Source organism: Amycolatopsis silviterrae, from assembly GCF_042684085.1.
Lineage (GTDB): Bacteria > Actinomycetota > Actinomycetes > Mycobacteriales > Pseudonocardiaceae > Amycolatopsis > Amycolatopsis silviterrae.
The window spans coordinates 85568-199567 of the sequence record NZ_JBHUKS010000024.1; the positions used below are offsets into that span (position 1 = coordinate 85568).

Sequence of the window (114000 nt, forward strand, 5' to 3'; positions counted from 1 at the left end):
TGCTCCGGAAACGGTACGGGGCCGCCGCGATGTGCGACGGCCCCGCGTCCGCTAGGCCAGCTGGGGCCCCCTGGTCACCACTTTGTGCACGTCCGCCGGGCGACCGCCCGCGACGTACCCGTTGACGTGCAGCGAAACGCTGCGGATCGAACCGGAGTCGCCGCCGGTGGAGTCGACCACCTTGAACGTCCACGTGCCGTCCGCCGGCACGCCCGCCTGGGTCTGCGGCGTGACCGGGCGGTAGGTGCCGGTGTACGGCGCGTCCGGCGATCCGGTCGTGCTGAACAGCTTGGCCGCCGAATCGTCGAACACCACCTGGCAGAGGTTGTTGCCGCTGCCGCCGCCCCGCTGGAAGAGCGTCGCCGTCGCGCCGGACGGCGAGGTCAGCGTGCCGGCCAGGTCGTTGACGTAGGTGTGGTCGATGCCGACCGTGGTCGCCTTCTCCGCGGTGGTGCAGGTGCTGCCGTCGATCGACAGCGACACCTTCGACGCGGGCCCGACGCCGCTCACCACCAGCGGCACCGAGGCGCCCAGCGACGAGTTGTCCGGGATCGCGACCGCCGGTCCGGCGTAGGCGAACGCCTGCGAAACCGGCGACGGCGTGCCCACGGGCAGCCCGAACGTGCTGGTCCGCGGCGAGTACGAGCCCGCGAACGTGACCCGCGCGTTGAGCACCACCGGCGAGCCGAGCTGCTGGCTGGCCGGAACCGAGACGGTGAAGTCGTTGACTCCGGTCTGTCCCGGGCTGATCGTGCCGTACGACTTCGCCCGCGGCGCGACCGTGACGCCCGGAGTCGGCGAGGTCAGCACGACGCTCGTGGACACCGCGGCACCGTCGCCGTTGTTCTTCACCGGCAGCGTGACCGTCGCGGTCTCACCGGGGTTGAGCGTGCTGCCGCCGCTGGGGCCGCGGACGGTCGGCTGCGCGGCCTCCGCGTACGGCTGCGGGCTGGCTCCGGTGTAGGTCAATACCTTGTCCGCCAACACCACTCCGGCGCCGGCGAGGTTGTCCGGGCCGGGCGCTTCGATGTCCACCGCGGTCTTCAGGAAGGCCTCGCGAACGTCCGAATTGGACAGTCCGGGGTTGCCGGACAGCACCAGGCTCGCGATCGCGGCCGCGTGCGGCGCCGCTGCCGAGGTGCCGAAGAACGGGTCGAATCCGCTGACCGAGGTGTGCACGCCGTCCGCCGCGGTGATTTCCGGCTTCTGCCGGACCTCGCCGCCGGTCGAGGACACGTCGCCGGGCGTGATCGGGGTGCCGTTGGCCTCGTAGAACACGCGCCGCGGACCGTCCGAGCTGAACCGCTCCGCCTTGCTGGCCCCGGAATACGCCGACGGATACGGTCCGGTCGGGTTGGCCGGGTCGCCCGGTTCGAGCGGCCGCCCGAACGCCGCCTCGGCGGGTGCCGCGGCGACCGCGAACGCCTGGCGCGCCGCCGCGTGGCCCACGACCGCACCGGGTGTGGAGTACGCCTTCAGCCCGTCCGCGGAGTCGCGGAACCGGCTGCCGAACGCGGTCAGCGAGAGATACCGGGCAGCCCCGGAGAACTTCACCACGGCGAGCCGCAGCCCGGTGCCGCCGAACAGCGGGGTGGCCAGCTGCTCGTACGGGTCCTGGGTGCCGTTCTGGACGTCCTGGCTGAAGCTGACGACGTTGCCGCGCGCGTCGAGGAGGTAGAGGTCGTAGTCGTCGGCGGCCGCGCCGATCGGGTCGGACCAGTGCAGCGTCACCGGGACGTTGGCCGACGACGCGTCCGAGATCGGCTCGAACACCTGTCTTCCGGCCGTTCCGGCGAAGTTGTGCGCCGTGCCGGCGAATTTGCCGATCGGGACGCCGGAATCGACGTAGTCGCCTTCCCAGTGCGCCGCGGTCCCGTCGGCGACATTGCCTTCATTGCCCGCCGAGGAGAAGTAGAGCGCGCCGTCGGCCGTCACGTCGTTCACCGCTTGCGCGATGATCCAGTCCTGGAACGGGGATTCCTTGAAGTAGATGACGTCGTCGACGATCACGTCGCAGTGCGCTTCGAAGCGGAGCTTCCGGATGTTGTCGGCGAAGCTCGCGTCCGAGGTGAACGCCGTCGCGAAACCGAGCTTCGCGTTCGGGGCGAGGTCGTGGATGATCTCCAGCATCGCGGTGCCTTCGTCGCCGCTGCCGGCTTGCCCGGTCAGGACATCGACCGCCGGAAGCTCGCCCTTGGCCCGGGAAACCTCCAGCGAATCGACCCCGTCGGACAGCGCGCAGGCCTTCACTCCGGTGCCGGTCACGCCGAACTGCTGGCGCGCGGTGTCCGCATTGTGGGCCCGGTCCCCCGCGCTTACTACCGGAGCCTTGTCTTGTGCGGCAAGGGCTTCCTTGAGCTGCCGATCGATCCGGTCAGCCTTCTGCTGCTTGGTTTCGGTGCCTTCTTTGTTGTCCCGCTGTCGCGCGGTCATCGCCTGGTCCGCGGTCTCGACGTGCTTCACGTCGCCGCGCTTCGCGATCTCCGGCAACGCCGCCAGCGGCACCTCGGCCCGGATGCTCGCCGCCGTGCTCGACACCGCGCGCACTGCGGCACCGGCCTTGACCAGGTCGTTGACGAGCCCGTCGCTCACCTTCGTGACGCGGATGTCGACGAGCGCCTTGTCCCCGGTCCTGGCGAGGCCCGGCAACGCGGCCGCGCTCAGGCTCCGCGTGCGCATCTTCTCCTGGACGAGCAGCTTGCTGTCTATTTTGGACTCAGTCGCGGTCTGCCCGTCTTTGAGCGCCTGCAGCGCGGCGATCTGATTGTTCGCAGTGTCCACAGTGGACTCCTGCGCTCCGGCTAGGGGCGGTGTCGCCAGCCCGGCGGCGAGCACCGCCGCGGCGACCACGCCCGTCCGTCTTCTGGCGGTTTTCGTCGAGGCTCTCGGTGAACGGTTCCGACGCACGTGCGCCTCCGATCTCACACCGCGTGCCCCGACTCACGCTGGCCAACGCCGGTGATCACCGGCTGGACCCAGCTAAGTACCACTTCTGCCCGGGAAAAACGGCCGTTGGGGTGACGTTGGCCGGGCAATATCCGTTGCCTGACCAACGTCGTAGGCCGTTCGGCCGATCCGGTCGCGCGCGGCCGCACCGGAACTCGAGGCGGCGTCTCGGGCGCGGCCGAGGCGCAGGGTTCCCCTCACGGACGAGCAAAAGCGGTGGACGGTCAGCGGACTTGGACCGCCCGGCGAGTCACAGTTCCAGCCACATGATGCGCAACCCGACCCGGCCCTCCACCGGATGCCGGAACGCTCCCGGCGCGACCCCCAGCGTCACGAACCCGAGACTCTCGTACAACCGGATCGCCGCGACATTGGTCTCCACCACCGCGTTGAACTGAACCGCCGCGAACCCGGCGCGCCGCGCCCACTCGATCAGGTCGACGACCAGCGCCCGCCCCACCCCGGAACCGCGCGCGTCCCGGGCCACCATCAAACTCCCCGAAGCGACGTGGTTTCCCGGCCCCGGCCGGTTGGCGTACATATTCGCCGTGCCCAGCACCCGGTCCCCGTCGGCCGCGACCACCACTCGCGCCGGGGCGGGCACCAGCCACTGCTGCCGGGCTTCCGGTTCGGTCATCGCCGGGTCGTAGGGGAACGTCTGCTGCTCGGTCACCACGTCCCGGACGATCGGCCAGATCCCCGGCCAGTCCTCGGCACCGGCTTCCCGGATCGTCAACGGCATCTGTCCACCGTGGCCGCCGGACCCCCGCCGGCGCAAGCCGATTACAGCACGAAGGAGTCCGACCAAGGCTGGCTCGACCGGCCCGACAAGGCGTCCAGCAACGTCACCGCCTGCTTGTCCGTCAGCGAAGCGACGAAGTCCACCACCGCCCGGCCCCGGGCCAGCCCGCGCACCGCGTCCGCACCCTCGATCCGTTCCCCCGTCGCACCGACCAGCAGCTCCGGCGCGGTCCGGACCAAGCCCGCGTACTCGCCGTGCGCCAGTTCCATCAGGTCGTGCAGCCGGCGCGGCAGCCGGGAAGCCTCGTCGCGGTCCAGGAGCCAGGCGTCCAGCGCGTCGACCAGCGTGGTGACCAGGCTCGCCTGACCGCGCTGGTGCAACGCGAGATCGGGGCGCAGCAACACGAACCGCCGGTGGACGAACTTCAGCGCCTGCACCTCGTGCCACTGCGCGGGCCGCAGCGAGACGTGCCCGGACCGGGTCGACGGGGACGACAGGACGAACACCCCGTCGACCAGCCGCGCCGTCCAGTTCGCGGAGAACGCGGCGGTCGCTTGCTCGGCTTCGGTCGAGCCGTCGAAACCGTCCGCGAGCAGGCCGTCGACCAGTTCGCGCTGGACTCGCGCCACAGCCGCGGCGAAGGCGTCGTCGTCCACGATCCAGCTGTCTTTCACGTGCATCCGCCGGCGCATCCGCTCCAGGGAACGGCCGGGGCGGCGGATTTCGGCGGTCAGCCGGGCATCGTCCAAAGAGGCCAGTTCGACGGCGTGCGCCAGCCACTCTCCCAGCTCAGCCGCGACCGGAGCGTGCTGCAGGACGCCGATGCGGTGGAAGTCCTGCAGGTCGTGGATCGCGTACGCGATGTCGTCGGCAGTGTCCATTACGGACGCTTCCACGGTCTGCTGCCACGGCTCGATCCGCGCGGCGAACGGGGCCCGCGCCTGCTCGAAGTCGTCCAATTCCGTGACATAGGCGGAAAACTTGCTCGCGCCGGTCCCGGGAGCGTCGTCCGGTTCGGCCGCGCCACGCGGCGGCAGCGGCATCTCGGTCGGGTGCGGCTGCGGGTAGTGCAGGCGGGCCCACGGGTACTTCAGGACCGCCGCGCGGACCGCCGTCGTCAGGTCGAGGCCGATCGAGGACGGGCCGCGCACGTCCGTCGTGGTGAGGATGCGGAAGGTCTGCGCGTTGCCCTCGAAACCGTCGGCGAGGCCGAACCGGTGCCGCGCGATCCGGTCGAGGGTCTGCTCGCCGAGGTGCCCGAACGGCGGATGCCCGAGATCGTGCGCCAGCGCGGCGGCCTCGCACGCGTCCGGATCGCAGCCGCCGAGCTTCGTCGCGAGTTCGGCCGACTCGCTCGACCCGGTGATCCGCTCCGCGATCCCGCGCGCGACCTGCGCGACCTTCAGGCTGTGCGTCAGCCGGTTGTGCAGCAGCCCGGCCCCGCCCGCGCTGACCACCTGGGTGACCCCGCCCAGCCGCGCGAAGAACGGCGACGCGGTGATCCGGTCGCGGTCGACGCGGAACGGGCTGGCCGCCAGGTCGGTGAACCCGCCCGCCCCGTTCTCCGGGTCCCGGCGCGCTGCCCTCGGATCGCTCTCGTCCATGTGTCTCACCGTATCCGCCCGTACGGCAGGATCGCGGGATGACCGACGTGCTGGTGGCGGGCGGCGGCCCGGCCGGACGGGCGCTGGCGGCCGCGTGCGCCCGGCGAGGGCTGGAAACGGCCGTCCTCGACCCGGATCCGCACCGAAAGTGGCCGAATACTTACGGACTGTGGGCGGACGAAGTTCCCAGCCTGCCGGACCAAGCGATCGCAGCGGCTCCGGCGACAACGCTGGCGTACGGGACCCGGGAGCATCGCGTCGAACGCGCGTATCGAGTGCTCGACAACGCCGGGCTGCGCGAGTGGCTCACCGAGCCGAAAGTCCAGGTCATCACGGGCAAGGCGGACGGCGCGGAGCACGGCCCGCATGGTTCGACCGTTCTCCTCGCCGATGGTCGGCGGCTGGCAGCCGCGGTGTTCGTCGACGCGTCCGGCGCACCCAAACTCCGTGCCCCACGGGCAGAACAGACCGCGTACGGGCTCGTGCTGCCCGCAGACCAGGCCGAGGGCCTGGCACCGGCCGACACCGCGGTCTTCATGGACTGGCGCGACGGCACGGACAGCTTCCGCTACCTCCTCCCCCTCGGCGACGGCTCGGTGCTGGTCGAGGAGACGTCATTGGCGCGCAAACCCGGGCTCCCGGTGGCCGAGCTGGCCCAGCGGCTGCACACGCGGCTCAAAGCGGCGGGAATCCGCCCGGCGGGCCGGGTCGAGCGGGTGCGGATCGTGCTCGACGTCCCGCTGCCGAAGCGTGGCCAGGAGGTGCCGTTCGGGGTCGCGGGCGCGCTCGTGCACCCGGCGACCGGTTACAGCCTCGCGACCGCGCTCCAGCTCGCGCCCCCCGTCGCGGACGCTCTCGCGGACACGTTCGACGCGGGCCCGGCGGCTGCGGCCAGCGCCGCGCGGAAGGCATTGTGGCCGCCGGAAGCCCGCGCGGTGCACGTCTTGCGCCGTCATGGACTCCGTGCATTGTGCGGAATGTCACCCGTGCAGTCGGCGCAATTTTTCGATCTTTTCTTCGCCCTCCCGGTCCCGGCGCAGCGCGCGTTCACCTCGGGCCGCGCCGACCTTCCCGGCACCGCCGCGACCATGGCAAACCTCTTCCGCGCGGCCCCGGCCGGGATCCGCCGCAGGCTGCTCGGCCGAGTCGGTGCCGGGATTTTTCCCGCTCCCGATCGAGGGAACGGGAAAGCATTTCGCTAGTCCGATCCGGTGGCCGAAGTGCCACGCCGGTGAACATCAGCTGACAACGGTTTCGCAGTCGCCTCCGGCGGTGCGAGTATCGCCTCCGTGACGACGCTGCGTGCGGTCCGATTCGCCTTCCAGCCGATGTACAGCTTGCACACCGGCGGAGTCGTCGCGTACGAGGCACTGGCCCGGCCGGGCCGGGGCACGGCGCACGAACTCCTCGCCGAGGCCCGCCGCGACGGCAGGCTCACCGAGGTCGACCTCGGGCTGGCCGCCGCCGCGGTGCGCCAGGAAACCGAGCGCCCGAGCGCGCTCCCGCTGCACCTCAACCTCTCCGCGCGCACGCTCGCGTCGCCGCTGGAGGCGTTCGACGAGCTGATCGCCGAACTCGGCGCGGCCGGACGGCGCACCCGCGACGTGGTGCTCGAGGTCGGGCCGCCGTTCACGCATCTGCCCACCGGCCGCCTGCTCGACGGCATGCGCGCGCTCACCGAACTGGGCTTCCGGCTCGCGCTCGACGGGCTCGGCCGCGGCGACCTCCCGCTGGCGCTGCTCGCGCAGTCGCCGGTGGACCTGGTGAAGCTCGACCGCAGCGTGCTGCGCGGGCTGCCCGGCGACCCGGCGTCGACGGCCGTCGTCGAGGCGCTGCTGCACTACACGACGCGCACGAACACCCGGCTGGTCGCGACCGGGATCGAGACCGAGTCCCAGCTCGACGCGGCGCAGCAGCTCGGCGTCCGGATCGCGCAGGGCAACCTGCTCGCGCCGCCCGCCGCGCACCGGTCCGCGCCCGCTTCCGGCGCGGTCCTCCCGGAGGACCGGCGCACGCCCGCGCCGCCGCAGGCCCCGCGCGTCGGCGATTTCCTGCGCCCGGCCACGACGCTGCCGGTGGACGCGACGTGCGACGACGTCCGCGAGGTGCTGGCCGCCGCCGACGCGCCGAGCGGCGTGGTCGGCGTCGACGCGGACAACCGTCCACAGTGGTCAGTCGACCGGACGCGTTTCCTCGTGACCATCACCGGTCCGTACGGCCACGCCCTGCACGCGAAACGGTCCGCCGCGCGGCTGGCGGACAAACCGCACCTGATCGAGGCGGGCGCGAGCGCGCTGGAGTTCCTCGAACTGGTCACCGACGCCGACTGGGGCCGCACCGGCGACGACGTCGTGGTGGTCGACGCGGCCGGGCACTGCCTCGGCGTGGTGCTGGTGACCGAGGTCGTGCGCGGAGTCGCCGAGGCAAAGGTGGAGGAGGCGGTCACGCTCAGCCCGCTCACCCGGCTGCCGGGCAGCGAGGCGGCGGCGCGCGACGTCGAACGCCGGATCGCGAGCGGCGAGCAGTTCGTGGCGGCGTGGCTGGACGTCGACGCCTTCAAGTCGGTCAACGACAACGCCGGCTTCGCCGCCGGGGACGATTTGATCCGCTCCCTCGGCGAAACGCTCACCGACCTCGCCCGGCGCCTGCCGCGCATGCGGGTGAGCCACGTCGGCGGCGACGACTTCCTGATCGTGTGCGACGTGGACGAAATCGGCACGGTCGCCGCGGCGCTGCTGGACACGCACTGGTCGGCCGAAGGCATGCCGGTCACGGTTTCCCTGGCGACGCTGGTGTGCGGCAGCGGCACCATTCCGTCCTATCGGGACGCTTCCCGACTGCTCGCGCCGCTCAAGAAACGCGCCAAAGCCGTGCCCGGCTCCAGCTGGGTGCTCAGCCGCCCCGGCAGCGACCGCGTCGAGGTCCTGCGCGGCATCGGCCGGGACGTCGCCATCAGCCGGTCGGCCTGACGAACCCCGATTCGTAGGCCCGGATCACCGCCTGCGTGCGGTCCCGCGCGCCCAGCTTCCCCAGCACGTTCCCGACGTGCGTTTTCACCGTCTGCAGCCCCAGATACAGCTCCGCGGCGATCTCGCCGTTGGACAGTCCGGCCGCCATCAGCCGCAGCACGTCGCGCTCCCGCTCGGTCAGGAAGTCCAGCGGCGCTCCCGTCGCGGGCGCCCGCCGCGCGGCCATCCCCCGGATCGCCGCCGGGAACAGCAGCGAATCCCCCGCCAGCACCGTGCGGATCCCGGCGACGATCTCCTCCGGCCGGGCGCGCTTCAGCAGGAACCCGCTGGCCCCGGCGAGCAGCGCGTCGTACACGTAGTCGTCGTTCTCGAAGGTGGTCACCACGATCACCTTCGGTGGATCGTCCACAGTGGACAGCAGATGCTCGGTCGCGCGGATCCCGTCCACCGCGGGCATCCGCACGTCCATCAGCACGACGTCCGGCCGCAGCTGCCCGACCAGCCCCGGCACCTCCGCGCCGTCTGCGGCCTCGCCGACCACGGTCAGGTCCGGTTCGCTGTCCACGATCGCGCGCAGCCCGGCACGGATCAGCCGTTCGTCGTCCACCAGCAGGACCCGCACGCTCACCGGTTCCCCCACGGCACCGTCACCACGACCTCCCAGTTTTCGCCCACCGGTCCCGCGGACAGCTTGCCACCCACCAGTTCCGCCCGTTCCGCGATGCCCCGCAGGCCGCGTCCGCCGCGAGCGCGCGACGGCCGGGCCGAGCCGAGCGGATTCGCGACCTCGGCCCGCAACTGCCCGTCCCCGACCGCCAGCGCGACGGTGACCGGCACCTTGCCCGCGTACCGCACCGCGTTCGTGAGGCATTCCTGCAGAATCCGGTAAACCTCGCGGGACACCACCGCCGGCACCTTCGCGACGTCACCTTCCACTGCGACACGGCAATCCGTACCGGACTGCTGCGTCACGGTGATCAACGCGGGCAGATTGGCGAGACCCGCGTGCGGCGTCCGGTCGCGCGCCTCTTCGCGAAGCAGGCCGAGCACGTGGTCGAGGTCGTCGAGCGCGGTGCGGGCCGACTCCTCGATCGCGGTGAGCGCTTCCTCGGTGAAGCCGGGATCGGTGTGCAGCGTCCGCCGCGCAGCTCCGGCCTGCAGCGTGACCACCGAAAGCGCGTGCCCCACGGAATCGTGGAGTTCACGCGCGAGCCGCGTGCGTTCGGCGAGCTGATCGGTGCGCCGTTCGAGCTGCGCGATGCGCTCCGCGGCCGACCAGCCAAGCAACCGAGCGGCCGCGCGGCGCAGCAATCCGCCGACGCCCCATACGCAGTAGATCAGCACGACGAAAGCCACCACGAACACCGCGGGCAGCCACGCCGACGCCCAGCCACGCGGAACCGTCAGCTGGAAATCCGGCGTGTCGACAAGCCGACCGGTGAAGACCGCGTTGATCGCGAACCCGAACCCGGCCGGCACCGCGAGCGTCGCGAACCCAGTCACCAGACCGGCCCCGACGTGCAGGACGAACATCGCCGCGCACCGCAGCCGTCCGTGTCCGGGCGCGGGCTGGGCGAGCAGTTCCCGCACCGCCGCCGCCTCCAGCACGCGCACCGCGGGCAAGAACGCGGTCGCGGCCAGCACCGCGACTGTCACGACGAATCCGGCGAGGCTCGCCCAGCCCATCGTCGTGGTGAACGGCAGCAGCGACGGCATCGCGATCATGGCGAGCAGCAGGTACGGCACGCTGAGCGCGGCGCCGAGGATCAAGTACACCCACCGGCGATAGGTGACCCCGCTGACCAGCGGACGAAGGAAACGCACCCGCCAATCCTGACAGGCGGCCCCGGCGGGCGCTTCCCTCCAGGGCGGGACCCTGGCACCGGTTTTCTGGCACCGTGGATCGCATGCCTCCTGAAGAGAGCACCGTCGTCAACGATTACGACCTGCTGGCCGAGACCTACACGGCCATGTCGGACACCGAAATCCAGAACGCCTACTACGAGCGCCCCGCCGTGCTGGCGCTGGCCGGAGACGTAGCCGGGCGTCGGATTCTCGACGCCGGATGCGGTGCCGGACCGCTGACCGTCTCGCTGCGCGAACGCGGCGCCGAGGTGTCCGGATTCGACCTGAGCAGCAGCATGCTCGACATCGCCCGCCAGCGGCTCGGCCCGGATGTGGACCTGCGCGTCGCCGATGTCGCCGAGCCGCTCCCCTACGCCGACAACGCCTTCGACGACGTCGTCGCCTCGCTCGTGCTGCACTACCTGGAGGACTGGGGGCCGACGCTCGCCGAGTTCCACCGCGTCCTCAGGCCCGGCGGACGGCTGATCGTGGTGGTCGACCATCCGTTCGCGATCCACCTGCTGCAGCGGCAGGCCGGGCAGCAGACGGACTACTCGGCGACTTACGAATGGACCGAGGACTGGGAAGCCAACGGCCGGACGACGCCGATGAGTTTCTGGAACCGGCCCCTGCACGCGATGACCGATGCGTTCACCGAGGCCGGGTTCCGGATCTCGGTGCTGAGCGAGCCGAAACCGGTGCCGGAGGCGGAAAAGCTGTTCCCGGAGGACTACCGGATGCTGTGCGTGAGCCCGAGCTTCCTGTTCTTCGTGCTGGAGGCGGAGTAGGGAGGTCGTGAGTGGCAATCCCGGTTAGAACCGGGATTGCCACTCACGACCAAGGCCTGGGACTTAAAGCGGCGTTATGAGCGCGGCCGGGCGTGTCGGCCGGGCGTGTCGACCGTGAGGGCCACCTTGAGGGAATCTGATTCCCTCAAGGTGGCCCTCACAGACTTGAAGAAACGGGCAATCCGGAGCTAATCGAGCATTTCGCTGAGGTTGGCGTCCTTTATGGACGGTCAGCAGGCTGGGCCGCCCGGCTTGACTCCCAGGCATTGCGTCCGGAGGCGGGTGCGGGGGCCGTTCCGGTGCGGACCCGAGCGGGCTGGGGTCTCGTGAGTGGCCATGCCGGTTCTAACCGGCCTAAACACTCACGACGTCCGCCACGCACGGCAGGCCCGGCCGCGCCGCTGCCCGGGCTCCTCGCTGCCCGGGGCTCCTCGCTGCCCGGGGCTCCTCGTGAGTGTTGGCGCCGGTTAGAACCGGCGCCAGCACTCACGAGACCCTCAGTAAACCGTCTTCGTGACCCGAGTCCCCTCAAGCCGGAACCCGTTGGCCCACAGCTGCTGCACCTTCGCCGACTCCTGCGCGTCCGGCTTCGCGTTGGTGCACGACGTGCCCGGTCCGTGGCCCGACATCAGCTCCGTGCACGGCCCCTCGTAGTGGTCCGGCAGGCCGAGGTTGTGGCCGAGTTCGTGCGCGGCGATCCGGGTCGGGTCGTAGCCCTCGGCGACCTGGCTCGTGTCCAGGTAGACGTCGCCGTTGCCGTGTCCGTCGGTCTGCGTGTACGAGCCGCCGCTGTGCACCTCGTGGATGGTGATCGTCGCCTTGCCCTCGTCCTTCACCAGTTTCACGTCGCTGACCGCGGCGTTCCAGTTGGCCGCGCCCTGGTCGATCTGCGAAACGTAGTCCGGCGCGCCGGCCGAGCTGTAGTAGACGGTGGCCGCCTCGGCGGCGGACGCGGCGGGTGCGGTGGCCAGGCCAAGGCCGAGCGGCGCGGCGGCGACCGCGGTCAGTGCGGCGATCCGCCGGAACCCTCGTGCGTGCATCGTGTCCTCCGTAGCTCGTCGGGAAAGCAAGCAACCCTTGTCCGCTCGACGACGTTAGAAGTTCACCACCGGCAGGGACTACGTCCGAAAGTAGGGCGCTCCCCCGCAAGAGGGAGGCCCGTCCCGCCCGGGCTGGATCCGCGCGCGCCGCCGCGATGGTGTGCTCGTCGGCATGCAAACGATCCTGCTCGGCCTGCTTGCCTACGTCGTGGTGCTGTGGCCGCTCGTCGCCGCGGCCCGCAAAGTGCTCGGGGTGCGCGTCGGTCTCGTCCGGGCGCTCGGCGCGGCGCTGGCGGGCTGGATCGTCGCGGGAACTGTCATCCGGATGTTCCCGGTCGCCGTGCTGACCAACGCCGGGGTCGCGGCCGGACTGCTGATCCCGCTGGCGGGCAGCGCGCTCGCGGTGACCCTGCTGGTCCTTTTCGTCGCCGAACTCGCGATTCCGTCCGGCGGCCCCGGTTTGTTCGCCCGGATGCGCTCGGTGCGTTCCCGCGCGGCCCGCGCCCGGCGTTACTCGCGGATCATGCGCATCGCGATCCGGCACGGCCTCGGCTCGTTCCTCACCGGCCGCCGCACCGCCGATCCCGACGGTTCGGCGAAACTCGCGCGGTCGTTGCGGCTGGCGCTTGAGGAGGCCGGCGTGACGTTCGTGAAACTCGGGCAGCTGCTGTCGACCCGCGCGGATCTCCTTCCGCCGGTGTACATCCGCGAACTCAGCCGGCTGCACGACCAGGTGCCGCCCGCGCCCGAGGACGAGGTGCGCGCCTTGCTGCGCGAGGAAATCGACGTCACCGCGTTCGCCCGCATCGACGACGAACCCCTTGCCGCGGCGTCGATCGCGCAGGTTTACGGCGCCCGGCTGCGCTCCGGCGCGGAGGTCGTGGTGAAGGTGCAGCGGCCCGGAATCCGCGAGCAGGTCGAACGCGACATCGACATCGTCCGCCGGCTCGCCGCCGTGCTGCACGAACGCGCCGGCTGGGCACGGTCGCTCGGCGTGCGGGAACTGGCCGACGGATTCGCCGAATCCCTTGAGGACGAACTGGATTTCCGCACCGAAGCCTCGAACATCGACGCCATCGCCGCGCATCCGGTCGCCGGCGTGACGCTGCCGACTGTCTACAAAGCACTGTCCACGGAGCGCGTTCTGGTGATGCGGCGGCTCGACGGCAAACCGCTCGCCACCAGTTCCGGACGCTCGCGCGAGGACCTGGCCCGCACCTTCCTGCGCGGCCTGCTCGACCAGGTCCTGCTGGGCGGGGTCTTCCACGCCGATCCGCACCCCGGCAACGTTCTGCTCCTCGAAGACGGCACCCTCGGCCTGCTGGATTTCGGCTCCGTCGGCCGCCTCGACACCGGCTTGCGCGCCGGACTGCAAGCGCTGCTGCCCGCCATCGACCGCGGCGACCCGGCCGGCGTCCGCGACGGACTGCTGGAAATCGTGCACCGCCCGGACGACCTCGACGAACAACGCCTGGAACGCGCGCTCGGCGCCCTGCTCGCCCGCCACTTCGGCCCGGGCCGGACGCCCGGGCTCGACCTGTTCACCGGCCTGTTCCGCGTCGTCGCCGAATTCCGCCTCGCCGTCCCGCCGCCGATCGCCGCGGTCTTCCGCGCGCTGGCCACCATGGAAGGCACGCTCGCGACGCTGGCCCCGGACTTCGACCTGGTCGCCGAGTCCCGCGCGTTCGCCACCGAACGCATCGGCCTGCGGCCGGAAACCGTGCGCCGCACGGTCACCGACGAGTTCACCGCCCTGCTGCCGGTCTTGCGCCGCCTGCCGCGGCGCGTCGACCGGATCGGCGCGGCACTGGAAGAAGGCAGGCTGTCGGTGAACATGCGGCTGTTCTCCGACGAACGCGACCGCGACCTGGTGACCGGCCTGGTGCACGAGGTGCTGCTGGCGCTGGTCGGCATCGCGACCGGGCTCATGGCCGTGCTGCTGCTGGCCAGTTCGAGCGGACCGCAGCTCGTGCCCGGGCTGACGCTGAACCAGGTCTTCGGCTACAACCTGCTGATGATCAGCGCGCTGGCGGGACTGCGGCTGCTTTTCGTCGTTTTCCGGCGCTCCGGACGACGGTCACGAGCAGACCGGCGAACCCGATGAGGAACAGCACCGCCCCGGCCCCCGCGGTGATCCGGCCGGCGACCGGCCCGGAATCCGGCTCCGTCGTCCCGGGAAGCCCGGCGTCGGCGAACGCGGTGGTCGCCGGAATCTGCTTGACCCAGAACAGATTCCCGGTCCCGGACACGACTCCGTACACCGCGGACAGCGGCATCGCCCCGCCGCCGGGCTCGTTGACGCGCCATCGGGAGTCGTCCGCGATGTCCCGCTGGTCCCCCGCCACGAACACCGCGCCCGGCGGCACTTTCGCGTAAAAGGTCGCCTGCTCGCCTGCCGCGTAAGGCTCGTCGATCGACTTGCCGTTCACCTTGATCCGGCGATGGTCGTCGCAACACTCGACCACGTCGCCGCCGACCCCGATCACGCGTTGCAGGAACATCCCGCGCCGTCCGTCTCCGAACGCGCTCGCGTCGAAGACGACGAGGTCGCCGCGGTGGATCTCCTGCCCCTCGTGCAGCCCGAAAACGACCCGCTCGCCCGCGGCGACGGTGTGCGCCATCGACCCGCCGGTCATGGCCAGCGACCGGTAGCTGAGGACCTTGAGCAGCCCGGTCGCCGCCAGGACCGCACCCGCGGCCGCGAGCAGGACGAACACGGCGAGCAGCCAGGGAAACCGGCGCGGCGCGCGCTCAACCGAAGGCGGCGCAGCGGGGAAGCCTTCCGTCATGAATCGATCATCGAAGCGGTTCGCGAGGTCGTTACCGGGCCAAGCCGATCGAACCGACCGCCGCCGTATAGGTCGTTATACATACTTCACTCGCGGATGATCGAATTGAGCGGCCGTCCGGCGGGATACAGCGGCGAGACGCCGGGATTCACTGTGAACGCGATCGTCCCGGCCAGCGCCACCACCACCGTGAGCCCGCCCAGCAGCGCGCCTGTGCGGGCGAGGTCGCCGCCGTAGCGCCGCCGTCCTCCGCCTAGCAGTCCCAGCACCACCGCCAGCACTCCGGCCAGCAGCGCCGCGAACCACAGCGCGCCGAGCACGAGGACGAACACCTCGGCCACGATCGGGTACACCCCGCTCACGAGCAGCCGGGGCCGCACCAGCAGCCAGGCCAGCCAGGTCAGCACCGCGAGCGCGAAGCTCACCGCGGCCACCGACACCGCGCCCACGGCCAGGCCGCGGCTGGGTCTTTCGTCAGGTCTCTCGTCGGGAACGGATTCAGCACCGGATTCGGTCATCGGTCAGTCATAGCACCCGGCCCCGACAGAATCCGGAGTTCCGCCCGCGTGCGCCCGAACGCATCAGCCCCGGATACGCCGAAGGCCGCCCCCGGCGAACCGGGGGCGGCCTTCGCACGCGATAACCCTCAGACCGTGAAACCGAGCGCCCGCAGCTGCTCGCGGCCGTCGTCGGTGATCTTCTCCGGGCCCCACGGCGGCATCCAGACCCAGTTGATCCGGAAGTCGCTCACGAGCCCGCCGGACGTCAGCGCCGCCGACGTCTGGTCCTCGATCACGTCGGTGAGCGGGCAGGCCGCGGACGTGAGCGTCATGTCGATCGTCGCGGTGTTGTCGGTCTCGACCCGGATGTCGTAAACCAGGCCGAGGTCCACGACGTTGATGCCGAGTTCCGGGTCGACGACGTCGCGCATCGCTTCCTCGACGTCCTCGATCTTGGCGATGTCGGCGGGGACGGCGGCGGCCTGCTCGGGCAGGTCCGCGGCGGTGCGCCCCTCGCGCGGGTCGGTGACCGTCTCTTCGCTCATGCCTTCTCAGCTCCTGTGGTGGTACTGGACACGGCGTCCTTGAACGCCATCCAGCCGAGCAGGGCGCACTTCACGCGCGCCGGGTACTTCGCGACGCCGGCGAACGCGACGCCGTCCTCCAGTACGTCCTCGTCCGGTTCGACTTTGCCCTTGCCCTGCATCAGTTCCACGAACGCGTCCATGGTCGTGAACGCCTCGTCGACCGTGTGCCCGACGACCAGGTCGGTGAGCACCGACGCGGACGCCTGGCTGATCGAGCAGCCCTGCCCGTCGTACGACACGTCCTCGACTTTGCCGTCGCTGACCTTCACCCGCAAGGTGATCTCGTCGCCGCAGGTCGGGTTGACCTGGAACGACTCCGCGTCGAACGGATCGCGCAGGCCGCGCCCGTGCGGGTTCTTGTAGTGGTCCAGGATGATCTCCTGGTACATGCTCTCCAGGTTCACCGCGCGGCCCCGTCCTGGGCCACCCCGAAGAACTTCTGCGCCTCGCGGATCCCGGCGACCAGAGCGTCCACTTCGGACAGCGTGTTGTACAGGTAGAAGCTCGCCCGCACGGTCGCGGGCACCGAACAGGCCCGGTGCAGCGGCCACGCGCAGTGGTGGCCCACCCGCACCGCGATGCCGAGGCTGTCGAGCACCTGGCCGGCGTCGTGCGGGTGCACGCCGTCGATCACGAACGCGACGGTCGCGCCCCGGTCTTCGAGGTCGGTCGGCCCCACGATGCGCACGCCCGGGATCGCGCCGATGCCGGCGATCGCGGCCGCGGCCAGCTCGTGCTCGTGCGCGGCGACGCGGTCCATCCCGACGGCGGACAGGTAGTCCACCGCCGCGCCGAGGCCGATCGCCTGCGACGTCATCGGCACCCCGGCCTCGAACCGCTGCGGCGGCGCGGCGAACGTGGTGCGCTCCATGGTGACCAGCTCGATCATCGAGCCGCCGGTGAGGAACGGCGGCATGGCTTCGAGCAGCTCGGTCCGGCCGTACAGCACGCCGATGCCGGACGGGGCCAGCATCTTGTGCCCGGAGAACACCGCGAAGTCGACGCCCAGCGCATGGAAATCGACCGGGAAGTGCGGAACGGACTGGCAGGCGTCGAGAACGGTCAGCGCGCCGACCGCCTTCGCCTTGGCCACCAGCTTGTCCACCGGATTGACCGTGCCGAGCACATTGGACTGGTGCGCGAACGCGACCACCTTGGTGCGCGGCGTGATCACACTGTCCATATCGGACAGATCGAGGCGGCCCTCGGCGGTGACCTTGAACCACTTCAGCGTCGCGCCGGTGCGCTGGCACAGCTGCTGCCACGGCACCAGGTTCGCGTGGTGCTCCATCTCGGTGATGACGATTTCGTCGCCCTCGCCGATCCGGAAGCGCTCAGCCTCCGGACCGGCGGTGGCGGCGTTGCTCATCGCGTACGCCACGAGGTTGACGCCCTCGGTCGCGTTCTTGGTGAACACCAGCTCTTCCGGGTCCGCGCCGACGAATTCCGCGGTCTTGGCGCGCGCGGATTCGTAGGCGTCGGTGGCCTCTTCGGACAGCTGGTGGGCACCGCGGTGCACGGCCGAGTTCGACGTGAACACGTACCGCCGTTCCGCGTCGAGCACCTGCACCGGCCGTTGCGAGGTCGCTCCGGAGTCCAGGTACACCAAGGGTTTCCCGTCGCGCACGGTGCGCGTCAGGATCGGGAAGTCGGCACGCAGTGCCGCCACGTCAAGGGGAACAGAGTTGGTCGGGCTGTTCGAAGCCGTGGTGGTCATCGAGCCAACTCCTCTCTCTCGGTGTCGTCGGGAACGGGGCGCGGGAGAACGTCAGGCCTTGGCGGGCTCGGCGGAGCCGACGTACTTGACGTAGCCGTTCTCCTCCAGCTCGTCGGCCAGTTCGCGGCCGCCGGACTCGACGATCCGGCCGTCGGCGAAGACGTGCACGAAGTCCGGCGTGATGTGCCGCAGGATGCGGGTGTAGTGCGTGATCAGCATGACGCCGACCTCGTTGCCCGACTTGTACTCGTTGACGCCGTCGGACACGACGCGCAGCGCGTCGACGTCCAGGCCCGAGTCGGTCTCGTCGAGGATGGCGAACTTCGGCTTGAGCAGCGCCAGCTGCAGGATCTCGTGGCGCTTCTTCTCGCCGCCGGAGAAGCCCTCGTTCACCGAGCGCTCGGCGAACTCCTGGGAGATGCCGAGCTTGCCCATCTCCTCCTTGACCTCCTTGACCCAGTGGCGCAGCTTGGGAGCCTCGCCCCGGACCGCGGTGGCCGCGGTGCGCAGGAAGTTCGACATCGAGACGCCGGGCACCTCGACCGGGTACTGCATGGCGAGGAACAGGCCCGCGCGGGCGCGCTCGTCGACGCTCATCTCGAGCACGTTCTCGCCGTCCAGCAGCACCTCGCCGGAGGTCACCGTGTACTTCGGGTGGCCGGCGATCGCGTAGGACAGGGTGGACTTGCCGGAGCCGTTCGGGCCCATGATCGCGTGCGTCTCGCCGGACCGGATGGTCAGGTTGACGCCCTTGAGGATCTCCTTGGCGCCTTCGTCGGTGGTCACCGACGCGTGCAGGTCCTTGATTTCCAGGGTAGCCATTCTGCTTTTCCTAAAGAGTCTGAAAGGGACGGACGACGGTCAGGCGCCCACGGCTTCTAGCTCGGCCTCGATCGCGGCTTCGAGGCGCTCGCGCACCTCGGGCACGCCGATCCGGGCCAGGATCTCGTGGAAGAACCCGCGCACGACCAGCCGTCGTGCGGCCTCTTCGCCGATCCCGCGCGACTGGAGGTAGAACAACTGCTCGTCGTCAAACCTTCCCGTGGCGCTCGCGTGGCCCGCGCCCTCGATCTCGCCGGTCTCGATCTCGAGGTTCGGCACCGAGTCGGCGCGCGCGCCGGGGGTGAGCACGAGGTTGCGGTTCAGCTCGTAGGTGTCGGTGGCCTCGGCGGCCGCCCGGATCAGCACGTCGCCGATCCACACCGTGTGCGCGTCGTCGCCCTGCAGGGCGCCCTTGTACATCACGTTGGACTTGCAGTTCGCCACCGCGTGGTCCACGAACAGCCGGTGTTCCTGGTGCTGGCCGGCGTCGGCGAAGTACAGGCCGAGCATCTCGACGTCGCCGCCCTTGTCCGCGAAAGTCGCGGTCGGCGAGACGCGCACCAGGTCGCCGCCGAGGGTGACCACGGTGTGCTTGAGCGTCGCGTCGCGGCCCAGCCGCAGGTGCTGCTCGGACACGTGCACCGCGTCGTCGGCCCAGTCCTGGACGCTGACCACGGTGATCTTGGCCGAGTCGCCGATGACGAACTCGACGTTGTCCGCGTAGGTGCCGGAGCCGACGTGGTCGAGCACGATCACCGCGTTGGCGAACGCCTCGGCGCGCACCTGCAGGTGGCCGTAGGCGACCTTGCCCTCGCCCGGGCCGTGGATGCGCAGCAGCGACGGCTTCGACGCCTCGGTCTCCTTCGGCACCGTGACGATCGTGGCGTTGGCGAAGGACGAGTACGCCTGCGCCGCGATGCGGTCGCTCGGCACGCCCGCCTCGCCGAGGCGCGCGTCGTCGCGGCCGACGGTCTCGATCTTCAGCTCGGGCGCGGCCTCGGTCTCCAGCGTGATCTCGCCGGAGGCGACGGCGGAACCGTCGTGCAGGCCGCGCAGGCGCTTCATCGGAGTGAAGCGCCAGTTCTCCTCACGCCCGCCGGGGACCTCGAAGGCCGCGACGTCGTAGGAGGTGAACCGCTCCGCGCGGGAGGCCGCCGGAATGACGGCGCCCTCCCGCAGCGACTCGGCGACGTTGTTCTCGGTAACCGACATGACTAGCCGACGGACCCTTCCATCTGAAGCTCGATCAGGCGGTTCAGCTCGAGCGCGTACTCCATCGGCAGCTCGCGCGCGATGGGCTCGACGAACCCGCGCACGATCATCGCCATCGCCTCGGCCTCGTCGAGGCCGCGCGACATCAGGTAGAACAGCTGCTCTTCGCTGACCTTGGACACGGTGGCCTCGTGGCCCATGGACACCTCGTCGTTGCGGATGTCCACGTACGGGTACGTGTCCGACCGCGAGATGGTGTCCACCAGCAGGGCGTCGCAGACCACGCTGGAACGCGAGTGGTGCGCCCGCTTCGCGACCTTGACCAGGCCCCGGTAGGACGTCCGGCCGCCGCCGCGCGCGACCGACTTCGACACGATGGTCGAGGACGTGTGCGGCGCGAGGTGCTCCATCTTCGCCCCGGCGTCCTGGTGCTGGCCCTCGCCCGCGAACGCGACCGAGAGGACCTCGCCCTTGGCGTGCTCGCCCATGAGGAAGACCGACGGGTACTTCATGGTCACCTTGGAGCCGATGTTGCCGTCGACCCACTCCATGGTCGCGCCCTCTTCGCACTTGGCGCGCTTGGTGACCAGGTTGTAGACGTTGTTCGACCAGTTCTGGATCGTCGTGTAGCGGCAGCGGGCGCCCTTCTTCACGATGATCTCGACGACCGCGGAGTGCAGCGAATCCGACTGGTAGATCGGCGCGGTGCAGCCCTCGACGTAGTGGACGTAGGCGTCCTCGTCGACGATGATCAGCGTCCGCTCGAACTGGCCCATGTTCTCGGTGTTGATCCGGAAGTAGGCCTGCAGCGGGATCTCGACGTGCACGCCCTTCGGCACGTAGATGAACGAGCCGCCGGACCACACCGCCGTGTTCAGCGCGGAGAACTTGTTGTCGCCGGCCGGGATCACGGAGCCGAAGTACTCCTGGAAGATCTCCGGGTGCTCCTTGAGCGCGCTGTCGGTGTCCAGGAACAGGACGCCCTGCTCCTCCAGGTCCTCGCGGATCTGGTGGTAGACGACCTCGGACTCGTACTGCGCGGCGACGCCGGCCACGAGGCGCTGCTTCTCCGCCTCGGGGATGCCCAGCTTGTCGTACGTGTTCTTGATGTCCTCGGGCAGGTCTTCCCAGCTGGACGCCTGCTTCTCGGTGGACCGCACGAAGTACTTGATGTTGTCGAAGTCGATCCCCGAGAGGTCGGCGCCCCAGTTCGGCATCGGCTTGAGGTCGAACAGCTTGAGCGCCTTCAATCGGGCGTCGCGCATCCACTCGGGCTCGGACTTCTTCTCGGAGATGTCGCGGACGACATCCTCGTTCAGGCCGCGGCGGGCGCTGGCGCCAGCCTCGTCGGAGTCCGCCCAGCCGAAGGCGTAGTTGCCAAGGGACGCGATGGTCTCTTCCTGGCTCAACGGCTCGGTGGTGGGAGTGCGCTGCTCGGCAGCGGCAGTCATGCGGGTTTCCCTCCATTCGGGATCCGTGGTGCGTGCCCGTCGGGCGGCGCGGCCGCGTCTCCGGGCGTCGTGCGGTCCGGCTCGGGATGGGCCGGGATACCCGCCGGTCCGGCGGGTACGTGTGTGGTGCACGCGTTGTCTCCGCGTGCGATCGTCGCCAGGCGCTGGACGTGGGTGCCCAGCAGCTTCGCGAACGCTTCCGTCTCGGCCTCGCACAGCTGCGGGAATTCCGCGGCGACGTGCGCGACCGGGCAGTGGTGCTGGCACAGCTGAGCGCCTACGTGGGCGGCCGGTGCTTCCGCGCCGACCGTGCCGACCTGGCGGGTCGAGGCAGCGTAGCCCTCCCTGCTCAGCGCGGTGGCGAGGGCCTCGGCGCGCTCGACCGGATCAGCCGATCCGGTGATCGCCTGCCGGTGCGGCCCGACCAGTCCTTCGACCCGGCGCTCGGCGAACGCGCGCACCGCGTCCGGGCCGGCGTGCTCGGCGAGGAAGCGGATGGCCGACACCGCGAGGTCGTCGTAGGCGTGCCCGAACCGGGCCCGGCCCGCCTCGGTGAGCAGGAACAGCTTGGCCGGGCGCCCGCGCCCGCGCGGTCCCTTGCGCGGGGCGTCGCGGGTCTCGGCCTCGCCGTCGGCCTGCAGCGCGTCGAGGTGGCGGCGGATCGCCGTGGGGCTGATGCCGAGCTGCTCGGCGACCACCACGGCGGTCATCGGGCCCTGCTCCAGCAGCAGCCGGGCGACCTCGTGCCGGGTGCGGCCCTCGGCCACGTTCACCGCGCTGACCTGCACGGGAACGCCGACGGCCGCGGTGCGCGGCTGCTCGCCGCGCCCCTCGCCGGTGGTCCCGTTCTTTTTCACAACACAAGTGTGTCTTATTTCCGGCCGGCGGGCAAAGGCGGGGTGTCGCCCAGTGACCCGACTCACGCGGAACCGGAGCGCGATCGCCGGGCCGCCCGCTCCGCCGGACCCGCCGCCGACCTGCCGGACCGGACCTCGCCGCGGCTTTCCGGCCGGACTCGGCACGCCGCCGGAACCGGAGTCGATACGCTTCCGGGCGTGGCAGTCGGCGAGCACCCGGACCAGCGGGCACCGGAACCGGACATCTCCGGCGGCTCGAACGACAGTGCCGACGCCGCGGCCGCGGCCCCGGAGCCGCCGTCCCCGGTCGGCCCGCGCCGCACCGACCCGCTGAACGCCGCCGAGACCCGCGGCCTCGACGTGGTCCGCCGCTTCGGCACGGTCGGCTCGCTGTTCCTCGCGCTCGGCTCGCTCGGGGCGGGCGCCGCGCCGGTGATCAACCCGGTGCAGGACCTGCCGGTGCTGCGGCTGTTCATCCGCATCCCGACGGTGTCGCTCGCGATCGCCTTCTCCGGGATGGGCATCCTGGTGCTGAGCTGGCTCATGCTCGCCCGGTTCGCCCGCCCGGCCAGCGCCCGGCTGGCCACCAGCGGCCAGCTCGCCCGCACCATCGCGATGTGGGTCGCGCCGCTGCTGCTGATCCCGCCGCTGTTCTCCCGCGACGTCTACAGTTACCTCGCCCAGAGCGAGATCGTGCACCGCGGCATGGACCCGTACCAGCTGGGCCCGGCGCAGGCGCTCGGCGTCGCGGACCCGCTGACCGCGGGCGTCACCAACATCTGGCGCGAGACGCCCGCCCCGTACGGCCCGCTGCTGCTGCGGCTCGGCGGCTGGCTGGCCCCGGTCGGCGGCAACGACATCGTCGCCGGCGTGCTGCTGCAGCGCGGTCTCGCGATGGTCGGGGTGCTGCTGATCGTGTGGGCGGTGCCGCGGCTCGCCCGGCGGTTCGGCGTGCAGCCGGCCACCGCGCTGTGGCTCGGCGCGGCGAACCCGTTGCTGATCTTCCATTTCGTCGCGGGCGCGCACAACGACGCGCTGGCCATCGGGCTCATGGTGGCCGGGCTGGAGATCGGCATCCGGCGGCTGCCGGTGCGGGTGAAGGGCGACAGTCCGCCGCCGCTGGCGAAGGGCGAGCTGCTCTTCATCGCGCTCGGCGTCGTCATCATCACCGTCGGCGCGACCGTGAAGATCCCGGCGGTGCTGGCGCTGCCGTTCCTCTCGGTGATGGTCGCGCGGCGATGGCACGGGCGGCTGAAGGACCTGGTGTGGGCGGGCGCGCCGATGGCGCTGCTGTTCGGCGTGGTGCTCACCGCGATCTGCGTCGGCACCGGGCTGGGCTTCGGCTGGATCGGCGCGACGGCGAGCACGCCGGGGCTGGTGCGCTCGTTCATCTCCCCCACCGCGGAGGTGGCGAACCTCGGCGGGGTCCTCGGCATCGCGCTCGGGCTCGGCAACCACACCGACGCGCTGGTGCCGATCCTCGGCACGCTCGGCAACGTGATCACCGCGGCGGTCACGATCAAATTCCTGTGGGCCAGCTTCAAATGGCGGTACCGGCCGATCATCGGGCTCGGCGTCTCGCTGGGCGCGGCGATGATCCTGCAGATCAACCTGCAGCCGTGGTACCTGCTGTGGGCGGTGATCCCGCTCGCCGCGGCGGCCGGGACGTCGCGGTTCCGGGTGGTCGCCACCGTCATCAGCGCCGGGCTGCCCTTCCTGCTTCCGCCCACCGGCGGCACCTTCGACGGCCGCTCCTACGTCCTGCCGTGGGCCTACGGCGCGGCCGCGCTGGTGACCCTCGGCGGGCTCGCGATCGTGTACCGGCTTTCGCCGCTGCTGTTGTCCAGGACACCTCCGGCGTCCCCAGCACCGCGCGCGCCCGCCGACGTCGTATCGTGATTCGTTGTGGACAACCCCGCCGTCGAGATCTCCGGCTTGGCGAAAAGCTACGGCTCCACCACCGCGGTCGACGGCATCGACCTGCGCATGGAGCGTGGTTCCCTGCTGGCCCTGCTCGGGCCGAACGGCGCCGGAAAAACGACCACCGTCGAGATTTGCGAGGGTTTCCGCAGACCTGACGCGGGCCGGGTGCGCGTGCTCGGGCTCGACCCGGTCTCCGACAGCTCCCGGCTCCGCCCGCGCGTCGGCATCATGCCCCAGGGCGGCGGCGCGTACCCGGGCGTGCGCGCGGAGGAAATGCTGCGGCTGGTGGCTTCCTGCGCGGCGAACCCGCACGATCCGGCGTGGCTGCTCGACGTGCTCGGGCTGGCCGGCGCGAAGCGGACCCCGTTCAAACGGCTCTCCGGCGGGCAGCAGCAACGGCTTTCCCTGGCGTGCGCGCTGATCGGCCGTCCGGAGCTGGTGTTCCTGGACGAGCCCACCGCCGGGATGGACCCGCAGGCGCGGCGGCTGGTCTGGGACCTGCTCGCGGCCCTGCGCGCGGACGGCGTGAGCGTCCTGCTCACCACGCACCTCATGGAGGAGGCGGAAACGCTGGCCGACCAGGTGGTGATCGTGGACCACGGCAAGGTCGTCGTCGAAGGCACGCCGCACTCGCTGACCCTGGAAGCGGGCGAGGCGGCGCAGCTACGGTTCCGCGCCCGCACCAAGCTCGACACCACGCTGCTCGCCGCAGCACTGCCGGAGGGCTACCGGGTCACCGAGTCCGCCCCCGGTTCGTATCTGGTGGAAGGCGCGGTCGATCCGCAGGTGGTCTCCGCGGTCACCGCGTGGTGCGCGCAGCAGGGCGTGCTGCCCGAACAACTGCAAGTCGGACGGCGGACGCTCGAAGAAGTGTTCCTCGAACTCACCGGACGGGAGCTTCGCGCATGAGTTCTCCGTTCCCCGCGGGCACTTTCACCCCCGCGCCCGGCCGCGGCTCGCTCGGCCGGATGCTGCGCACGCACGCGCGGGTCGAGGCCGCGCTGACCCTGCGGCACGGCGAGCAGCTGCTGCTCACCCTCATCATTCCGCTCGCCCTGCTGATCGGCCTGAGCCTGCTGGACATCCTGCCCGCGAGCCAGCTCGGTTCGACGTCCAAAGTGGACTGGATGACGCCGAGGATCCTCGCGCTGGCGGTGATGTCGTCGGCGTTCACCGGACAGGCGATCGCCCTCGGCTTCGACCGCCGGTACGGCGTGCTGAAGCGCCTTTCGGCGACGGCGTTGCCGCGCTGGCTGCTGGTCGCCGGACGGGTCGTCGCGGCGCTGGTCGTGGTCGCACTGCAGTCCGTGGTGCTCGGCGTGGTGGCCGCTTTCCTGGGCTGGTCGCCGTCGGCCGCCGGGATCGGTTCCGCGATCGTGCTGCTGGTGCTGGGAACGCTCGCGTTCGGCGCACTGGGCGTGCTGCTGGGCGGCGCGCTGCGCGCGGAAGCCGTGCTGGCGCTGGCGAACATCGTGTGGTTCGTGCTGCTGCTGGCCGGCGGGATCCTGCTGGCCCCGTCGGCGTTGCCGTCCGGGGTGGGAGTGGTGGTGTCGCTGCTGCCGTCGGGCGCGTTGGCGGAGGGGATGCGCGCGGCACTGGTGGACGGACAGTTCCCAGTGGGACCGGCGGCGGTGCTGGTGGTGTGGGCGGCGGTGGCCGGGGTGCTGGCGACGCGGACGACGAAACTCACCTGAATCGTTTTCCGGCCGCCCGGATGTGACGGCCGCCGCACTCGATTCCTTGCGCACGCTGGCAAATCCGGGCCGGACAATACCGCCGCGTGAAGGCGGGAAAACGCGCGCGAGTATTCTTTCCGCGTGTCCCTTCGCAGTTTGATCGCCCGCCTGCCGTATCCGTCCGCCGGCGTCCAGCGCGCGGTCGGGATCGCCGCGGTGGTCGCGCAGGCGGGGATCGGCGTCACCGGTTCCGTGGTGCGGGTGACCGGGTCCGGGCTCGGGTGCCCGACCTGGCCGCAGTGCGTCGCGGGCAGCCTGGTGCCGGTGCAGCATCCCGGCATCGACGCGGTCACCCAGTGGATCGAGTTCTCGAACCGGATGCTGACCGGTCTCGTGATCGTGGTCGCGGCGCTGGCCGTGCTCACCGCGTGGCGGATCCAGGTCGACCATCCGGAGCGCAAGCGGCTCGTGAAGCTCGCCTGGACGATGCCCGGCGGCGTAGTGCTGCAGGCGGTCATCGGCGGGCTCACCGTGCTGGCGAAGCTGGAATGGTGGACGGTCGCGATCCACTTCCTCGCCTCCACGCCGCTCATCTGGCTGGCGATGCTGCTGCTCAAAGCGTTCCGCGAAGGAGACGAACCCGCCCGTCCGCTGGTCCCCAGGCTGGGACGGCAGATGCTGGTGCTGCTGACGGTGCTGATGTGGGCGGTCCTCATCGCGGGCACCACGGTCACCGGCGCGGGCCCGCACGGCGGCGACGTCAACACCCACCGGTTCGACGCCCCGATCGACCAGCTGGCGCGCGTCCACAGCGGGCTGCTGATCGCTTATCTCGTCGTGCTGGGGGTTTTCGGGCTCACGCTGATGCGCGTCGGCGCGCCGAAGAGCGTGTGGCAGCGGTACGCGTGGGTGTGGATTGTCGCGCTGCTGCAGGGGATTCTGGGCACGGTGCAGTACGCGCTGGGCGTGCCGGAGGCGATGGTGTCGTTCCACGTGCTGGGCTCGGCGCTCGTGATCGTCGTGACGGCGGTGCTGTGGACGGGGACTCGCGACCGGGGCCCGGTGACGTCGCTGGAGCCCGCGGCGGAGAAGCGCGAACTCGCCACCGCGAACTGACCGCGCCGCTGGGCAGCGGACAAACCGTTGCCCAGAAACCGCACGAGCGACAGCATCCGCGCCCTGACGCAATCGCCGCATGTCGTTGAAGCGCGACCCAGCCCGCAAGCTGCCAGAGCGAACCCCGCATCCGCCTCCGCCGCGCCGCCGCAAGCTGCCTTCCCGAGCCCACGCGGCGAAGCGGGACCTCGCGGCAGGCATCGGCACGCAACCCCCCGAACCCTCGGCACACCGCGAACTCGCCACCGCGAACTGACGGTCATCCGGCTGTAACTGCGCGTCGGCCCGGCGGACAGGTCGGCCGCTTACCGTCGTCGCCGTCCGGCTTGCCGAAAAAGCCCGAGGTGCCGCCATGCCGACCGCCCCTGCCCGTCCCGGCAAACCCCTGCTCTCCGGCCGGCGCGGGACCGCCGAGATGATCGTGCTCAAGACGTTCCTGCTCGTGCCGTTCGCCGCGCTGATCGCCGCCGTCCCGCTGGTCTGGGGCTGGGGCATCGGCTGGACCGACCTCGTCCTCGCGACCGTCTTCTACGTGCTCGCCACGCTCGGCGTCACCGTCGGGTACCACCGCTACTTCACCCACGGCGCGTTCAAAGCGGGCCGCCCGCTGCGGATCGCGCTCGCGATCGCGGGCAGCATGGCGGTGCAGGGGTCGGTGATTTTCTGGGTCGCGAGCCACCGCCGCCACCACGCGTTCTCCGATCGCGAGGGCGATCCGCATTCGCCGTGGCTGTTCGGCACCTCGCCCGCCGCGCTGCTGCGCGGGTTCTGGCACGCGCACATGGGCTGGATGTTCCAGCGCGAGGTCACCAACGCCGACCGCTTCGCGCCGGATCTCGTCGGCGACCGCGATCTGCGCCTGGTGAACCGGTTCTTCTGGCTGTGGATCACGCTCAGCCTCGGCCTGCCCGCCGTGCTCGGCTGGGCGTTCAGCGGCACCTGGCAGGGCGCGCTGACGGCGTTCTTCTGGGCCGGCCTGGTCCGGATCGCCTTCCTGCACCACGTGACCTGGTCGGTGAACTCGGTGTGCCACCTGATCGGCGACCGCCCGTTCGCGAGCCGCGACCGCGCGGCGAACTTCTGGCCGCTGGCGCTGCTGTCCATGGGCGAGTCGTGGCACAACTCCCACCACGCCGACCCGACCTGCGCCCGGCACGGCGTGCTGCGCGGGCAGGTGGACGTGTCGGCGCGGGTGATCTGGGCGTTCGAACGGTTCGGCTGGGCGAGCGACGTCCGCTGGCCCCGGGCGGAACGGCTCGCCGCCAAGCGCGTCCAGCAGCCCGGTTGACCTATCGAAAAACGATGCTATCGTCTTTCGATAGGTATCGTTTTTCGATAGGGGCCGGGCATGGAACCGTTGAGCACCACGGACAAACGCATCGTCACCGTCGTCGGCGCGGCCTTCGTGGTCGCCTTCGTGCTGGTCAACTACGGCACCGTCCGCAGCGCGCTGCGGGCCTGCGTCGAGGCCGGGCACGGCGCGCCGGTCGGGCCCGCCACCGGCGCGGGGCTGTCCAGCGGAGCCAGCGCGTTCGTGATCCCGGCGACCGCGCGGGTCTGCCCCGGCGACAACGGCCCGACCGGCACCGACGTGGCGCTCTCGATGGGCGCGACCCTGCCGACCGTCGTGTTCAGCGCGGTGGCGTTGCTGCTGCTCTGCCGGTTCCTCTGGGGCGCGGCCCGACCAGGTCTGCACTCCCCCGTCACGCCGGGACGGCTCCGCACACTCGGCTGGTTCGTGCTCGTCGCTGGTCCGGTCGCCGAAGGGCTGCAGCACTACTTCCAGTACGAGCTGGCCGGGAAGCTGCTCGGCGGCGCCGATTTCAACGGCCAGTACCACGCGTGGCTGCAGGAGCTGCAGATGGATTTCCCGTGGTGGTGCGTGTTCGCCGGGGTCTCCGCGCTGGTGGTCGCGAAGCTGCTGCGCATCGAGGTCCGGATGGCGGAAGACCTGGAAGGCACCGTCTGATGCCGCCCGAAGACCCGCACCGCATCGAGATCCGGCTCGACGACCTGCTCGCCGCGCGCGGGATGACCGTCGCCGAGCTGGCCGACCGGGTCGGGATCACCCCGGTCAACGTGTCGGTGCTGAAAAACGGCCGGGCCAAAGCGATCCGGTTCTCGACGCTGTCCAAGATCTGCGAGGTCCTGGACTGCCAGCCGGGCGACCTGATGGTCTTCCGGCGCGACTAGGCCAGCTGCTGCCGCACCGCCGACGCGAACCGCAGCGGCGCGCCCGCGTCCGCGTGCCGGAAGCCCAGCGACGGTTCGGTCAGCTCCAGTTCCAGCACCAGCGGACGGCCGTCGTCGCCGCGGACCAGATCGACCCGCGCGTACAGGAGTTCCGCCCGCAGGATGCCGAGCAGCCCGCACGCGGCGTCCAGCGCGTCCTCCGCCGCCGCCCGCACCTCCGGGGCCGGGACCGCGGCCGCCAGCCGCTCCTCCCGGTACAGCCCGGAAGCGTCTACTTTGGACTCCAGAAGCGCGGATTTCGTGAAGGCGTGCGAATAAACGCCGCCGAAGAACGTCACCGCGATCTCGCCCTGAGTGTCCACGCTGGACTGATACGGCTGCACGAGAGCGGTGCGCCCGTCGTCGTGCAGCGCTTTCAGGTGCTTCTCCGCCTCCGCGCCGGCAGCCGCGAACCGAGCAGCGCCACGGCCGCCCGCGCCCACCGAAGGCTTCACCACGAACGGCTTCTTCGGCCAGCGCGGCTTCTCCCCCGGCGGCACGATCTCCACCGGAACCGTCGGCACGCCCGAGTCCAGCAGCTCGCCGAGATACGTCTTGTCGGTGTTCCAGCGCACGACCGCGGCCGCGTTGCTCAGCCCCGGAACACCTTCGCACCAGCTGAGGAATTCGTCGCGGCGCTCCGGATAGTCCCAGGTCGCACGCAGGACCACGATGTCCGCCGAAGCGAAGTCGGTCTCCGAATCCCAGGCCGCCCAGCGCACGGCGAAGCCGAGGTCGGCGAGCGCGGGCAGCACCGCGGCCTCGTCGCCGTCGCCTTCGGGCAGCGCGGCGCAGCCGGCGAAAATCGCCGAGCGGGTCACCGTCCGGCTCGCGGACCGGCCATCTTGCGGCGGTGCGCGGCACCGATCTTGACCGTCTTCACCGTCTCGCTGTCCCACTCCGCGGCCTCGAGGTCGTCGACCTGCTCGACCAGCGCGGACCCGGTCTCGACCCCGGCGACCAGCACGTCGCCCATCGCCCCGTCCGGGCCCACGAGCACGACCCGCGCCCCGGCGAGCCCGATGTTCTCGACCACGGCGCGCGACGGCTTGCCGTGCTTCGCCACGAAGGCGCGGGCGGACGCCAGCTGGCGCGCGGTCGGGGCGGTCGGCGTGTTTTCGGTCTCCTCAGCCACGTCCGGAGCTTAACCCGAGACCCCCGCCCCCGCGGCCCGACCGTGTTCTCGGCCATAGTGGACGGCGGACGCGCACATCACGAGGAGGAACCATGCCGACCGCAGTGCAGGTGACCCGGACCGGCGGCCCGGAAGTGCTGGAACTGGCCGAAATCGAGCCCGGTCCGCCCGGCGCGGGCGAGCTGCTGGTCGACCTCGCCGCGGCTGGCGTCAACTACATCGACACCTACCAGCGCCAGGGCATCTACCCGATCGACCTGCCGTTCGTCCTCGGGTCCGAGGGCGCCGGGACGGTCGTGGAGACCGGCGAGGGCGTCACCGAATTCGCCCCCGGCGACCGCGTGACCTGGCAGGGCGTGCTCGGCAGCTACGCCCAGCGCGCGGTGGTCCCGGCCAGCGCCACGGTGAAGGTGCCCGAAGGCGTCTCCGACGAGATCGCCGCAGCCACGATGCTGCAGGGCCTGACCGCGCACTACCTGGTGCGTTCGACGTACGAAGTCAAGGCGGGCGACGACATCCTCGTCCACGCGGCGGCCGGTGGCGTCGGTTTGCTGCTGGTGCAGCTGGCGAAGGCACGCGGCGCGCGAGTGCTGGCCACGGTGTCCACTGACGAGAAAGCCGAGCTGGCCCGCGGCGCCGGCGCGGACCACGTGATCCGCTACGACCGCGAGGACTTTGCCGCCGTGACCCGCGAGCTGACCAACGGCGAAGGCGTCGCCGCGGTCTACGACGGCGTCGGCAAGAGCACCGTCGACGGCAGCCTCGCGAGCCTGAAGATCCGCGGCACGCTGGCGCTGTTCGGCGCGGCCAGCGGCCCGGTCCCGCCGATCGACCCGCAGCGGCTCAACTCCGGCGGCTCGCTCTTCCTGACCCGCCCGACGCTCGGCCACTACCTGCGCACCCGCGAGGAACTCGACTGGCGCGCCGGCGAACTGTTCGCCGCAGTGCAAGACGGTTCGCTCAACGTCCGCATCGGCGGCCGCTACCCGCTCGCCGACGCCCGCAAGGCCCACGAGGACCTGCAGGGCCGCCGGACGACCGGGAAGCTGCTGCTGATCCCCTGACTCAGCCGACCGAGAGGGCGTCGGTCACGAACACCAGCGTTTCGTTGGGCGCGATGCCGCGCCCGCCGTCCTTGTAGGCGAGGGCGGGCGGGATGATCATCAGCCGCCGCCCGCCCTGTTTGACGCCGACGAGGCCCTGGTCCCAGCCCTCGATCACCTGCCCGGCGCCGAGGTCGAGGCCGAACGGCTCGCCGCGGTCGAACGAGCTGTCCAGCTTCTTCTTGTTCGACCAGGTCACGACGAGGTAGTTCATCGACAGCTTCGACCCGGCGGCCGCGGCCTTCCCGGTGCCCGCGGACAGGTCCTTGGTGATCAGCTTCTTCGGCGGGGCGCAGCCGTCCGGGATGGTGATCTCCGGTGCCTGGCCGAAGTTCCCGGTGGTCTTGATGTCGTCCGCGGTGCACTCGCGGCTCGGGGCCGCCGGGGCCGCGCTGCTGTCGTCGCCGCAGGCCGTGAGGCCGAACACGGCGACCGCCGCGACCGCGCCGGCGACGGCCGTCCTGCCGAATTTCTGCATGCTTGACTGTATCCGCACGGCGCAGCCGTTCCGTTGCGGGCAGGTTCAGGTCCGTGAGGGGAACCTTCACGGACTCTGATCCCCCATGCCAGGAACTCAAGGCTGCGTCATGGGTGCGGCGTGAGGCGCGTCCGCCCGGGCCAAAGGGGTCGGCGGGTTCGTGCCGGGCCCAGGGCAAGCGGCGAGAGCAGGATCATCGTCTGTGAGGGCCCCCTGAGGGAATCTGAGTCCAATGCCTGGGACTTGAGTCGACGTCACGGGTGCGGCTGAGGCTCGTCTGCCCAGGTCGAAGGCGCCAGCCAGGGCCGACATGGCTCTCGGCGGGTTCCGGCGGGGTGCGGGGTTGGGTTGTCCGTGAGGGGAACCCTCACGGACTCTGATTCCCTCAGGGTTCCCCTCACGGACCTGAAGACAATCCGGGACTAGCCAAGGCCGCCGAGAGCGGGCACCGCCGGACCGGTCCGCACCACGCCGAGCCGCTGGGTCGCCCGGGTCAGCGCCACGTACAGGTCGTTGAGCCCGCGCGCCGACCCCGCCACGATCTCGTCCGGCGACACCAGCACGACCCCGTCGAACTCCAGCCCCTTGGCGCGGTCGACGGTCAGCACGCTCAGCCGGTCGTCCTCCGGCAGCAGCTTGCGCACGTCGTCGAGGCGCCCTCCCGGCACCAGCACCGCGACCGTCCCACCGTCCACAGCGGACAGTTCCGCGGCGATCAGCGCGGGCAGTTCCTCGTCCAGCGAACCGGTTTCCACGCTCCACGGCGGCACCCCGGTCTCCCGCACCGAAACCGGCGCGGCCAGGTCCACGTCGAGTTCCGCGAGCACGCCTGCCGCGACCGCCATGATCTCCGCCGGGGTCCGGTAGTTCACCGTCAGCTGCTCCAGCCGCCAGCGGTCCGCGACGTACGGCGACAGCACCTCGTCCCAGGTCCGCGCTCCCCCGGCGGCCCCGGTCTGCGCGACGTCGCCGACCAGCGTCATCGACCGGTTCGGCGTGCGGCGCATCAGCAGCCGCCAGTCCATCGCGGACAGTTCCTGCGCCTCGTCCACGATCACGTGCCCGAACGTCCACGTCCGGTCCTGCGCCGCCCGCTGCGCCGCGGTCAGCTCGCTGCGCGCCTGCTGCCGTTCGGCGAACAGTTCGGCGTCCAGCACGTCCGACACCCGCAGGATCTCCTCGTCCTGGATTTCCTCGTCCTGCTCAAGGATGTCCAGCACGCCCTCGGCATACGCGCGCTCGACGCGTTCCTGACGCTTCTCCTCGGCCTGCTCCTCGGAGTCGTCGCTGCCGAGCAGCTCGGCCAGTTCGTCGAGCAGCGGCACGTCGGCGGGCGTCCACTTCGCGTCGCGGCCGCTCTCCAGATGCCTCCGGTCCTCTTCGGACAGCAGCTCGCCTGCCGCCCGGTCGAGGTGTTCGCGGTCGGCGAACAGGTCGTCCAGCAGGCCGGACGGGGTGAGTTTCGGCCACAGCGAGTTCAGCGCGGCCGCGATCGCGGGGCTCGCCGCCAGCTCGGCGCGGATGTCCTGGACGTCCTGCGCGTCCAGCAGGTCCTCGCCCAATGCGCGGGCGGCCTGCCGGGTGAGCGCGTCGAGGACGTCGGAGACGAACAGCCGCCGCGCGAGGTTGTGCGGCCGCCGCGACCGGCGCGCCCGGGCGCGAGCCTGCGCGCAGGTCTTCCGGTCGAGCTTGAGGATCTCGCGTTCGTGCTCGATCTCGATCACCGGATCGGGTACACCTTGCCGGTCGCGGACCGCCTTGGCGAGCACCTCGGCCATCACCAGCCGGCCCTTCACCTCGGCCGCTTCCGGCGGCTCGGCGCCGTCCGCGTCCAGGCCCGGCCACAGCTGCCCGATGGTCGCCAGCAGCACGCCGGTCTCGCCGAGCGACGGCAGGACCTGGCCGATGTAGCGCAGGAAGGTCGGGTTCGGGCCGACGACGAGCACGCCGCGCGTGGTCAGCTGCTGGCGATGCGTGTACAGCAGATAGGCCGCGCGGTGCAGCGCGACGGCGGTCTTCCCGGTGCCCGGCGCGCCCTGCACCACCATCACGCCGCCGAGCGGCGCGCGGATGATCCGGTCCTGCTCGGCCTGGATGGTGGCGACGATGTCGGCCATCTCGCCGGTCCGGCGGCGCTCCAGCGCGGCCAGCAGCGCGGCCTCGCCGGCGAGCCCGAGGTCCTGGCCCTGGTCGGCGGCGGTCAGGTCGAGGATCTCGTCGTCGAACCCGGTGACGCGGCGGCTCAGCGACCGCAGGTGCCGGCGGCGGCGCACCCCGTCCGGCGAAGCGGCGGTGGCGAGGTAGAACGGCCGCGCGACCGGGGCGCGCCAGTCGATCAGCAGCGGGCGGTAGTCGTCGTCCTCGTCGAACAGCCCGAGCCTGCCGATGTAGGCGGTGTCCTCGTCGCTGCCGCCGGGCACGAAATCCAGCCGTCCGAAGCACAGCCCCTGCTCGACCGACCCGAGCTGGGCGAGCCGGTCGGTGTGCAGGTTCGTGGCGGCTTCGCGTTCGGTCCGCGCCTGCGGCGTCCCGCCGGTCTGGCGCAGCGTCTCGTCCAGCCGGCGCTGGGTCTGGATGCGTTCGGAGTCGAGCTTCGCGAACAGGGCGTCGGTGTAGGCCTGCTCACGGCGCAGCTCGGCTTCGTAGGCCGGTTCCTCGGGCAAGGAAAGGTCCTGCTTTCAGGTCGGGATCGGGGCCGGAAGAGTGCAACCGGCGAGGATCCCGGGCCATTCCTGCCCGGTCACGGAAAACGGGTCAGAACGGGAGGCCGAGCACCGGCAGGCCGATCGCCGAGTCGACCGCCAGCGCGACGAACACGATCATCAGGTACGTGTTCGACCGGTGGAACAGCGCCATCGGCTTGGTCTCCTCGCCGCGGTGCACGGCGGCCTGCAGCCGGTGCGCGTAGAAGAGGAACCAGCCGCCGGCCAGGATCGCGAAGGTCGCGTACAGCCAGCTGGTGACCGGGAGCAGCAGCAGCGTCCAGGCGACCATCACCCACGAGTAGATGACGATCTGCCGCGCCACGTGCTCGGCGGTCGCGACGACCGGCAGCATCGGCACGCCCGCGCGTTCGTAGTCGTCGCGGTACTTCATGCCCAGCGCCCAGGTGTGCGGCGGGGTCCAGAAGAAGATCACGCCGAACATCACGAACGCCGGCCACTGCACGGTGCCGGTGACCGCGACCCAGCCGATCAGCACCGGCATGCAGCCCGCCGCGCCGCCCCAGACCACGTTCTGCGACGTCCGCCGCTTGAGGCCGAGAGTGTAGACGAAGATGTAGAACAGGATGGTCGCGATCGCGAGGACCGCCGCCAGCAGGTTCACCGTGAAGAACAGGACCGCGAACGACGCGATGCCCAGCACGAGGCCGAAGATCAGCGCGTTGCGCCGCGGCACCGCGTCCTTCACCAGCGGCCGCCGCTTGGTGCGGTTCATGACCTTGTCGATGTCGCTGTCGATCACGCAGTTGAGCGCGTTCGCGCTGCCCGCGGCCATGGTGCCGCCGATCAGCGTCGCGACCACCAGCCACGGGTTCGGCACCTCGCGCCCGGCGAGGAACATCGCGGGGATCGTGGTGACGAGGAGAAGCTCGATCACGCGCGGCTTCGCCAGCGCGGCGTACGCGCCGGCCACCTGGCGGAAGCTTCGCCGGGCCCCGCTCGGCCGTCCGCCGTCCGGGGGTACGGCGCTGGTGTCTTCACTGCGTCCGTGCGCAGCGTTCACCAACGACATTTCTCTCCCTGAGTCAGTCCTGGGCCGGGCGGCCCGGAAGAAAGAGGTGGTGCTCCAGAAGAACTCCCGTGCCTGGCCCGGGATCGATGTTAGACGTGGCGAACCGGCTCAACGCCCGCGGGTCCGGGACACGCCCGGCGATGTCTTCTCCGTCACGTCCGCCGCCGTGCGTCGCGGACGCCCGCAGCGGGTAGCCGGGGACGGACAGGCGGGCAGGATCACTTCACCCGCAGGGTGCTCGCCCGCGCTCGCGCGCACGCGTACGCACTAGGGTGACAGCGTCGGGCCGCTCGCTCCGCCTGCACAGCGCCGCCAGCAGGAATATCGTCCCTTCGGGATCGATTGAGATAACTGAGGGCGCACACCGCAGCACCTGAGCGGCACGCACGGAATACAGCCACCACTTCACCGACGCAGGAGTTCGAGTTCAGTGTCCGAAACCTCTAGCAGCGAGACCAACCCCTTGCTCCGGCGCAACGTGCCGGCCGACTGGACCGAGACCGACACCCGCGCCGTAGACACCGCCCGCGTGCTCGCCGCGGACGCCGTCGAAAACTGCGGCAGCGGGCACCCGGGCACTGCGATGAGCCTGGCGCCGCTGGCGTACACGCTGTTCCAGCGCACCATGCGGCACGACCCGGCGGACCCGGAGTGGCCCGCCCGCGACCGGTTCGTGCTGTCCGCCGGGCACTCCAGCCTGACCCTCTACATCCAGCTGTACCTGGCCGGTTTCGGCCTGGAGCTGGAAGACCTCGAGCAGCTGCGCCGCTGGGGCTCCAAGACCCCGGGCCACCCGGAATACCGGCACACCAAGGGCGTCGAGACCACCACCGGCCCGCTGGGCCAGGGCCTCGCGAACGGCGTCGGCATGGCGATGGCCGCCCGCCGCGAGCGCGGCCTGCTGGACCCGGACGCCCCGGCCGGCGAGAGCATCTTCGACCACCACATCTACGTGATCGCCTCCGACGGCGACATCGAAGAGGGCGTCACCTCCGAGGCCTCGTCCATCGCGGGCCGCCAGGAGCTGGGCAACCTGATCGTCTTCTACGACGACAACAAGATCTCCATCGAGGACGACACCAACATCGCGCTGTCCGAGGACGTCGCGAAGCGCTACGAGGCCTACGGCTGGCACGTGCAGACCGTCGACGGCGGCGAGGACGTCGTCGCGATCGAGGCGGCCATCAAGGCGGCGCAGGCCGAGACCACGCGGCCGTCGTTCATCCAGCTGCGCACGATCATCGGCTACCCGGCCCCGACGAAGATGAACACCGGCAAGGCGCACGGCGCGGCGCTGGGCGCGGAAGAGGTCGCGGGCGTCAAGAAGGCGCTGGGCTTCGACCCGGAGAAGAACTTCGACGTCGACGACGCCGTGCTCGCGCACACCCGCCAGGCGATCGAGCGCGGCGAGAAGCAGCGCGCCGAATGGCAGGAGCGCTTCGAGGCGTGGGCTTCGGCGAACCCGGAGCGCAAGAAGCTGGCCGACCGGCTGTCCACCCGCACGCTGCCCGAGGGCTTCGCGGACAACCTGCCGTCGTGGGAGCCGGACGCCAAGGGCATCGCCACCCGCAAGGCCTCCGGCGAGGTGCTCAACGCGCTGGCCGAGCCGCTGCCCGAGCTGTGGGGCGGTTCCGCGGACCTCGCGGAGAGCAACAACACCACCATGAAGGGCGCCGACTCGTTCGGCCCGGCCGCGGCCGGCACCGACATGTGGAAGACCAACCCGTACGGCCGCACGCTGCACTTCGGCATCCGCGAGCACGCGATGGGCTCGATCCTCAACGGCATCGCGCTGCACGGCGGCACCCGCCCGTACGGCGCGACGTTCCTCACCTTCTCCGACTACATGCGCCCGCCGGTCCGGCTCGCCGCGCTGATGAAGGCCCCGGTCATCTACGTGTGGACGCACGACTCGATCGGCCTCGGCGAGGACGGCCCGACGCACCAGCCGATCGAGCAGGTCGCCGCGCTGCGCGCCATCCCGGGCCTCAACGTCGTCCGCCCGGCGGACGCCAACGAGACCGCGTACGCGTGGAAGGCCGTGCTGGAGGACGTGCACCACCCGTCCGGCTTCGCGCTGACCCGGCAGAACGTGCCGGTGCTGGAGGGCACGAACGCCGAGGGCGTCAAGAAGGGCGGCTACGTGCTGGCCGAGGCGTCCAACGGCACCCCGGAGGTCGTGCTGATCGCGACCGGTTCCGAGGTCCAGCTGGCCGTCGAGGCGCGCAAGACCCTTGAGGCCGACGGCGTCCCCACCAGCGTCGTGTCGATGCCGTGCGTCGAGTGGTTCGACGCGCAGGACCAGGACTACAAGGACGCCGTCCTGCCGCCGTCGGTCAAGGCCCGCGTTTCGGTCGAGGCCGGGATCGCGATGCCGTGGCAGCGCTTCACCGGCGACGCCGGCGAGAACGTTTCGATCGAGCACTACGGCGCCTCGGCCGACGCCGCGACGCTGTTCCGCGAGTTCGGCTTCACCGCCGAAGCCGTGGTCGACGCCGCCCGCCGCTCGATCGCCAACACCAAGAACTGAAAGGAGCGCAATCATGACTGACCGACTCGCACAGCTGTCCGAAGCAGGCGTCTCCATCTGGCTGGACGACCTCTCGCGGGAGCGCCTGGAATCGGGCAACCTCGCCGGGCTCGTCCGCGACAAGCACGTCGTCGGCGTGACCACCAACCCGACGATCTTCGCGAACGCGCTGTCCAAGGGCGACGCCTACGACGCGCAGGTCAACGACCTCGCCGCCCGCGGCGCGGACCTCGACGGCACCGTACGGGAGCTGACCACCACCGACGTGCGCAACGCCGCGGACCTGTTCCGCGACGTGTACAACGCCACGAACGGCGTCGACGGCCGCGTGTCCATCGAGGTGGACCCGCGCCTGGCGAAGGACACCGAGAAGACGGTGGCCGAGGCCAAGGACCTGTGGAAGACCGTCGACCGGCCGAACGTGATGATCAAGATCCCGGCGACCGAAGAGGGTCTGCCCGCGATCACCGCGGTGCTCGCCGAGGGCATCAGCGTCAACGTCACGCTGATCTTCTCCGTCGAGCGCTACGAGGCGGTCATCAAGGCCTTCTTCGCCGGTCTGGAGCAGGCGAAGGCCAACGGCCACGACCTCAAGGGCATCCACTCGGTCGCGTCGTTCTTCGTGTCCCGTGTGGACAGTGAGGTCGACAAGCGGCTGAACGCGCTCGGCACCGACGAGGCCAAGGCGCTGCTGGGCGAGGCGGCCATCGCCAACGCGCGGCTCGCGTACGCGGCCTTCGAGAAGCTGTTCGCCACGGACCAGTGGAAGGCACTCGCCGAGGCGGGCGCGAACGCGCAGCGTCCGCTGTGGGCCTCCACCGGCGTGAAGGACCCGGCCTACTCCGACACCCGCTACGTCGACCAGCTCGTGGTCAAGGACGTCGTGAACACGATGCCCGAGAAGACCATGGACTCGGTCGCCGACCACGCGGAGATCACCGGCGACACGGTTTCCGGAAAGGGCGAGCAGGCGCAGGCGATCTTCGACAAGCTGGCAGCGGCCGGCATCGACGTGCCGGACGTGTTCGTGACGCTGGAGACCGAAGGCGTCGAGAAGTTCGAGAAGTCCTGGCAGGAACTGCTGGACACGGTGACCGGGCAGCTGAACAAAGCGAGGGGCTGAACCAGAGACCATGAGCGGGGACGAAACCGGCGTCGTGATCGTCGACGCCGAACTGGCAGAAAAGGCAGCGCCGCTGGCGCAGCGGCTGGCCGCCGACGGCGCCGCTGCCAAGCTCGCCGCCAAGGACTCCACGCTGTGGGGTCCGGACGCCGAGTCCGAAGCGTCGATCCGATTGTCCTGGACGACGTTGCACAAGTCGTCGCGTCCGTTGATCGGGGAAATCGAAGCGCTGCGCGCCGAACTGCGCAGCGAGGGCGTGGACCGCGTGGTGCTCGCCGGCATGGGCGGCTCGTCGCTCGCGCCGGAGGTCATCACCGCCAGCGCCGGCGTCCCGCTCACGGTGCTCGACACGACCGACCCCGGCCAGGTGGCCGACGCGCTCGCGGGCGACCTCGAGCGCACGGTCATCGTGGTGTCGTCGAAATCCGGCGGCACCGTCGAGACCGACAGCCACCGCCGGATCTTCGCCAAGGCGTTCGCGGATGCCGGGATCGACGCGGCGCGGCGCATCGTCGTCGTCACCGATCCCGGCTCCCCGTTCTCCGAACTGGCGGAGAAAGAGGGCTACCGCAAGACCTTCCTGGCCGACCCGCACGTCGGCGGCCGCTACTCCGCGCTGACCGCGTTCGGCCTCGTGCCGGCCGGGCTCGCGGGCGCGGACGTCGCACGGCTGCTCGACCAGGCCGCGTCGGTGGCGGAAACGCTGGCTGAAGACACCGCGGAGAACCCGGCCGTGCAGCTGGCGGCGGCTTGGGGCGCGGCGCACGAAGCCGGTGCGGAGAAGGTCGTGCTGGCCGACACCGGTTCGGGGATCAAGGGTTTCCCGGACTGGGCGGAGCAGCTGATCGCCGAGTCCACCGGCAAGCTCGGCACCGGCCTGCTGCCGGTGGCCGTCGAGGGCCCGGACGCTCCCGGGTTCGCCGGCCACGGCAAGGACGCGACCGCGGTCGCGATCGGCCCGGCCGAGGGCGCGGCGCAGATCTCGGTGACCGGCCCGCTCGGCGCGCAGTTCCTGCTGTGGGAGTTCGCGACCGCGCTCGCCGGACGGCTGCTGGAGATCAACCCGTTCGACCAGCCGGACGTCGAGGCGGCCAAGAAGGCGGCTCGGGCGTTGCTGGACGACCCGGAGAAGCTGAAGGGCGGCGAGGCACCGGACACTGTGGACGGTGCGGTCGAAGTCTTTGGCAGCGAAGGGGTTTCCACCGAAGGCAAGCTCGCCGACGTGCTGCGCGCGTTCTTCGGTTCGGTGGCGGACGGCGGCTACATCGCAGTGCAGGCCTACCTCGACCGGCTGGACGACGCGTCGACTTCGTTGCTGCGCGGCGAAATCGCCAAGCGGACCGGTGTGCAGACCACGTTCGGCTGGGGCCCGCGCTTCCTGCACTCCACTGGGCAGTACCACAAGGGCGGCCACCAGAACGGCAGCTTCCTGCAGATCACCGGCGCGGTCGAGGACGACCTCGCGGTGCCGGACCGCCCGTACACGCTGGGGCAGCTCCAGCACGCACAGGCGCTCGGCGACGGCCAGGTGCTCGCCGAGCACGGGCGTCCGGTGCTGCGGCTGCACCTGACCGACCGCGCCGCCGGGCTCGCCGAACTCGTCCGCGCAGTACAGGAGGCCGCGCAGTGACCTGGCGCAACCCGCTGCGGGATCCGCGGGACAAGCGGCTGCCGCGGATCGCCGGGCCGTCGAGCCTGGTGATCTTCGGCGTCACCGGCGACCTGGCGCGCAAGAAGCTGATGCCCGCCATCTACGACCTCGCCCACCGCGGGCTGCTGCCCGCCGGGTTCTCGCTGGTCGGCTTCGCCCGCCGGGACTGGGAACACCAGGACTTCGGCGAGCTGGTGCACGATTCGGTGCGGGAGCACGCGCGGACGCCGTTCAAGGAGTCGGTGTGGAACCGGCTCGCCGAAGGAATCCGGTTCGTCCAGGGCACTTTCGACGACGACGACGCCTTCGACCGGCTGGCGAAGACCGTGCGCGAGCTGGACGAGGAACGCGGCACCGGCGGCAACACCGCGTTCTACCTGTCGATCCCGCCGGGCGCGTTCCCGGTGGTGACCAAGCAGCTGGCGCGCTCGGGCCTCGCGCAGGCCGACGAGAACACCTGGCGGCGCGTCGTCATCGAGAAGCCGTTCGGGCACGATCTGAAGAGCGCCAAGGAACTCAACGCGATCGTGAACGACGTCTTCCCCGAGGAGTCGGTGTTCCGCATCGACCACTACCTCGGCAAGGAGACGGTGCAGAACATCCTGGCGCTGCGGTTCGCGAACCAGCTGTTCGAGCCGATCTGGAACGCGAACTTCATCGACCACGTGCAGATCACCATGGCCGAGGACATCGGCCTCGGCGGCCGCGCGGGGTACTACGACGGGATCGGCGCGGCGCGCGACGTCATCCAGAACCACCTGCTGCAGCTGCTCGCCTTCACCGCGATGGACGAGCCGCTGTCGTTCGAGCCGAAGGCGCTGCGCTCGGAGAAGGCCAAGGTGCTGGCCGCGACCAAGCCGATGCTGCCGCTGGACCAGACCACCGCGCGCGGGCAGTACGCGGGCGGCTGGCAGGGCGGCACCAAGGTGCCGGGGCTGCTGCAGGAGGCCGGGTTCGCGAAGGACTCGACCACCGAGACCTATGCCGCGGTGACGCTGGAGGTGCAGAACCGCCGCTGGGCGGGCGTGCCGTTCTACCTGCGCACCGGCAAGCGGCTCGGCCGCCGGGTCACCGAGATCGCGGTCGTGTTCAAGCGCGCGCCGCACCTGCCGTTCGACTCCACCTCCACCGAGGAGCTGGGGCAGAACGCGCTGGTCATCCGCGTGCAGCCGGACGAGGGCATCACGCTGCGGTTCGGGTCGAAGGTGCCGGGGACCACGATGGAGGTCCGCGACGTCACGATGGACTTCGGCTACGGCCACGCGTTCACCGAATCGTCGCCGGAGGCCTACGAGCGGCTGATCCTGGACGTGCTGCTGGGCGAGCCGTCGCTGTTCCCGGTGAACGAGGAAGTCGAGCTGTCGTGGGAAATCCTCGACCCGGTGCTGTCGCACTGGGCGAAGCTCGGCACCGCGCCGGAGCAGTATCCGCCGGGCAGCTGGGGACCGAAGTCGGCTGACGAAATGCTGGAGCGTACTGGCAGGCACTGGAGGCGTCCGTGATCATCGACCTGCCGTCGACCACGACGTCGGCGCTGAACAAGAAACTGGTGGAGATCCGCGAGCAGGGCGGCCAGGTCGCGCTCGGCCGGGTGCTGACGCTGGTGATCGTCGCGGACGACGACGCCAAGCTCGAGGACGCCATCGAGGCCGCGAACGACGCGAGCCGGGAACACCCGTCGCGGGTGATCGTCGTGGCGAAGGGCGCGCGCACGGCCGCGCCGCGCATAGACGGCCAGATCCGCGTGGGCGGCGACGCCGGCGCGAGCGAGGTCATCGTGCTGCGGCTGTACGGCCCGCTGGCCGCGCAGGGGCAGAGCGCGGTCGTGCCGCTGCTGCTGCCGGACGCGCCGATCGTCACCTGGTGGCCGGGGGCCGGTCCGAAGGCCCCCGCGGAGGACCCGCTCGGCCAGCTGGCACAGCGGCGGATCACCGACTCGGCCGCGGAAAAGAGCCCGATAAGGTCGCTCACCACGCGCGCGAAGTCCTATGTGGAGGGTGACACCGACCTGGCGTGGACCCGGCTGACCCGCTGGCGGGCACAGCTGGTGTCGGCGCTGGACCTCCCGCCGTACGAGAAGATCACCAGCGCGACGGTGACCGGCGAGGCCGATTCGCCGTCCACCGAACTGCTCGCGGGCTGGCTCGCCGAGTACCTCAAGGCTCCCGTGCACCGGGTCAAGAGCTCGAGCGCGCAGGGCATCATCTCGGTGAAGCTGGAGCGGAAGTCGGGCGCGGTGGAACTGACGCGGCCGGACGGACGGGTCGGCACGCTGACCCAGCCGGGCCAGCCGACGCGGCGGATCGCGCTGCAGCGGCGCAGCAATCCGGAGTGCCTGGTGGAGGAACTGCGCCGGCTCGACCCGGACGAGATCTACGAGGCGGCCCTGCACGGGCTGCACAAGATCGCCGCGTCCGGCGGGGCCAAGCCCGCGGCCAAGACTCCGGCCAAGACTGCCGCCGCGAAGGCTCCGGCGAAGGTCCCGGCGAAGCCGAAGGCGACCAGCCGCAAGACGGCGGAAAAGAGCAGCACATGAGCCGGACCGAGGTCGTCGTCTACGAAAACCCGGACCTGCTCGCCGCGGCCGCCGCGGCCCGCCTGGTGACCCGGATCGTCGACGTGCAGGCGGCTCGCGGTGCGGCGTCGGTGGTCCTCACCGGCGGCGGCACCGGCATCGCCGTGCTGCGCGAACTGCGGGAGTCGAGCGCACGCGACGCGATCGACTGGTCGCGGCTGGACGTCTACTGGGGCGACGAGCGGTTCGTCCCGGCGGATTCGGACGAGCGCAACGAAAAGGGCGCGCGCGAAGCCCTGCTCGACCACGTGCCGCTGGCCCCGGAGCGAGTGCACGCGATGGCCCCGTCCGACGGCGAGTTCGGCGACGACGTCGACGCGGCCGCCGAGGCCTACGCAAAGGTCCTCTCCGACGCGGCGGGCCCCGGCGCGGACGTGCCGGAGTTCGACATCATGCTGCTGGGCCTCGGCGGCGAAGGCCACACGGCGTCGCTGTTCCCGGAAACCGCCGAGGTGCGCGAAACCCAGCGCTCGGTAGTGCCGGTGCGCGACTGCCCGAAGCCACCGCCGACGCGCGTATCGCTGACGCTGCCCGCCATCCGCCGCGCCCGCGAGGTGTGGCTGATGACCGCGGGCACCGCCAAGGCGGACGCGGTCGCGCAGGCCCTGGCCGGTGCGCCGGAAACGCAGATCCCGGTGTCGGGCGCCCGCGGCTACCGCCGGACGCTGTGGCTCCTGGACCGCGAGTCGGCCGGGAAGCTGACGAAGGTGTACCAGCCGCCTGCCGAGTAGACGGCTTTGCGGAAGGGCCCCTCGCGCTTGGCGCGGGGGGCCTTTTCGTTGCGGGGCAAGGGGGTTCGCGGGCGCGGCTCATGGGGTGGGTCGTGAGTGCCTATCCCGGTTCTAACCGCGATACCCACTCACGACCCGTCCTCCGCCCCGGTGAGCACCGCCGCCGTCGCCGCCAGGTGGTCGGTCAGCCGCCCCGCCGCCACGTCCGGGTCCCGGCTCAGCGCCGCGCGTTCCAGCTCCTCGTGCTGGGCCAGCACGTCCTCCACCGGCAGCCGGTGCGCCGGATGCACCGACCACCGCCGGGCCAGTTCGCTCGCCGTCCACATCCGGTCGAAGGTCTCCAGCAGCACCGCGTTCCCGCAGCCGTCGAGCAGCGTGCGGTGGAACAAGCGGTGCGCCTCCGCCCAAGCAGCGGAGTAGTAGCTGCCCTCGTCCGGCACATACATTCGCGTCCGGGCGAGCCGGTGCCCCGCCGCGCGCACCCGCGCCTCCCATTCCAGGTCCCCGCGCACGACGGACAGCCGCAGCACCCCGGGCTCGACCGTCCGGCGTGCCTCGAGGATGTCCTGCCACCGCTGATCGGCGAACGCGGGCACGGCGAACCCCCGGTTCGTCAGCCGCTCCGCCAGTCCTTCGCCGACCAGCCGGACCAGCGCCTCCCGCACCACGGCGAGGCTGACCTCGTACCGCGCCGCCAGCTCCTGCGGTTTCAGCGCCTGCCCCGGCTCGACCTCGCCGCGCATGATCGCGTCGCGGACCCGGTCGTAGATCTGCTCGGACAGCATCTGCTTCATGCTTCCAGGATAAGACGATCCGCGAAATCATCGATTATGAACGCCGCCGTCGATGACGGACCCGGCACCGGCCCTCGACTGCGCAGCGACACTTACGCCCCACCCGCACGGGTGATGTCTCCCCTGAACGCGTGGGCCCGGCCTGGACGCCGAACGGAGCAACTGACCCTCGGCCAAAAGGCGGCTCACCAGTATGTGGGAACCGCCGTATGGTGAACATAAGGTGATGTGATCGACACAAGGTGATGTCACGCGTGCATCCCTCACCCTTATGGAGCAGTTGTGGAGATTACAACACCACAAGAACCACTCTGGGTGAAACTTACCGCCAACACACACATTCCCGTTAGCATCCGCACATTTGTTGACCACCGCGCGTCCCGATCGGGTGGCCGGAGCATCTCATCACCAAGTCCACAAGACGAATGGGGTCGCCGCGATGAGCACTGAGGGACTCTCGATTCCTGGCATCTCGATGAGCAGCTCTGCCTCCGGAGCCGCTCGGCGGGACCGGCGCGCCAGCCTGACCGGGGCGTTCGCCGTGTTCCGGAAGCCCCTCGCCGCGACGATCGCGATCGAAGCGGTGGTCGTGCTGCTGGCGGTGCTCGACGTCTGGCTCGTGGTGCCGCCGAAGGCGCATCCCTACTCGCTTTACCTGTCGGCCGCCGCGTGCCTCGCGGTCGTGGTGCGGCGGCGGTTCCCGTTCCTGGCGGTACTCGCCGCGGTGCCGGGATTCCTCGCCGGATGGGCGCAGCTGGCGTCGATGCTCAACCTGGGCATGCTCGCGACGCGACGGCAGCTGCACTGGCAGACCTGGGTCGGCGCGGGACTGGTGTTCACCTGCCGGTTCGTGCGGTGGCCGCTGTCGGAGTTCGCGGAACTGAGCTGGCGCGAGCACGTGCTGGACGGCATCTACGGCGTGCTGGTGGCCGGAATGCCGATCGCGATCGGCCTGCTGATCGGAGCGCGCGCCGAGATCTCCGCGAAACTGCGCGAACTGGCGAAGAGCCGCGACCGCGAACGCCGCTTCCACGCCGACGCCGTCCGCGCCGAGGAACGCGCTCGGCTGGCCCGCGAGATGCACGACGTGGTGTCGCACCAGATCACGCTGATCGCCATGCAGGCCGGCGCGCTGCAGGCACAGGCGAAGGAAGGCCCGGCGCTGGAAACGGCGCAGGTCATCCGCCAGCTCTCGACGCGGACGCTGGAGGAGCTGCGCTCGCTGGTCAGCGTGCTGCGCTCCGGCTCGGGCGACGACGGCCCGCGGCCCGGGATCGGCGAACTGGACCACCTGATCCGCGAGTGCGACGTCCCGGTGCAGCTGACCGTCGAGCAGCTCCCGGACACCTTGCCGAGCCAGGTTTCGGCGGCGGCGTACCGGACGGTGCAGGAATGCCTGACGAACGTCCACAAGCACGCCCCCGGCGCGACGGCCACGATCCGCATCCACGCGGCGAGCGGCGCGCTGGACATCGAGGTCGAAAACGCCCGCGCCTGCCGCACCGGGGAGGCCTTCCCGTCCGGTGGCCACGGCCTCACCGGCCTCGCCGAACGGGCCCGGCTGCTGGGCGGAAGCTTCGAAACGTCGGGAACCGCGGACGGCGGTTTCCGCGTGCGGGCGCGGTATCCGCTGGACCGCTGAGCGACCGGAGCCGGGCGGGATAGTGGTCTGGACCGGTCAAGGTCGCTGGCCGCACCGCGTTTCCGGGCGGTCCGATCAGGACCGGAATCGGTCCAGACCACCCTGGATCGTCGCCGCTCCGCCGAATCGACGGGCCAGACGTGCCGCTGCGCCGCGGCCCGACGGCAAGCCGCACCGGACCGCAGCGCCTTCCCTGCCGACGCCGGGATTGGTCTGGACCGGTCAAGACCAATCCCGCGGATTCAGGCCGAAACGACCGGAACGGCCCCGTTTAAGCCCGCTGTCCGAATCAGACCGGTCGAAATCGCGCCCCACGCCTAGGCCGCGAACCGTGGAACCTGCCGCCCAGAGGTCCAGACCTCTCCACGCTGGCCGAAACACCCCGGACGGCACCCGGGGAGCCCGCCGTCCGAATCGGAGCGTCTCCGCCGAACTGAGCCGCCTGCCCGGCAGAGGTCTGGACCTGTCCCCCACGCCGACAGCACCGCGCCGCCTCCACCGGACCGAGCCGCCGCCCCGGAAGAGGCCTGGACCTGTCCTCCGCCAGCGGCACCGCAGCGCGAACCGGAGCGTCTCCGCCGGACCGAGCCGCCCACTCAGCAGAGGTCTGAACCTATCCCCTGCCAGCTGCACCGCAGCGTCTCGGCCGGACCGAGCCGCCCTCGTGGTCTGAACCTGTCCCACCCGGTCCAGACCACCCCCGGGAACTAAAAAACCACCGGCCCTCGTCCTCGCGGACGGGAAGCCGGTGGTCCCGGAGAAAAACCGTGCCTCAGATCAATTCGCGGCGCTGGCGGAGACGCTCGAGCGCTTCGGCGAGGATGGCCTCGCCGTCGGCGTCGCTGCGGCGTTCCTTCACGTAAGCCAGATGCGTCTTGTACGGCTCGGTACGGGGCGCGGCGGGCGGATTCTGCTCGTTCTGCCCGCCGGGAAGCCCGCAGCGCGGGCAATCCCATTCTTCGGGGACCTCCGCGTCCATCGCGAACGACGGGCGGGCCTCGTGCCCGTTCGCACACCAATAGGACACCCGGCGCCGTGGCGCCGATTCACCCCGCTCCGATTCGCCCGAAGGACCGGCACCCACGCGGGTGCCGCGAATCGCGTTACCGCCAACCATGAATCCTCACCCGTTGGAATCGGCGGCGCGCCCCCCAATAGGCACGCCGATCGCAAGTCCCCTTCCGGGGACCCGGTCAGACCTTGAGCAGGAGGCCGAGACCCACGATGCTGATCAGCCAGATGGCTCCGAGCAGCAGCGTGATCCGGTCGAGGTTCTTCTCGGCGACGCTGGACCCCGCGAGACTCGACTGCATCCCGCCGCCGAACAGGGACGACAGGCCGCCGCCCCGGCCGCGGTGCAGCAGCACGGCCACCACCAGCAGGACGCTGGAGGCGATCAACAGGATTTGCAGGAACAGCTTCATGTCATCCTCTGTGCTTGTCGGAGCATGCAGGGGTACGGCCGGACCCGCACAGCGTGCGGATCTTCACCGTACCCCTGGACTCGTCCACTGCTCTAGTGACGGACCGAACACACAGGCTACCCGGTAGTGCCCACGATCAGGGCAGCGGGCCACCGGCGGCGAGCGCGCAGAGCTTGGTGAACTCCTCGCCGTCCAGGCTCGCGCCGCCGACCAGCGCGCCGTCGATGTTGTCCGAGCCCACCAGCTCGGCGACGTTCCCGGACTTCACCGAGCCGCCGTAGAGCACCCGGACCGCGGTGGCGACCTCGTCGCCGTACTTCTCCGACAGCGTCCCGCGCAGGGACTTGCAGACCTCTTCGGCGTCCGAGGCGGTCGCGACCTTGCCGGTGCCGATGGCCCACACCGGCTCGTACGCGATCACGACCGACTGCACCTGCTCGGCCTTGAGCCCCTTGAGGGCCTCGACGAGCTGGTTCCGGGTGTGCTCGAGGTGCTCGCCCGCCTCGCGGATCTCGAGTTCCTCGCCCACGCACAGGATCGGCGTGATGCCGTGCTTGAGCGCGGCCTTGACCTTCTTGTTCACGATCTCGTCGGTCTCGCCGTGGATCGCGCGCCGCTCCGAGTGGCCGACGGTGACGAAGCCGCAGCCCAGCTTCGCCAGCATCGGGCCGGAGATGTCGCCGGTGAACGCGCCCGAGTCCTGCGGCGACAGGTCCTGCGCGCCGTAGGTGAGCGGGAGCTTGTCGGCGTCGATGAGCGTCTGCACGCTGCGGATGTCGGTGAACGGCGGCAGCACGGCCACGTCCACCTTCGCGTAGTACTTCTCCGGCAGCGCGAAGGCGATCTTCTGCACCAAGGCGATGGCCTCGAGGTGGTTGAGGTTCATCTTCCAGTTGCCTGCCACCAGGGGCTTGCGTGCCACTTAGTTCTTCCCCTCCAGCGCCGCCACGCCGGGCAGCTCCTTGCCTTCCAGGTACTCCAGCGAAGCGCCGCCGCCGGTGGAGATGTGCGAGAAGCCGTCCTCGGGGAGGCCGAGCTGCCGCACCGCGGCGGCCGAATCGCCGCCGCCGACCACGGTGAACGCGTCGCTCTTCACGAGCGCCTCGGCCACCGCGCGGGTGCCGCCGGCGAACGCTTCGAACTCGAAGACGCCCATCGGGCCGTTCCAGAAGACGGTCGCCGCGTCGGCGAGCTTCCGCGCGAACAGCTCGGCGCTGCGCGGGCCGATGTCCAGGCCCATGCGGTCGGCCGGGATGGCGGTGACGTCGACGGCCTCGTGCGCCGCGTCGGCGGCGAAGCCCTCCGCAGCCAGGACGTCGACCGGCAGCACCAGTTCGACGCCGCGCTTCTCGGCCTCGGCGAGGAAGCCCTTGACCTGGTCGAGCTGGTCTTCCTGCAGCAGTGACGTGCCGACCTCGTAGCCCTTGGCCTTGAGGAACGTGTACGCCATGCCGCCGCCGATGAGCAGCCGGTCCACCTTGGTGAGCAGGTTCGCGATGACGCCGAGCTTGTCGGACACCTTCGAGCCGCCGAGCGCGACCACGTACGGCCGCTTGACGTCGTCGGTGAGCTTCTTCAGCACGTCCAGCTCGGCCAGCACGAGGCCGCCCGCGTACGCCGGGAGCACCGCGGCGATCTCGTAGACCGAGGCTTGCTTGCGGTGCACGACGCCGAAGCCGTCGGAGACGAACGCCCCGCCCGGCGTCAGCGCGGCCAGCTCGGCCGCCAGCTCGGACCGGTCGACCGCGTCCTTGCTGGTCTCGCGCGCGTCGAAGCGCACGTTCTCCAGCAGCACGACGCTGCCGTCGGCCAGCCCGGCCGTGAGCGCCTTCGCCGACTCGCCGACGAGGTCGCCGGCCAGCGGGACCTCGGCGCCGAGCAGCTCGCCCAGCCGCCGCGCGACCGGCGCGAGCGTGAACTTCGGGTCCGGCTCGCCCTTGGGGCGGCCGAGGTGCGCGGCGACGACGACCTTCGCGCCCGCCTCGGCGAGCTTCTTGATCGTCGGCAGCGCGGCCCGGACCCGGCCGTCGTCGGTGATGGCCGACCCGTCGAGCGGGACGTTCAGGTCGCTGCGCACCAGCACGTAGCGGCCTTGAACGCCCTCGCTCAGCAGGTCGTCGAGGTTTTTGACGCTCATCCGGTTCAGAGCTTCGAGCCGACGAGCTTGATCAGGTCGGCGAGGCGGTTGGAGTAGCCCCACTCGTTGTCGTACCAGCCGACGACCTTGACCTGGTCGCCGATCACCTTGGTGAGCGGCGAGTCGTAGATGCAGGACGCCGGGTCGGTGACGATGTCCGAGGACACGATCGGGTCGACCGAGTACTTCAGGATGCCGGCCAGCGGACCCTCGGCGGCGGCCTTGTAGGCGGCGTTGATCTCCTCGACCGTGGCCGACTTCTTCAGGGTCACGGTGAGGTCGGTGGCCGAGCCGGTCGGGACCGGGACGCGCAGCGCGTAGCCGTCCAGCTTGCCGAGCAGCTCCGGCAGCACGAGGCCGATCGCCTTGGCCGCGCCAGTGGAGGCCGGGACGACGTTCAGGGCGGCGGCGCGGGCGCGGCGCAGGTCCTTGTGCGGGCCGTCCTGCAGGTTCTGGTCCTGCGTGTAGGCGTGGATCGTGGTCATCAGGCCCTGCTCGATGCCGAAGGCGTCGTTGAGGACCTTGGCCAGCGGGCCGAGGCAGTTGGTGGTGCAGGACGCGTTCGAGATGATCGTCTGCGAGCCGTCGTACTTGTCGTCGTTGACGCCGAGGACGACGGTCAGGTCCTCGCCCTTGGCGGGCGCGGAGATGATGACCTTCTTCGCGCCGCCGGCGATGTGCGCCTTGGCGGCGTCGGCGTTGGTGAAGAAGCCGGTCGACTCGACGACGACGTCCACGCCCAGGTCGCCCCAGGGCAGGTTGGCCGGGTCGCGCTCGGCGAGGGCCTTGATGGTCTTGCCGTCGACGACGATGCCCTCGTCGGACACGCTGACCTCGCCCGGGAAGCGGCCGAGGATCGAGTCGTACTTGAGCAGGTGGGCCATGGTGGCGACGTCGCCGAGGTCGTTGAACGCGACGACCTCGATGTCGTGACCACTCGCCTTCACGGCACGGAAGAAGTTGCGGCCGATCCGGCCGAAGCCGTTGACACCTACGCGAACGGTCACTGCTGCCACTCCTCTGGTGTTGATCACGGCGGCGGCGCACCGGCCGCCTGCCGCCTGAAGTTGGACACTGCGAAAGTCCCCCGGGGCGCCCGCCCCGGACGGCTCCCGCCGCTTCCGGAATCGGTGCAACCCTAGCGTGCGGGCGCCGTTGCCCCGGACTGCCCTGACGAGACTTCCACCACTGCCGGGAGACGTCAAGAATCGATTAAGAACCCAGCTCAGCCGGGTGAGGGACGGAAACGGGGCGCGGGCTCCCCCTGCCTCCGGGGGCGGGACCGGACCAGTGGCTTGATCGGTCTTGGTGCCCCGGTTCACGCTGTCGGGCGGGTGGTCCCGGGCGGACGGAGCGGGTTCGGTGGGCCGAGGGGTGCGGCGGGCGGGTTCGCAGGCGAACGGGGCCGGGCTGAGGTCAGCCGCGCCGGGAAGCCACGACACGCCAGTCCGCACGCGAACACGAGACCAGCGACATCCGCCCGAGGCCAGCCGCACCGGAAAACCACGACACGCCAGTCCGCACGCGAACACGAGACCAGCGACATCCGCCCGAGGCCAGCCGCACCGGAAAACCACGACACGCGAGTCCGCAGGCGCAAGCGAGGTCAGCGGGTTGGAGCCGAAGACGGGAGCGAATCCATTGCCGTCCCCGCTCCGCTCGCGAGGGCAGCTATCCGGCCAGCTCCTTCTCCGCCGGGGTCCGGAATTTCGGCACCACTCGCGCCTCCCCCAGCCATTCGCTCAGCCGGGCGGCTTCGGCGTCCACCGCGGCGGTCTTTTCGGCTCCGATGTCCTCCAGCAGGCGCACCGCGACCTCTCCCGACGGGCGCTGGGCCCACGCTCCGACGATCCGGCCGTCGCTCCAGACTGTCGGGCCGATGTTGCCGCTGCGGTCGAACAGGGCAGGGCGGTGCGGGCCGACGTACCAGTCCCGGGACTGCCAGCCCATCGCGGTCGGATCGAGGGCCGGGAGGAGAGCGATCCAGGGGTCGGGAGCGGCGACCGGAGTCAGGTCGTCGGGCAGGGCGATCGCTGGTTCGCCGTCCAGGTCGACCTCGGCGGGGGCGACGGCGGTCAGGGCTTTCTTCGTTTGGCCTGCGGTCCAGCCGGTCCACCAGCGGAGGTCGGCGACCGGGGCGGGGCCGAAGGCGTGCAGCCAGCGCCGGGCCAGGGCGGCTCGGGCTTCGTCTTCGGAGAGGCCTGGCCAGTCGGAGGGAACGGAATTTGAGCGGCCATCAGCACTTTCCGCCAGCCAATCGGTCAGCGGGGACCAGTGGTACTGCGTGCTTTGCCAGCTCCCCCGCGGGCGGCCCCGGACGATCTGGCCCTCGGCGGCCAGCTGGAACAGCACCCGGCTCGTGACGTTGCCGATCGACTCGTACGGCTTTCCCTTCGCCATCAGCAGTTGCTGGCGCAGCCTCGGTTCGTCGTCCGCCAGCTGCTGGGCGGTTGCCGATCCCCTGGCGCGCAAGGCTTTTTCCACGCTCGCCATGACCTCGTCCAGCCATTCGCCCGGACGCGGGACATTCTCCGGATGGCCTTGGCTGCCCAGGTGCTTTTCCAGCAAACGGCGCTGGCGGGCGGCGATGTCGTAGGAGCACGCAGCTTGCACCACACCGGCGGTAGCAACATCGGTGACGAAAACGGTGCGCCGCATGCCTAACAGGCGCACGAGGGTCCGTCGGGAGTACAGGGCGTCTTCGACGTCAGCAACGGAAACCGCACGCACGCGCGACCATGCGGACAGGTACACCGAGGCCGGGTCGGTGGCGTGCAGCGCGACGACGCCGTCGACTGCTTCCTCGACGGTCGTCGCCCGTGCCGCGAGGTGGTGGCGGACGCCGAGGCGGGCTCGGCGTTGGGCGAGGGTCATCTTCACGGCTCGATTTCTACCAGGAGGGTCCGACAGAAATCGTGTTCGCGCTGGTCAGGCGGCAGAACTCGCGAGCATGGCCGAGCGCACCAAGGTCCGGAACCAGAGATGGGCGGGGTCGGCCGCGGTCCGGGGGTGCCAGGCGAGGCCCAGCTCGACGGGCGGCAGGTCCAGCGGGATGGGGAAGGTGCGCAGGCCCAAAGCAGCCAGGAACGAGTCCAGCCAGCCGGCGACGCCGATCGTCACCAGGTCGCTTTCGCTCGCCAGCACCAGGGCGCTCGGGTGGCCGGGGACGACCGCGGCGACCCGGCGGTGCAGGCCCAGCTGAGCGAGGGCGGCGTCGATCGGGCCTTGTTGCTTGCCTCGGCGGGAGATGCCGACGTGTTCGGCGGCGGCGAAGCGGGCCGGGGTGATCGGGGCGGTGAAGAGTGGATTCTCTTGCCGCGCAACGCCTAGCACGGTCGAGCGCAGCAGCGGTTCGGTGCGGGTTTCCGGGTCGTGATGGCCGGCGGCGCCGATCTCCAGGTCTACCCGGCCGTCGCGTAACGCCCCGCTGTCCTCTGTGGACTCTGGCAGGAAGATGACCTCGACGTGCGGCGCTTCGGCGCGGAGGCGGGCGGTCAGGGAGCCAGCGAGGCCGCTCACGACCAGGTCCGCGGCTTGGACGGTGAAGGTGCGGCGCAGGTCGGCGGGGGTGAAACCGGGGCCGGGGCCCAGGATGCGGTCGGCGCGGTGCACCAGGGCGGTGACTTCGTCCTTCAGTGCCAGGGCGCGTGGGGTCGGGACCAGGCCTTGGCCCGCGCGCACCAGGAGCGGGTCGCCGGCGGCGCGGCGCAGCTTGGCGAGGGTGCGGCTGACCGCGGCAGGCGAGCTGCCCAGTCTGGCGGCGGCGCGCGTGACGCTGCCTTCCTGCAGCAGTACGTCCAGCACGCGCAAGAGGTTGAGGTCCATGGCCGTCCCGGAAGGTTTGCGTTCAGCGGAAGGATTCCGTGCCGATTCTTGCATCGACGCGCAATCCGCGGTCGCTCAGAGTGGATCAGGTAGCCACCAAGAGGAGACAAACCATGCAAGAGGCAGTACTCGCGGTCGCGGGGGCGAAGGGGCCGGCGGTCGCGTTTTTCGACGTCGGGTCCGGGAAGCATGTCGGCACGGTGGAAGTGCCCGCGCAGCCGCACGACCTTTGCTTCGACCCGGTCCACCGCGTTGTCTGGTGCGCGAGCGCGTACCGCGACGGCGCTTACCACCGCCACGGCGAACGGGCGACCGAGCTGACCGCGATCGATCCGGATTCGCGCGAGGTCCTGGAGGTCGTCGACCTCTCGCCGGAGCACGCGCCGCACGGGCTGGCGATCGATCCGATGCGCGGGCTGCTCTACGCCACTGTCGAGGACGGTCCGGGAGGCGAAGGCGGGCTCGTGGTGGTCGACACCGCGACGCGGCGGCCGGTGCGGCATCTCGCGACCGGGGCGCCGGGGCCGCATTGGGTCGCGATCAGCCCGGACGGGCGGCGCGGGTTCGTCACCAACAAGGAAGCGCCGTTCGTGTCCTTTGTGGACCTCGACAGCGGCGACGTCGAGCGGGTTTCCGTTCCGGGCAGCGAGGGGCTGGGGATCTCCCGGGACGGAAAACAGCTCTACGTCGCGACGCCGTATCTGGACCACGGCACGGAGCCGATCCGCGCGGCGCCGGGGGTCCGGGTGTTCGACGCCGTGACCGGATCGCCGGAAACCCTGCTGCCGACGGAACGTCCGGTGCTGCCGATCCACTGCACGGCGTCCGGCGAGGTGCTGGCCGCCGAGCTGGGCGGGCGGCTGCTGGCGTTTTCCGCCACCAGCAACGAATTCCTCGGGGCCATGGACCTGAAAACGGAGTTCCCGCTGGCCATTCTGTCCGATCCGGACGGACGGGTCGCGTTCGTGTCCGGGGCGGCTTCGACCGTGGTGGAGGTCATCGACCTGGAGACCCGGACGCTGGTGACCACATTGGACACGAAAACGGCCGGGGCGCCGGGCGGGCACGGGCTGGCGTACGTACCGGTCAGCTGACTGGTGCAGGCGCGCGGTGCGGACCGCGCGCCAGCCAGCCCGTCAGGCGGGTTGTTCCTCCGACGACTCCACAGACTCCACAGACTCCACCGGCTCCGACGACTCCGCCGAAGGAGAAGCCGAAGCACGGCTGAACATCCGCGTCGCCGAAAGCCGGGCCACCCCGTCCGGGTCCCCGAGATCGTCGAGGGAATTCCGGATCGTCGCGTCCACCGACAGGTACTTCCGCCCGGCGCGGAGGTCCGCGTCGTTGCGCAGCCGCACGATCAGCGGGAATTCCGCCAGCGCGCCCGCGTCGAACAGGCCCGTCGTGTAGATCAGCTGCACGCCCAGCGCCTCCGCGACGGCCCGCTGCAGCTCCAGCAGGTACCCGGCCGACGCCCGGCCGATCGGGTTGTCCAGGAACAGCACGCCCGAATGCCGGTTGCGGGCCTTGCCCCGGTTGTTGGCGCGCAACGCCGCCAGCGTGCAGTACAGGATGATCGCCGCGGTCAGCTGCTGGCCGCCGGAGAACACGTCGCGGATTTCGGACACCCGCTGGCGTTCGGTGCGCAGCACGGAGTCCGGTTTGAGCATGTCGACCCGGTACCCCTTGGGCGCGGCCACGTGCACGCCGCGCAGCACCAGCGACAGCCCGTCGCGCTTCACGTCGCGGCCGTCGGCGGTCTTGCCCGCGGCCGCCTCGTCGACGACCTCGCCCAGTTTTTCCGCCAGCACGTGGTCTTCCAGCTCGGTGAACCGGATCCGCAGGAACTCCTGCCCGGACCAGTCGCCGAGCCCGTCCGGCAGCCGCGACACCCGCTGCGCGGACCGCAAGGTGCGCAACGCTCCTTCGACCATGCCCTGCAGCCGCGTGATGATGCCGCCGCGGTGCCGGTCGATCTGCGCGAGGTCGTCGGTGAGGGTCCGCAGCCGGGGGCGCAGCGCCTCGCCCCATTCCGCCGCGTGCGCGGGAAGCTGGTCCCGCTTCACGGAAATCACCTGCTGCCGCACCGGCGTGCTGAGCTTCTCGAACCGCTTCTCGGTCGCGTACTGGGCCAGCTGGTCCGCCGCCGCGCGCACCCGCCGGTCGCCGGAGTCGGCCGCCGACTGCGCGTCGTTCAGGACGGTGTTGAGCTGGTTGTACCGGGTACGCGCGGACTCGACGTCGCTGTCGTACGCGTCCGCGGGCTCCTCCGAACGCAAGTGCGCCAACGATTCCGACAGCAACCCGAAGCCGGACGCCGACGCTTTGCCCGCGTCCAGCGTCGCTTCCGCCGCCGCCCGGCGCTCCTGCAGCTCTTCCCACTTCCGGGCCGCCGCGGACACCTCCAGCGAAGCCGCGTCGATCAGCTCCAGGCCGTGTTCGATGTCGCGCGGCCGGTCGGCCGGCGACGCGACGCCGGTCTGCAACGGCAGCACGTCCAGCTCGGCCCGCCGCGTCGAGACCTGGCCGATCGCCTCGGTGCGTTCCTCTTCCAGCGCGTCGACGACTCGCCGCGCCCGCGCCAACGCCGCTGCCCGCGCGGAGGCGTCCGAACCGTCCGGCGTCTCCAGCAGCGTCGCCGCGCGCACGCGGACTTCCTCGTCCAGCGCTTCCAAGGCGGACGACGCCGCGGCTTCGGCGGATTCGGCCTGCTCCAGCTCGGCCCGGAGATCGCTGCCGACCTCGACCTTCGCGTACGACTCGGAAGCCGACACGAAGGTGCGCCGCAACGCGTCCACCGGTTCCGAAGGCGCTTCGACGTCCTCCGGCAGCTCAGCCGCGCCCGGTACTTCGGCCAGCTCGGACCGCGCGGTGGTGACGGTGCGGCGGTGCCCGTCCGCGGTCCGCTGCTCCTCCCCCGCCTGCTCGCGCAATCGCGCCGCCCGTGCCGACGCCTCGGCCGCCGACGTCTCCGCGCGTTCCGCGATTTCCGTTGCCCGCTCGACTTCTTCGGTCCACTCCGCGACGCGGGCGGCCCGGGTGGACAGCTCGCCGAGCCGGCGCGCCTTCTCCTCGGCCTCCGCGGAAGCGGTCCGCAACGCCGGGACTCGCTCACGCAAAGCGGTGACTTTTTCGCTCAACCGGGCGAATTCCGCCTCGGCCTGCGCGAGCGCGGTCTGCGCGGTCTCCCGGGCGACGCGAGCGCTTTCGGCCTGCTCCGCGAGCGTCCCGATCGCACCGGCCGGGTAGTCCTCGCGCCAGGTGGTGAGCTTCCAGGTCAACGCGCCGTCGTTGGCCAGCGACTCCGACAGCTGCTCCAGCCGTCGCTGCCGCTCGGCATGCCGCTGCGCCACGGCTTCCCGCTCGGTGTCGGCGGCTTCCTCGTCGTACATCGCCGGGTTCGGCGGCACGAGGAACTCGACGCCCGCGGCGGCCGGGCCGTCCTGCTGGAAGGCCTCGGTGGTCCCGACCGCGACCACCGCGCTCGGCAGCAGCCGGGAGGCGGCCAGCACTTCCCGCGCCCGCTTGACCTGTCCCGCGTCGTTCAGCAGCACCCCGGCGACGAGCTGCGGCATCCGCTCCAGCACTTCGCCGCGCCGCACCGAGTCCAGTTTGGACAGATAACGCCAGCCCGACCACGCGGTGATCCCGGCCTGCTCCAACGCATCCAGCGCGGCCTGCACATCCTCGGGCGGCGGCAGCAGCCCGCCGGAGCCGAGCGCGGCCAGCGCGCGTTCGTCGGCCGACTCCTCCATCCGCAGCGCGGTCTGCTCCTTCTCCACCGCCGCGCTCGCGTCGCGCAATCGCTGCAGCAGGACCGGAAGATCGCTCTCCAGCTTGACGTCGTCCGCGCCGAGCAGCTCCATCAACCGCGGTTCGGCGGCCAGCGCGTCGGTCCGCCGGTGCGCGCGGTCGAGGTCCTCCGCCGCCCGGACGAGCCGGTCCTGAGTGGACCCGGCGAGCTGGTGCGCCTCGTTCACCGAGCGCTGCGCTGCCTGCAGATCCTCGCCGACCCGGTCGAGTTCCTGTTCCCGGCGCACGGATTCCGCCGCCGCGGCCTCCGCTTCCGCCCGCGCGGACCGGGCCGCTTCGGCGACGTCCGCGCCGGAAGCCAACAGTCCACTTCGGACCGATTCGGAGATTTCCTCGCGCAGCTCAGCGATCCGCGACGACAGTCCACGCGCCTCCGCCCGACGGCCAGCCGCCAGGTTCGCCGCCTCGTCCCGTTCGGTCTGCGCCTTCTCCGCCTCAGCACGCAAGGCGTCCGCGTGTGCCTCGGCTTTGTCCGCCTGCCGTTGCGCATCCCGTGCCAGCGAAAGCAGCCCGCGGCCCAACGCGGCGGCCGCCGCATCCCGCGCGGCCAGCGCCGGTTTCGCCTTCTCTTCCCGGTTTCCGACCAGCTCGCGCAGGTCCTTCGCCTTGCGCGCGGCGTTCAACCGGTTCAGCACGGTGGCGGTTTCGCGCCACGCCTCGGCTTGCGTCTTCGCTTCGGCCAGCTCGCCGTCGACCCGCTCGCGCTCGATCTGCGCTTCTTCCAAGCGCAGCACCGCGACCAGCCGCCGCAGCTCGGTGACGCCCGCGGTGAGCCGCCGATGGTCGCCCTCGGCGAGCTTTTCCGCGGTCCGCACCTCCTCGACGTGCTCCTCCAGCCCGGACAGCCGCGCGTTCTCCAGCTCGTTGCGCGCGTGGATCCGCCCGGCCAGCTCGCCGAGGTCCTCGCGGGCCGATTCGGCGATCCGGCGCGACGCCGCGGCCACGCCTTCCTCCTCGGCCAGCGGACCCAGCAGTTCGAGCGCGCCCTCTACGAACTCCTTCTCCGCCATCAGATCGCCGCGCTGCGCGAGGTTGTTCGCGTACGTCGACACGACCTCGGCGAGGTCCTTCGGCTCGTCCTCGGACAGCACCGCGCGCAGCAGGAACTCCACGAACGCCTCGTCGGTGGAGAACTGGAACGCGTCCGCCGCCTCGCCCTCGCCCGCGTTCATCGCGCGCTGGTAGCGGAACAGCTCGGTGTCGAGGCCGAGCTGGTCGAGCCGCCCGGTCCACTCGTGGTGCCGCCGCGTCCAGAACAGCTCCAGCTCGGGTTCGGCCATCGCCGCGCCCGCGATCCGGTCATGGAACCCGGACATGGTGAGCAGGCGGCCGTCCTCGGTCAGCGGCAGCGAATCGAGCGCGACGTCGGCGGTCGGGCGGAAGCAGTACCAGGAGTCGACCAGGTTCTCCGAGTCCGCGGACGTCACGTGCCCGCGCCACTCCGACACCTTGCCGGTGATCACCCGCTGCCCGGTCTCGACGTGCAGCCACTCCAGCACCACGTGCGCGACGTCCTTGGCCGTCACGAACTTCTCCAGCACCTTCGTGCTCGTGGTGCCGACGACCTGGCGCCGCCCGGGCAGCATCACCGAGAAGATCAGCTTGATCAGCACCGACTTGCCGCCGCCGTTCTCCAGGAACAGCACGCTGGCGGGCGACGGGCGGCGCACCGGGCCGCCGGCGTGGATGCCCGCGGAGAACAGCGCGTCCTGCTTCGGCGCGGTGATCGTGGCCCCGACGCCGCTGAAGTCCAGCACCACGTCCTGGTACCGGGCGCCCGCCGGGCCCACCGAATGCAGGCGGACCCGCGAAAGCTCGTACATCCCTGTCCCCTCTACCGCGCCTGATCCGCCCGCTGGTCCGTGAAGGGAACCTTCACGGACTCTGATTCCCTCAGGGTTCCCCTCACGGACCTTCGTTCCCTCACTGCAGCGTGTCCGAGGCCGTCGCGCGCAGCGTTCCCCCGGCCCCGGCGACCGCGACGACGTCGAGCGCGAGCAGGTCGTCGAACGCGGCGTCCGCGGCCAGCTCGCGCACCTGGATCTGATACCGCGGCGTCGTGCGGTAGGTGCCGCCCTGTTCGTCGCTCACCGGCACCAGAAAGCCTTGGTCGGCAAGGAATCGCAGCGCCCGCGACACCATGCCGCGCGTGGTGTCGGCCGCCATCCGGCCGTCCTTCGTCGCCGCGGCGGCCGGACGGCGGGCGTACGCGCGCCACGCCTGTTCCAGCTCCGGCGCGTCCGCCAGCGGGTCGTTGTTCGCCTCGGCCAGCTGTGCGCGTTCGTCGAGCACGCGCGCCGCCTCACGGACCATCGCGTCGACCTGCTCGACGCTCACCCGGCCGATGTAGGTGTCGTTGGCCAGGTCGTCCGGCCGCGGATAGCCGAGCGCGGCCGTCGCGAGGTGGATCAGGCCGTGCAGCACCTTTTCCGTCTCGCGCCGCTCGCGGATCTTGGCTTGGCGGGCGTAGCTGTCCATCTTGATCTCGAAGACGGACTCGTCGGTGGCCGCGAGCACGCATCCGGCCTGCTGCGTCACCTCCAGCACCATCAGCCCCAGCCCGGAGGCGACGGAGTGGGTGAGCGCCTTGAACGCGTTGTCCTCGCCGTAGCGGCGCACCAGCTCGCCGTACACGACGTCGCGGGCCGGCAGTTGCTTCGGGCGCATCCCGAAAGCGACGAGGCGCGCGGCGGCCTCGGCGTCGACGCTCGTGTGCGTCACGGGCATCAGGCGACCTCCTCGGTCTCGTCGCGGCCTGCCACAATGCGCCCCAATGTGGCATTGGGTGCGTCAGATGCACCCAACGCCACATTGGGTGCGTCGCATGCACCCAACGCCACATTGGGGCGTTCGAGGCGCCCCGAGAGAAACGTGCTCAAGCGACCTCCTCGGTCTCGTCGTCCGCTCGTTCGACCTCCGCGGTGGACAGCAGGAGATCGGCCCCGCCGAAGTCCGGGTCGTCGAGCAGGGTGCCGTCGTCGACGGCGAGCAGCACGTGGCGTTCCCCCTGCCGGCGCGCCGCGCCGACCTCGGGACTGTATGCGTGCAGCGCACGCAGCGCGACCAGGGACGCCAGGTTCGGCTGCCCGGAGCGGCGCGCGTCCTCCAGCAGCCCGGACAGCCGGCGCGGCACGTCGGGCAGGTCGAGCAGTTCGTCGGCGAGCCGCCACACGTCGTCGCCGAACCGGTCGGTCACCTCGGCGGGCACCAGCTCCGGCTCCGGCACCTCGCCGACCAGCTGGTCGCGCTCCGGGGCGGGCCGCAGCAGCAGCGACACCAGCGAGGACAGCGACGGCACGACCGGCGTCGCGATGCCGGCGACGGCGTGGAAGAAGTGTTCGGCGGGCGCGGTGGCGTCGGCGAGCGGCAGTCCGAGCGTCGGCATCAGCAGCTGGCCGAACAGGTCGATCGTGGCCCGCTGCGGCGGTCCGGAGAACTGCTGGCGGTCCTGTTCGGCGCGGAAGACCGCACCCGCGTCGGCCAGCCGCGACTGGAGCCGGGTGTGCCGCCGGATGCAGTCGGCGACGATGTCGACCAGCTCGGCCGCGCGGCGCTTGTGGTCGGCGTCCTCGGACTCGTCCCGCGCGGTGGTGATGTTCTTCAGGATCGCGTTCTCCGCGCGGAACCGGGACTCGATGTGCCCGAGCGCCGATTCGATCAGCTCCGGCACCTCGCTCTCCCAGTCGACCGCGCGCACGTCGCGGCGGGTGGCGTCGAGCTTCGCGCGCAGCGTCTCGCCGTACTGCACGGTGCGGTAGCGCGCCTGCTCCGCGGCGAGCTTCGCGTCGGCGAGGCGGCCGCGGTTGATCAGGTTCTCCAGCTTCACCTCGGCCGCGATCTGCGCCGACTCGACGTCCGTGTCCAGCGCGCCGACCAGCACGTTGATCGCCTCGTCGGTGGCGCGCAGGTACACCTCGCCGTCCGGGGCGGCCAGCTCGACCAGCAGCTTGAAGTCGAACTGGCGGCGCTGGTAGCCGCCGGGGCCGAGCGAGCCGTACACGCGCCGGAAGCCGCGGTCGGTGGTGCCGACGTTGATCAGGTTGTCCAGCACCCACTTCGCCACGCGCACGTGCTCGTCCGGCATCCGCGACGGGGCCTGCAGCGAGATGAACGGCAGCAGCCGGTCGATGACCTGGTCGTGGCCGGCCCCGGTGTCGAAGTCCATCGCGATGGTGACCTGGTCGATCGTGTGCAGCGCGATCTCGGCCATCTGGTACACCGTGGCGTCGGCCCAGTCGAGCTTCGCCTTGCGCGCGTCGAGGTCGTGCAACGGCGCGGTGCAGGCGAGCGCCTTCAGCCGACGGGTCAGCCCCTCGTCGGCGAGCCCAGCGGCGCCCATCTCGTCGTATCGCACAGCAGGTCAGGCTAGTCGGCCTGCCCGGGCGCCCGCACAGGCGGACGGCTAGCGTGGGCGGCATGCGGGAGATGAGCAGGGCGGAGTGGTGGAAGTTCGCGAGCGAGGGCACGCGGACGGGCATGCTGGGGATCGTGCGGGCGAACGGCGCTCCGGTCGTCACGCCGGTCTGGTTCCTGCTGAACGAGGGGCCCGGCGGCGACGAGCTGATCTTCACCACCGGCACCGACACGCTCAAAGGCAAGGCCCTGCGCCGCGACGCGCGGATCTCGCTCGCCGTGGACGACCAGCGGCCGCCGTTCTCGTACGTGCAGTTCACCGCCGAGGCGGAACTGCACCACGACCTCGACGAAATGCGGGAGTGGGCCACCCGGCTCGGCGCTCGGTACATGGGCGAGGAGAACGGCCCGGCCTACGGCGAGCGCAACGCCGTCCCGGAAGAATCCCTCGTCCGGGCGAGGATCACGAAGGTCATCGCGCGGGCGGACATCGCCGGCTTCTGACCCGCCGCTTCTCCCCGCACCCGCTCCGCGGCCACGGCTGCGGAGCGTAATGCCGCGATCGCACTATTGACACCGCCCCCGCCGAGGGTGTGTGATCTGTCGCGATAAATAGGAAACTTTCCTAACGAATACTGCCTAGCGAGCACTTCCCCCGCAGCCCCGATCCCCCTCACGCAGGAGGCCCCCGTGGCACGACGCTCGACGTTGAGCGCGCTGTTCGCCGGTACCGCGGCGACCGCGCTCGGCTGCGCACTGCTGACCCCCGCGACCGCGACCGCGGCGACCGGGGATTACGAGTCCGAGAACGCGACGCTCTCCCAGGCCAAGATCGCCACGAACCACTCCGGCTACTCCGGCAAGGGTTTCGTGGACTTCGACAACCTCGTCGGCAGCTACGCCGACTACTCGGTCAACGCGGCACAGGCCGGCACGCACACGCTGACTTTCCGCTACGCCAACGGAACCGCCGACGACCGCCCGATGAAGCTCGTGGTCGACGGCGGCGACAAGGGCACGGTTTCCTTCCCCGGCACGGGTTCCTGGACGACGTGGAAGACCGTCACCGCGACCGTCCAGCTCACCGCGGGCGTCAACCACGTACGCACCATTTCGGCGTCCGCGAACGGCGGCCCCAACACCGACAAGATCACCGACGCCTTCTCCGCACCGGCCGACAGCGAGCCGCCGACGCCGCCGAAGAACTTCCAGGTGTCGAACATCCGGCCCACCGCTGCCGACTTCCGATGGGAAGCGGCGACGGACAACGTCGGCGTGACGCGGTACGAGATCAACCGCGGCGGCAACACGCTGAAGGTCGTGGACGGCAAGACCACCTCGGCGACCGTCGACCAGCTGACGCCGAACACGTCGTACGACATCTCGGTGACCGCCTACGACGCGGCGGGCAACCCGTCCCAGCCGAGCAACGTCGTCGGCGTGAAAACCCCGCCCAGCGACGACAAAACCCCGCCGAGCGTGCCCGGTTCGCTGAAGGTCACCGGCAGCACGTCGGACAGCATTTCGTTGTCCTGGAAGGCTTCCACCGACGACGGCGGCTCCATCGCGGGCTACGACGTGTACCAGGGCGACAAGGTCGTCTCGACCACCGCGCAGACTTCGGCGACGGTCACCGACCTCAAGCCGAACACGTCCTACACGTTCACCGTGAAGGCACGCGACCCCAACGGCAACGCGTCCGCGGCCAGCAACGCGGTCACTGCGAAAACCACGAACAACACCGGTGCCGGCGGCGGAATCCCGTCCTACGACAAGGACATCACGAAGGTCGACCTCGGCTGGGCGGTCGGTTTCCTGCCCAACGGCAACGCGCTGGTGACCGAGCGGGACCGGTTCGAACTGCTGCAGATCTCCCCGGACGGCAAGAAGAAGACGCTCGGCAAGATCCCCGGCGCCGTCACCACGAAGGGCGAGGGCGGCCTGCTCGGCCTGGCGATCTCGCCGCAGTGGAACACCGACCACGCGGTGTACCTGTACCACACGTCGTCCAGCGACAACCGGATCGTGAAGGTCACCTACGACGGCACCACGCTGTCGAAGACCACCACCCCGGTGCTGACCGGCCTGGCCAAACACCAGTACCACAACGGCGGCCGGATCGCGTTCGGCCCGGACGGCAAGCTGTACGCCACCGTCGGCGACGCGAAGGTCAAGGCCAACGCGCAGAACAAGAGTTCGCTCAACGGCAAGATCCTTCGGCTCAACCCGGACGGTTCGGCGCCGAGCGACAACCCGTTCTACGCCACCGGCGGCAACGCGCGGTACGTCTGGAGCTACGGGCACCGCAACCCGCAGGGCCTCGCCTGGGATTCGCAGGGCCGGCTGTGGTCGTCGGAATTCGGCGAGAGCAGCCAGGACGAGCTGAACCTGATCCAGAAGGGCGGCAACTACGGCTGGTCGGCCTGCGAGGGCACGATCGGCGACTGCAAGGGGACCATCGCGCCGAAGAAGACGTGGCCGACCTCGCAGGCCGGGCCGTCCGGCATCGAGATCGTGAACGACTGGATCTACATCGCGGCGGTGACCGGCAAGCAGCTGTTCGCGACGCAGATCAAGGGCGACGGCATCGGCGATGTGTCGGCGGTGTTCTCCGGACGTTGGGGCCGGCTGCGCTCGGTGACCAAGACGCCCGACGGGCACCTGTGGGTGACCTCGACGAACAACGACAAGCTCGGCGGCACGCCGGACACCATCGACAACGTCGTGGTGCAGCTGAAGTTCCCCGGCGCGGCGTTCGCCGGATAAGCCGCGGCAGGGTGACCGGAGCGGCGCCGGTCACCCTGCCGCACCTTTTCAGGCCCCGGCCACCAGCTCGTAACAGCGGATGCGCGCCTTGGAGTCGAAAACCGGGACCGTGACCATGATTTCGTCCGCGCCGGTCTGCTTCGCCAGCTCCGCGAGCCGCCCCTGAACCTGCTGCGGCTCGCCATACGCCTGCGCGGCGCGGAAGTGTTCGAGCTGCGGAACCATCTCCGGCGCGAACTCGTACCCGGCCGCCTGCTCCGGCGTGAGCATCGGCTGGTCTCCCCCGCCGCCGGCGAGCAGGTGGGACTTGAGCACGTTCATCGGCCCGGACAGGTACTCGGCCTCGGCCTCGGTGTCCGCGCAGATCGTCTCGACGCACAGCAGCACGTACGGTTCCGAACGCCACTTCGACGGCCGGAACTTCTCCCGGTACCGCTCCAGCGAGGCCGCGGTGTTGTCCGGCCGGATGTGATGCGCGAACGCGATCGGCAACCCGCGCTCCGCGGCGACCTCGGCCCCCGCCGGACTGGAGCTGAGCAGCCACGGCTCCGGCACGGTCACCCCGCCGGGGAGCACCTTGTCGCTGCCAAGATGGCCGAGCAGCTCGTCGACGTCGGCGTGGTACTCGGCTTCCCCGGCCGGTTCGCCCCCGCGGCGCAACGCCCGGATGACGTCCGGATCGAGCGCACCCGGCCCGCGCCCCACCCCGAGATCGACCCGGCCGCCGTTGAGCGCGGAAAGCGTCCCGAACTGCTCGGCCAGCGCGAACGGCGCGTGATTGGGCGCGAGGACCCCGCCGGACCCGACCCGCACCCGGGAGGTCACCGCGCCCGCGTGCGCCGCGAGGACCTGCGGAGAGGCGCTGGCGATGGCCGGGGAACCGTGGTGTTCGGCGAACCAGAGCCGGTGGTAGCCGAGGACGTCCAGCCGCCGGGCGACCGCGGAGAGCGGCTCGAGGGCCGCCGTGGCCGACTGCCCGGCTTCGACGAGCGCGAGTTCAAGTGCGGAAAGCGGCACATCGATCATGCGTCCCACGGTAGCGAACCTGGTGGTGTGGCGGGGGTGATTTGCGCACTGTCCACTGTGGACGGGGTGCCGGGGGCGGAGTTGGGTGCTGCTCGTGAGTGGCTATGCCGGTTCTAACCGGCTGTCTAACCGGCATAGCCACCCACGAGGGCCCGCAGTCCGGTCCGCGCGCACCGGCAGTCCTCTTGGGCGGCATCCGGCGGGGTGCTCGTACCCCAGGCCCGGCCCGGCAGCTACCTCCCCAAGCCGCGCCCGGCAGCCGCGGTCAGGCTTCTTCTTCCAGCATTTCCGGGGTCACCGCGGACTCGGTGTCCGGGATGCTCAGCTCCTTCGCCCGCTTGTCCGCCATCGCCAGCAGCCGCCGGATCCGGCCGGCCACCGCGTCCTTCGTCATTTGCGGGTCGGACAGCTGGCCGAGTTCCTCGAGCGACGCCTGGCGGTTCGACAGGCGCAGGCGGCCCGCTGCCAGCAGGTGGTCCGGGGCGGTGTCGCCGAGGATTTCCAGGGCTCGCTCCACCCGGGCGGCCGCCGCGACCGCCGCGCGGGCCGAGCGGCGCAGGTTCGCGTCGTCGAAGTTGGCCAGGCGGTTGGCGGTCGCGCGGACCTCCCGGCGCATCCGGCGTTCTTCCCACTGCAGCACGCTCGTGTGCGCGCCGAGGCGGGTGAGCAGGGCTCCGATGGCGTCACCGTCGCGGACCACGACCCGGTCCGCGCCCCGGACCTCGCGGGACTTCGCCTGGATGCCCATCCGCCGCGCGGCGCCGACCAGGGCCAGTGCTGCCTCCGGGCCGGGGCAGGTCACTTCCAGCGACGACGAGCGGCCCGGTTCGGTCAAGGAGCCGTGTGCCAGGAACGCGCCGCGCCAGGCTGCTTCGGCGTCCGCCACTCCGCCGGACACCACGGCGGCGGGCAGGCCGCGCACGGGGCGGCCGCGCTGGTCGATCAAGCCGGTCTGGCGCGCCAGGCCCTCTCCGTCCTTCACCACGCGCACGACGTAGCGCGTGCCCTTGCGCAGGCCGCCGCTCGCGGTGATCACGTGCACGTCCGAATGATGTCCGTACAGCTCGTGGATCTCCTTGCGCAGCCGCCGCGCGACCGAACCCGTGTCCAGCTCCGCCTCGACCACTACCCGGCCGGCCACGATGTGCAGCCCGCCCGCGAAGCGAAGCAGCGACGCGACCTCCGCCCGGCGCGGCCCGATCTTCGTGATCTCGAGCCGGCTCAGTTCGTCCTTCACCGCGGCGGTCATCGCCATGTACTGCCCCTCCTGCCTTTCGCTGCGCGCCCGCCGTCACCCACAGTGTTCCCCGCCGAGGCCTAGTGCCTCTCGCATGCACTGTGCGAGCGCACCAGGATCATGCCGCCCCGCCACGACCGGGTCGGCCACCGCCCCCAGGCAGGCCCTTCCGCCGAGGCGTTCGGCCGCCCGGCGCAGGCTTGCCGGGTCAGGGACGGAATCACCGTCCGCGATCACGGCGTCGACCCGCAGCGCGGGCGCGTGCTCGAAGAGTACGTCCAGGTGCCGCTCCGGGGAGAACCCGCCGGTTTCCCCCGGTTGGGGGACCAAATTCAGCACGACGACCTTCGTCGCCGCGGTCCGCACGAGCGCGTCGTGCAGGTCCGGGACCAGAAGATGCGGCAGCACGCTGGTGAACCACGAGCCGGGGCCGAGGAAGACGACGTCCGCCTCCAGCACCGCCTCGATCGCCTCCGGGCACCCGCGCGGCGGGCGGACCTGGCGGCCGGCCGGGTGCAGCGAGATCCGGTGCACCTGGCCGGGCGTGCTGGCGACCGCGACCTGGCCGCGAATGCGCCGGATCGCGTCCGGGTCCTCGCTGTCCAGGCCGCTGACCTCGCCCTCGATCTCCAGCGGCTCCGGCGACATCGGCAGCACCCGGCCGGAGATGCCCATCAGCCTGCTCGCCTCGTCGAGCGCGGCCACCGGGTCGCCGAGCACCTCGAACAGCCCGGCGAGCAGCAGGTTGCCGACGGCGTGCCCGGCGAGCGCGCCGTCGCCGCCGAAGCGGTGCTGGAACACGTCCGCCCACAGCCGCCCGCCGTCCTCCGCGGCGAACGCGGCGAACGCCTGGCGCAGGTCGCCCGGCGGCAGCAGCCCCAGTTCGCGGCGCAGCCTGCCGGACGACCCGCCGTCGTCGGCGACCGTGACCACAGCCGTGACGGCGCGGGTGATCCGCCGGAGCGCGGTCAGCGTCGCGTGCAGCCCGTGTCCTCCGCCCAGCGCCACCGCGCGCACGTCACTCCCGGCCAAGATCCCGGTGCACCACCTTTACTGCCATGCCGTCCTCATTGGACAGTCGCTGGGCGAGTTCCTCGGAGATCGCGACGCTGCGGTGCTTGCCTCCGGTGCAGCCGACCGCGAGCGTCAGGTACCGCTTGCCCTCGCGCTTGTAGCCGGCGCCGATGAGCCGCAGCAGCTGGTGGTAGCGGTCGAGGAATTCCTCGGCGCCTTCCTGCGACAGCACGTAATTGCGCACCTCGCCGTCGAGGCCGGTGTGCTCGCGCAGCTCCGGGATCCAGAACGGGTTCGGCAGGAACCGCACGTCCATCACCAGGTCGGCGTCCATCGGCAAACCGTACTTGTAGCCGAAGGACAGCACGGTGACGCGGGTCTGCGTGCTGGTCTCCGACCCGAACGCGTCCTCGATCTTCGCGCGCAGGTCGTGCACCGACAGCGCGGACGTGTCGAGCACCAGGTCGGCCTCCTCGCGCAGCGGCGAAAGCAGCTTACGCTCGGCGGTGATGCCGTCGGCGAGCCTGCCGTCGCCCTGCATCGGGTGGCCGCGGCGGACCGATTCGAAGCGGCGCACCAGCACCGCGTCGGTGGCCTCCAGGAACAGCACGCGCGGCTTGTACCCGCGCGCGTCCAGGTCCTTGATCACCGAGGCGAGGTCGTCGGTGAACGCGCGCGAGCGCACGTCCATCACCACCGCCACCTTCGTGATCGCCCCCCGCGCCTGCGCGCCGAGCTCGACCATCGTGGCGATCAGCTCCGGCGGCAGGTTGTCGACCACGAACCAGCCGAGGTCCTCCAGGCACTTGGCCGCCGTGGACCGGCCGGCGCCGGACAGGCCGCTGACGACCGCGACCTCCATCCCGCTGCCCCGCTGTTCCTCTTCCGCACTCACGTTGCTTCTTCCTTCCCGATCACGACCCCTGGTCCCCTCCCGGCACTGCTTGCGGCGCGGCTCCGGTCTCCCCGGCCAGTGCCGCCACCACGGCCTCGGCAGTGCGCCTGCCGAAACCGGGCACCGCTTCGATGTCCTCGACCCGGGCCTGTTTGAGCTTCTTCACCGAGCCGAAGTGCTTGATCAGCGCGGTGCGCCGAGCCTGCCCGAGTCCGGGCACACTGTCCAATTCGGACGCCTGCATGCGCTTCGCGCGCTTTTCGCGGTGGTAGCGAATGGCGAACCGGTGCGCCTCGTCGCGCAGCCGCTGCAGCAGATACAGCGCGTCGGACGTGCGCGGCAGGATCATCGGGTCCGGTTCGCCGGGCAGCCACACCTCTTCGAGCCGCTTCGCGAGCCCGACGACGGCGATGTCGGTGATGCCCAGTTCGGCGAGCACGTCCGCGGCCGCGGTGGCCTGCGGGCCCGCGCCGTCGACGACCAGCAAGTTCGGCGGATAGGCGAACTTGCGCGGGCGGCCGGTTTCCGGGTCGATCCCGGCGCGCACCGGCTGGATCGCCTCGTCATCCCCCGGATCGGGGCCGTCCGCGGCGGTTTCCACGGTTTCCGCGGCCTCGGCTGCGATTTCGGCGGTTTCCTTGAGATAGCGGTGGAATCGCCGCCGCACCACCTCGGCGATGGACGCCACGTCGCCCTCGGTCGCCGCCTCGCGCAGCGCGAACTTGCGGTACTCGGACTTGCGCGGCAGCCCGTCCTCGAACACCACCAGCGACGCCACGACGTCGCTGCCCTGGATGTGGCTGATGTCGATGCATTCGATGCGCAGCGGGGCGCTGTCGAGCGCGAGGTAGTCCTGAAGTTCCTGCAGCGCCGCGGACCGTGCCGTGAGATCGCCCGCGCGGCGCAGCTTGTGCTGGGTGAACGCTTCCTTCGCGTTGCGCTCCACCGTTTCCGCGAGCGCCTTCTTGTCCCCGCGCTGCGCGACCCGCAGCCGCACCCGCGACCCGCGCAGGCCGGACAGCCACTCCGCGACCGCGTCGGCGTCCGCGGGCAGCTCCGGCACCAGCACCTCGCGCGGGACGACCGGACCGGCCTCGACGTCGTCGCGGCCAGCGCGGTCGGATTCCTCGCCGTAGAACTGGGTGAGGAAGTGGTCGACCAGCGCCGGGACGTCCATCTCCTCGGCCTTGTCGATCACCCAGCCGCGCTGCCCGCGCACGCGCCCGCCGCGCACGTGGAACACCTGGACGGCGGCCTCGAGTTCGTCGTGCGCGAAGGCGACGACGTCCGCGTCCGTGCCGTCGCCGAACACCACGGCCTGCTTCTCCATCGCGCGGCGCAACGCACCGAGATCGTCCCGCAGCCGCGCGGCGCGCTCGAACTCCAACTCCTCGGACGCCTGCGCCATCTCGCGTTCGAGCCGCTTCACCATCGCGTCCGTGCGGCCGGCGAGGAAGTCGCAGAAATCCTCGACGATCGCCCGGTGCTCGTCCGCGGACACCCGGCCGACGCACGGCGCCGAGCATTTGTCGATGTAGCCGAGCAGACAGGGCCGCCCGATCTGGCCGTGCCGCCGGAAGACGCCGGTGGAACAGGTGCGGGCGGGGAAAACGCGCAGCAGGAGGTCGAGCGTCTCGCGGATCGCCCACGCGTGCGAGTAGGGCCCGAAGTAGCGGACGCCCTTCTTGCGCGCGCCGCGGTAGACGTGCAGCCGAGGGAATTCCTCGTTGAGCGTGACGGCGAGGACCGGGTAGCTCTTGTCGTCGCGGTAGCGGACGTTGAACCGGGGGTCGAACTCCTTGATCCAGTTGTACTCCAACTGGAGCGCCTCGACCTCGGTGCCGACGACGGTCCACTCGACGCTCGCCGCCGTGGTGACCATCTGCCGCGTGCGCGGATGAAGGCCGGACAGGTCGGCGAAGTATGAGTTCAGCCTGCTGCGCAGGCTCTTCGCTTTGCCGACGTAGATGACCCGCTTGGCGTCGTCGCGGAACTTGTACACGCCAGGCGAGTCCGGGATGCTCCCCGGCTGAGGTCGGTAGGTGGTCGGATCAGCCACGTGCCCCACTGTATGGCGAGGGCCCGACAGTTTCCGTGAGACCCCTAGCCGCGGGCGGCGCGTCCGACGGAAACTCGCCGCGCGCAACCGTCCTGCCGTAGCCTGGCGACGCCGAGCCGCCGAGCGATCAGGGAGCGCAGCCATGACCGTCCGCGTCGCCACGTGGAACGTGAACTCCATCGTTCCCCGGCTGCCCCGCGTGCTCGACTGGCTCGACCGGACCGTGCCGGACGTGCTCTGCCTGCAGGAACTCAAGAACACCACCGAAGCCTTCCCCGCCGAAGAGATCACCGCGCGCGGGTACGAGATCGCCGCGTACGGGCTGGGCCGGTGGAACGGCGTCGCGATCCTCTCCAAGATCGGGCTCGACGACGTCGTGCGCGGGCTGCCGGGCGAACCGGGTTTCGACGGGCAGGCCGAGGCGCGCGCGATCGGGGCCACGTGCGGCGGGATCCGCATCTGGTCGGTGTACGTGCCGAACGGGCGCGAGCCGGAAAACCCGCACTACGCCTACAAACTCGAGTGGTTCGAGAAGCTCGGCGACCTGGTCGGCGAAGAACTTCAGCACGCGCGGCCGTTCGCGGTGCTCGGCGATTTCAACGTCGCGCCGACGGACGAAGACGTCTGGGACATCTCGGTTTTCGCCGAATCCACGCACGTCACCGAGCCGGAGCGGGCCGCGCTGAAGAAGCTCCGCGACGCCGGGCTGTCCGACGTTTTCCCGCGGCCGCTGAAGTACGACCACCCGTTCACGTACTGGGACTACCGCGGCGGGAACTTCCCCAACAACAAGGGAATGCGCATCGACCTGGTCTACGGGAACGAGGCGTTCGCCAAGACGGTCGCCGATTCTTACGTGGACCGCGAAGCCCGCAAGGGCAAGGGACCGTCCGACCACGCGCCGATCGTCGTGGACCTCGAACTGGAGCGGTAAGAACTCAGCCCTCGGTGGCGGCGCGGTGCAGCTTCCGCAGCGCGCGCACCGCGGCCACCGCGCGGTCCCGGTCCACGGCCTGCACGGCCATCACCGAGAAGTACTCGTCGTCCGGCAGTTCCAGCCGGGCCCACGACGCGCCGTCCGGGAAGCTGATCGACAGCACCTGGTCCCAGGTGAACACCCGGCGCGCCAGGACGTTGCGGACCTCGATGCCGGTGGCGTCCGCGCGGACGCGGGCGTTGCCGAACAGCATCGTGCCCGCCGACAGCGCGACGCCGATGCCGATCATCGCGATCTGGTCCGACGCCTCGAACACGACGCCGGTGTTCGTGCTGCGCAGCAGGACCGCCACCACCACGAACACCGCGAGCAGCGCCACCGCCAGCACGCTGCACATGACGAGCGCCCGGCGCGGCCGGATCACGAGGGCGGTCTGCTGCTCGGTCATCACGCTCACACGAATCCCCGCTCGGTCCACGGTTTGTCCAGGCCGCGCAGCACGTGTGCGGTGTCGAGCGCCGCCACGGCCGCCTCGTAGCCTTTGTCCTCCACGGAACCGGGCATGCCGGAACGGTCCAGGGCCTGCTGTTCGGTGTCGCAGGTCAGCACGCCGTTGCCGACCGGGGTGCTCTCGTCGAGCGCGACCCGGGTGAGGCCGGCGGTGACCGCGTCGCACACGTACTCGAAGTGCGGGGTGCCGCCGCGGATGACGACGCCCAGCGCGACGACCGCGTCGTGGTTGCGCGCGAGCGCCTGCGCCGCGACCGGAAGCTCCACCGCGCCCGCCACGCGGATCACCGTGGGCTCTTCCTCCAGCCCGGCGTCCTTCGCCGCGGCGAGCGCGCGCTCCAGCAGCACGTCGGTGATCTTCGCGTTCCACCGCGTCGCGACGACCGCCAGTCGCAGGGACTTGCAGTCGCGCAGGTCGAGCGCGGCGTCCGGCCGCCCCTCGCCGCTCATCGCGTGGTGTCCTCCTCGGTGCCCTGGTCGGACGCGCCGACCTGGTCGTAGTGCTCGAGCTGGCTGAGGTCGTGCCCCATCCGGTCGCGCTTGGTGCGCAGGTACCGCAGGTTCTCCGGGTTCGGCGAGATCGGCAGCGCGACCCGGCCGGTGACGCGCAGGCCGTAGCCCTCGAGGCCGACCCGCTTCGCCGGGTTGTTCGTGAGCAGCCGCATCGAGCGGACGCCGAGGTCGCACAGGATCTGCGCGCCGGTGCCGTAGTCGCGCGCGTCCGCGGGCACGCCCAGCGCCAGGTTCGCGTCGACCGTGTCCGCGCCGTCGTCCTGCAGCTGGTAGGCCTGCAGCTTGTGCAGCAGGCCGATGCCCCGGCCCTCGTGCCCGCGGATGTACAGCACGACCCCGCGGCCCTCGTCGGCCACCTTCTGCAGCGCGGCGTCCAGCTGCGGGCCGCAGTCGCAGCGCAGCGAGCCGAAAACGTCGCCGGTGAGGCATTCGGAGTGGACCCGGACCAGGATGTCCTCGCCGTCGCCGATCTCGCCGTACACGAAGGCGACGTGCTCGATCCCGTCGAGCAGGCTGTCGTACCCGACCGCGCGGAACTCGCCCGCGGCCAGCGGGATCCGCGCCTCGGCGACGCGCTCGACCTGCTTCTCGGTGCGCCGCCGGTAAGCGATCAGGTCCGCGATGGAGATCATCTTGAGGTCGTGGTCGGCGGCGAACACTTCCAGCTCGTCGCGGCGGGCCATGTCGCCCTCGTCCTTCTGCGACACGATTTCGCAGAGCACGCCCGCCGGGTGCAGCCCGGCCAGCCGGGCCAGGTCGATCGCCGCCTCGGTGTGCCCGGGACGGCGCAGCACGCCGCCCTCCTTGGCGCGCAGCGGCACCACGTGCCCCGGCCGGCGGAAGTCCTTCGCGGTGGCTTCGGGGTCGGCCAGCAGCCGGATGGTGTGCGCCCGGTCCCCGGCCGAGATGCCGGTGCTGATGCCCTCGGCCGCGTCCACGGTCACGCTGTACGCGGTGCCGCGGGCGTCCTGGTTCGTGTGGAACATCGGCGGCAGGTCCAGCCGGTCCGCCTCGGACTCGGTCAGCGGCACGCAGATGTAGCCCGAGGTGTAGCGCACCATGAACGCGAGCAGCTCCGGCGTCGCCTTCTCGGCGGCGAAGATGAGGTCGCCCTCGTTCTCCCGGTCCTCGTCATCGACGACGACCACCGCACGCCCGGCGGCGATGTCCGCGATCGCGGCCTCGATGGCGTCCACGTCGACCGCCGCGCTTGCTCCGCACGGGCTCAATCCCGTCTGCGGCTCGGCCGCCTTCGTCTCGCTCACGGGTGCTCCTTTGCTCCTGCCGCCAGGTGGATGTCACACATTGTGCGCGTTCGCCGCCACGTGTGGCGCAGTGAGCTTCTCCACGTACTTCGCCACGACGTCCACTTCGAGGTTCACGAGGTCGCCCGCTTCCCGCCTGCCGAGGGTCGTCACCTCCAGCGTGGTGGGGATCAGCGCGACCGAAAACCGGTCCTCGGAGATGCTCGCGACGGTGAGCGAAACGCCGTCCACGGCGATCGAGCCCTTCTCCACGACGTACCGCGACAAGGCCGGGGGCAGGGAGAACGTCGTCACGCCGCGCTCGTCGCGGGAGATGAAGGCGCCCGTGCCGTCCACGTGCCCCTGCATGATGTGGCCGCCGAGGCGCCCGCCAGCCGGGGTCGCGCGTTCGAGGTTCACCGCGTCGCCGACGGCCACCTTCGCGAGGCTCGAACGCTGGAGTGTTTCGTTCACCACATCGACGGTGAACTCGCCGCCGGACACCGTGACGACGGTCAGGCAGACGCCGCTGACCGCGATCGAATCGCCGTGGCCCGCGTCCGAGGTGACCAAGGGGCCGCGCACGGTCAGCCGGGCGGCGTCCGTGAGCTGCTCGACCGCGGTGACCTCGCCGACCTCTTCGACAATTCCCGTGAACACTGCTGCCTCCTCGCCGGGCCACCGTTGTCGGTGACCCCTCCATCCAACACCCGCGCGGCCACGGGAGCTTCCCGGGCCGGAAGGTCAGCTGACGCGAAGACGGGCGGCTTGCTCCCGCAGGGCGGCGACGGCGCGGCCCGGGTCCTCGGCGCCGTAGACGGCCGAGCCCGCGACGAAGCAGTCGACGCCCGCTTCGGCGGCCTGTTCGATGGTGTCGGCGTTGATCCCGCCGTCGATCTCGACGACCAGCTTGAGGTGCCCGGTGTCGACCAGCCGGCGCGCGGTGCGCACCTTCTCCAGCACGTCGGCGATGAACGACTGCCCGCCGAAGCCCGGTTCGACCGACATCACGAGCAGCGTGTCGTAGTGCTTGAGCGTTTCCAGGTGCGGTTCCAGCGGCGTGCCCGGCTTGACCGACAGACCGGCCTTCGCCCCGGCGGCGCGCAGGTTCTTCGCCAGTTTCACCGGGTCCGCGGCGGCTTCCACGTGCACCGTGACGTTGTACGCGCCGGCCTCGGCGTAGCCGATCGCCCAGCGGTCCGGGTCGTCGATCATCAGGTGGCAGTCGATGGGGACGTCGGTCGACTTGAGAATCGACTGCACCACCGGCAGACCGAGGGTCAGGTTGGGCACGAAGTGCGCGTCCATGACGTCCACGTGCACCCAGTCGGCCCGGGTCTCTCCGGGGCGCGCGACGGCCGCGATCTCCTCGCCGAGCTTGGCGAAGTCGGCGGACAGGATGCTGGGTGCGATGAGAGGTGAAGCCACGGCCCGAGTGTAAGAGGGCCTGGTTCCGCCCGGCGCACCGGCCGTGACCGCCCGGAGTTCTCCTGCCGGACACCGGGCGCTCACCCGGATTCTCCGCGTCGAACATATCGGCGAGCACTAATGGGTCACGCCCGGAAGTTCCGGACAAGAAGCACCCCGAGGAGAATCATGAGAACGGTCTTGGCAGGCCGCCGCAAGTGGCTGGCCGCGGGCGCGCTCGGCGTCGCGCTGGTCGCGGCCGCCCCGGTCGCGATCGCCGCGCAGGGCAACCAGGACGACCAGGGCGCGCGCACCGCTTCGGCCGGCGCCGGCGACCGCACGCAGGAGATCCGCCAGGCGATCCAGGGCGGGCACGCGCGCAACGTAATCCTGTTCATCGGCGACGGCATGGGCCAGTCCGAGATCACCTCGGCGCGCAACTACGAGCGCGGCGCGGCCGGCCGGCTCGCGATGGACGAATTCCCGCTGACCGGCGACTACACCACGTACGCGGTCGAGAAGGGCAACCCGGCGAAGCCGGACTACGTCACCGACTCCGCGGCCTCGGGCACCGGCTGGGCGACCGGCACGAAGACCTACAACGGCGCGATCTCCGTGGACGCCTACGGCAACCCCGTCCCGACGCTCCTCGAACTCGCCAAGCGCGGCGGCCTGCGCACCGGCGACGTGACCACCGCCGAGGTCCAGGACGCGACCCCGGCCGTGCTCGGCGCGCACGTCGTCGACCGCGACTGCAAGGGCCCGGACGAGACGACCAAGAAGTGCGCGCAGAACGCCAAGGAGAACGGCGGCGCGGGCTCGATCTCGGAGCAGCTCGTGCAGACCCGTCCGGACGTGCTCCTCGGCGGCGGCGCGAAGTACTTCGGCCAGAAGGCGACCGCGGGGCAGTTCAAGGGCAAGCCGGTGCTGGAGCAGGCCAAGGCCGCCGGCTACTCCGTGGTGAACACCGCGGACGACCTCGCCAAGGCGCGTCCCGGCAAGCCGCTGCTCGGGCTGTTCGCGCCGGGCAACATGCCGGTGAACTGGACCGGGCCGAAGGCGACGCAGGGCGGCACCGCGCCGACCCGTTGCACGCCGAACCCGGCGCTGCCGAAGACGCAGCCGAAGCTGGTGGCGCAGACGCAGAAGGCGTTGCAGCTGCTGGAGGACCGGCGTAGCAACAAGGGGTTCTTCCTGCAGGTCGAGGGTGCTTCGATCGACAAGCAGGACCACGCGGCTGACCCGTGTGGGCAGATCGGCGAGACGATCGACTTCGACGCTGCGGTGGCGGCTGGGCTTGCTTACGCGCGCAGTCACGCTGACACGCTGGTTGTGGTGACGGCGGACCACGGGCACACCAGCCAGATCGTGTCCAACGACGCGAAGACTCCGGGCCAGACCGCCACGCTGATCACCAACGAGGGCGCGAACATGACCCTCAACTACGGCACCGCGCTGCCCGGCTCCTCGATGGAGCACACCGGTACGCAGGTCCGGATCGCGGCTTACGGGCCGCAGGCGGCGAATGTCGTCGGGCTGACCAACCAGACCGACCTGTTCGGCACGGTGAAGCGGGCCCTTCGCCTGCGCTGAGCCTCAAGTCCGTGAGGGGAACCCTGAGGGAATCTGATTCCCTGAGGGTTCCCCTCACGGCTTTTTACGCGGGCGAGGGCAGCAGGTCGAGAGGTTCCGACCAGGGACGGCGCGGGTCGAGCCGGTGCAGCCGGACGCCTGCTTCGGTCAGCGTGTCCAGGTGCCTCTGCCAGGCCGGGTGGTGGGCTCGGGTCGGCTGGATCTGATAGGCCACGACGATGGTGATTCCCGGCGTGCCAAGGACATCGCCGAGGAGCGTGAGCGCCTGGTTGTCGGCGATTCCCAAAGCCAGCTTCGCCACCGAGTTCGCCGACGCGGGTGCGAAGAGGAACACCTTCGGGTCCGGATGAGGGCGTGGTTCGCCGGGCAGGCGGGACGTGCTGCGCACCGGGAGATCGGTCGTGGCTTCGAGTTCGCCTAGGCCGCCGGTCGCTTTCAGCCAGCCCCATGCGGTCGGGGTCAGGGTGACGGCCAGCCGCCAGCCCCGGGCGACCGCCGGTTTCGCCAGCTCGTCGGTGAACCGGGTGTCCAGCCCGCCGCACGAGCTGGCGACCAAACCGAGGTCTGTCACGGTTTGCGCAGCACCGCGCAGAACATCGCGTCGGTGCCGTGTCGGTGGGGCCACAGCTGGACGTACGGGCCGTCGCCGAGTTGCGGGACGTCCGGGAAGAACTCGCGGGCGTCCAGCACCTCGGACTTGGTGCGGCGGGCGGTTTCGCCTACCACGCCTTCGGTTTCGGCCAGATGCGGCGAGCACACGACGTACGTGACGATGCCGCCGGGGCGCACCAGTTCGAGCGCCGCCATCAGCAGTTCGCCCTGCAGTTTGGTGAGGTCCGCGACGTCCGACGGCTTGCGGCGCCACCGGGCCTCGGGGCGGCGGCGCAGTGCGCCGAGACCGCTGCACGGGGCGTCGACCAGGATCCGGTCGTAGCCCGGTTCCAGGCCGGTTTCGCGGCCGTCGGCGACGTGCACCGTGACCGGCAGGCCCTCGGTGGCGTTCTCGATCAGGCGGGCCCGGTGCGGGGCCTTCTCCACGGCGTCCACGCGCGCGCCGCTGATCTTGGCCAGCGCGCCGAGCAGCGCCGCCTTGCCGCCGGGGCCGGCGCACAGGTCCAGCCAGCGTTCGTCGGAACCCGCCAGCGGGGCCTTGGTGACGGCGATGGCACACAGCTGGCTGCCTTCGTCCTGCACCGCGGCGAGACGTTCGCGGATCGGTTCCGCGTCGGCCGGGTCGCCCGCGCCCGCGGGCAGGTGGACGCCGTAGGGCGAGTACGGCGCGGGGTCGCCGCCGGTGATCGCGGCCAGTTCGTCCGCGCTGATCTCGCCGGGGCGGGCCACCAGGTGCACCTCGGGGCGGGCGTCGTCCGCTTCGAGGGCGGCCTTCAGCTCGGCACCCTTGTCCCCCAGCGCTTCCGCGAACGACCGGGCCACCCAGCGCGGGTGCGCGGTGCGCAGCGCGTACGCGCCGATCGGGTCGGTCGCCTCGTCCGGCGTCAGTTCGTCCAGCCACTGCGCTTCGTCCTTTGTGGACACAGTGCGCAGGATGGCGTTCGCGAATCCCGTTGCCCACGAACCGGCTTCCGCGCGCACGAGGTCCACTGTGGACCCGACGGCGGCGTGCTCCGGGATGCGGGTGCGCAGCAGCTGGTACACGCCGAGCCGCAGCGCGTCGAGCACCACCGGGTCGGTCTTCTCGATCGGCCGGTCGGCGCACGCGGCGATCACCGCGTCGAGCAGGCCCTGCGCGCGAGAGGCGCCGTAGGTCAGTTCGGTGGCCAGCGCGGCGTCGCGGCCGCTCACCCGGCGTTCCCGCAGCAGCTGCGGGAGGACGAGGTTGGCGTACGCGTCCTTCTCGCGCACGGCACGCAGCACGTCGAACGCGACCTGGCGGGCCGGATCGATCTCCGGCGGGCGCTTCGGCCCCTGTTTGCGCGGAGCCGGACGGCCCCGCTGCGGCCGTGACGGCCGCCGTTCTCCGCGCTCGTTCACCGCAGGCGCTCCCCTTCGTCGATCCTCGTGCCGCGCGCCCAGTCGGTGGCCGCCATCCGTTTCTTCCCGGCCGCCTGGACCTCGCCCAGCCGCACCGGTTTCGTCGCCGTGCCCACGAGCACGCGCTTGCGCTCGACCACCAGCTCGCCCGGCCGCGGACCGGGTTCGTCGAGCACGGTCACCGGGCCCAGCTTGAACCGCTCGCCGCGGAACTCCGCCCACGCGCCGGGATCCGGCGTCACCGAGCGGATGTGCCGGTCGACCGCCGGGGCCGGGTCGGCGAACGACACCCGCGCGTCCTCGACGGTCACCTTCGGCGCGTAGCTCATGCCCTCGCCCGGCTGCTCGACCGCGCGCAGCGTGCCGTCCTCGATGCCGTCCACGGTGGACACCAGCAGGTGCGCACCCGACTCGGCGAGCCTGCCCAGCAGCGCGCCGGACGTGTCGGTCGCGCCGATCGTCTCGGTCACCACGCCGAACACTGGGCCCGCATCGAGTTCCTTCACGATCCGGAACGTGGACGCGCCGGTCATCTCGTCCCCGGCCCGGATCGCCGCCTGCACCGGGGCCGCGCCGCGCCACGCGGGCAGCAGCGAAAAGTGCAGGTTGACCCAGCCGTGCGCGGGAATGTCGAGCGCGGACTGCGGCAGCAGCGCCCCGTACGCGACGACCGGGCAGACGTCAGGGGCCAGCTCGCGCAACCGGGCGAGAAACGCCGGGTCCCCGGCGCGCGCGGGCGTGAGCACCTCGATGCCGTGCTCGTCGGCGAGGGTCCCGACCGGGGACCGCAGCACCTTGCGGCCGCGGCCGGCCTGGGCGTCGGGCCGGGTGACGACCGCGACGACCTCGTGCCGCCCGGACTCGATCAGCGCGCGCAGCGACGGCACGGCGGGCTCCGGCGTGCCGGCGAAAACGAGACGCATCACCGCACCTCCGGAAGGAAAAGGGGGATTTCAGGCTGGTCGGACATCGGAAGCGAGTCTAGAAGACCCCTCCCTCGGCGGCGCGGCGCGGGCAGCCCGCCGCCGTCGGCGCCAGGATCGGGCCCATGACCACGCTGAAGGCGACCCTGCACGACGACCTGACGACCGCGATCAAGGCGAGGGACCAGCTGCGCTCGGCAACGCTGCGGCTGACCCTCTCGGCGATCGGCTACGAGGAAACCGCAGGCGACGCGGCCCGCGAACTGTCCGACGACGAAGTACTGAAGATCATCACCCGCGAGGTGAAGAAACGCCGCGACGCCGCCGAGGCCTTCGAGAAGGCAGGCCGCGCGGACTCAGCGGACCGTGAACGAGCCGAGGCCGAAGTCCTCACCGCGTACCTGCCGGCCCAACTGTCGGACGACGAGCTGCGCACGCTGGTCACCGAAGCAGTGACGGAAAGCGGCGCCTCCGGAATGGCCGGAATGGGCGCGGTGATGAAGGCAGTGCAGCCGAAGATCGCCGGCCGCGCCGAAGGCTCCCGCGTAGCAGCCGAAGTGAAACGCCAACTCTCCGCCGGATGACCCACGCACCCCCGCCGCCGTCCGTGAGGGCCACCTTCACAGCCCCTGATTCCCCCAGGGTTCCCCTCACGACCCGCACGCACCCCCGCCGCTGTCCGTGAAGGACTCCTTGAAGGAATCAGATTCCCTCAAGGAGTCCTTCACGGCCCCCCATCCCACCCCCCGGCCTCGAACCCCGGCCTGGAACCCCCGACTCGAACCCCCGCCGATGCACCCGCCGAGCGAGGCACCCAGCCCCACCCCCGCACCCCGATACGAAGCCTCCCTGCGGGCGGCGGGTGTTTGTCAAGGCATCTTTCCCGCCTTGACAAACACCCGCCGCCCGTCAGCACAATCCGGCTTCGGGGTGCCCCACGCAACCGAAACCCCCGCCACCGCAAACAAAGAACCCGCCCCCGCCATCCCGGCCGAGAACGGGCCCCTAACGCCTACCCTCACTTCGACGCCGCCATCGCCACCGCGGTCAGGGTCGCCAACCCCCCGACCCCGCACGCCCCGACGACCAACCCGGAAACCGCCGCGACCGACGAGGCCAACCGCACCGCCGTCCCAGCGATCCAGCGCAACACCCGAACCAGCGCGATCAACGCCACCAACGCAAGCACGAGCACCCCGGCTGGCACGCCCTGCGCGCTGCTCTCCGCGGCGGCCAGCACAGCGGTCATATCCGCACCTGTATCCGCGGTTCGCCCAGGTTTTCGCGCCCGAATTCGCGCATGTTCTCGTACGCCCGCCGGCGCAGTTCCTCGCGAGCCTGAACGCGCTTGCGCTCCGAACCCAGCTGCCACACCCAGCGCCAGCCCGCGACCGTCGCGAAGAGCGAACCGGCGAGGATCACCAGGAACGCCTGTGCGGCGGGGCCGTGGAACGATTCGAAGCTCAGCAGCACCAGCAATGCCCACACCTGGGCAACGGTGAACGGCACGACCAGCGCCGCCGCGTACACCCCCCGACGCCAGCGAACCGGCTGAGGAGCGGGAAGAAACGGTTCCATGACTGCCTCCCTCGGTGGTGTGCTTCCAGAAAACCCCGGCGGGGCCGGGAAATCTGTGTCTGCTGACACGTTCAGCGCGCGAGCCGCCGCAGTTCCCCGAGCCGGTGGATGGTCACCTGGCCGCGCCCGGTGCTGATCACCCCCTGGCGGCGCAGTTCCCGGGTCACCCGGGCCCACGATTCCCGCGAAATCGCTGCTGTCATAGCAAGTTCTGCTTGCGTGCCGGGCACCGCGACTTCGATATCCGCACCTCGCCGCACGCCGTGCTGGACCGCCAGCTGCATCAGCTGCGCGGCCACCCGCCGGGTCATCGTCCCGCCGCCGAGATCGAGCCACTGGCGCCCGACGTCGCGCATCCGGTCGGCCAGCACCTGCAGCAGCGCCCAGGAGATCGCCGCCTCGCGCCGGCACAGCGCCACGAACCGCGCGGCGGGCACGACCAGGACGTCCAGTTCGTCGAGCGCCTGCACCGTCGCCGACCTCCGCCCGCCGTCGATCACGGCCAGCTCGCCGATCACGTCGCCCGCGCCGCGGACGCCGATCACGACATCGCGGCCGTCCGGCGTCGCGTTGGTGATCCGGACGTGCCCGGTCAGCAGGAGCAGCACCACCGCGGCCCGTTCGCCTTCCCGGCAGAGCACGTCCCCGCGCCGGTAGGACTTGCGGACGGCCAGCTCTTCGAGCTTCGCCCGGTCCGCGTCGCCCAGCGCGGGCCAGAACCCGATCGTCTCCACGGCGGTCCACCCTCCTCGTCGCCGGCCGGACCGGTCAGGCGATCAGTCCCGCTCCCGGCCGGACGGCGTCGATGATGCGGACCCAGCCGCGGGTCCGCTGCCCGCCGACGCGCACGTGGAAGGCGTGGGCGAAAGCGCTGCGGTCGATCCCGGCGTAGCCGTGCCGCACGACCGAGCGGTGGATGGCGTTCGAGACGACGAGCGCGAGCGGCCCCGAAGAGCCGCGCAGTCTTCGTTTCAGATCAGGGGCGTCGAGGAGACGGCAGGCGATGTCGATGTCCTCGCCGTACGGCCCGTGCGCGTCGTAGTGCACCTCGCCGGCGTGCACCGAGACGCGCAGCCGGAAGGCGAGTTCGGGGTCCTGGTCTCCGTGCCGGGCGAGCAGCTCGGCCAGCGCGGGCACCACGCGGGCGAGCAGCACCGTCTTCGGCACCTCGTCGACCGGGCGGATCAGGCACAGCGCGCCGTCGCCGCGGTCCACGAACGGGTCCCGGAACTGGTCGGTGATGCCACCGGCCCGGAACGCCTCGTCGAGCAGGTCGAACAGGACCGAACGGAGCCCGGCCCGAGCCGGGTTCGTGCGCGTGGTCGACCCTTCGATGTCGACGACCACGATGGCTCGGTGTACTGGTGCCTGTACTGCTGAGGTGTCCATGACCGCCCCCCTATTTCAGGAAGCTACTGAAATCTAGTAGACTTTCACAGCAGCTACTATAGGGCCGGGCTCGGACTGAAACAATGGTGTCGCGCACACGACATCTTTCGTTCAGGTGCGGGTCTAGTCCGCGATTGGCAACCCCTGCCCGCCCGGCAACACGCGAACCCCGGTCTGTCCGGCCACCCCGGCGCCCCGGGTGTAGAATCCCCGCCATTCACGCCTGACTGAACTTCACTGAAGGGTCTGAAGTCGTGTCTCAGCCCAACCCCGCGCTCGCCGCCCGCCTGCGTACTCTGCGCAAGGAGAGCTGGTCCGACGTGGTGCTGACCCAGAAGCAGCTCGCCGAGGCGTTCGGCGTGAGCACCGGGCTGCTGTCGTCGTGGGAGAACGTGGCGAAGCCGATCGCGCCGCCGCCGCCGCGGCTCGAGGCGTACGCGACGTTCTTCGCCACCCGCCGCTCGGTGCAGGGCCGCAAGCTCCACCTGCTCGGCGTCGACGAGCTGACCGACGACGAGCACACCGTGCGCAAGGAGCTGCTCGCGGAGCTGCAGGCGCTGCGCGGCGACCTCGACGACCCGCCCGCGCAGCCGGTCTTCGCCCCGGCCAGCCTGTGGCACTTCCCGCCGAACCAGGACATCGTGATCGTCTGCGCGCAGCTGCCCGAGCAGTACCGCATCGCCTACACCGACCCGTCCAGCCCGGACTACGTGAACCTCTACACCTACGCCGACCCGGACGCGCTGATCGAGCTGTACGGCCACATCCGCGCGTGCAACCCGACGAGCAACGTCACCTTCCGCACCACCGACCAGAACACGACGCTGTCGGCCGACGAGTACACCGCGCACCTGGTGCTGCTCGGCGGCGTGGACTGGAACCCGCAGACCCGCGCCCTGCTCGACCGGGTCGACGCGCCGGTCCGCCAGATCAGCCGCAAGGGCGACGAGGAGCAGCTGGACAGCGGGTTCGTGGTCACCGACGCGGACGGGTCGACCCGGATGTTCAGCGCCAAACTGCGGGGCGGCACACTGATCGAAGACGTCGCGCACTTCTACCACGGCGTCAGCCCGCTCAACCGCAAGCGCACCGTGACCGTGTGCAACGGGATGTACGGCCGCGGCACCCTCGGGGCCGTACGAGCACTGACCGACCACCGCTTCCGCGACCGCAACCAGGCTTACCTCGACCGGCGTTTCGCGGGCGCGGACTCCTTCAGCATCATCAGCCGGGTCCCCGTCTTCGACAACCAAGGGCTCACCCCTGACTGGACCCTGCGAGAGAACCGGCTGCACGAGTGGCCAGAATCGAGCCTCCCATGACCGCGACTGTCGCAGCGCCGGCGCAGCACACGACGCACCAGCGGCTGCTGCATCGCGTCGCCGCCGAGGACGCGCCACAGGCCCCGCTCGACGCGATCGTCGTGCCCAACGGCCGCCCCGCCGCCTACCTCAAGGACGCCTTCCGCGCGGCCCGCGAGGTCGACGCCACGCTTCTGCTGCTGTGCAGCAAGAACGCGCGGGCGAGCGACGCGGTGCTCGCCGCGAAGCGCGCCGGGGTCCGGGCCCGCGCGATCGACACCGACCAGGCCGCCGGTCTCGGAGCTGTCCCGCCGTTCGCGACGAGCAGGCTGCTGCAGGCGAAACGCCTGCTGCGCCGCGCCGACACGAGCTTCAAGCGCAACCTCGGCGTGCTCGTCGCCGACCTGGCCGGATGGCAGCGCGTCCTGTTCCTCGACGACGACATCCATGTGTCGGAGCCGGGCGACCTCCGTGCGGCGGCGGGCCTGCTCGGCGAGTACGCGGCCGTCGGCCTCACGAACACCGGCATGCGGGACAACTCCGTGGTGTGCCACGCCTACCACGAATCCGGCGGGCAGCAGGACACCTTCGTCGGCGGCGGCGCACTCGCGGTCGGACGCGACGCGTTCTCCTCGTTCTTCCCGGACATCTACAACGAGGACTGGTTTTTTCTCCTCAGCGGCACCGGCCTGCGCGCCACCGCGATCACCGGCGCCGCGTACCAGCACGACTACGACCCCTACCGCAACACCGTGCGCGCCCGGTCGGAGGAACTGGGCGACACGCTCGCCGAAGGCATCTACTGCCTGCTGGACAACGGGCTCGGCATCGCGGACGCGACCACCGAGCACTGGGCGGACTTCCTGGAGAGCCGCCGGGCGTTCATCCGCACGACACTGCGCCAAGTGCAGGACGCGCCGTACCTGACCGGCGCGTACGAGGACCGGATGATCGCGGCGCTGAAGGCCGCGCTCGGCCGCAACCTGCTGATCACGCCGGACCTGTGCATCCGGTACCTGCGCGCGTGGCAGCGGGACCGCGACACCTGGCAGACGCACCTGATGTCCCTGCGCGCACGGCACGGTTCGGCCGGCTACCCGGACGACGCGTTCCGCACGCTCGGGATTTCGGAGATCGTGCACAAGTCCTGACCCCTCACCGCTCCCCGCACGTCCGGCCGGCCAGCGGCGCCGGATGCCCGTCCCGCAGCCCCTTCACCAGAACATGGCACCGTTCGGCTTCGGAAACCGTGCGCCCGTCCGGCGAAACGCGCTCCGCGTAGCAGACAACCGTGCCGTGGCCCCAGTCCCGGTAGCCGAGACGGCCGTACAGCCGAGCCGCGCGGGTGTTGTCCGTGCGGACCGCGAGCGCGCCGAGCGCGTGCCCCCGGCCGACCAGGTAGTCCTCGGCCGCATGCACGAGAGCCGCGCCGATGCCGCGATTGCGCGCGTCCGGAGCCACTTCCAGATGGTTCAGCAGCGGAACCCCCGGCAGATGCCCGCGGATCGGCGGCTCCTCGGCGTCTTCGAGCCACAGGTACACAGCCCCGACCGGCCGCGCGGCGCACCAGGCGGTGAACAGGACGCCGAGGCCCTTCGCCTGCCGGGTGAACCGGTCGTCGAAGAACCCCCGGTCGCCGAGCACCGCCGCGAGCACCGCGAGGTCCGCCTGTTCCGCGGGCCGGATCGAGACCTCGCCCATCAACGCCGACTCCTGTCCACCAGGCACGCGAGCGGAAGACCGGCCGGGCACGGGCCTCGGTCCTGATCATGGCCGCCCGGCCTCAAGAGTAAGTGTGCGCGGCGTAGGCGCGAAGCCCGCAGACGTCGCACCTTGGTCCTGCGAACGGAGCAACCGGCTACCCTGCGCCACCGCGCCCCGCCCCCGGTTTCCACGTCTCCAATACACCCCGGGACGAACCGCTTTAAACGGAAACCGCGCAGTAGTGCGGAAAACCGCTTCGGGGATCGGGTTCGGCGCGGGATTGAGCGGTGGGTTGGAGGGAGTTCAGCGGATCCAGTTGCGGGGGTGGGGATTCAGGCGTTCCGGGGGTCCGGGGGGCGGCAGGGTTGCGCGGCGTCGGTCGAGCGGATGCACCGGCGGGCACGCGGTCGCGCACCGTCGATGGCCCGTCGCGATCGGCTGGGGTTCCGGGTGCACCACGGTCCGGCCTCCTTCCGCAGGGTGCGGTGGCTTGGAACGGCACTCGCGACCGGCTGAGGCCGGTGCGAACACGTTGTCTGCTCGCCGCAGCCAGTCCAGCCGCCAACCGCACGCACTCTTGTACGCGGAGCGTGCCGCCGCCGGTGAGACCAGGTCCATCGGCACCCGCACCGGCTCAGCCGCCTTCCGCGCACTCCGACGAACCACCGCACGCGCACCGCCACCGGCTGAATCAAGCCCAGCGGCACCCCAACTCGACGCCGTCCGCGCATCCCGGCGAGCCGCCGGATCCCGCGCCGCCACCGGCCAAAGTCCAGCGGCCCCTCATCGCAACCGCACGCATCCCGGCGCACCACCACCGGCTAAATCAGATCCAGCGGGTCCAGCTGCACCCGCACCGGCTCCACCGCCTTCCGCGCATCCCGCCGCGCCACCGCGTCCCGCACCACTGTCGCCAAAGCGCGGCCGTCCGGGCGGGCCACTCGCACCAGGGCCCGTTCCCGCTCCGCGTTGCCCTCGGCGTCGAAATCGCCCAGCGGGACCGGGCCCAGCACCTCGCCGGACTCCGGCAGCGGGAGGTCGTCCAGCACGCTCGCCACCGCTGCCGGGCTTCCCTCGACGCTCGCCATCCGCATCGCGGGCGGGAAGCCCAGTTCCCGTCGTTGTTCCAGCTCCTGGCTGGCATGCCACCCCGGATCCCAGCGCACCAGCGCCTGCACCGCGGCCAGTCCTGCCTCCGCGCCGACGACCACCCGGCCGCCGGCCGACGCTGGGCGGACCAGCGCGCCGGCAGCCATCCATCGGCGGAGGGTTTCTTCCGCGGCACGCAGATCCTGACGGCCGAGCAGCGCCCAGCCGTCCAGCAGCAGCGCCGCGCCGTACCCGCCTTCGGCGACTGGCTCCGCGCCTGGCGTGCAGACCACCAACGCCGGACGTCCAGGCACCGTCGCCAAGACCTCGGCGGCACCGGAGGTTCGCACGGGCACCCCGGGGAAGGCCCGGCCCAGCTCTTCCGCAGTGCGCTTCGCGCCGACTACCACCGCTCGCAGCCGCACAGAACCGCAAGCGGGGCAACGGAAAGCGGTCTCCGGAACCCCGCACCACCGGCAGGCGGGCGGGCGCGGGGCGCCGTCGACCGAACCGCCGGGCAGCGCGAGCGGGCCGGCGCAGCGGCGGCAGTGGGCGGGCGTCCGGCATTGGCCGCAGGACAATCCGGGGACGTAACCCCGGCGCGGAACCTGGACCAGAGCGGGAAATCCGGCGGCGAAGGCTTGGCGGGCCGCCTCGAAAGCGACCGCGGGCAGGCGGGCGACGCGGGCGGCTTCGTCGCGGGCGACGTCGAAGTCCTCGCCGACTGGGGTGACCCGGGGCGCGGCGGCGCGCAGTTCCGCGCGACCGGCCTGGATCTGTTGCGCCCAGCCGGATTCCACCAGGAGCTGAGCTTCGGCGGTCCGCGCGAAGCCGCCGACGACGAAGGCGGATTTCGTGGCGTGCGCCCGATCCATCAGCACATCCCGCACGTGCGGGTACGGCGCATGCGGATCCAGGTGCAGATCGTCGCCGTCGTCCCACACCACGAACAGGCCCGGATCGGCGACCGGCGCGAACATCGCCGCGCGCGTGCCGACCACCACGCGGACCGCGCCGCGCAGCACCGAAAGCCAGCGCCGGTACCGTTCCGCCGGTCCCAAACCGGCGATCAGCGCCGCGACCCCCTGCTCCCCCACCAGCTCGATGCACGCCTCGTGCACCCGGGTGAGGTCGCGGTGGTCCGGCACCACCAAGACCGCACCCCGGCCCTGGGACGCCGCGGTGGCAGCGGCTTCGGCGAGCCGGCGCGGCCAGTCCTCGCCAGGGAGGCCTTGCCAGACCGCGTTGGCCGGACGGCCTTCCGCCACGGCCTCCAGAAACGCTTCGCCGCGTTGGTAACGGGACCAAGCGGACACATCCGGCGCATCCGGGGCGGGAGCTGGTTCGGCGGGCGGTTCGCCTTCGACTTTCGCGTGCCGGGGCGGCAATGCCAGCCGCAGCACGTCGGACAGCGTTCCGGCGTAGCGGTCGGCCACCGATCGGCAGACCGCGTGCAAAGCGGGCGGCAGCACGGGTTCGCTGGAGGTGACCCGTTCCAGGTACGCGAGTTTCCGCTCGTACTCGGTCGTGTCCGTGCGCTCGATGAGATAGCCGTCGACGAGCTGCCCGGCGAAGCGCACCCGCACCCGGCAGCCGGGGACCGCGGTTTCGTGCAGCTTCTCCGGCACCTGGTAGTCGAAAGTGCGGTCCAGGTGCGCGAGCGGGATGTCGACGGCGATCTTCGCCACCGGCAGTTCGGGCGCGGGTTGCTGCTGGCCCTTCCGGGAGCGTGACTTGGCGGACGAGGTCTTCTTCGCCGGCGCGGCCTTCGGCTCCGGTGCGGAGCGCGAAGGCTCCGGCAGGTCCCACAGAGGGGCGGGTTCGGAGCTGCTCACCAGAAGATCTCTACCAGACGCCCCCGACACTCCTGCCGCCGAAGTCCGTGAGGGGAACCCTGAGGGAATCAGAGTCCCTCAGGGTTCCCCTCACGGACGGGCGGATCAGGCGCCGGCGAGCGAGCGCAGTGCCTCGGCGCGGGCGGTGCTTTCCCACGGCAGGTTCAGGTCCGGGCGGCCGAAGTGGCCGTACGCCGCGGTCGGGGCGTAGATCGGGCGCAGCAGGTCCAGGTCGCGGATGATCGCGGCCGGGCGCAGGTCGAAGACCTCGCTGATGGCCGACTGGATCTTGCTCGGGTCGACCGTCTCGGTGCCGAACGTCTCCACGAACAGGCCCACCGGGGCTGCCTTGCCGATCGCGTACGCCACCTGCACCTCGACCCGTCCGGCGAGCCCGGCGGCGACCACGTTCTTGGCCACCCAGCGCATCGCGTACGCGGCCGAGCGGTCCACCTTGGACGGGTCCTTGCCGGAGAACGCGCCGCCGCCGTGGCGGGCCATGCCGCCGTAGGTGTCGACGATGATCTTGCGGCCGGTGAGCCCGGCGTCGCCCATCGGGCCGCCGATCACGAAGCGGCCGGTGGGGTTGACCAGCAGGCGGGTGCCGTCGGTGTCGAGGCCCAGCTCGGACAGCTCCGGCTCCACCACGTGCTTGCGCACGTCGACCCCGAGCATCTGCTCCAGGTCGATCCCGTCCGCGTGCTGGGTGGACACGACGACGGTGTCGAGCCGCACCGGCTGCTCGCCGGCGTACTCGATGGTGACCTGGGTCTTGCCGTCCGGGCGCAGGTACGGCAGCACGCCGTCCTTGCGGACCGCGGTCAGCCGCCGCGAGAGCCGGTGCGCCAGCGCGATCGGCAGCGGCATCAGCTCGGGCGTGTCCGAGCAGGCGTAGCCGAACATCAGGCCCTGGTCGCCCGCGCCCTGGCGGTTGATCTCGTCCTCGTCCGACTCGACTCGCGACTCGTACGCGGTGTCGACGCCCTGGGCGATGTCCGGGGACTGCGACCCGATCGCCACGTTCACGCCGCAGGAGTTGCCGTCGAAGCCCTTGGCCGACGAGTCGTAGCCGATCCGCAGGATGACGTCCCGCACGATGGTGGGGATGTCCGCGTACGCCTCGGTGGTCACCTCGCCCGCGACGTGCACCTGGCCCGTGGTGATCAGGGTCTCGACGGCGACCCGGCTGCGCGGGTCCTTCGTCAGCAGGCCGTCGAGGATCGAGTCGCTGATCGCGTCACAGATCTTGTCAGGGTGGCCCTCTGTCACGGATTCCGACGTGAACAGCCTTTTCGTGGACGCAGACACGACCTCGTCACTTCCCTCGCATCTAGCAATGGCGCCCCACCGGATTTCAGGCGCTCCTGGCACAGCCCACCCTACCCAGCGGGCCTGTAGCTAAAGTCGACGTTCGATCAACGCTGTTACGGCATCCCACAATGTGGCCGCCAGCCGGGCTTTAGCGCCCTGCGAGATGACCTGCTCAGCGCCGTCCGCGGCGAGCAGCCAGCCCGCGTTGTCCTCGGTGCCGAACGCCTTGCCGTCGCCGACCGCGTTGACCACGAGCAGGTCCGCGCCCTTGCGGCGGAGCTTGGCCCGGGCGTGGTCCAGCACACTGCCGTTCTCGTCGCCGGTTTCCGCGGCGAACCCGACCACGATCTGCCCGGAACGCCGTTTCCGCACCAGTTCGGCGAGGATGTCGGCGTTGCGGTCGAGCGTGATGACCGGGTCCGGGCTGTCGTCGGACTTCTTGATCTTGTGGTCCGCCCGCGAAGCGGGACGGAAATCGGCGACCGCGGCCGCCATCACGACGACATCCGCTTCCGCCGCCGCGGCATGCACCGCTTCGCGCATTTCCTCCGCGGTGGACACGCGCCGCAGCGTCGCGCCCGCCGGGGACGGCAGCTCGTCGGTGTGCCCGGCGACCAGCGTGACCTCGGCGCCGCGCTGCGCGGCGACCCGGGCGAGGGCGAAGCCCTGCTTGCCGGACGAGCGGTTGCCGAGGAAGCGGACCGGGTCGAGCGGTTCGCGAGTGCCGCCCGCGGAGATCACCACGCGGAGGCCTTCGAGGTCGCGCGGCAGCGCGCGCGGCTCGGCGAGCAGCAGCCGGGCCAGGTCGACGATCTCGGCCGGGTCGGCGAGCCGTCCCTTGCCGGTGTCGACGCCGGTCAGCCGCCCGGCCGCGGGTTCGGTGACGACCAGGCCGCGCGAGCGCAGCAGCGCCACGTTGTCGCGGGTGGCCGGGTGCTCCCACATCTCGGTGTGCATCGCCGGGAAGAAGGCGACCGGGCACCGGGCGGTGAGCAGGGTGTTGGTGAGGAGGTCGTCGGCGAGCCCGTGCGCGGCCTTGGCCAGCAGGTTCGCGGTCGCCGGGACGACCAGCACGAGGTCGGCCTCTTTGCCGACCCGGACGTGCTGCACCTCGGGCACCTCGGTGAACACGCCGGTGTGCACCGGGTTCCCCGACAGCGCCTCGAAGGTCGCCGCGCCGACGAAGTTCAGCGCGGCCTCGGTGGGCACGACGCGGACGTCGTGCCCGGATTCGGTGAGGCCCCGCAGGACCTCGCACGCCTTGTAGGCGGCGATGCCGCCGCCGACGCCCAGGACGACCCTGGGCCGCGCGTCACTCACCCTCGGTGTGCTCGAGCAGCCCGCCGTGGATCTCGCGCAGCGCGATCGACAGCGGCTTCTCGCGGGGGCCGGGCTCGACCAGCGGGCCGACGTACTCCAGCAGGCCCTCGCCCAGCTGCGCGTAGTAGTCGTTGATCTGCCGGGCCCGCTTGGCCGAGTAGATCACCAGCGCGTACTTCGAGGAGACCTTCTCGAGCAGGTCGTCGATCGGCGGGTTGGTGATGCCTTCGAGCTCTTCCAGCGTCGCCTGTTGCACAGTCACTCGTGGTGCTCCGTATCGTCACATCGATCGGCGGCAGAATCGCCACCGCCGGTAATCAAGTCTAGCAACCGCCGCGCGGCGACCTCGACGTCGGCGTTCACGACCCGCTCGTCGAACTCTCCCGCCGCGGCCAGTTCGCGTTCGGCCTCGGCCAGCCGGGCGGCCACCGCGGCCTCGCTTTCGGTGCCGCGGCCGGTGAGCCTGCCGACCAGTTCGTCCCAGGACGGCGGCATCAGCATGACCAGCCGGGCTTCCGGCATCGCGGCCCGGACCTGCCGGGCGCCCTGCAGCTCGATCTCCAGCACCGCCGGACGGCCGTCCGCCAATGCCTTCTCCACCGGCTCGCGCGGCGTCCCGTACCGGTTGCCCGCGAACTCGGCCCACTCCAGCAGCCGGTTCCCGGCCACCATCCGGTCGAATTCGGCGGAATCCACGAAGTGGTAATGGTTTCCGTCGACCTCGCCCGGCCGCGGCGCCCGCGTCGTCACCGAAACGCTGAAGTACAGGTTCGGCTCGAGCCGGCGCAGCTGTCCCACCACACTCGACTTCCCGACTCCGGAAGGGCCGGAGACGACGGTGAGCCGGGGGCGGGAGACATCCCCCGCCACCGGCTCACTGCCGCGGTCGGCGCCCCGGGTCACCGGGTAGTCCTGACCGACGCCGCTCACTCGCCGCTGAACTCGGCCAGCAGCGCCTTGCGCTGCCGGTCGCCGAGCCCGCGGAGCCTGCGGCTGGGGGCGATCTCCAGTCGTTCCATCGTCTGCTGGGCACGGACCTTGCCGACGCCGGGGAGCGCCTCGAGCAAGGCCGAAACCTTCATCTTGCCGAGGACTTCGTTCTCCTCGGCCTGCTTCAGCACGTCGACCAGAGTGGTACCGCCCCGCTTCAGCCGCTCCTTCAGCTCAGCACGGATGCGGCGGGCGGCGGCGGCCTTCTCCAGCGCCGCAGCACGCTGTTCCTCTGTCAGCTGGGGAAGTGCCACGTTTTCCTCCGGTAGTTCTCACATCTGGGTGGGTGACGCGACGGTACCCACCCCTGAGCAGGGGCCACAATGCGGGGGTGGCTGGTGGAGCGCGATTCCGGGGCCTGCTATTGGTCTTTTTCCCGCGGTCCCGCCAACCGGCCGTTCACCTCTTGGGCCGCACGGCGTAACGCGTCGGTGTCCGGGCCGTGGCGCAGCAGGTCACGGGACGACGCCGGGAGCAGGCCGGGAAGCCCGTCTCCGAAGACTGCCCGCAAATCCGCTTCGGTTGCCCCCTGCGCCCCGAAACCGGGCGCGAGCACCGGTCCGTTGAGCCGGCTCAGGTCGACTTCCCCAGGAGCCACAGTGGCCCCTACGACCACGCCGACGTCGCCGTACGGCTCAGCACCCGCGTTGTGGTCCGCAGCGGCGTCCACGACGCTCTGAGCGACCGTACGGCCGTCTTCGAGCCGCGCGCGCTGCAACGCGTTCGCCTCCGGGTTGGACGTGCGCGCGAGCACGAAGAGCCCGTTGCCCGCTTCGCGTGCCGCCGTCACCGCCGCGTCGAGCGCGCCGAAGCCGAGGTACGGCGACACCGTGGCCGCGTCGGCGGTGAAAGCCGCCTTCTCGGCCACGTACGCCGCCGTGTAGGCCGCCATGGTGGAACCGATGTCACCGCGCTTCACGTCCAGCAGGACGAGCGCTCCGGCGTCGTGGGCCACGTCCACGACGCGTTCCAGGACCGCCACGCCGGCGGGCCCGAACGCCTCGAAGAACGCCGACTGCGGCTTCACGATCGACGCCACCTCGCCCAGCGCCTCCGCGGCGCTGAGCGCGAAGCGTTCGAGCCCGCTCGCGTCGAGCGGCAGGCCCCACGCCTCGATCAGGCCCGGATGCGGGTCGATCCCGGCGCACAGCGGCCCGCGCGCGGCGACCGCTTCGGCGAGCCGGGCCCCGAACCGCGCGGTCACGACGTCGCCTTCAGCGCGGCCTGGAGGTCCTGAAGGCTGCGCACGCCGATGTCGCCCCGGATAAGCGCTTCGATGCCGTGCACGGCCGCCGCGGCACCTTGAACCGTGGTGACGCAAGGAATGTCACGCGACACCGCGGCAGTCCGGATTTCATAACCGTCCACGCGGGGTCCGCTGTTTCCGTACGGCGTGTTGATGACCATGTTCACGTCGCCGGCGAGGATCACGTCGACGATGTTCGGCTCGCCGTTGCCCGGGTCCGGCTCGGAGTGCTTGCGCACGACCGAACAGGCAACCCCGTTGCGCCGCAACACTTCCGCGGTGCCGGCGGTGGCGAGGATCTCGAAGCCGAGGTCGGCGAGGCGCTTCACCGGGAAGACCAGCGAACGCTTGTCGCGGTTGGCGACGGAGACGAAAACCCGGCCCGAGGTGGGAAGGGATCCGTAAGCGCCGCTCTGCGATTTCGCGAACGCTTTCCCGAACGAGGTGTCGACGCCCATGACTTCGCCGGTGGACTTCATTTCCGGGCCGAGCAGGGAATCGACGCCGTGCCCTTCCGGGGTGCGGAACCGGTGGAACGGCAGGACGGCTTCCTTGACCGCGACCGGGGAGTCGGCGGGCATCCGGCCGCCGTCGCCCTCGGCGGGCAGGACCCCGCCGGCGCGCAGGTCCTTGATCGTCGAGCCGGTCATCACCAGCGCCGCCGCCTTCGCGAGCGGCACCGCGGTGGCCTTCGAGACGAACGGGACGGTGCGCGAGGCGCGCGGGTTCGCTTCCAGGACGTAGAGCACGTCGTCCTTGAGCGCGTACTGCACGTTCAGCAGGCCGCGGACGCCGACGCCGCGGGCGATGGCCTCGGTGGAGCGGCGGACCGCGTCGAGGTCCTGCGCGCCGAGGGTGATCGGCGGCAGGGCGCAGGACGAGTCGCCGGAGTGGATGCCGGCTTCCTCGATGTGCTCCATGACGCCGCCGAGGTAGAGGTCCTCGCCGTCGAACAGGGCGTCGACGTCGATCTCGATGGCGTCGTCGAGGAACCGGTCCACCAGCACCGGGTGCTCGGGGGTGACCTCGGTGGCGCGGCGGATGTAGCCGGCGAGGGACTCCTCGTCGTACACGATCTCCATGCCACGCCCGCCCAGCACGTAGGACGGGCGGACCAGGACCGGGTAGCCGATGTCGTCGGCGATCCGCTTCGCGCCCTCGAACGAGGTCGCCGTGCCGTACTTCGGCGCGGGGAGCCCGGCCTCGGTCAGCACCTCGCCGAACGCGCCGCGGTCCTCGGCGAGGTCGATCGCCTCCGGTGGCGTCCCGACCACCGGGACCCCGGCGTCGGCCAGCCGCTGCGCGAGCCCGAGCGGCGTCTGCCCGCCCAGCTGCACGATCACGCCCGCCACGGTGCCGGACTGCTGCTCGGCGTGCACGACCTCGAGCACGTCCTCGAACGACAGCGGCTCGAAGTACAGCCGGTCGCTCGTGTCGTAGTCGGTGGACACGGTTTCCGGGTTGCAGTTGACCATCACGGCCTCGAACCCGGCCTCGCGCAACGCGATCGCCGCGTGCACGCAGGAGTAGTCGAACTCGATGCCCTGCCCGATCCGGTTCGGGCCGGAGCCGAGGATCAGCACCTTCGGCTTGTCGCCCTGCGCCGCGACCTCGGAGACCGCCGCGGGGTCGGTCTCGTAGGCCGAGTAGTGGTACGGAGTCTTCGCCGCGAATTCGGCGGCGCAGGTGTCGACCGTCTTGAACACCGGCCGCACCCCCAGCCGGTGCCGCAGCGCCCGCACGCCGTCCTCGCCCGCGAGCTCCGGGCGCAGCGCGGCGATCTGGCGGTCCGACAGGCCGGTGCGCTTCGCCCGCCGCAGCAGGTCGCCGTCGAGCACCGGGGCGTCGCGGACCTCGGCGCCGACCTCGCCGATCAGCGCGATCTGGTCGATGAACCACGGGTCGATCCCGGAGGCCTCGTGCACCTGTTCGACCGTCGCACCCAGCCGCAGCGCGCGCTCGACCTCGTAGAGGCGGCCTTCGTGCGGGGTGCGCAGGTCGTCCAAAGTGGACTCCAGCGTGACGCCCTCGGGGTCCGGCTGCGTCCAGAACCCGGTCGCCTTCGTCTCGATCGACCGCATCGCCTTTCCGAGCGCCTCGGGGAAGCTGCGGCCGAACGACATCGCCTCGCCGACCGACTTCATCGTGGTGGTCAGCGTCGGGTCCGCGCCGGGGAACTTCTCGAACGCGAACCGCGGCACCTTCACCACGACGTAGTCCAGCGTCGGCTCGAACGCGGCCGGGGTCTCGCCGGTGATGTCGTTGCGGATCTCGTCGAGGGTGTAGCCGATCGCCAGCTTCGCCGCGATCTTCGCGATCGGGAAACCGGTCGCCTTCGACGCCAGCGCGCTGGACCGCGACACGCGCGGGTTCATCTCGATCACGACCATCCGGCCGTCGGCCGGGTTGAACGCGAACTGGATGTTGCAGCCGCCGGTGTCGACGCCGACCTCGCGCAGCACCGCGATGCCGACGTCGCGCATCACCTGGAACTCGCGGTCGGTCAGCGTCATCGTCGGCGCGACGGTGACCGAATCGCCGGTGTGCACGCCCATCGCGTCCACGTTCTCGATCGAGCACACGACCACCACGTTGTCGTGCTTGTCGCGCATCAGCTCGAGCTCGTACTCCTTCCAGCCGAGCACGCTCTCCTCGATCAGCACCTCGGTGACCGGGGACTCGGTGAGCCCGGTCGACGCGAGCCGCTCCAGGTCCTCGGGCGTGTGCGCCATGCCGGAGCCGAGGCCGCCCATCGTGAACGACGGCCGGATCACCACCGGCAGGCCCAGTTCCTCCACCGTGGACCGGACCTCGTCCATGTCGTGGCAGACGCGGGAGCGCGGGACGTCCGCGCCGACCGTGCGCACGATGTCCTTGAACTTCTGCCGGTCCTCGCCGCGCTGGATCGCGTCGATGTCCGCGCCGATCAGCTCCACGCCGTACTTCTCCAGCACGCCGCGCTCGTGCAGCGCCACCGCGCAGTTCAGCGCGGTCTGCCCGCCCAGCGTCGCCAGCAGCGCGTCCGGCCGCTCGGCCGCGATGACCTTCTCCACGAAGTCCGGCGTCACCGGCTCGATGTAGGTGGCGTCCGCGAACTCCGGATCCGTCATGATCGTCGCGGGGTTCGAGTTCACCAGGGACACGCGCAGGCCTTCGCTGCGCAGCACCCGGCAGGCCTGCGTGCCCGAGTAGTCGAACTCGGCCGCCTGCCCGATCACGATCGGCCCGGAGCCGATCACCAGCACGTGCTGGATGTCCGTCCTCTTCGGCATCAGATTCCTTCTTTCACCAGGCACCGCAAGCCGTCGCGGAAAGCCTGGAAACTTGCGGATCGGTTGTTCTCGACATCCATGTGCGGGGCGATGTCGGTGGCGGCAAGGACCTTCTGCAAGCCCTTGCGGTGGTAACCGTGCTTGCGCAGCACGTGCGCCAGGCCCTCCCACGCGCCTCCCGGAACGGCTTCCGGGTCGCGGAATTTCACCTGGTCGCCCACGCTCGGCGGCACCTTCGGGTAGGCCGTGTGCAACGCGGGAACGTCCCCGAGGAACCACGACTCGAGTTCCTCGATCACGATCCGCAGCAGCACTGCTTTCGAAGGCAGTCCCGATTCATTCGCTATCCGGACGAGCCTGGCCTTGAGTTCGGTGCACTCGTCGTCGTCCCGATCGACGAGAACGACGATCCGCAGGCCCGCCTGCGCCCAGTAGTACGAGTAGTCGCGGAGCCGGACCGGGAGCTTGCGCAGCAAGCTGTCCTTGCCGTTGAACGGGACGATCTCGAAGCCGACCCCGGGAACGACCTTCGGCAGCAGGATCTTCAGCGCCGCTTCCGCGGACGGTTCCTCCACGAGCACTTCGAGGCGGGACAAAGCGGTCACGGCCGCTCCACCAGGGGATCGCCGAACCGGAAGTAGCCTTCCGTCCACAATTCGCCGAGCGCGGCTCCGGCTTCGGCCATCCGGGCCACCGGAGCCTCGTCCGAGGCGCGCTTGACTTCGGCGTAGCCGTCGTCCGCCTTGGCGAACGCCCAGACCTCGTCCGGGCGCAGAGCGTCGACGAATCGCGGCGAGTGGGTCGCGGCGATGACCTGATCGGCTGCCCCGCCGCGCGCGTCCTCCGCGAGGAGGTAGTGCAACCGCGGGTGGACCTGGTTTTCCGGCTCCTCCAGCAGCAGCACAGCCAGCGGACTGCGCAATGCTACGAGGTAGCCGAGCAGAAGCATCGTTCCGTCCGAGATGTTCTCCGGCAGAATCGGTTCGGCGCTGCCTTTTTCCTTCAACCGGACGATGTGGCTGCCGTCTCCCAGCCGAAGCGGGAGAATGTCTTCCAGCCCGGGGACATACCGGCGCAGCGCGCGCAGCACTTCCGCCCACTCGCCGGCGTGTTCGTCTCGCAGCGTCTCGACCCGCATGGCGATGTTGTCGCCGCGAGGGTCCAGCCCCGTTCCGCGCCGGACTCCGCGCGTACCCGAACGCATTGCGGAGACGTCCAGATCGATCAACTGGACCCGCCCCATGAGGCCGAGAAACTGACCGAGGTGCGCGTTCCCGAGCAACTGCCCGAACACACCAGCCGCCAAGATCCGGGCGCTGGCCAATTCCTCGTCCCGCCAGCCTTGCTCCCCGGGACGCCGGACTCGGCCGACGCCACGGCCGAAGTCCAGAACGCCGATCAGGCTTTCAGGGTCCCCCGGCGACCAGGACAACCGTTCGCGCACCGCGACCGGGCCGTCGTCGTCCTCGTCGAGGACGACGACGTACTCGAAGAGCGCGCCCTCTCGGCGACAGGCCACTTCGATCTCGACCGGGCCCGCCAGCTCCCGGCTTCGGATCTCCGAGAGCCCATCACGCCTCGACCAGGCCGCTTCGAGCCCGCCGCCCAGTGCCTCCGCGACAAGACCCAGTGCGTCGAAGACCGTGGACTTGCCGCTGCCGTTCGGCCCTACGAGAGCAGTCACCGGCGTGAGACCGTCCAGCTCGACGTCCCCGAGCACCCGGTAGTTGCGGATCCGGATCCGCTCGATCCCGGTCTCGACCGGCCCCGCTGTCACCGGGTCTTCTCCATCAACTCAACGAATTCGTCGAACAGCGGCGCGGCGTCGTGCGGACCCGCGGCCGCTTCGGGGTGGTACTGCACGGAAAACGCCGGAACATCGAAGGCGCGCACGCCCTCGACGGTGTCGTCGTTCGGGCAGTAGTGGCTGATCTGCGCGGCCCCGTAAGGGGAATCGAACCGCTGGCCCGGCTCGCCTTCGAGGGCGAAGCCGTGGTTCTGCGCGGTGATCGCGACCCGGCCGGTCGCCACGTCGATCACCGGGATGTTGATCCCCCGGTGCCCGTAGCGCATCTTGTAGGTGCCGAGACCCAGGGCGCGGCCGAGGATCTGGTTGCCGAAGCAGATCCCGAACAGCGGAATCCGTTGCTCCAGAACGGTTTTCGTCAACGCCGTCGCGTGCGCGGTCGTCGCCGGGTCGCCGGGGCCGTTGGACAGGAACACCCCGTCCGGCTCCAGCGCCAGCAGCTCCTCCGCGCTCGTGCCCGAGGGCAGCACGTGCACCTCGATGCCCCGCTGCGTCATCAGCCGCGGCGTGTTCGACTTGATCCCGAGGTCCAGCGCCGCGACGCGGAACCGTCGTTCGCCTTGCGCCGCAACGACATACGGCTTCTCCGTGGAGACCTCGCCGGCGAGGTCCGCGCCCTTCATCGGCGGGCTCGCCAGCACCTCCGACACCATCTGCTCGTCGCTGCCCAGCGCGTCGCCGGAGAACACTCCGGCGCGCATCGCGCCCTGCTCGCGCAGGTGCCGGGTCAGGGTGCGGGTGTCCACTTCGGAAATCCCGACGACGCCCTGGCGCACCAGCTCCTCGTCCAGCGTGCGCTTCGCCCGCCAGTTCGACGGCGTGCGCGCGGGATCCCGCACCACGTAACCGGAAACCCAGATCCGGTCCGACTCGTCGTCCTCGTCGTTCCAGCCGGTGTTGCCGATCTGCGGCGCGGTCTGCACCACGATCTGCCGGTGGTACGACGGGTCGGTCAGCGTTTCCTGGTAGCCCGTCATGCCGGTGCAGAACACCGCCTCGCCGAGGGTCCGCCCGCGCGCGCCGTACGCCGCGCCGCGGAACACCCGGCCGTCTTCGAGAACCAGGGCGGCGGGGCCGCGAGTGCCGGTGCTCACTGGGCACCTCCCTTGATGTCGTGATCGGAAAGTTCGGTAATCCATTGTGGATAGTCGTCCAAGTCGTCGCCGCGGAATCCGGTGTCCAGTTCGGACTCCCCGAGCCGCCAGGTGATCACCAGCAGCGCGTCGGTGCCCATGACCTTCCCGGCGATCCGCGAATCGCGGCGCACCCCGGTGACCGAGGAGCGCGGGATCCAGAAGTCCGGCGCGCCGCCGCGTTCCACCGCGATCCCGTCCGGGTGCAGCCGCCACACCGCTCCGGTGCGCAGGCCCGCGCCGCGGGTGACGATCCGGTCCTGCCAGTTGCCCGCGGTGGTGGTGCTCAGGTACACGCCGGCGGATTCGAGCTGGAACTCGCCCGGGTCGGCCGGGATCTCCGGGAACGGCGCGATCCGCGCGCTCTGCGAACGCGCCTTGCGCCGCCAGCCGACCCACATGCCCCACAGGCACAGCAGGAAGAACGCGACGATCCCCAGCGTCAGCAGCAACCGCTCCATCAGCAGATCTTCCCCTCGCGCGCGGTGATCCGCCCGCGCAGCAGGGTCGCCGTCACCACGCCGGGCAACCGCATTCCCTCGTACGGGGTGTTGGCCGCGATGCTGGCCAGTTCGGCCCCGCGCACGGTCCACTCGGCGTCCGGGTCGACCAGCGTCAGGTTCGCCGGTTCGCCCGCTTCGATCGGACGGCCGTGCCCGGCCAGGTTCCCGACCTCCGCGGGCCGCTCGCTCATCACCCGGGCGACGCCGCGCCAGTCGAGCAGGCCGGTCTTGACCATCGTCTCGACGACCACCGACAGCGCGGTCTGCAGGCCGAGCATGCCGGGCCGGGCCGCGGCCCACTCGGTGTCCTTGTCCTGCGGGGCGTGCGGCGCGTGGTCGGTGGCGACGCAGTCCACGACGCCCTCGGCCAGCGCGGCGCGCAGCTTCTCCGCGTCGCCGCCGGTGCGCAGCGGCGGGTTGACCTTGTTGACCGGGTCGTAGGTCTCCAGCCGGTCGTCGGTGAGCAGCAGGTGGTGCGGCGTGACCTCGGCCGACACCTTCGTGCCGCGCTCCTTCGCCCAGCGCAGCACGTCGACCGTGCCCGCGGTGGAGACGTGGCAGACGTGCAGCCGCGCGTTCGCGTGCAGCGCCAGCAGGCAGTCGCGCGCGACGATCGATTCCTCCGCCGACGCCGGCCAGCCCGCGTAGCCGAGCCGCGACGCCTGCTCGCCCTCGTGCGCCTGCGCCCCGACGGTGAGCCGCGGTTCCTCGGCGTGCTGGGCGATCACCGCGTCGAGCGCGGTCGAGTACTCCAGCGCGCGGCGCATCAGCAGCGGATCCGCGACGCACACGCCGTCGTCGGAGAAGACCCGCACCGCCGCGGTGCCCTTGGCCATCGTGCCCAGTTCGGCGAGCTTCTCGCCCTTGAGCCCGACCGTGACCGCGCCGACCGGGTGGACGTCGACCAGGCCGACCTCCTGCCCGCGCCGCCACACGTGGTCGGTGACGAGCGAGTTGTCCGCGACCGGATCGGTGTTGGCCATGGCGAACACGGCGGTGTAGCCGCCCAGCGCGGCCGCGGCGGAACCGCTGTCGACGGTCTCGGTGTCTTCCCGGCCCGGCTCGCGCAGGTGCGTGTGCAGGTCGACGAACCCGGGCAGCAGGACCTGGCCCTTGGCGTCGAGCACCTCGGCGCCCTCGGGGACGCGCACGTCGCCGATCGCGGCGATCACGCCGTCCTCGACCAGCACGTCCACCGGCTCGCCCTCGCCGTACGGGCGGGCACCCTTGATCACGATGCTCACGCGGCAGCTCCTTCACTGGCCAGGAGGTGGTAGAGGACCGCCATGCGCACGTGGACGCCGTTGCGGACCTGTTCGGTAATCGCTGAGGAGGGGGAATCCGCGACCGCGGAGGCGATCTCCATGCCGCGCAGCATCGGGCCGGGGTGCAGCACGACGGCGTGGTCCGGCAGCAGCGCCTGGCGGCGTTCGGAGAGCCCGTAGGAGATCGAATACTCGCGCGCCGACGGGAAGAACCCGCCGTGCATGCGCTCAGCCTGGACGCGCAGCATCATCACCGCGTCGGCCGCGGGCAGCTCGGCGTCGAGGTCGTGCGACACCGTCACCGGCAGCTTCTCGACGCCGACCGGCAGCAGCGTCGGCGGCGCGACGAGCACCACCTCCGCGCCGAGGGTGCTGAGCAGGTGGATGTTCGACCGCGCGACCCGGCTGTGCAGGACGTCGCCGACGATCGCGATGCGCCGGTCCTTCAGCGAGCCGAGCCGTTCGCGCAGCGTCGCCGCGTCGAGCAGCGCCTGCGTGGGGTGCTCGTGCATGCCGTCGCCCGCGTTGACCACCGCGGTGCCCGGACCGGCGAGCCAGCCGGACAGCCGGTGCGCGGCACCCGAGGCGGGATGCCGGACGATCACGCAGTCGGCGCCCGCGGCGGCGAGGGTGAGCGCGGTGTCCCGCAGCGATTCGCCCTTGTTCACCGAGGAACTGGACGCCGAGACGTTGATCACGTCCGCGCTCATCCACTTCCCGGCGATCTCGAACGACACCCGGGTGCGCGTGGAGTTTTCGTAGAACAGCGTGATCACGGTGCGGCCGCGCAGCGTCGGCAGTTTCTTGACCTCGCGGCCGAGCAGCGTGTGCTTCAGCTCGTCGGCGGTGTCGAGCACGGCGGTCGCGGTGTCCGCGTCGAGCCCGTCGGTGGCGAGCAGGTGCTTCACCGGGTTTCTCCTTCCGGCGCGCGCAGCAGCACCGCGTCCCGGCCGTCGGTTTCGGACAACAGCACGGAGACGCCCTCGGCGCGCGCGGTGGGCACGTTCTTGCCGACGTAGTCGGCGCGGATCGGCAGCTCGCGGTGGCCGCGGTCGACGAGCACGGCGAGCTGGACGGCGCGCGGGCGGCCGTGGTCGCGCAGGGCGTCGAGGGCGGCGCGGATGGTGCGGCCGGAGAACAGGACGTCGTCGACGAGGATGACGACCCGGTTGTCGATCCCGTCCGGCGGCAGCTGCGTCTGCTCGAGGGCGCGCGGCGGGCGGCGGCGGAGATCGTCGCGGTAGAGGGTGACGTCGAGGGCGCCGTACGGCGGCGCGGCCCCGGCGAACTCGCCGATCTTCCCGGCGAGGCGCGCGGCCAGCGGAGTGCCGCGGGTGGGGATGCCGAGCAGCACCGGATACTGCTCCGGCGGACCGGCTCCGAGAGCGGTCTTCTCGATGACCTGGTGGGCCATCCTCGCGATCGTGCGCGCGACATCACCGGCGGACAGCAGCTCGCGCTCTCCCGCCGGCTCCGCCGCGCCACGCGGACGTGACGACAAGGCGGACCTCCTTCCCCGCCTCTCTGGACGGGTCCTTAAAGGACGTCGGCAACCGGCTGCTGCCGGAAACCGCACCGACAGTAGCAGGACCGGTCAATCAGTCTTCCGGGTGGTAGCCGCACGGCCGCCACCTGCGCGGACCGACCTACTGCTTGACCTGGTGACAACTATGCGTAACCATTACTCTGAGTATTCGACTCGAGGAGTCCCCGGCCCGGTCCTCCCGGCCGGCGCGGGGTGAGGAAACGGAGAACCACCAGATGGGCGATTACGCCAAGGCGCTCGGGGCCAAGCTCCGCGGGATCCGCCAGCAGCAAGGCCTGTCCCTGCACGGGGTCGAGCAGAAGTCCGGCGGCCGCTGGAAGGCCGTCGTGGTCGGCTCGTACGAGCGCGGCGACCGGGCGGTGACCGTCCAGAAGCTGGCCGAGCTGGCGGACTTCTACGGCGTCCCGGTGGTCGAACTGCTGCCGGAGGGCCGCGTCCCGTCCGGGGCCGAGCCCGCCACGAAGATCGTGATCAACCTGGAGCGGCTCCAGCAGCTGCCCGCGGAGAAGGTCGGCCCGCTCGCCCGGTACGCGGCCACCATCCAGAGCCAGCGCGGCGACTACAACGGCAAGGTGCTCTCCATCCGCACCGAGGACCTGCGCTCGCTCGCCATCATCTACGACATGACCCCCGGCGAGCTGACCGAGCAGCTCATCGACTGGGGCGTCCTCCCGCCGGAAGCCCGGCCGTCCAAAGAGGACTGACGGCAGATGGCGGCAACGGCCGTGCACGACGCGGCGGGCTTCCCGCGCCCGGGGAACCGGGAACGCCCGCCGCGCTTCGGGTGAGGCCGGACCGCCGCGCGCTGCTGTCCGGGGCCGCACTGACGTGCCTTTTCGCCGCACCGCCGCCGCGCGCGCCCGCCCCGCGGCCGTGCGGACGCGCCCCTTCGCCCCGGTGCCGCCCGTACCGCACGACCGATGGCGACGGTCGGTGAACTCGCCTGAATTCTTCGCGCCGGGAATCGTGCGCTTGCGGATTCCGGCGCATTTCCGCCAGTGACCGCGGTGCCGCCGGGAACTGTTTCCTCGTTCCGGCGACTGCCCGCTCCGAGCTTCCGGCTCTGGGCGGTTTTCCTTGAGCTGGCTTGAAGTTCCGCTCCGCGCGATTACCCGCGCCGTCCCGGGCATTCGGCACGAGGCCTTTTCCCCGCCCGGCCGAAATTCCGCTTCCCGCCCCAGCGAGTGGGCGGCGATCGTCCGTGAGGGGAACCCTGAGAGACTCTGATTCCTTCAGGGTTCCCTTCACGGACTTCAAGACATCGCAGGCTCCGCCAGGCCGCCGCGAACGGCACCCGCCGACCGGTTCTGATTCCGCTCGGTGATCAATTTTCGCGAAAACGCCTCTCACGCCGGGCCCCGCGGCCCGGCGGCGCCTCGATCAGGCAGCGGCCATTCAGGTGGCCGATTCCCCCAGCCGGGTTACCTCCGGCTACAGGATCGCGCGCAGCCGGTCCGCGATCGTGCCGATGCGGCCGAGCACGCCGTTCACGAAACGGGGCGAGTCGTCCGTCGAAAGTTCCTTCGCGAGCCCGACCGCCTCGTCGATCGCGACCGCGTCGGGGACGTCGGCGGCCCACAGCATCTCGTACACGCCGACGCGCAGGACCGCGAGGTCGACCGGCGGCATCCGCTCCAGGGTCCAGCCCTGCGAGTGCTCCGCCAGGAGTTCGTCGATCCGCTCGCGGTGGGCCGTGACGCCCTCCACCGCGGTGATCGTGTAGTCCGCGACCGGGTCGACCTCGACCGCGCCGACCCGGTCGGCCAGCAGCGTGACCGGGTCGGCGGACCGCTGGGCGGCCTCGTACAGCATCTCGACCGCGCGCCTGCGGGCCTGCCGCCTGCTGATCGCGCCGCCGCGGTTCGGGTGCGGGGGGAGCTTGTCCGCCATCAGCTGGAGATGCGGCCGAGGTAACGGCCGTCGCGGGTGTCGACCTTGATCTTCTCGCCGGTCGAGAGGAACAGCGGCACCTGGATCTCCGCGCCGGTCTCGAGCGTCGCCGGCTTGGTGCCGCCGGTGGAGCGGTCGCCCTGCAGGCCGGGGTCGGTGTGCTGGATGACGATCTCGACCGAGGTCGGCAGCTCGACGTACAGCGGCTCGTTCTCGTGCACCGCGACCTGGACCTCGGTGTTCTCGAGCATGTAGTTCGCGTTGTCGCCGACGGTCTCGGCGGGCACGGTGATCTGGTCGTAGGTGTCGCCGTCCATGAAGACGAAGTCGGCGCCGTCCTTGTACAGGTACGTCATGTTCCGGCGGTCCACCGTGGCCGTCTCGACCTTGGTGCCCGCGTTGAAGGTCTTGTCGACGACCTTCCCGGTCAGCACGTGCTTGAGCGTGGTGCGCACGAACGCGCCGCCCTTGCCCGGCTTGACGTGCTGGAACGCGGTCACGCTCCACAGCTGGCCGTCCAGGTTGAGGACGAGTCCGTTCTTCAGGTCGTTGGTGGTGGCCACGAGTCTTCAGGTCTCCTGTGTTCGATCTCTTCGGCTGCGGCCGTCAGACGGCCACGAGGTCCTTGGTGCTCAGGGTGAGGAGTTCGGGTCCGGAGTCCCGCACGACGAGCGTGTCCTCGATGCGCACGCCACCGCGCCCCGCCAGGTACACGCCGGGCTCGACGGTGACCGCCATACCGGCGGACAGTGTACCGACGCCCGCCGCGGCGAGACTCGGTGCCTCATGCACCTCCAGCCCGACGCCGTGGCCGAGACCGTGCGCGAACTGCTCGCCGTAGCCCGCGTCGGCGATGACCGAGCGCGCCGCAGCGTCCACTTCGGACACCACCGCGCCGGGACGGACCGCGTCGACGCCCGCCGCCTGCGCGCGGTGCACCAAGTCGTAGATCTCGCGCTGCCAGTCCGCGGGCTCGCCGAGGACGACCATCCGGGTCATGTCCGAGTGGTAGCCGTCGACGGTGGCACCGAAATCGAACTTCACGAAGTCGCCGCGGCGCAGTTCGGCCCCGGTCGGCCGGTGGTGCGGGATCGCCGAATTCGGGCCGGCGGCGACGATGGATTCGAAGGAGATCCCGGACGAACCGTGCTTCAGCATCCGGTTCTCCAGGTCGCGGGCCACGTCCAGCTCGGTCCGGCCCGGCCGCACTCCCCCGCACTCGATCAGGCTGGCCAGCGCGAGGTCGGCGGCGGCGCACGCGGCGCGCAACGCGGCGATCTCGACCTCGTCCTTGACCGCGCGCAGCTGCTCGACCAGCCCCGGCAGGCGGATCAGCTCCGCCCGGTCGAAGCGCACCTTGAGGTGCTCGTGCTCCTCGACGCTCACGTACTGGCTCTCGAACCCGGTGCGGCCGTAGTCCGCGAGCTGGCCCGCCGCGTGCGCCGCGAGCGCACGGGCGCTGGCGCGGTCGAGCACGCGTTCCAGGTCGGGCACCTCGGCTTCGGACTGGGTCGTGTAGCGCCCGTCGGTGCAGAACAGGGTCTTCGCGTCGCCGCCCGCGTGCAGCAGCAGCGCGGCGTTCGACCCGGTGAACCCGGTCAGGTAGCGGATGTTGAGCAGATTGGTGACCAGCAGCGCGCCGACCCCGTTCTCGTGGAGCAGGGCGGCGAGCGCGGCGCGGCGGCGAGCGTGGATTTCCGGCACCCGACCAGCTTAACCAGCGCGTTCCAGCCCCGGTCGCGGCGCGGGGAGGAGACGGCCTACTGGCGGTTAACTTCGGCGCGCCTACACTCCGTCCATGCTGGGTGCCTGGTTGACGCGCGGGCTGGTCATGGCGGTCGTGCACGCCGCCGCGATGACGCTGCTCGCCAAGTGGTCCGTGTTCCACCCGACCGGCCAGACGCTGTTCACGTCGCTGGCCATCGCCGTGCTGGTCGGTGTCGCGGCGCTGTGGAGCGCGATCGACGGCTGGCGCGACGTGCCGGACAGAGGGCGTGCGTGGTTCATCGCGTCCCTGGTCGCGGGCGTGTGCTCGGGCATCCTGTACGTGATCGGGCGGGCGGTCTTCGTCGACCAGACCGGGGTTTCCGAACTGGGCGCCGCGCTCACCGGCGGGGCGGCGTTCTCCGCGCTGCTCGTGCTGGTGCCCGCCGGGCTGGGGTTGTTCGTCGGCGGCCGGATCCGGCGTCCCTCGGCGGATGACGACGACTCTGCTGCCGACCCGGAACCGGACGACGAGGACGAAGACGGCACCGGCAGCCGGTCCGGCGAACTCGAACTCCCGCCGAGCCCGACGCCGCGAGCCCCGAAACCGTCTCCGGTCAGCCGCCCAGCGGCAACCCGCGCGCGGCGCCGTCCCACTGTCGCGGGTCGATCTCCTGCACCCCGGAACCGTTGAGCGACACGATCACCGTGTCCGGCAGGCCGTAAAGCTGCCCGTCGAGCACCATGCCGTAGCCGCGGCCGTACGCGTGCACGACGGTCGCGCCGGAGCGCAGGCGGGTTTTCACCGGCACCTCCGGCACCTGCGGCAACGGCCGGTCGACCAGCTCCCCGGCGAGCACCGCGGCGACGGAACGGCGGTCGATCCGGATGCGCTCGCCGCGCCGGTAGAGGTCGATCACGCGGTCCGGGGACGGCATCGCGACACCGTCGAAGGTCGCGGTGCTGCGCGAAGGGGTCGAACAGCCGCCGGCGCCCTTCACGTCGAGCCCGAAGTGCTTCAGCCCGGTCGGCGCGCCCGTGGGGCCGATCTCGGTGGCGCGCACGACGTCCAGCGAAACCAGGTCGCACGGGTCGCTGACCGACGTCGGCGCGTGCCCGTCGGGACGGCGGACGAGGCCGGGTCCTTCCTTCCACGCTCCCGGGATCACCACCGGTTTGTACGGCTGCATGGTGAACTCGCGGTCCCAGAAGGTGATCGTGGTGCCGCCCGCGGTTTCGTGGGCGATGGCGAAGGCGTCGAGCGCGCCGACCCATTCCAGGTCCACGCTGAACGCGTCGACCACCGACCGGGTGCGCGGCGCGGCGGTCGTCGGGGTGGGCTCGAAACCCTTCTCCCCCAGCATTTCCACGCCCTCGCGGAACGCCGGGTCGTGCGCCCGGACCACGAACTGGCCCGCCCCGTTCCAGCCCGCCGCGCGGCCGGTGGTGTCGGTGAACATGAGGTAGTACCAGCCGTCGAGGAACACGACGGAGGGCTGGCCCGCGCCGTAGACGTTGGCGCGGTGGACGTCGTGCGACGCGCCGAGGATCGGCTTGCCGCCGTTGGAGCGGGTCCAGTGGATGCCGTCCGGGCTGGTGGCCATGCCGATCGCGTTGCCGAGCGCGTGGTCGCCCGCCGCGCCGGTGTAGTACATGAAGTAGGTGCCGCCGACGCGCAGCACCGACGGGTCGCAGGTGTGCATGCCGTCGAAGTTGCCGGGCGCGCCGGAGAGCACCGCCGGCGGCGCACCGCCACCCGGCCCGGTGAAGGGTCCGTCGGCCGAGGGACCCTCGGCGTAGAGGATGTCGTCGCCCGGCGGAGGGGCGCTGCTGTACTGGCTGCACCACCAGATCCGGGTGCGGCCGTTCTCGACCATCACGGTGGGGCCGTAGTTGTAGGACGCGTCCGCGGCCCCGGCTGCCACGACGCCGCCGCTCTGCCGGTTCGCTCCGGCGGAAAGCGCGACGTCCGCCGCCCGGGGCGGGTCCTTCGGCGGCTGCGGCGCACCGCCCGCGATGCCGCCGTGCCCGGTGCCCTCGGCTTGCGGCTGGGCCATCGTCTGGCTGCACCCGGAAACGAGGGATCCGGCGATCAGCAGCGAGAGCAGCTGACGCACGGGTCGCCGACCCCCACGACGAAACGGGTGCATGATCGCCGAGTGTAGCGACAGTGGCACCGGATGGGTGAACCACGTCGGGCATTCGCCGGTCCGGCGGCGGGTTTGCCAAGAGCTTGCTTTTCCGGCTGTGCGGTGATCTTTCGCCGGAAGGGCGGGCTGAGTGCACGGCGGTCCGGCGCAACGCCGGGGCATCTCAGCCGACGCCAAGCACACCACGCCGCCGGGGGTCGTGAGTGGCAATGCCGGTTCTAACCGGCATTGCCACTCACGACACCCGGGGCAACCGCCCTCACCCGCACCCCAGCCCCGGCGGCCTCGTGCGTGTTCAAGCCGGTTCTCACCGCCACGAACACCCCTGGTCGTGCCGGAAAGCCCGCCGCAGCACCGGAACCGCCCGGCGGCAGCGTCTGCCGCGAGGTCAGGACGGGTGTGCGGCGATCCAGCGCAACGCCAGGGCGTAACCGTCCACCCCGAGACCGGCGATCACCCCGGTCGCGATGTCCGAAAGCACGCTGTGGTGCCGGAATTCCTCGCGTTTGTGGACGTTGCTGATGTGCAGTTCGATCAGCGGCGCGGTCAGCTGGGCGGCGGCGTCGCGGACGGCGATCGAGTAGTGCGTCCAGGCGCCGGCGTTCAGCACGACCGGCGCGCCCGCGTCGGCGGCTTCGTGCAGCCAGCCGACCAGTTCGCCCTCGTGGTCGGTCTGCCGGACCTCGACGTCGAGGCCCAGTTCCTCGCCGGTCTCGACGCACTGCCGCGCGAGGTCGTCGTGGGTGGTGGAGCCGTAGACGTCCGGCTCGCGTTTGCCCAGCCTGCCGAGGTTGGGGCCGTTGAACACGAACGCCTTCACAGCAGCACGCTCCCGCCGTTTTCCGGGGCCTCGGCCGCGATCGCCGAGTACGCGGCGGCGAGCAGGGACGGGTCGGGGCCTTCCAGCCTGCCGGGTTTGCCGAGGCCGTCGAGGACGACGAAACGCAGCACGCCGGAGCGGGTTTTCTTGTCGCCCTTCATGGTTTCCAGCAGCTGGGGCAGCGCGTCCGAGGCGTAGGACGTGGGCAGGCCGATCAGCTTGAGCACCGAGGCGTGCCGGTCGGCGGTGGCGTCGTCGAGCCGTCCGGCCAGGCGGGCCAGTTCGGCGGCGAACACCAGGCCGACGCTGACCGCCGCGCCGTGGCGCCAGCGGTAGCGTTCGCGGCGTTCGATGGCGTGGCCGAGGGTGTGGCCGTAGTTGAGGATCTCGCGCAGGTCGGACTCGCGCAGGTCGGCCGCGACGACGTCGGCCTTCACCTGGATCGAGCGGCGGACGAGTTCGGCGAGCACGTCGCCTGCCGGGTCGAGCGCCTGGGCCGGGTCGGCCTCGATCAGTTCGAGGATCCGCGGGTCGGCGATGAATCCGGTCTTCACGATCTCGGCCATCCCCGCGACGAGTTCGTTGCGCGGCAAGGATTCCAGCGTCGCGAGGTCGACCAGGACGGCGGAGGGCTCGTGGAAGACGCCGACGAGGTTCTTGCCCGCCTCGGTGTTGATCCCGGTCTTCCCGCCGACCGCGGCGTCGACCATGCCGAGCAGCGTCGTCGGCACGTTCACCAGCCGGACGCCGCGCATCCAGGTGCCCGCGACGAACCCGGCGAGGTCGGTGACCGCCCCGCCGCCGAGCGCGACGACCACGCCGCGCCGGTCGAGCCCGATCCGGCCGAGGACCTCCCAGCAGAAGCTGGCGACGGAGAAGGCCTTGCCGTCCTCGGCGTCGGGGATCTCGACGCGGTGCGCGTCCAGGCCGGCGGCGGCCAGTTCGTCGCGGACGGCCTCGGCGGTGGCGGTGAGCGTCGGCGGGTGGATGAGCGCGACCTTCGACGCGTCGGCGAGCTGCTCGGTGAGTTCGCCGAGCAGGCCGCGCCCCACGAGCACGTCGTACGGCTGCGCGGTGGCGACCCGGATCCGGACGGGCGGGGTGGCGGACACGGTTCTCCTCACTGCTCCCGGACCCGGCGGTCCTGGGCTGGGTGGTGGCTCGGTGCGGCGCCGTGCGGGCGCTGCTGGCCCGGCGCGGCCGGTCCGACGGTGCCGCACTGGCACCGCTGGCTCGGTCCGGGCCGGTGGCGGGTCACTGCCCGCGGACCCGGTCGGGTTCGAGGGCGGCAACGGCGGCCTCGACGACCTCTTCGGGCGTGCGCTTGTCGGTCTCGATCTCGACGGTCGCCACCTCGCGGTACACCGGCAGCCGCTGGTCGAGCAGGGCTTTGAAGGTCGCGCGCGGGTTGATGCCGGCGAGCAGCGGGCGCGCGCTGGACATCCCGGTGCGCTGGACGCCCGCCGCGAGCCCGACGTTCAGGAAAACGACCGGGTGCTCCTGCAGCCGCGCCCGCGTGCCCGGGGTGAGCGGGGCGCCGCCGCCGAGGGACAGCACGCCGTCGTGCTCGGCGAGCGCGGTGGCGACTGCTTCCTCCTCGATCGCGCGGAACGCCGGTTCGCCGTCGTCGGCGAAGATGTCCGAGATGGCGCGTCCGGCGCTGGCGACGATGTCGTCGTCGGTGTCGCGGAAGGACACGCCGAGCGCGGCGGCCAGCAGCGGGCCGACCGTGCTCTTGCCGGAGCCGGGCGGGCCGATGACGACCGCGCGCGGGCTCACCAGCGCTCCTCGAGCGCCTTCAGGTACGCCTGCGCGTTGCGCCGGGACTCCGCCAGCGAGTCGCCGCCGAACTTCTCCAGCGCCGCGTCCGCGACGACCAGCGCGACCACCGATTCCAGCACCACGCCCGCGCGCGGCACCGCGCACACGTCGGAGCGCTGGTGGATCGCCACGGCGGGCTCGCCGGTCCGGACGTCCACTGTGGACAGTGCCTTGGGCACGGTGGAGATCGGCTTCATCGCGACGCGCACCCGCAGCGGCTCGCCGTTGGTGATGCCGCCTTCGAGCCCGCCCGCGCGGTTCGACCGGCGCGTGACGCCGACCGGCCCGTCGCCGCGGTCGATCTCGTCGTGCGCCTGGCTGCCCCAGCGGCGGGCGGTGGTGAAGCCGTCGCCGACCTCGACGCCCTTCATCGCCTGCACGCCCATGAGCGCGCCGGCGAGCCGGGCGTCGAGCCGCCGGTCCCAGTGCACGTGCGAGCCGAGGCCCGGCGGCAGGCCGTAGACGATCACCTCGATCACGCCGCCGACGGTGTCGCCCGCCTTCCGCACCGCGTCGACCTCGGCGACCATCGCCTCGGTCCCCTCGGCCGAGAACGCCCGCACCGGGCTCTCGTCGATCGCCGCGAGATCACCCGGCTGAGGAAGCGGCCCGTCGGGCGCGTCGGCCCCGCCGATCGAGACGACGTGGCTCAGCACCTCGGCCCCGAGCAGCTGCCGCAGGAAGTTCCGCGCGACAGTGCCGAGCGCGGTCCGCGAGGCCGTCTCGCGGGCGCTGGCGCGCTCGAGGACGGGACGGGCCTCGTCGAAGCCGTACTTCTGCATGCCGGGCAGGTCGGCGTGCCCCGGGCGGGGCCGGGTCAGCGGCTCGTTGCGGGCGAGCCCGGCGAGTTCGGCCTCGTCGACCGGATCGGCCGCCATGACCTTCTCCCACTTGGGCCACTCGGCGTTCTCGATCTGGACGGCGATCGGGCCGCCCTGGCTGACCCCGTGCCGGATCCCGCCGAGGAACTGGACCTGGTCGGTCTCGAAGCCCATCCGAGGGCTGCGGCCGAACCCGAGCCGGCGCCGCGCGAGCTGCGCGGAGAGGTCCGAGGTCGTCACCTCCACCCCGGCGGGCAGCCCTTCGAGCACAGCGGCGAGGGCGGGTCCGTGCGATTCTCCAGCGGTGATCCAGCGCAGCACCGGACAATCCTGTCACGGCCCGCCGGACGCCCCGGCAGAGCCCCTGGCCTCAGGCGATGCCGGTTCCGGCGGCGGGGAAGACCGCGCACGCCCAGGTGGCCAGGACCAGGCCCGGGCCGTAGGGGACGCGGAGGGGGCCGGCGCGGATCGGGGTGCGGGTGCGAATGCGCTCAGCCGCCGGTGCCGGGCCGGGCGGCACGGGCACGTGAGCGGAGCCGGTCGTCGCGGGCTGCTGGGCGAGGGGCGGCTGAGGCGTGGAGCCGGGACGGGTCGAGATGGGCTCGCGGACCCGGCGCATCACCCACATCGGCACCACGGCCACCGCACTCGCCGCCGCTGCCAGAACCGCCCCCACCGCTGGGGCCAGTCCGCCGACCGCGCCCAGGACCGCGCCGAACGAGCCAGCCAGTTTGACGTCTCCAGGCCCCAGACCGCCCGCCGACAGCCGGTGCACGATCAGGTGGGTCCCGCCGAACAGCAGGCAGCCCACAGCGGCACCGGCGGCCAAGCGCCAGCCTCCGCCGCCTAATGCGGCGAGGGTGATCGTCAGGGCTACAGCCGGGTAGGCGGGCAGGGTGAGGACGTCTGGCAGGCGACGGTGCCGGGCGTCGGCCAATGCCAGGGGGACGCCGACCACCGAGACCAGCCAGGGCACGGGCAGCCACCACTCCGGCAACGCGCCTGAGTCGGCCCGTGCGGCGGCTACCGCGGCGGCCGCGGCGGCGATCGTCAGGCCGAGCAAGAGCGGCACCGGGGCACCGGTTTTCTTCGTCATCGCCAGCAGCACCGGGACCACCGCCCCGGCCGCCAGCACTGCTGTCAGGACCATGCGACCAGCCTGTCCCCGAGCCTGGGACCAGGGCAAACAAACCGGGGTGCGAGGGGACCCCTCGTGCGCGACACGCCGTGAAGTTCACTCGGCGGTGGCGAAATCTCCGCTCTCCGCGGCGTCAGGCGAAAGCCCGCCGGTGCCCGCTCGGGTTCATCCCCCGCACCCGTTTGAAGGCCGCGCTGAACCCGAACGCATCCGAGTACCCGACCGCCCGCGCGACCTCCGCGACCGGCATCGACTCCTGTTCCGTCAGCAGGTCCGCCGCCAGCGTCATCCGCCAGCGCGTGAGGTACGTCATCGGCGGTTCCCCCACCAGGTCCGCGAATCGTTTGGCCAGGGTCGACCGCGAAACGCCGGTCCGGGCGGCCAGC

Annotated in this window: 102 protein-coding genes and 1 pseudogene (1 of these 103 running past the window's edge); 29 read left to right on the plus strand and 74 right to left on the minus strand. The window is 71.1% G+C overall.

From position 1 onward, the window contains the following. Positions 1-51 precede the first annotated feature (51 nt). From ACFSVL_RS30685 to ACFSVL_RS30695, 3 genes are all read right to left on the minus strand, one after another. Positions 52-2850 (minus strand): S8 family serine peptidase, encoded by a 2799-nt coding sequence (locus ACFSVL_RS30685; RefSeq protein ID WP_378309047.1) that lies wholly within the window; start codon positions 2848-2850, stop codon positions 52-54. 346 nt (positions 2851-3196) lie between these two features. Then, the gene (locus tag ACFSVL_RS30690) at positions 3197-3688 is read right to left on the minus strand and encodes a GNAT family N-acetyltransferase (RefSeq protein WP_378309048.1); all 492 of its coding nucleotides are present in this window, start codon (positions 3686-3688) and stop codon (positions 3197-3199) included. Positions 3689-3729: 41 nt separating this feature from the next. Further along, positions 3730-5292, minus strand: a complete 1563-nt coding sequence (locus ACFSVL_RS30695; protein WP_378309049.1) for a deoxyguanosinetriphosphate triphosphohydrolase family protein — start codon at positions 5290-5292, stop codon at positions 3730-3732. Positions 5293-5330: 38 nt separating this feature from the next. Between ACFSVL_RS30695 and ACFSVL_RS30700 the strand changes: the two genes are divergently transcribed. Continuing rightward, positions 5331-6494: a lycopene cyclase family protein gene (locus ACFSVL_RS30700; protein ID WP_378309050.1), complete on the plus strand. Its 1164-nt coding sequence runs from the start codon at positions 5331-5333 to the stop codon at positions 6492-6494. Positions 6495-6581: 87 nt separating this feature from the next. Further along, positions 6582-8261 (plus strand): GGDEF domain-containing protein, encoded by a 1680-nt coding sequence (locus ACFSVL_RS30705; protein WP_378309051.1) that lies wholly within the window; start codon positions 6582-6584, stop codon positions 8259-8261. Here ACFSVL_RS30705 and ACFSVL_RS30710 read toward each other — a convergent pair. Continuing rightward, positions 8245-8889 (minus strand): response regulator, encoded by a 645-nt coding sequence (locus ACFSVL_RS30710; protein ID WP_378309052.1) that lies wholly within the window; start codon positions 8887-8889, stop codon positions 8245-8247. The genes ACFSVL_RS30705 and ACFSVL_RS30710 overlap by 17 nt on opposite strands. Further along, positions 8886-10085, minus strand: coding sequence for a sensor histidine kinase (locus tag ACFSVL_RS30715; protein WP_378309053.1), 1200 nt, complete (start codon positions 10083-10085; stop codon positions 8886-8888). The genes ACFSVL_RS30710 and ACFSVL_RS30715 overlap by 4 nt, the downstream gene beginning before the upstream one ends. Before the next feature lie 83 nt (positions 10086-10168). On the opposite strand from ACFSVL_RS30715, the gene ACFSVL_RS30720 reads away from it, so the two are divergent. Further along, positions 10169-10894 carry a class I SAM-dependent methyltransferase gene (locus ACFSVL_RS30720; protein ID WP_378309054.1) on the plus strand — a complete coding sequence of 242 codons (726 nt, stop codon included), beginning with the start codon at positions 10169-10171 and terminating at the stop codon, positions 10892-10894. Positions 10895-11391: 497 nt separating this feature from the next. Here ACFSVL_RS30720 and ACFSVL_RS30725 read toward each other — a convergent pair whose 3' ends face one another. After that, entirely contained in the window at positions 11392-11934 is a 543-nt protein-coding gene (locus ACFSVL_RS30725; RefSeq protein WP_378309055.1) for a snapalysin family zinc-dependent metalloprotease, read from the minus strand. A 172-nt stretch (positions 11935-12106) separates the two neighbouring features. Between ACFSVL_RS30725 and ACFSVL_RS30730 the strand changes: the two genes are divergently transcribed. Next, complete coding sequence (locus tag ACFSVL_RS30730) at positions 12107-14038, plus strand: ABC1 kinase family protein (RefSeq protein WP_378309056.1); 1932 nt, start codon at positions 12107-12109, stop codon at positions 14036-14038. On the opposite strand, the gene lepB is transcribed toward ACFSVL_RS30730, so the two are convergent. From lepB to ACFSVL_RS30775, 9 genes are all read right to left on the minus strand, one after another. After that, a complete protein-coding gene (gene lepB, locus ACFSVL_RS30735) occupies positions 13953-14723 on the minus strand; it encodes a signal peptidase I (RefSeq protein WP_378309057.1) in 771 nt (256 codons plus the stop codon). The genes ACFSVL_RS30730 and lepB overlap by 86 nt on opposite strands. Before the next feature lie 86 nt (positions 14724-14809). After that, entirely contained in the window at positions 14810-15241 is a 432-nt protein-coding gene (locus tag ACFSVL_RS30740) for a hypothetical protein (protein ID WP_378309058.1), read from the minus strand. A gap of 128 nt (positions 15242-15369) precedes the next feature. Then, on the minus strand, positions 15370-15768 hold the full coding sequence (locus ACFSVL_RS30745) for a metal-sulfur cluster assembly factor (protein ID WP_378309059.1): 399 nt from the start codon (positions 15766-15768) through the stop codon (positions 15370-15372). Continuing rightward, positions 15765-16214, minus strand: a complete 450-nt coding sequence (gene sufU / locus ACFSVL_RS30750; RefSeq protein ID WP_037814681.1) for a Fe-S cluster assembly sulfur transfer protein SufU — start codon at positions 16212-16214, stop codon at positions 15765-15767. Before sufU ends, ACFSVL_RS30745 begins: the two co-directional genes overlap by 4 nt. After that, complete coding sequence (locus ACFSVL_RS30755; protein ID WP_378309060.1) at positions 16211-17527, minus strand: cysteine desulfurase; 1317 nt, start codon at positions 17525-17527, stop codon at positions 16211-16213. The genes sufU and ACFSVL_RS30755 overlap by 4 nt, the downstream gene beginning before the upstream one ends. A 51-nt stretch (positions 17528-17578) precedes the next feature. Then, positions 17579-18349 carry a Fe-S cluster assembly ATPase SufC gene (gene sufC / locus ACFSVL_RS30760; RefSeq protein WP_378309061.1) on the minus strand — a complete coding sequence of 257 codons (771 nt, stop codon included), beginning with the start codon at positions 18347-18349 and terminating at the stop codon, positions 17579-17581. Between the two features lie 39 nt (positions 18350-18388). Further along, positions 18389-19561: a Fe-S cluster assembly protein SufD gene (sufD, locus tag ACFSVL_RS30765; RefSeq protein WP_378309062.1), complete on the minus strand. Its 1173-nt coding sequence runs from the start codon at positions 19559-19561 to the stop codon at positions 18389-18391. Positions 19562-19563: 2 nt separating this feature from the next. Further along, positions 19564-21012: a Fe-S cluster assembly protein SufB gene (sufB, locus tag ACFSVL_RS30770; RefSeq protein ID WP_378309063.1), complete on the minus strand. Its 1449-nt coding sequence runs from the start codon at positions 21010-21012 to the stop codon at positions 19564-19566. Further along, complete coding sequence (locus ACFSVL_RS30775; protein WP_378309064.1) at positions 21009-21869, minus strand: helix-turn-helix transcriptional regulator; 861 nt, start codon at positions 21867-21869, stop codon at positions 21009-21011. Before ACFSVL_RS30775 ends, sufB begins: the two co-directional genes overlap by 4 nt. Before the next feature lie 243 nt (positions 21870-22112). On the opposite strand from ACFSVL_RS30775, the gene mptB reads away from it, so the two are divergent. From mptB to ACFSVL_RS30810, 7 genes are all read left to right on the plus strand, one after another. After that, the gene (gene mptB, locus ACFSVL_RS30780; protein ID WP_378309234.1) at positions 22113-23768 is read left to right on the plus strand and encodes a polyprenol phosphomannose-dependent alpha 1,6 mannosyltransferase MptB; all 1656 of its coding nucleotides are present in this window, start codon (positions 22113-22115) and stop codon (positions 23766-23768) included. 6 nt (positions 23769-23774) lie between these two features. Beyond that, a complete protein-coding gene (locus tag ACFSVL_RS30785) occupies positions 23775-24701 on the plus strand; it encodes an ABC transporter ATP-binding protein (protein ID WP_378309065.1) in 927 nt (308 codons plus the stop codon). Next, positions 24698-25486, plus strand: a complete 789-nt coding sequence (locus tag ACFSVL_RS30790) for an ABC transporter permease (RefSeq protein ID WP_378309066.1) — start codon at positions 24698-24700, stop codon at positions 25484-25486. The genes ACFSVL_RS30785 and ACFSVL_RS30790 overlap by 4 nt, the downstream gene beginning before the upstream one ends. A gap of 123 nt (positions 25487-25609) precedes the next feature. After that, positions 25610-26584, plus strand: a complete 975-nt coding sequence (locus ACFSVL_RS30795) for a COX15/CtaA family protein (RefSeq protein WP_378309067.1) — start codon at positions 25610-25612, stop codon at positions 26582-26584. A 352-nt stretch (positions 26585-26936) separates the two neighbouring features. Then, positions 26937-27872, plus strand: a complete 936-nt coding sequence (locus tag ACFSVL_RS30800; protein WP_378309068.1) for an acyl-CoA desaturase — start codon at positions 26937-26939, stop codon at positions 27870-27872. A 60-nt stretch (positions 27873-27932) separates the two neighbouring features. Then, positions 27933-28553, plus strand: coding sequence for a hypothetical protein (locus tag ACFSVL_RS30805; protein WP_378309069.1), 621 nt, complete (start codon positions 27933-27935; stop codon positions 28551-28553). Then, positions 28553-28777, plus strand: a complete 225-nt coding sequence (locus ACFSVL_RS30810; RefSeq protein ID WP_378309070.1) for a helix-turn-helix domain-containing protein — start codon at positions 28553-28555, stop codon at positions 28775-28777. Before ACFSVL_RS30805 ends, ACFSVL_RS30810 begins: the two co-directional genes overlap by 1 nt. On the opposite strand, the gene ACFSVL_RS30815 is transcribed toward ACFSVL_RS30810, so the two are convergent. Both ACFSVL_RS30815 and ACFSVL_RS30820 read right to left on the minus strand, forming a co-directional pair. Beyond that, complete coding sequence (locus ACFSVL_RS30815; RefSeq protein WP_378309071.1) at positions 28774-29637, minus strand: hypothetical protein; 864 nt, start codon at positions 29635-29637, stop codon at positions 28774-28776. The two genes, ACFSVL_RS30810 and ACFSVL_RS30815, sit on opposite strands and share 4 nt — an antisense overlap. Next, the gene (locus ACFSVL_RS30820) at positions 29634-29951 is read right to left on the minus strand and encodes a hypothetical protein (RefSeq protein ID WP_378309072.1); all 318 of its coding nucleotides are present in this window, start codon (positions 29949-29951) and stop codon (positions 29634-29636) included. The genes ACFSVL_RS30815 and ACFSVL_RS30820 overlap by 4 nt, the downstream gene beginning before the upstream one ends. A gap of 92 nt (positions 29952-30043) precedes the next feature. Between ACFSVL_RS30820 and ACFSVL_RS30825 the strand changes: the two genes are divergently transcribed. Beyond that, complete coding sequence (locus ACFSVL_RS30825; protein WP_378309073.1) at positions 30044-31015, plus strand: quinone oxidoreductase family protein; 972 nt, start codon at positions 30044-30046, stop codon at positions 31013-31015. Between the two features lies 1 nt (position 31016). On the opposite strand, the gene ACFSVL_RS30830 is transcribed toward ACFSVL_RS30825, so the two are convergent. The 3 genes from ACFSVL_RS30830 to ACFSVL_RS30840 form a co-directional block, all read right to left on the minus strand. Continuing rightward, positions 31017-31532: an FKBP-type peptidyl-prolyl cis-trans isomerase gene (locus ACFSVL_RS30830; protein ID WP_378309074.1), complete on the minus strand. Its 516-nt coding sequence runs from the start codon at positions 31530-31532 to the stop codon at positions 31017-31019. Between the two features lie 422 nt (positions 31533-31954). Next, positions 31955-34195 carry a HelD family protein gene (locus ACFSVL_RS30835; protein ID WP_378309075.1) on the minus strand — a complete coding sequence of 747 codons (2241 nt, stop codon included), beginning with the start codon at positions 34193-34195 and terminating at the stop codon, positions 31955-31957. 91 nt (positions 34196-34286) lie between these two features. Continuing rightward, on the minus strand, positions 34287-35267 hold the full coding sequence (locus ACFSVL_RS30840; RefSeq protein WP_378309076.1) for a heme o synthase: 981 nt from the start codon (positions 35265-35267) through the stop codon (positions 34287-34289). A 430-nt stretch (positions 35268-35697) separates the two neighbouring features. On the opposite strand from ACFSVL_RS30840, the gene tkt reads away from it, so the two are divergent. From tkt to pgl, 6 genes are read left to right on the plus strand one after another with little or no spacing between them, the layout of a single operon-like run. After that, positions 35698-37797, plus strand: coding sequence for a transketolase (gene tkt / locus ACFSVL_RS30845; RefSeq protein ID WP_378309077.1), 2100 nt, complete (start codon positions 35698-35700; stop codon positions 37795-37797). Between the two features lie 10 nt (positions 37798-37807). Continuing rightward, the gene (gene tal, locus ACFSVL_RS30850; RefSeq protein WP_378309236.1) at positions 37808-38920 is read left to right on the plus strand and encodes a transaldolase; all 1113 of its coding nucleotides are present in this window, start codon (positions 37808-37810) and stop codon (positions 38918-38920) included. Between the two features lie 10 nt (positions 38921-38930). After that, positions 38931-40550, plus strand: coding sequence for a glucose-6-phosphate isomerase (locus tag ACFSVL_RS30855; RefSeq protein WP_378309078.1), 1620 nt, complete (start codon positions 38931-38933; stop codon positions 40548-40550). After that, a complete protein-coding gene (gene zwf / locus ACFSVL_RS30860; RefSeq protein WP_378309079.1) occupies positions 40547-42073 on the plus strand; it encodes a glucose-6-phosphate dehydrogenase in 1527 nt (508 codons plus the stop codon). Before ACFSVL_RS30855 ends, zwf begins: the two co-directional genes overlap by 4 nt. Next, positions 42070-43107 (plus strand): glucose-6-phosphate dehydrogenase assembly protein OpcA, encoded by a 1038-nt coding sequence (gene opcA, locus ACFSVL_RS30865; protein WP_378309080.1) that lies wholly within the window; start codon positions 42070-42072, stop codon positions 43105-43107. The genes zwf and opcA overlap by 4 nt, the downstream gene beginning before the upstream one ends. Continuing rightward, a complete protein-coding gene (pgl, locus tag ACFSVL_RS30870; protein ID WP_378309081.1) occupies positions 43104-43877 on the plus strand; it encodes a 6-phosphogluconolactonase in 774 nt (257 codons plus the stop codon). The genes opcA and pgl overlap by 4 nt, the downstream gene beginning before the upstream one ends. A gap of 128 nt (positions 43878-44005) precedes the next feature. Here pgl and ACFSVL_RS30875 read toward each other — a convergent pair whose 3' ends face one another. After that, positions 44006-44662 (minus strand): GntR family transcriptional regulator, encoded by a 657-nt coding sequence (locus ACFSVL_RS30875; RefSeq protein WP_378309237.1) that lies wholly within the window; start codon positions 44660-44662, stop codon positions 44006-44008. A 448-nt stretch (positions 44663-45110) separates the two neighbouring features. Between ACFSVL_RS30875 and ACFSVL_RS30880 the strand changes: the two genes are divergently transcribed. Beyond that, a complete protein-coding gene (locus ACFSVL_RS30880) occupies positions 45111-46313 on the plus strand; it encodes a sensor histidine kinase (protein WP_378309082.1) in 1203 nt (400 codons plus the stop codon). A gap of 772 nt (positions 46314-47085) precedes the next feature. Here the strand turns inward: ACFSVL_RS30880 and ACFSVL_RS30885 are convergent. The 7 genes from ACFSVL_RS30885 to ACFSVL_RS30915 form a co-directional block, all read right to left on the minus strand. Next, on the minus strand, positions 47086-47430 hold the full coding sequence (locus ACFSVL_RS30885; RefSeq protein WP_344267249.1) for an RNA polymerase-binding protein RbpA: 345 nt from the start codon (positions 47428-47430) through the stop codon (positions 47086-47088). Positions 47431-47506: 76 nt separating this feature from the next. Then, positions 47507-47737 (minus strand): preprotein translocase subunit SecG, encoded by a 231-nt coding sequence (secG, locus tag ACFSVL_RS30890; RefSeq protein WP_033292761.1) that lies wholly within the window; start codon positions 47735-47737, stop codon positions 47507-47509. A 136-nt stretch (positions 47738-47873) separates the two neighbouring features. After that, complete coding sequence (tpiA, locus tag ACFSVL_RS30895) at positions 47874-48659, minus strand: triose-phosphate isomerase (protein WP_378309083.1); 786 nt, start codon at positions 48657-48659, stop codon at positions 47874-47876. Further along, on the minus strand, positions 48660-49874 hold the full coding sequence (locus ACFSVL_RS30900) for a phosphoglycerate kinase (protein WP_378309084.1): 1215 nt from the start codon (positions 49872-49874) through the stop codon (positions 48660-48662). 5 nt (positions 49875-49879) lie between these two features. Further along, the gene (gap, locus tag ACFSVL_RS30905) at positions 49880-50881 is read right to left on the minus strand and encodes a type I glyceraldehyde-3-phosphate dehydrogenase (RefSeq protein ID WP_037814640.1); all 1002 of its coding nucleotides are present in this window, start codon (positions 50879-50881) and stop codon (positions 49880-49882) included. A gap of 664 nt (positions 50882-51545) precedes the next feature. Then, positions 51546-52748, minus strand: a complete 1203-nt coding sequence (locus ACFSVL_RS30910; protein WP_378309239.1) for a winged helix DNA-binding domain-containing protein — start codon at positions 52746-52748, stop codon at positions 51546-51548. A 54-nt stretch (positions 52749-52802) separates the two neighbouring features. Beyond that, positions 52803-53699 carry a LysR family transcriptional regulator gene (locus tag ACFSVL_RS30915; protein WP_378309085.1) on the minus strand — a complete coding sequence of 299 codons (897 nt, stop codon included), beginning with the start codon at positions 53697-53699 and terminating at the stop codon, positions 52803-52805. Between the two features lie 113 nt (positions 53700-53812). Between ACFSVL_RS30915 and ACFSVL_RS30920 the strand changes: the two genes are divergently transcribed. Next, complete coding sequence (locus tag ACFSVL_RS30920; RefSeq protein WP_378309086.1) at positions 53813-54793, plus strand: YncE family protein; 981 nt, start codon at positions 53813-53815, stop codon at positions 54791-54793. Positions 54794-54835: 42 nt separating this feature from the next. On the opposite strand, the gene ACFSVL_RS30925 is transcribed toward ACFSVL_RS30920, so the two are convergent. The 3 genes from ACFSVL_RS30925 to ACFSVL_RS30935 all read right to left on the minus strand — a co-directional run bounded on the left by ACFSVL_RS30925 (position 54836) and on the right by ACFSVL_RS30935 (position 61851). Then, positions 54836-59335, minus strand: a complete 4500-nt coding sequence (locus ACFSVL_RS30925; protein ID WP_378309087.1) for a hypothetical protein — start codon at positions 59333-59335, stop codon at positions 54836-54838. A gap of 100 nt (positions 59336-59435) precedes the next feature. After that, a complete protein-coding gene (locus ACFSVL_RS30930; protein ID WP_378309088.1) occupies positions 59436-60239 on the minus strand; it encodes a hypothetical protein in 804 nt (267 codons plus the stop codon). 148 nt (positions 60240-60387) lie between these two features. Next, entirely contained in the window at positions 60388-61851 is a 1464-nt protein-coding gene (locus tag ACFSVL_RS30935) for a hypothetical protein (RefSeq protein ID WP_378309241.1), read from the minus strand. A gap of 77 nt (positions 61852-61928) precedes the next feature. On the opposite strand from ACFSVL_RS30935, the gene ACFSVL_RS30940 reads away from it, so the two are divergent. Beyond that, positions 61929-62369, plus strand: a complete 441-nt coding sequence (locus ACFSVL_RS30940; RefSeq protein WP_378309089.1) for a PPOX class F420-dependent oxidoreductase — start codon at positions 61929-61931, stop codon at positions 62367-62369. Between the two features lie 204 nt (positions 62370-62573). Further along, positions 62574-64628, plus strand: a pseudogene (locus ACFSVL_RS30945) (PQQ-dependent sugar dehydrogenase); the annotation flags it as partial. A gap of 51 nt (positions 64629-64679) precedes the next feature. On the opposite strand, the gene ACFSVL_RS30950 reads toward ACFSVL_RS30945, so the two are convergent. The 5 genes from ACFSVL_RS30950 to uvrC form a co-directional block, all read right to left on the minus strand. Continuing rightward, positions 64680-65657 carry an LLM class flavin-dependent oxidoreductase gene (locus tag ACFSVL_RS30950; protein ID WP_378309091.1) on the minus strand — a complete coding sequence of 326 codons (978 nt, stop codon included), beginning with the start codon at positions 65655-65657 and terminating at the stop codon, positions 64680-64682. A gap of 265 nt (positions 65658-65922) precedes the next feature. Beyond that, positions 65923-66912, minus strand: coding sequence for a DNA-binding protein WhiA (whiA, locus tag ACFSVL_RS30955; RefSeq protein ID WP_093574335.1), 990 nt, complete (start codon positions 66910-66912; stop codon positions 65923-65925). A gap of 36 nt (positions 66913-66948) precedes the next feature. Beyond that, on the minus strand, positions 66949-67911 hold the full coding sequence (locus ACFSVL_RS30960) for a gluconeogenesis factor YvcK family protein (protein ID WP_378309242.1): 963 nt from the start codon (positions 67909-67911) through the stop codon (positions 66949-66951). A gap of 1 nt (position 67912) precedes the next feature. Then, a complete protein-coding gene (gene rapZ, locus ACFSVL_RS30965; RefSeq protein ID WP_116205180.1) occupies positions 67913-68770 on the minus strand; it encodes an RNase adapter RapZ in 858 nt (285 codons plus the stop codon). A gap of 52 nt (positions 68771-68822) precedes the next feature. Continuing rightward, on the minus strand, positions 68823-70862 hold the full coding sequence (gene uvrC, locus ACFSVL_RS30970; RefSeq protein ID WP_378309092.1) for an excinuclease ABC subunit UvrC: 2040 nt from the start codon (positions 70860-70862) through the stop codon (positions 68823-68825). A gap of 142 nt (positions 70863-71004) precedes the next feature. Here uvrC and ACFSVL_RS30975 point away from each other — a divergent pair, with 142 nt between their 5' ends. Beyond that, the gene (locus ACFSVL_RS30975; protein ID WP_378309093.1) at positions 71005-71796 is read left to right on the plus strand and encodes an exodeoxyribonuclease III; all 792 of its coding nucleotides are present in this window, start codon (positions 71005-71007) and stop codon (positions 71794-71796) included. 4 nt (positions 71797-71800) lie between these two features. Here ACFSVL_RS30975 and ACFSVL_RS30980 read toward each other — a convergent pair whose 3' ends face one another. From ACFSVL_RS30980 to rpe, 5 genes are all read right to left on the minus strand, one after another. Further along, positions 71801-72247 (minus strand): PH domain-containing protein, encoded by a 447-nt coding sequence (locus tag ACFSVL_RS30980; RefSeq protein WP_378309094.1) that lies wholly within the window; start codon positions 72245-72247, stop codon positions 71801-71803. A 5-nt stretch (positions 72248-72252) separates the two neighbouring features. Continuing rightward, complete coding sequence (ribH, locus tag ACFSVL_RS30985; protein WP_378309095.1) at positions 72253-72759, minus strand: 6,7-dimethyl-8-ribityllumazine synthase; 507 nt, start codon at positions 72757-72759, stop codon at positions 72253-72255. After that, positions 72756-74087 carry a bifunctional 3,4-dihydroxy-2-butanone-4-phosphate synthase/GTP cyclohydrolase II gene (locus tag ACFSVL_RS30990; RefSeq protein ID WP_378309096.1) on the minus strand — a complete coding sequence of 444 codons (1332 nt, stop codon included), beginning with the start codon at positions 74085-74087 and terminating at the stop codon, positions 72756-72758. Before ACFSVL_RS30990 ends, ribH begins: the two co-directional genes overlap by 4 nt. A gap of 33 nt (positions 74088-74120) precedes the next feature. Then, on the minus strand, positions 74121-74726 hold the full coding sequence (locus ACFSVL_RS30995) for a riboflavin synthase (protein WP_378309097.1): 606 nt from the start codon (positions 74724-74726) through the stop codon (positions 74121-74123). An 84-nt stretch (positions 74727-74810) separates the two neighbouring features. Next, a complete protein-coding gene (gene rpe, locus ACFSVL_RS31000) occupies positions 74811-75494 on the minus strand; it encodes a ribulose-phosphate 3-epimerase (RefSeq protein WP_378309098.1) in 684 nt (227 codons plus the stop codon). A 168-nt stretch (positions 75495-75662) separates the two neighbouring features. On the opposite strand from rpe, the gene phoA reads away from it, so the two are divergent. Then, entirely contained in the window at positions 75663-77066 is a 1404-nt protein-coding gene (gene phoA, locus ACFSVL_RS31005) for an alkaline phosphatase (protein ID WP_378309099.1), read from the plus strand. A gap of 64 nt (positions 77067-77130) precedes the next feature. On the opposite strand, the gene ACFSVL_RS31010 is transcribed toward phoA, so the two are convergent. From ACFSVL_RS31010 to fmt, 3 genes are read right to left on the minus strand one after another with little or no spacing between them, the layout of a single operon-like run. After that, on the minus strand, positions 77131-77637 hold the full coding sequence (locus tag ACFSVL_RS31010; RefSeq protein WP_378309100.1) for a flavoprotein: 507 nt from the start codon (positions 77635-77637) through the stop codon (positions 77131-77133). Next, positions 77634-79058: an RsmB/NOP family class I SAM-dependent RNA methyltransferase gene (locus ACFSVL_RS31015; RefSeq protein WP_378309101.1), complete on the minus strand. Its 1425-nt coding sequence runs from the start codon at positions 79056-79058 to the stop codon at positions 77634-77636. The genes ACFSVL_RS31010 and ACFSVL_RS31015 overlap by 4 nt, the downstream gene beginning before the upstream one ends. Next, entirely contained in the window at positions 79055-79981 is a 927-nt protein-coding gene (fmt, locus tag ACFSVL_RS31020; RefSeq protein ID WP_378309102.1) for a methionyl-tRNA formyltransferase, read from the minus strand. Before fmt ends, ACFSVL_RS31015 begins: the two co-directional genes overlap by 4 nt. Positions 79982-80106: 125 nt before the next feature. Between fmt and ACFSVL_RS31025 the strand changes: the two genes are divergently transcribed. Beyond that, on the plus strand, positions 80107-80565 hold the full coding sequence (locus ACFSVL_RS31025) for a GatB/YqeY domain-containing protein (protein ID WP_378309103.1): 459 nt from the start codon (positions 80107-80109) through the stop codon (positions 80563-80565). A gap of 434 nt (positions 80566-80999) precedes the next feature. On the opposite strand, the gene ACFSVL_RS31030 is transcribed toward ACFSVL_RS31025, so the two are convergent. The 4 genes from ACFSVL_RS31030 to ACFSVL_RS31045 all read right to left on the minus strand — a co-directional run bounded on the left by ACFSVL_RS31030 (position 81000) and on the right by ACFSVL_RS31045 (position 82948). Beyond that, the gene (locus ACFSVL_RS31030) at positions 81000-81230 is read right to left on the minus strand and encodes a hypothetical protein (RefSeq protein ID WP_378309104.1); all 231 of its coding nucleotides are present in this window, start codon (positions 81228-81230) and stop codon (positions 81000-81002) included. Then, positions 81227-81559 (minus strand): hypothetical protein, encoded by a 333-nt coding sequence (locus tag ACFSVL_RS31035; protein ID WP_378309105.1) that lies wholly within the window; start codon positions 81557-81559, stop codon positions 81227-81229. The genes ACFSVL_RS31030 and ACFSVL_RS31035 overlap by 4 nt, the downstream gene beginning before the upstream one ends. Before the next feature lie 71 nt (positions 81560-81630). Beyond that, positions 81631-82293, minus strand: coding sequence for a Crp/Fnr family transcriptional regulator (locus ACFSVL_RS31040; protein WP_378309106.1), 663 nt, complete (start codon positions 82291-82293; stop codon positions 81631-81633). Between the two features lie 34 nt (positions 82294-82327). Beyond that, complete coding sequence (locus tag ACFSVL_RS31045; RefSeq protein WP_378309107.1) at positions 82328-82948, minus strand: hypothetical protein; 621 nt, start codon at positions 82946-82948, stop codon at positions 82328-82330. Between the two features lie 254 nt (positions 82949-83202). On the opposite strand from ACFSVL_RS31045, the gene ACFSVL_RS31050 reads away from it, so the two are divergent. Together ACFSVL_RS31050 and ACFSVL_RS31055 are read left to right on the plus strand one after the other, a co-directional pair. Next, a complete protein-coding gene (locus tag ACFSVL_RS31050) occupies positions 83203-84270 on the plus strand; it encodes a helix-turn-helix domain-containing protein (RefSeq protein WP_378309108.1) in 1068 nt (355 codons plus the stop codon). Next, complete coding sequence (locus ACFSVL_RS31055; RefSeq protein WP_378309109.1) at positions 84267-85400, plus strand: hypothetical protein; 1134 nt, start codon at positions 84267-84269, stop codon at positions 85398-85400. Before ACFSVL_RS31050 ends, ACFSVL_RS31055 begins: the two co-directional genes overlap by 4 nt. 4 nt (positions 85401-85404) lie before the next feature. Here ACFSVL_RS31055 and ACFSVL_RS31060 read toward each other — a convergent pair whose 3' ends face one another. The 16 genes from ACFSVL_RS31060 to pyrR all read right to left on the minus strand — a co-directional run bounded on the left by ACFSVL_RS31060 (position 85405) and on the right by pyrR (position 103225). Next, entirely contained in the window at positions 85405-85950 is a 546-nt protein-coding gene (locus ACFSVL_RS31060) for a GNAT family N-acetyltransferase (RefSeq protein WP_378309110.1), read from the minus strand. Positions 85951-86774: 824 nt separating this feature from the next. Beyond that, positions 86775-88877 carry a primosomal protein N' gene (locus tag ACFSVL_RS31065; RefSeq protein WP_378309111.1) on the minus strand — a complete coding sequence of 701 codons (2103 nt, stop codon included), beginning with the start codon at positions 88875-88877 and terminating at the stop codon, positions 86775-86777. Between the two features lie 105 nt (positions 88878-88982). After that, complete coding sequence (metK, locus tag ACFSVL_RS31070) at positions 88983-90185, minus strand: methionine adenosyltransferase (RefSeq protein ID WP_378309112.1); 1203 nt, start codon at positions 90183-90185, stop codon at positions 88983-88985. A 90-nt stretch (positions 90186-90275) separates the two neighbouring features. Further along, positions 90276-91508: a bifunctional phosphopantothenoylcysteine decarboxylase/phosphopantothenate--cysteine ligase CoaBC gene (gene coaBC / locus ACFSVL_RS31075; protein ID WP_378309113.1), complete on the minus strand. Its 1233-nt coding sequence runs from the start codon at positions 91506-91508 to the stop codon at positions 90276-90278. Beyond that, positions 91501-91770, minus strand: a complete 270-nt coding sequence (gene rpoZ / locus ACFSVL_RS31080) for a DNA-directed RNA polymerase subunit omega (RefSeq protein WP_020658117.1) — start codon at positions 91768-91770, stop codon at positions 91501-91503. Before rpoZ ends, coaBC begins: the two co-directional genes overlap by 8 nt. Further along, entirely contained in the window at positions 91767-92438 is a 672-nt protein-coding gene (gene gmk / locus ACFSVL_RS31085) for a guanylate kinase (protein ID WP_378309114.1), read from the minus strand. Before gmk ends, rpoZ begins: the two co-directional genes overlap by 4 nt. Continuing rightward, the gene (mihF, locus tag ACFSVL_RS31090; protein WP_003096398.1) at positions 92435-92752 is read right to left on the minus strand and encodes an integration host factor, actinobacterial type; all 318 of its coding nucleotides are present in this window, start codon (positions 92750-92752) and stop codon (positions 92435-92437) included. The genes gmk and mihF overlap by 4 nt, the downstream gene beginning before the upstream one ends. Before the next feature lie 107 nt (positions 92753-92859). After that, positions 92860-93702, minus strand: coding sequence for an orotidine-5'-phosphate decarboxylase (gene pyrF / locus ACFSVL_RS31095; RefSeq protein ID WP_378309115.1), 843 nt, complete (start codon positions 93700-93702; stop codon positions 92860-92862). Then, the gene (carB, locus tag ACFSVL_RS31100; protein ID WP_378309116.1) at positions 93699-97016 is read right to left on the minus strand and encodes a carbamoyl-phosphate synthase large subunit; all 3318 of its coding nucleotides are present in this window, start codon (positions 97014-97016) and stop codon (positions 93699-93701) included. Before carB ends, pyrF begins: the two co-directional genes overlap by 4 nt. Next, complete coding sequence (locus ACFSVL_RS31105; protein ID WP_378309117.1) at positions 97016-97621, minus strand: DUF4276 family protein; 606 nt, start codon at positions 97619-97621, stop codon at positions 97016-97018. The genes carB and ACFSVL_RS31105 overlap by 1 nt, the downstream gene beginning before the upstream one ends. Further along, positions 97618-98793, minus strand: coding sequence for an AAA family ATPase (locus tag ACFSVL_RS31110; RefSeq protein WP_378309118.1), 1176 nt, complete (start codon positions 98791-98793; stop codon positions 97618-97620). The genes ACFSVL_RS31105 and ACFSVL_RS31110 overlap by 4 nt, the downstream gene beginning before the upstream one ends. Continuing rightward, the gene (gene carA / locus ACFSVL_RS31115; protein ID WP_378309119.1) at positions 98790-99962 is read right to left on the minus strand and encodes a glutamine-hydrolyzing carbamoyl-phosphate synthase small subunit; all 1173 of its coding nucleotides are present in this window, start codon (positions 99960-99962) and stop codon (positions 98790-98792) included. Before carA ends, ACFSVL_RS31110 begins: the two co-directional genes overlap by 4 nt. Next, positions 99914-100417: a PH-like domain-containing protein gene (locus tag ACFSVL_RS31120; RefSeq protein WP_378309120.1), complete on the minus strand. Its 504-nt coding sequence runs from the start codon at positions 100415-100417 to the stop codon at positions 99914-99916. Before ACFSVL_RS31120 ends, carA begins: the two co-directional genes overlap by 49 nt. Continuing rightward, entirely contained in the window at positions 100417-101703 is a 1287-nt protein-coding gene (locus ACFSVL_RS31125; protein ID WP_378309121.1) for a dihydroorotase, read from the minus strand. Before ACFSVL_RS31125 ends, ACFSVL_RS31120 begins: the two co-directional genes overlap by 1 nt. Continuing rightward, on the minus strand, positions 101700-102632 hold the full coding sequence (locus ACFSVL_RS31130; RefSeq protein WP_378309122.1) for an aspartate carbamoyltransferase catalytic subunit: 933 nt from the start codon (positions 102630-102632) through the stop codon (positions 101700-101702). Before ACFSVL_RS31130 ends, ACFSVL_RS31125 begins: the two co-directional genes overlap by 4 nt. Continuing rightward, positions 102629-103225 carry a bifunctional pyr operon transcriptional regulator/uracil phosphoribosyltransferase PyrR gene (pyrR, locus tag ACFSVL_RS31135; RefSeq protein WP_378309123.1) on the minus strand — a complete coding sequence of 199 codons (597 nt, stop codon included), beginning with the start codon at positions 103223-103225 and terminating at the stop codon, positions 102629-102631. Before pyrR ends, ACFSVL_RS31130 begins: the two co-directional genes overlap by 4 nt. Positions 103226-103485: 260 nt before the next feature. On the opposite strand from pyrR, the gene bldD reads away from it, so the two are divergent. Further along, complete coding sequence (bldD, locus tag ACFSVL_RS31140; protein WP_003096372.1) at positions 103486-103974, plus strand: transcriptional regulator BldD; 489 nt, start codon at positions 103486-103488, stop codon at positions 103972-103974. 727 nt (positions 103975-104701) lie between these two features. Here bldD and nusB read toward each other — a convergent pair. From nusB to ACFSVL_RS31155, 3 genes are read right to left on the minus strand one after another with little or no spacing between them, the layout of a single operon-like run. After that, entirely contained in the window at positions 104702-105160 is a 459-nt protein-coding gene (gene nusB, locus ACFSVL_RS31145) for a transcription antitermination factor NusB (protein ID WP_378309124.1), read from the minus strand. Then, positions 105160-105723, minus strand: coding sequence for an elongation factor P (efp, locus tag ACFSVL_RS31150; RefSeq protein WP_378309125.1), 564 nt, complete (start codon positions 105721-105723; stop codon positions 105160-105162). Before efp ends, nusB begins: the two co-directional genes overlap by 1 nt. Positions 105724-105766: 43 nt before the next feature. Further along, on the minus strand, positions 105767-106864 hold the full coding sequence (locus tag ACFSVL_RS31155; RefSeq protein WP_378309126.1) for a M24 family metallopeptidase: 1098 nt from the start codon (positions 106862-106864) through the stop codon (positions 105767-105769). A 94-nt stretch (positions 106865-106958) separates the two neighbouring features. On the opposite strand from ACFSVL_RS31155, the gene ACFSVL_RS31160 reads away from it, so the two are divergent. Beyond that, positions 106959-107558, plus strand: coding sequence for a B-4DMT family transporter (locus ACFSVL_RS31160; protein WP_378309127.1), 600 nt, complete (start codon positions 106959-106961; stop codon positions 107556-107558). Here ACFSVL_RS31160 and ACFSVL_RS31165 read toward each other — a convergent pair. From ACFSVL_RS31165 to ACFSVL_RS31195, 7 genes are all read right to left on the minus strand, one after another. Further along, the gene (locus tag ACFSVL_RS31165; protein WP_378309245.1) at positions 107482-108972 is read right to left on the minus strand and encodes a beta-xylosidase; all 1491 of its coding nucleotides are present in this window, start codon (positions 108970-108972) and stop codon (positions 107482-107484) included. The two genes, ACFSVL_RS31160 and ACFSVL_RS31165, sit on opposite strands and share 77 nt — an antisense overlap. 430 nt (positions 108973-109402) lie before the next feature. Beyond that, a complete protein-coding gene (aroQ, locus tag ACFSVL_RS31170; RefSeq protein WP_378309128.1) occupies positions 109403-109834 on the minus strand; it encodes a type II 3-dehydroquinate dehydratase in 432 nt (143 codons plus the stop codon). Next, positions 109831-110946: a 3-dehydroquinate synthase gene (gene aroB, locus ACFSVL_RS31175; protein ID WP_378309129.1), complete on the minus strand. Its 1116-nt coding sequence runs from the start codon at positions 110944-110946 to the stop codon at positions 109831-109833. Before aroB ends, aroQ begins: the two co-directional genes overlap by 4 nt. A gap of 142 nt (positions 110947-111088) precedes the next feature. Beyond that, on the minus strand, positions 111089-111613 hold the full coding sequence (locus ACFSVL_RS31180; protein ID WP_378309130.1) for a shikimate kinase: 525 nt from the start codon (positions 111611-111613) through the stop codon (positions 111089-111091). After that, complete coding sequence (aroC, locus tag ACFSVL_RS31185; RefSeq protein ID WP_378309131.1) at positions 111610-112797, minus strand: chorismate synthase; 1188 nt, start codon at positions 112795-112797, stop codon at positions 111610-111612. The genes ACFSVL_RS31180 and aroC overlap by 4 nt, the downstream gene beginning before the upstream one ends. Before the next feature lie 49 nt (positions 112798-112846). Beyond that, positions 112847-113626: a prepilin peptidase gene (locus tag ACFSVL_RS31190; protein ID WP_378309132.1), complete on the minus strand. Its 780-nt coding sequence runs from the start codon at positions 113624-113626 to the stop codon at positions 112847-112849. Between the two features lie 121 nt (positions 113627-113747). Continuing rightward, a protein-coding gene (locus tag ACFSVL_RS31195; protein WP_378309133.1) for an AraC family transcriptional regulator crosses the window boundary here: on the minus strand, positions 113748-114000 show its 3' end. It continues 665 nt past the right edge of the window; 253 of the gene's 918 nt are visible here — the last part of the coding sequence; its start codon lies beyond the right edge, outside the window; the stop codon is at positions 113748-113750.

What these genes read in the sequence shown, in the direction of transcription:
- ACFSVL_RS30690 (WP_378309048.1), bottom strand. Translation starts at nt 3,688, where the DNA reads ATGCCGTTGACGATCCGGGAAGCCGGTGCCGAGGACTGGCCGGGGATC.
- ACFSVL_RS30695 (WP_378309049.1), bottom strand. Translation starts at nt 5,292, where the DNA reads ATGGACGAGAGCGATCCGAGGGCAGCGCGCCGGGACCCGGAGAACGGG.
- ACFSVL_RS30700 (WP_378309050.1), top strand. Translation starts at nt 5,331, where the DNA reads ATGACCGACGTGCTGGTGGCGGGCGGCGGCCCGGCCGGACGGGCGCTG.
- ACFSVL_RS30720 (WP_378309054.1), top strand. Translation starts at nt 10,169, where the DNA reads ATGCCTCCTGAAGAGAGCACCGTCGTCAACGATTACGACCTGCTGGCC.
- ACFSVL_RS30725 (WP_378309055.1), bottom strand. Translation starts at nt 11,934, where the DNA reads ATGCACGCACGAGGGTTCCGGCGGATCGCCGCACTGACCGCGGTCGCC.
- ACFSVL_RS30730 (WP_378309056.1), top strand. Translation starts at nt 12,107, where the DNA reads ATGCAAACGATCCTGCTCGGCCTGCTTGCCTACGTCGTGGTGCTGTGG.
- lepB (WP_378309057.1), bottom strand. Translation starts at nt 14,723, where the DNA reads ATGACGGAAGGCTTCCCCGCTGCGCCGCCTTCGGTTGAGCGCGCGCCG.
- ACFSVL_RS30740 (WP_378309058.1), bottom strand. Translation starts at nt 15,241, where the DNA reads ATGACCGAATCCGGTGCTGAATCCGTTCCCGACGAGAGACCTGACGAA.
- ACFSVL_RS30745 (WP_378309059.1), bottom strand. Translation starts at nt 15,768, where the DNA reads ATGAGCGAAGAGACGGTCACCGACCCGCGCGAGGGGCGCACCGCCGCG.
- ACFSVL_RS30755 (WP_378309060.1), bottom strand. Translation starts at nt 17,527, where the DNA reads ATGACCACCACGGCTTCGAACAGCCCGACCAACTCTGTTCCCCTTGAC.
- sufC (WP_378309061.1), bottom strand. Translation starts at nt 18,349, where the DNA reads ATGGCTACCCTGGAAATCAAGGACCTGCACGCGTCGGTGACCACCGAC.
- sufD (WP_378309062.1), bottom strand. Translation starts at nt 19,561, where the DNA reads ATGTCGGTTACCGAGAACAACGTCGCCGAGTCGCTGCGGGAGGGCGCC.
- sufB (WP_378309063.1), bottom strand. Translation starts at nt 21,012, where the DNA reads ATGACTGCCGCTGCCGAGCAGCGCACTCCCACCACCGAGCCGTTGAGC.
- ACFSVL_RS30790 (WP_378309066.1), top strand. Translation starts at nt 24,698, where the DNA reads ATGAGTTCTCCGTTCCCCGCGGGCACTTTCACCCCCGCGCCCGGCCGC.
- ACFSVL_RS30800 (WP_378309068.1), top strand. Translation starts at nt 26,937, where the DNA reads ATGCCGACCGCCCCTGCCCGTCCCGGCAAACCCCTGCTCTCCGGCCGG.
- ACFSVL_RS30805 (WP_378309069.1), top strand. Translation starts at nt 27,933, where the DNA reads ATGGAACCGTTGAGCACCACGGACAAACGCATCGTCACCGTCGTCGGC.
- ACFSVL_RS30810 (WP_378309070.1), top strand. Translation starts at nt 28,553, where the DNA reads ATGCCGCCCGAAGACCCGCACCGCATCGAGATCCGGCTCGACGACCTG.
- ACFSVL_RS30825 (WP_378309073.1), top strand. Translation starts at nt 30,044, where the DNA reads ATGCCGACCGCAGTGCAGGTGACCCGGACCGGCGGCCCGGAAGTGCTG.
- ACFSVL_RS30830 (WP_378309074.1), bottom strand. Translation starts at nt 31,532, where the DNA reads ATGCAGAAATTCGGCAGGACGGCCGTCGCCGGCGCGGTCGCGGCGGTC.
- ACFSVL_RS30840 (WP_378309076.1), bottom strand. Translation starts at nt 35,267, where the DNA reads ATGTCGTTGGTGAACGCTGCGCACGGACGCAGTGAAGACACCAGCGCC.
- ACFSVL_RS30855 (WP_378309078.1), top strand. Translation starts at nt 38,931, where the DNA reads ATGAGCGGGGACGAAACCGGCGTCGTGATCGTCGACGCCGAACTGGCA.
- pgl (WP_378309081.1), top strand. Translation starts at nt 43,104, where the DNA reads ATGAGCCGGACCGAGGTCGTCGTCTACGAAAACCCGGACCTGCTCGCC.
- ACFSVL_RS30875 (WP_378309237.1), bottom strand. Translation starts at nt 44,662, where the DNA reads ATGCTGTCCGAGCAGATCTACGACCGGGTCCGCGACGCGATCATGCGC.
- ACFSVL_RS30880 (WP_378309082.1), top strand. Translation starts at nt 45,111, where the DNA reads ATGAGCACTGAGGGACTCTCGATTCCTGGCATCTCGATGAGCAGCTCT.
- ACFSVL_RS30885 (WP_344267249.1), bottom strand. Translation starts at nt 47,430, where the DNA reads ATGGTTGGCGGTAACGCGATTCGCGGCACCCGCGTGGGTGCCGGTCCT.
- secG (WP_033292761.1), bottom strand. Translation starts at nt 47,737, where the DNA reads ATGAAGCTGTTCCTGCAAATCCTGTTGATCGCCTCCAGCGTCCTGCTG.
- ACFSVL_RS30900 (WP_378309084.1), bottom strand. Translation starts at nt 49,874, where the DNA reads ATGAGCGTCAAAAACCTCGACGACCTGCTGAGCGAGGGCGTTCAAGGC.
- ACFSVL_RS30910 (WP_378309239.1), bottom strand. Translation starts at nt 52,748, where the DNA reads ATGACCCTCGCCCAACGCCGAGCCCGCCTCGGCGTCCGCCACCACCTC.
- ACFSVL_RS30915 (WP_378309085.1), bottom strand. Translation starts at nt 53,699, where the DNA reads ATGGACCTCAACCTCTTGCGCGTGCTGGACGTACTGCTGCAGGAAGGC.
- ACFSVL_RS30920 (WP_378309086.1), top strand. Translation starts at nt 53,813, where the DNA reads ATGCAAGAGGCAGTACTCGCGGTCGCGGGGGCGAAGGGGCCGGCGGTC.
- ACFSVL_RS30925 (WP_378309087.1), bottom strand. Translation starts at nt 59,335, where the DNA reads ATGTACGAGCTTTCGCGGGTCCGCCTGCATTCGGTGGGCCCGGCGGGC.
- ACFSVL_RS30930 (WP_378309088.1), bottom strand. Translation starts at nt 60,239, where the DNA reads ATGCCCGTGACGCACACGAGCGTCGACGCCGAGGCCGCCGCGCGCCTC.
- ACFSVL_RS30935 (WP_378309241.1), bottom strand. Translation starts at nt 61,851, where the DNA reads ATGGGCGCCGCTGGGCTCGCCGACGAGGGGCTGACCCGTCGGCTGAAG.
- ACFSVL_RS30940 (WP_378309089.1), top strand. Translation starts at nt 61,929, where the DNA reads ATGCGGGAGATGAGCAGGGCGGAGTGGTGGAAGTTCGCGAGCGAGGGC.
- ACFSVL_RS30950 (WP_378309091.1), bottom strand. Translation starts at nt 65,657, where the DNA reads ATGATCGATGTGCCGCTTTCCGCACTTGAACTCGCGCTCGTCGAAGCC.
- whiA (WP_093574335.1), bottom strand. Translation starts at nt 66,912, where the DNA reads ATGGCGATGACCGCCGCGGTGAAGGACGAACTGAGCCGGCTCGAGATC.
- rapZ (WP_116205180.1), bottom strand. Translation starts at nt 68,770, where the DNA reads ATGGAGGTCGCGGTCGTCAGCGGCCTGTCCGGCGCCGGCCGGTCCACG.
- ACFSVL_RS30975 (WP_378309093.1), top strand. Translation starts at nt 71,005, where the DNA reads ATGACCGTCCGCGTCGCCACGTGGAACGTGAACTCCATCGTTCCCCGG.
- ACFSVL_RS30980 (WP_378309094.1), bottom strand. Translation starts at nt 72,247, where the DNA reads ATGACCGAGCAGCAGACCGCCCTCGTGATCCGGCCGCGCCGGGCGCTC.
- ribH (WP_378309095.1), bottom strand. Translation starts at nt 72,759, where the DNA reads ATGAGCGGCGAGGGGCGGCCGGACGCCGCGCTCGACCTGCGCGACTGC.
- phoA (WP_378309099.1), top strand. Translation starts at nt 75,663, where the DNA reads ATGAGAACGGTCTTGGCAGGCCGCCGCAAGTGGCTGGCCGCGGGCGCG.
- fmt (WP_378309102.1), bottom strand. Translation starts at nt 79,981, where the DNA reads ATGCGTCTCGTTTTCGCCGGCACGCCGGAGCCCGCCGTGCCGTCGCTG.
- ACFSVL_RS31025 (WP_378309103.1), top strand. Translation starts at nt 80,107, where the DNA reads ATGACCACGCTGAAGGCGACCCTGCACGACGACCTGACGACCGCGATC.
- ACFSVL_RS31030 (WP_378309104.1), bottom strand. Translation starts at nt 81,230, where the DNA reads ATGACCGCTGTGCTGGCCGCCGCGGAGAGCAGCGCGCAGGGCGTGCCA.
- ACFSVL_RS31035 (WP_378309105.1), bottom strand. Translation starts at nt 81,559, where the DNA reads ATGGAACCGTTTCTTCCCGCTCCTCAGCCGGTTCGCTGGCGTCGGGGG.
- ACFSVL_RS31045 (WP_378309107.1), bottom strand. Translation starts at nt 82,948, where the DNA reads ATGGACACCTCAGCAGTACAGGCACCAGTACACCGAGCCATCGTGGTC.
- ACFSVL_RS31055 (WP_378309109.1), top strand. Translation starts at nt 84,267, where the DNA reads ATGACCGCGACTGTCGCAGCGCCGGCGCAGCACACGACGCACCAGCGG.
- ACFSVL_RS31060 (WP_378309110.1), bottom strand. Translation starts at nt 85,950, where the DNA reads ATGGGCGAGGTCTCGATCCGGCCCGCGGAACAGGCGGACCTCGCGGTG.
- carB (WP_378309116.1), bottom strand. Translation starts at nt 97,016, where the DNA reads ATGCCGAAGAGGACGGACATCCAGCACGTGCTGGTGATCGGCTCCGGG.
- carA (WP_378309119.1), bottom strand. Translation starts at nt 99,962, where the DNA reads ATGGATTACCGAACTTTCCGATCACGACATCAAGGGAGGTGCCCAGTG.
- ACFSVL_RS31120 (WP_378309120.1), bottom strand. Translation starts at nt 100,417, where the DNA reads ATGGAGCGGTTGCTGCTGACGCTGGGGATCGTCGCGTTCTTCCTGCTG.
- bldD (WP_003096372.1), top strand. Translation starts at nt 103,486, where the DNA reads ATGGGCGATTACGCCAAGGCGCTCGGGGCCAAGCTCCGCGGGATCCGC.
- nusB (WP_378309124.1), bottom strand. Translation starts at nt 105,160, where the DNA reads ATGGCGGACAAGCTCCCCCCGCACCCGAACCGCGGCGGCGCGATCAGC.
- ACFSVL_RS31160 (WP_378309127.1), top strand. Translation starts at nt 106,959, where the DNA reads ATGCTGGGTGCCTGGTTGACGCGCGGGCTGGTCATGGCGGTCGTGCAC.
- ACFSVL_RS31190 (WP_378309132.1), bottom strand. Translation starts at nt 113,626, where the DNA reads ATGGTCCTGACAGCAGTGCTGGCGGCCGGGGCGGTGGTCCCGGTGCTG.